We start from the raw sequence: 112,468 nt of genomic DNA, 5'->3' as shown, positions 1-112,468 counted from the left end.
CGGCCGCACGAGCCGGCCCGCAGCGTCGCCTCCGGTCACGTCACTCGCCGGGGCCGGCGGTGGCCCGCGGTGCCGCGCTCAGGTGCTCGCCGATCTTCTTCACCAGCATGTTCATCTGGTACGCCACCACGCCGACGTCGGCGTTCGGCCCGGTGAGCACGACCAGGTGCGCGCCGGGGCCCGCGGAGGTGAGTATCAGGTAGCTGTTGGCCATCTCGATGAGCGCCTGGCGCACCGGGCCGCCCCGGAAGTCCATGCTGACGCCCTTGCTGAGGCTCATCAGACCCGACGCGGTAGCCGCCAGCCGCTCGGCGTCGTCCCGCAGGAACCCGGTGGACTTGCTGACGACCAGGCCGTCCTCGGAGAGCACCACGGCCTGGTTCACGTCGGCGACCCGCTCCACGAGTCCGGTGAGCAACTGGTCCAGCTCGGTGTGCGTGGCGGGGGAGGGTCGGGTCATCGCGTGTCCTTCGTGGGCGGTCGGCGGTCGGCGGTCGGGGTCGAGTGGGCGGCGGAGGAGAGCGCGTGCCCGTCGGTGGCGCGGTCGTCCGCGCCACCGACGCCTTCGGCCGCCTCGTCTGCTTCGTGTGCTGCGCGCGGGTCGGCTGCTTCGTCCGCGTCGTCATCGGTGTGGGCCCGCAGCGTGCCGCGCTGGAAACCGGCGAGGGACGACGCGGCGCGCTCGGCCGTGAAGTCGGCGTAGGCGTCGGCGGCCGCGTGGTCCGAGCCGTCCCGGCGGCCGCCCGGATCCTCGTCGCGCAGTTCGGCGGCGAGGCTGGTCTGCGGTACCCGGCGGGGCAGCGGCGCCAGTCCGCCGCGCCCGTCGGAGGCGTCGTGCGCGGAGGCGCCGGAGTGGCCGCGGGGGGAACCCGCCCCGGCTGCGGCCGGGCCCGCGGGCGCCGGCCGGGACGACCGTACGGGGCGCACCGGCCGGGGGTCGCCGGACGGGTCCCCCGCCACCGAGGCCGTGGCGGACCGCCCGGCCGCGGCGCCCGGGGCTGCCTGGCCGGTCTCGGTGCCGGTGACGCTGCCGGTGCCGATGGCCGGGCCCGCCGGGTCGGCCGAGTCGCGCGCGGTGGGCGCGGCGACCCAGGGGGCCCGCGCGCCGTTCGCCGCGGCACCCGTGCCGTCCGCCCCACCGGCCGGCTCCCGCACCACGATGTCGTGCGGGATCAGCACGATCGCCGTGGTCCCGCCGTACGGCGAGGGCCGCAGCGTGACGGTGATGCCGTGCCGGTGCGCGAGGCGGGCCACGACGAACATGCCGAGCCGCAGGTCGTCGGCGAGCGCCACCACGTCGAACTGCGGGGCCACCGCCAGCTGGGCGTTGAACGACGCGTAGTCCTCCTCCGACAGGCCGAGCCCGCGGTCCTCGATCTCCACGGCCAGGCCCTTGGCCACCAGCGCCGCCCGCACGCCGACCGGGTTGGGCGCGGGGGAGTACGCGGTCGCGTTGTCGATCAGCTCGGCCAGGAGGTGGATCACGTCGGCCACCGCGGGCGGGGCGAGGGCCACCTCCTCGTCGGCGTGCAGCTCCACCCGCTGGTACTCGGCGACCTCGCCGACGGCACTGCGCAGGATGTCGACCAGCGACACGGGCTCGCGCCAGGTGCGCCGGGGCTGCTCGCCGCTGATGATGACGAGGTTCTCCTCGTAGCGCCGCAGCTGACTGGCCGTGGAGTCCAGCTCGTACAGGCCCTTGAGGATCTCGGGGTCCGTGTGCTCCCGCTCCAGGGCGTCCAGTTTGCCGAGCTGCATGTTGACGAGGTTCTGGCTCTGCCGCGCGATGCCCAGGATGACCTTCTGGAAGCCGCGCCGGGTGTCGGCGAGTTCGACGGCGGTGTGCACGGCGGTGCGCTGCGCCGTGTTGAACGCCTGCGCGACCTGGCCGAGTTCGTCGCGCCCGTAGTCCAGCGGCGGGGTCGCCGACTCCACGTCGACCGTCTCGCCCCGTTCGAGGCGGGCCACCACGTCGGGCAGCCGCTCCTCGGCCAGGCTCAGGGTGGCCAGCCGCAGCCCGCGCAGCCGCCGGGACAGCGAGCGGGTGATGCGCCAGGACATCACGATGCAGAGCAGCAGGGCGATCAGGCCGCCCGCGCTGAGGACACCGGCCTTGATCAGCAGGCCCCGGGCCTCCTCGGCGCTGCGGTCGAGGAGCCCGTCCGTCTGCTGCCGGATGAGCTGCCCGTACTGGGTGGAGATCTTCTCGAAGGCGGTGATCCAGCGCTGCCGTGCGTCCGGCAGGTCGATCCGGTCGCCCCGGCCCGCCGAACGGGCCTCGAGCACCTGGTCCTCGACGTCCTGCAGGGACTTCCACTCGGAGCTGGCGAGGATCCGCTCGGTCTGGGTCTTCGCACTGCCGGTCAGAGAGGGGACGATCTGGTCCTGCACCAGCCAGCGGCGGGTGTGCACCAGCTGGGCGAACCGGGACCACTGCTCCTCGTCCATCCGGCCGGACGGCCAGGCCAGGGTGAGCCGGGCGTCCTCCTGGGAGACCAGCTCGGCGGCGTGCTCCAGGGCGACCAGCGGGCCCGCCTGGGAGGTGAGGTCGCCGTCGTCGACCTGGGAGAGCTCCTGGAAGGCGTGGATCTGCTCGTCGACGATCGAGGTGTACTGGTCGAGCGCCTGCTCGGCGGTGATGTCGCTGGGGTCGTCGACCTGGTTGCGGTAGTACTCCAGGCTGCCCACCGAGCCGAGCACCGAGTACAGCCGGTCCGAGACCCGGGTGGGCGCGCTCTCGATCGCGTCGGACTGGCCGACCAACTGCGCGACCGCCGCGTCCGTCTTCTTCCGCTGCGCGTCCAGTTCGCTCCGGTCGCCGTCCGGTGCGGCCAGCCAGGCGGCCGACAGGCTGCGCTCCTTCTGCAGGGCCAGGGTGGCCTCGGTGCCCATGGCGCCGGTGTCGCGGCTCAGCTGCGTCTGCGCGCGCAGCCGCAGGCCCTCCGAGAACATCTGGATCGTCGTGACGCCCCACACGGCCGCGAGGGTGACGCCGGGGACCAGGGCCAGGAGGATCAGGGAGAGACGTATGGAGCCGAGGCGGCGCCGGGCACCCTTCTTCCGTGACTTCCGTGCAGGCATCGTCGTCCTAGGCGATCAGTGGGGCGGGGTGGCGGGGGTGCGGAGGTGTCGGCGGCCGCGGGGCCCGGTCACCGGGTGCCGCCCGCGGCGAACTCGGCGACCGAGTCGGCGTTGGTCCGGGTCACGAACGCGGGGCCGGTCAGCACGGGGGCCACGCCGCCGCCGCTGACGTTGCCGTTGGTGCGGTAGAGCCAGAGCGCGTCCACCGCGAGATAGCCCTGCAGATACGGCTGCTGGTCCACGGCGAACTGGACGTCCCCGCGTTTGACGGCGGCCACCAGGTCGTTGTCGAGGTCGAAGGTGGCGACGTGGGCGTCGCTGCCCGCCTCGTCGACCGCCTCGACCGCGGTGAGGGCGAACGCCGCGCCGTTCATGACGACTTCGTCGATGCTGGGGTCCTGCCGCAGCCGGGCCGTGACGGCCGCGCCGACCGCCTTCATGTCGGTGCCCTCGACGTAGAGCATCTCGGTCTCGCCGCCGAAGGTCTTCTTCACACCGGCGCAGCGCGCCTCCAGGGCGACGTTGCCGCGCTCGTGGATGACGCACAGGGCGTGCTTCGCCCGGAGGTCGTCCAGCTTGTCGCCGACGGCGCGGCCCGCGACGCTCTCGTCCTGCCCGAAGTACTCCAGGAGCCCGGTGGACCGCCAGGCGTCGATGCCGGAGTTGAGGCCGACCACCGGGATCCCGGCCGCCTTCGCCTCGGCGACCGGTGCCTTCATCGCCTGCGGTTTGGCCAGGGTCACGGCGATGCCGTCGGCCTTGTCACGGATGGCGTCCCGCACGAGGTCGGCCTGGTCGGCGGTGTCGGCGTCCCCGGCGTAGGTCAGGTCGACGCCGTCCTTGGCGGCCGCCGCCTCCGCGCCCTTGCGCACCCGGTCCCAGAAGGCGTCGCCCTCACCGCCGTGGGTGACCATGACGATCTTCATCCGGTCGCCGCCGGACCCGCCCGCGGCGTCCGCCGCCGAGCCGTCCTCGTCCCCGCCGAGGGCGGAGCAGCCGGCCACCAGCAGGCAGACGGCCGCGGTGAGGGCCGCGGCGCGCGCGGGTCCGGGGGAGTGGGTGGGCGGGGGAGCTGTACTCATGGGGGCGGGGGCACCTCGCTGTGCGGCCGAGCAGGAGGAACGGGACGGGCCGGCCCGGAGCCGCGGGTCAGTGCGCCAACCGGGTGAAACTCGCCTGGCCGGAGCAAACCGTGTGTGACCGCTGGTAGTCAAGTGACCAGCGAACTGCTCTGAGTTGTCGGTGCCGCATCGTGATGAACGGGGGTGGCGAAAGCGGGCCGAAGCGGAATGCCGGGCGGTATGCCCGGCGGCGTCCGTGGGCGCCCGGGGCGCCGGGAAGCTGATCTGACGGACAGTTAGCCGGTGGGTTATCGTGTGCCGGGGGTAAAGGCAGGCGGCACGGTCTGTTGAGTTCCAGCCCGGGAGAATCCAGCCGATGGCGAGGCAGCTACGCGCCGAGCAGACCCGCGCGACGATCATCGGTGCGGCGGCCGACCTGTTCGACCGCCGCGGCTACGAGTCGACGACCCTGAGCGAGATAGTCGCCCACGCCGGGGTCACCAAGGGCGCCCTGTACTTCCACTTCGCGGCGAAGGAAGACCTCGCGCACGCCATCCTGGAGATACAGTCCCGCACCTCCCGCCGGCTGGCGAAGGACCTGGACGGGCGCGGCTACTCCTCGCTGGAGGCGCTGATGCGCCTCACCTTCGGCATGGCCCGGCTCTGCGTACAGGGACCGGTGCTGCGGGCCGGGCTGCGGCTCGCCACCGCGGGCGTACCGGTACGGCCGCCCCTGCCGCACCCCTTCACCGAGTGGCGGGAGATCGCCACGTCCCGGCTGCTGGACGCGGTGCGGCAGTCCGACGTGCACCAGGACATCGACGTCGACTCCGTCGCCCACACCCTCGTCTGCTCCGTCGTCGGCACCCGCGTCGTGGGCGGCACCCTCGAACCGGCCGGGCGCGAGCCCCGCCGCCTCGCGGAGATGTGGTACATCCTGATCCGGGGCATGGTCCCGGTGACCCGGCGCGCCCGCTACGTCACCCTCGCGGCCCGCCTGGAACAGGAGACGGGCACGGCCTGACCGTCCGGCGCGGGGTCGCGCCCGGGCCGACCGCCCGGAATGGGGTCGCGCTCGGCCCGATCACCTGGCGCGGGGTCGTGCCCGGGCTGATCGTCCGGCGCGGGTCGCGCTTGGGCTGACCGTCCGGCGCGGGGGTCGCGTCCCGCCCGATTGCCCGGCGCGGGGTCGTGCTCGGCCCGATTGCCCGGTGCCGGGCGTGTGCTCGGCCCGATCGCCCGGAACCGGGGACGCGCTCGGCCCCACCGCCCGGAACCGGGGACGCGTGCGGTCCGACCGGTACGGTGACGCGCATGGCCGACACCCCGTCCGTGACCGCCCCCGTCATCCTCGGCGACGAGCCCGGCTCCTTCCCGCACGGCGTGCTCGCCGAGCGGCACCCCGCCATCGTGCGGCAGGTGCGGGACGCCTTCCCCTTCGGCCCCGAACGGCTGCGCGCGCTCGACGCGTTGCTCGCGAGCTGCGCCGACGGCGTGGTCGAGCCGCTGCCCGCCGACGCCGACCCCACCGGCCGCGACCGGGACCGCTGGGCGCGGTGGGGCATGGACGCGTACGCGGGACGCTCCTGGTACGACGTGCCCTGGCTGTGGGCCGAGAGCCACTTCTACCGCCGGCTCCTCGACGCCGTCGGCTACTTCGGTCCCGGCGCCTGGCAGGGCGTCGACCCCTTCCGGCCCGCCAAACTGGCCGAACTCGACGCGCCGGAGACGGACGCGGAGCTCGCCGCGCTCGACGGTCTCGACGAGTTGCCCACCGAGGAGCGGACCCGGGCGCTGCTGCACGGCTCGCTGTGGGGCAACCGCGCCGACCTGGGCTTCCGCCTCTCCGACCGGGGCGCCGGCACCGAGGGCGCGGTGGAGGCACTCGTCGCCGACGACAGCGACGCCCTCTGGTCCCTGTTCCCGGCCCCCGGCACGGGCCCCGCGGAGCGGGGTCCGGCCACGCTGTGCCTCGTCGCCGACAACGCGGGCCGCGAACTCGTCCCCGACCTGCTCCTCGTCTCGCACCTCCTCGCCGAGGGCCGCGTCGACCGGGCCGTCCTGCACGTCAAGCCGTACCCGTACTACGTCTCCGACGCCACGCCCACCGACGTGCTCGACGCCCTGCGGCGGCTGGTCGCGGCGGGCGGCGCGGCCGCGGCCCACGGCGAGCGGCTCTGGACCGCGCTGACCGACGGCCGCGTCACCGTCCGCGCCCACCCCTTCTCCTGCGCCCCGCTGCCCTACGCGGACATGCCCGACGACCTGCGCGAGGACTTCGCCGCGGCCACCGTCACCGTCCTCAAGGGCGACCTGAACTACCGGCGCCTGGTGGGCGACCGGTGGTGGCCGCCGACCACCTCCTTCGCGCGGGTCACCGCGTACTTCCCCGGCCCGGTCGCGGCGCTGCGCACCCTGAAGTCCGACGTGGTCACCGGGCTCGACGCGAAGACCGAGGCCGCGTTGGACGCGAGCGGCGAGCGGCGCTGGCGGACGAGCGGCACGCACGCCCTGATCCAGGTCAGGAGCTGAGAAGGAGCCGAGAAGGAGCGGCGGGCAGCCGAGGGAGAACGGCGGGAGAAGTTCCCGCATTCCGGGCTGATTCACGCGATGGTGTGATCATGTGCGGCCCGGCGGATGCGGTCGAAGGGCCCTGGGTAGGGCCGGGCCATGACGCAACAGCCCTTCCAACTCCCGCACTTCTACCTGCCGCACCCCGCACGGCTCAACCCGCATCTCGACGAGGCCCGCGCCCACTCGACGACGTGGGCGCGCGAGATGGGCATGCTGGAGGGCTCCGGGGTCTGGGAGCAGTCCGACCTCGAAGCCCACGACTACGGCCTGCTCTGCGCCTACACCCACCCCGACTGCGACGGGCCGGCGCTCTCCCTCATCACCGACTGGTACGTGTGGGTCTTCTTCTTCGACGACCACTTCCTGGAGAAGTACAAACGCAGCCAGGACCGCCTCGCCGGCAAGGCCCACCTGGACCGGCTCCCGCTGTTCATGCCGCTCGACGACGCCGCCGGGATGCCCGAGCCGCGGAATCCGGTGGAGGCCGGACTCGCCGACCTGTGGACCCGCACGGTGCCCGCGATGTCGGCGGACTGGCGCCGCCGCTTCGCCGTCGCCACCGAGCACCTCCTCAACGAGTCCATGTGGGAGCTGTCCAACATCAACGAGGGGCGGGTCGCCAACCCGGTCGAGTACATCGAGATGCGCCGCAAGGTCGGCGGCGCCCCGTGGTCGGCCGGGCTCGTGGAGTACGCGACCGCCGAGGTGCCCGCCGCCGTCGCCGGGACCAGGCCGCTCAGGGTGCTGATGGAGACGTTCTCCGACGCCGTGCACCTGCGCAACGACCTCTTCTCCTACCAGCGCGAGGTCGAGGACGAGGGCGAGTTGAGCAACGGGGTGCTGGTGCTGGAGACCTTCTTCGGCTGCACCACCCAGGAGGCCGCCGAACTGGTCAACGACGTCCTCACCTCGCGGCTGCACCAGTTCGAGCACACCGCGTTCACCGAGGTGCCCGCCGTCGCCCTGGAGAACGGCCTGACCCCGCCGGAGGTCGCCGCCGTCGGCGCGTACACGAAGGGCCTCCAGGACTGGCAGTCCGGCGGCCACGAGTGGCACATGCGTTCCAGCCGCTACATGAACAAGGGGGAGCGGCCCCTGGCCGGCTGGCAGGCGCTGACCGGGCCCGGCACCTCCGCGGCGGACGTGGGAGCACTGCTCGCCGACGCGGTCGCCCAACGGGCCCGCTCCTACACGTACGTGCCCTTCCAGAAGGTCGGCCCGTCCGTCATCCCCGACATCCGCATGCCCTTCCCGCTGGAGCTGAGCCCCGCCCTGGACGGTGCCCGGCGGCACCTGTCCGAGTGGTGCCGGGAGATGGGCATCCTCAGCGAGGGCGTCTGGGACGAGGACAAGCTGGAGAGCTGCGACCTTCCGCTGTGCGCCGCCGGACTCGACCCGGACGCCACCCAGGACCAGCTCGACCTCGCCTCCGGCTGGCTGGCCTTCGGCACGTACGGCGACGACTACTACCCGCTGGTCTACGGCCACCGCCGGGACCTCGCCGCCGCCCGGCTGACCACCACCCGCCTGTCGGACTGCATGCCGCTCGACGGCGAGCCCGTCCCACCGCCCGGCAACGCGATGGAACGCTCCCTGATCGACCTGTGGGTGCGCACGACGGCCGGTATGACGCCCGAGGAGCGGCGCCCGCTGAAGAAGGCCGTCGACGACATGACCGAGGCCTGGCTGTGGGAGCTGTCCAACCAGATCCAGAACCGTGTCCCCGATCCCGTGGACTACCTGGAGATGCGGCGCGCCACCTTCGGATCCGACCTCACCCTGGGCCTGTGCCGCGCCGGACACGGCCCGGCGGTGCCGCCCGAGGTCTACCGCAGCGGCCCCGTCCGCTCCCTGGAGAACGCGGCGATCGACTACGCGTGCCTGCTCAACGACGTCTTCTCCTACCAGAAGGAGATCGAGTACGAGGGCGAGATCCACAACGCGGTCCTCGTCGTGCAGAACTTCTTCGGCGTCGACTATCCGGCCGCCCTGGGCGTCGTGCAGGACCTGATGAACCAGCGCATGCGCCAGTTCGAGCACGTCGTCGCGCACGAACTCCCCGTCGTCTACGACGACTTCCAGCTCTCCGAGGAGGCGCGGACCGTCATGCGCGGCTACGTCACCGACCTGCAGAACTGGATGGCCGGCATCCTCAACTGGCACCGGAACGTCCCCCGTTACAAGGCCGAGTACCTGGCGGGACGCACCCACGGCTTCCTGCCGGACCGGATCCCGGCCCCGCCCGTGCCGAGGAGCAGTCCCGCACTGACGCACTGACGCGCTGACGGACGTTCAGTCTCACTCTTTCGTGGCTCGTCACGGGCCGGTGCGCCGGGTAGAGCACCTGCCGGAGGCGATCCATGGAACAGACAGCGTTGCGTCCCAAGCCGATGCCCGGCCGGGATCCGGGGCCCGGCACCGAACCCGACGGTGCCCGGCACCCCCACACCGGCCGTCGGCGCCGCCGGCGGCTCACCACCCTGCTGCTCGGCGTGCTCGCCGCGGCCGTACTGCTCCTCACGGGCGTGGGACTCGGCACGGTGGGCGCCACGGTGATCGGCATGAGCAAGCTCGCCGAACTGCAGCAGCGGGCCGCGGCGCAGGGCCCGGGCGGGGCCGGAGGGGCCGGAGGAGCGGGAGAGCAGGGGGCCACCGGGACGGCGACGGGCACCCGGGGCGCCCCGGCGCACCCGTCGGCCGGTCCGTCCGCCGGCCGGTCCCCCTCCCCGGCACCGGCCGGCGCGACCCTCGGGGTCGAAGCCGTGGACGACGAGAAGCCCGGGGCCCGGGTCGTCGGCGTCCACGTGCCGGGCCCCGGGTACGCGGCGGGCCTGGTGCGGGGCGACGTACTGCTCGCCGTCGGCACGACCCGCGTCGACTCGGCGACCGACCTGGCGCACGCCGTGGCCAGCGCCGGGCCGGGCAAGGAGGTCAAGCTCACCGTGCGCCACCGCAGCGGCGGCTACCAGCAGCTGACGGCCGTACCGGGCGTCGTCACGTGACCGTGCGGAAGTGGCTCGTGAGCCGTCCGGCGTCGTCCAGCACGTGGAAGGCGAGCCCGACCGGCGCGTCCCGGTCCGCGACCTGCTCGCCCTCCCAGGGCAGCCGCAGCGTCCACGTCACCCCGGGTCCCACCACCAGCGGCCGCCCGGCGAACACGGTGGCCGCGGGCGAGTGCGCGTGCCCCGTGATCAGCCCGGCGATCCCGGGCCTGCGCTCCAGCAGCGCGGCCAGGCGCTCGGGGTGGCGCAGCCGGTAGGAGTCGGGCAGGGGATGGTGCACGGGCGTGGGCGGGTGGTGGAAGGCGAGCAGGGCCGGAAGGCCGTCGTCGAGACCGTCGAGCGAGGCCTCGATCCAGTCGTACGTCTCCCCGTCCAGCTCCCCCTCGTCGCTGCCCGGGATGCTGGAGTCGCACATCAGGACGGCGCCGCCGTCGAAGACGTGCACCTCGTTGGCGGGGCCGTCGGCGGCGGGGCGGCCGAGCAGGGCCTTGCGGTAGGGGGCGCGGCTGTCGTGGTTGCCCGGGCAGGTCAGTACGGGGAACGGCGCGGAGCCGTCCCGCAGGCCCAGGACGCGGGCGGCCTCCTCGTACTCCGCCTCCGTGCCGTGGTCCGCGATGTCCCCGGTGACCAGCAGCGCGTCCACCCGCCCCGGCAGCCGCCACAGCCTCTCGCGCACCCGCTCGGCGCGCTCCGTCGCCCGCGGGCTTCCGTCCAGGTGCAGATCGCTGATGTGCGCGAGTACGAGCACGGTGTCGGCCTCCTCCGGGCGCCCGGACCGCGACACCCCCGATGTTAATGCTTGAGTGACATACAACCATTAGTCGTCAGGGTCGATCAATCCCAATCGGCTCGCGTCGCCCCCGTCCTGCGGGCAGGATGCTGCCCGTGGTCCCTTCCCTCCTCCGCCCACTCTTCCGCCCCGGGAGGCCCGGATGACCGGCAGCAGCCCCGCCGCTTCCTTCACCGCCGACGACTACCGGGCCCGTATGGAGCGCGCCGCCCGGGCGGCCGCCGACGCCGGCCTCGCCGGGCTGCTGGTGGCCCCGGGCCCGGACCTGGTGTGGCTCACCGGCTACGCGCCCACGGCGGACACCGAACGGCTTACCCTGCTCGTCCTCGCCCCGGACCGCGACCCCGTGCTCGTCGTCCCGACGCTCGAGGCCCCCGACGCGGCGAAGGCGGCCGGCGCCCCCGCCCTGACCCTGCGCGACTGGACCGACGGCAAGGACCCCTACGCGGCCACCGCCGCCCTCCTCGACGGATCCGGACGCTTCGGCATCAGCGACAACGCCTGGGCCATGCACCTGCTGGCGCTCCAGCGCACCCTGCCCGACACCTCGTACGCCTCCCTCACCGAGGCGCTGCCGATGCTCCGCGCCGTCAAGGACGCGGCGGAGCTGGAGCTGCTGGCGGCGGCGGGCGCGGCCGCGGACGCCGCCTTCGAGGAGATCCGGCGGGTCCGCTTCGGCGGGCGCCGGGAGTCCGAGGTCGCCGCCGACCTCGCCGACCTGCTGCGCCGGTTCGGGCACTCCCAGGTCGACTTCACCATCGTCGCCTCCGGACCCAACGGCGCCAACCCGCACCACGAGGTCGGCGACCGCGTCATCGAGGACGGCGACATGATCGTCCTCGACTTCGGCGGCCTCAAGGACGGCTACGGCTCGGACACCTCCCGCACCGTCCACGTGGGCGCACCCACCGACGAGGAGCGCCGGGTGCACGACCTGGTCCGCGAGGCGCAGGAGGCCGGCTTTTGCGCGGTGCGCCCCGGCGCCGCCTGCCAGGACGTCGACCGGGCCGCCCGCGCGGTCATCGCCGGCGCCGGGTACGGCGAGTACTTCATCCACCGCACCGGGCACGGCATCGGCGTCACCACGCACGAACCGCCGTACATGATCGAGGGCGAGGAGCGGCCCCTGGTGCCCGGCATGTGCTTCTCCGTCGAGCCCGGCGTCTATCTGCCCGGCCGGTTCGGGGTACGCATCGAGGACATCGTCACCGTCACCGAGGACGGCGGCAGGCGGCTCAACGACACCACCCGGGAGATGGTCGTCGTCGAGTGACCGGTGACGGACCGACCCCGAACGCCCCGGCAGACCCTTCAGGACGACGGCGCGACATGACCCAGGCACCGACACCCACCGCGGACACCGTCCGCCGACTGGTCCGCTCCCTGCTGGGCGGGAGCACGGAACCCGACGTCCGGCCGGTCGCCGAAGGCGTCGCACCCGACACCTGGTGGGTCGGCACCCGGCACGTACTGCGGCTGGCCCCCGACCGGGAGACCGCGGTGCGCGGCCGCCGCGAACTGCGCCTGCGCGAACTGGTCCGGCCGTACCTGCCGGTCGCGCTGCCGGCCAGCGTGGCGCACGGGGAGTGGGCGCCGGGACTCGCGTACACCCTGGACGCCAAGGTGGCCGGCGGGTCGGGCGAGGACCACGACGTGTCCGCCCTGGGCGAGGCGGACCTCGCGGCGCTGCTCACCGGCCTGCGCGAGGTGCCGGTCCGGCAGGCCGAGACGCTCGGCGTACCGCGGGCGGCCCCGCGCTCCCTGGAGGCTCTGCGCCAGTCCGCCGAGCGTGCCGCCCGCCGCCTCGCCGCGGCCGACGAGTTCGACACCGCGCGGCCGGAACGGCTCACCCGGGAGGCGGCGGCCCAGCTCGGCGTCCAGCCGGGCGCGGCGGTCCTGGTCCACCACGGGCTGACCGGGGGGCACCTCGTGGTCAGCGCCGACGGCCGGGTGCGCGGCGTCCTCGGCTGGAGCGACGCGGTCCTCGGCGACCCGGCCGAGGACATCGCCGGGCTGGCCCTCTCCGTGGGTTCACCCGCCGCCGTCCGCGCGGCCACCCTCGCCGGCTACGGCGCCCGGCCCTGCCTGCGCGGCCTGTGGCTGGCCCGCTGCGACGCGGTAATCCACCTCGCGGAGGCACTCGACGGCCACGGCGGCGGGCCGCTGCCCGCGACCGTGCCGCTGCTCAGGACCCGGCTGCGACGCGCCTGGGAACCGATCCTCCTGGAACGCGTGACCGAGCTGCGCGACGACGGCCGGGACGACACCGCCTGAGCGCCCCTGCTCACTCCTGGACCAGCACCACGCTCGACTCGCCCGGCACCCGCAGTATTCCGTTCGCGCCCGGCCCCTCCACCGGTTCCCACGCCGCGAGCACGCGCGCGGGCCGGTTGCCCAGAGGGATCGCCGCCGGCTCGGTGCCCAGGTTGACGGCCACCCGGATGTCGCCGCGCCGGAAGGCGAGCCAGCGCCCCGTGCCGTCGTAGGCCACCCTGGTGTCGGCCAGGTCCGGGTCGGTCAGGTCCGGCTGCTCGGCGCGCAGGGCGATCAGCCGCCGGTACCAGTCCAGTACGCGCGCGTGCGGCTCGCGCTCCTGCTCCGACCAGTCGAGGCAGGAGCGCTCACGCGTCGCCGGGTCCTGCGGGTCGGGCACGTCCTCCTCCCGCCAGCCGTGCGCGGCGAACTCCCGCCGTCTGCCCTGCCGTACCGCCTGGGCGAGCTGGGGGTCGGTGTGGTCGGTGAAGAACTGCCACGGGGTGCCCGCCGCCCACTCCTCGCCCATGAACAGCATCGGCGTGAACGGCGCGGTCAGGGTCAGGGTGGCCGCGCAGGCGGCGAGGCCCGGGGAGACCAGGGAGGCCAGACGGTCGCCCTGGGCGCGGTTGCCGACCTGGTCGTGGGTCTGGCTGTAGCCGGTCAGCCGGTGCGCGGCGACCCGGCCCCGGTCCAGCGCACGGCCGTGCGAACGGCCCCGGAAACTGGAGTAGGTGCCGTCGTGGAAGTAGCCCCGGATCAGGGTCTTGGCGAGCGCCGCCAGCGGATCGCGCGCGAAGTCGGCGTAGTAGCCCTGCGACTCCCCGGTCAGGGCGGCGTGCAGCGCGTGGTGGAAGTCGTCGTTCCACTGCGCGTGCACGCCCAGGCCGCCCTCCGCGCGCGGGGTGATGATCCGCGGGTCGTTCAGGTCGGACTCGGCGATCAGGAAGAGCGGCCGCTCCAGGTCGGCCGCCAGGCCGTCCACGGCAGTCGACAACTGCTCCAGGAAGTGGCACGCGCGCGTGTCGGCCAGCGCGTGCACCGCGTCCAGGCGCAGCCCGTCGAGCCGGTAGTCCCGCAGCCACGCCAGCGCGCTGTCCACCAGGTACGCCCGCACCTCGTCCGAGCCGGGCGCGTCCAGGTTCACGGCGACGCCCCAGGGCGTGTGGTGGGTGTCGGTGAAGTACGGGCCGAAGGCGGGCAGGTGGTTGCCGGACGGGCCCAGGTGGTTGTGCACCACGTCCAGGACCACGCCGAGCCCGAGGTCGTGCGCCCGGTCGACGAACCGTTTCAGCGCCTCGGGCCCGCCGTACGGCTCGTGCACCGCCCACAGCGAGACCCCCTCGTAGCCCCAGCCGTGCCGCCCGGGGAAGGGGCACAGCGGCATCAACTCGACGTGCGTGACGCCAAGCCCCGCCAGGTGCCCGAGGCGCTCCGCGGCGGCGTCCAGCGTCCCCTCGGGGGTGTACGTCCCCACGTGCAGCTCGTACAGCACGCCGCCGGGCAGCGGGCGTCCGGCCCACGGAGTGCGCCACGCGTACCGCCCGTGGTCGACCACCGCGCTGAGCCCGTCGGGACCGTCCGGCTGGCGGCGCGAGCGCGGGTCCGGCAGCACCGGACCGTCGTCCACCGCGAAGCCGTAGCGCGAACCGTCCCGCGCCGGAGCCTCACCGCACCACCACCCCGGCCGCTCCGGATCGCGCTCCAGCGCGCGCGTGGCGCCGTCGCACCGCAACGTCACTCGGCCGGCCTGTGGTGCCCACACCTCGAACTGCACGGACGGTTCCCCTTCGTCTGCTCACCGTGATGTAGCGCGTCCATGTTCCAGCACGAGGGGATCATTCCGCTGGGGATTGCCCTCGCGCGCGGCGGGTGTCGTGACGCTCGCGCGGGGGGCGCTCGCCCTTTTCCCGTTTTCTGGACACTCCGGCTCCGCTGACCGACAATCAGCTGCGTGACGTCGTCCTTCGAGTTCCCCACGTATCCCGCGCGGCTGTCCGACGCGGAGCGCGACAAGGCGCTGAGCGTGCTCCGGGACGGCGTCGCCATGGGGCGCCTGTCGCACGACACGTTCATCCGCCGGATGGAGCTGGCGCTCGCCGCCCGCCGTCTGGAGGAGCTGGCCGTGCTCACCGCCGACCTGCCCGCCGAGAACCGGCTGTCCCGGCTGGTGTTCGGCACCGTCGAGGCGGTGTCCGGATTCGGCGTACGGCTCGGCCGGGCGTGGCGGGCCGAGCGGCTGCCCAAGCTGCTGCTGCCCCACCCCGGCGCCGGACATCCGCTGCGCATAGGGCGCGATCCCGCCAGCGGACTGCGGCTGAGCCACGAGACGGTCTCCCGGGTGCACGCGGAACTCAGCCGGCAGGGCGGCATGTGGGTACTGCGCGACCTGGGTTCCACCAACGGCACCACGGTCAACGGGCGGCGGGTCATCGGCGCGGCCGTCGTCCGCGAGGGCGATCAGATCGGCTTCGGCGGGATGTCCTTCCGCCTGGCGGCGAACTGACGCGACCCGGCGACCCGGCGACCCGGTGGGAGCCCTCCGGGTGGATCCATGGCCCGCGCTTCACTAGGAGTCGTGACCGTCTCCGTGGCTGAAACCGCTTTGCTTTTCGTGGTGTTGACGTACCCCGCAAGTCGTGACTGACTGTGCGTACACCGCACACACCAGGTGAATCGACGGCCCGCTTCGTGGAGGTGTGCCCTGCCGCCCCTCCTGCGCTACCCGACCGTGGACGAGCTGGGCGCCCGGGCCGCCGCACTCGTCGCCCGGTACCCCAGACACGCCCGGCTGCGGCGTGTCGGCACGTCCCGCGCGGGCAGCCCGCTGCTGCTGCTCTCCGTCGGCCACGGCAGCCGCCAGGTCCTCGTCGTCGGCGGCCCGCACGCGAACGAGCCCGTGGGCGGCGCCACCGCCCTGCGGCTGGCCGAGCGGGCCGTGGCCGACCCCCGGCTCACCGAGGGCGCCGACGCCACCTGGAACCTGCTGCTCTGCGTCGACCCCGACGGCCTGCGCCGCAACGAGGGCTGGCTCACCGGCCCCTACACCCTCGGCCGCTACGCCCGTAACTTCTTCCGGCCCGGCTTCCTGGAGCAGCCCGAGTGGCTGCCCGACGGCCCGGACCGCGCCACGCTGCCCGAGACCCGCACCCTGCTCGCGCTCCAGGACGAACTGCGGCCCTTCCTTCAGTGCTCCCTGCACGGCGTGGACGTCGGCGGCGGATTCGTCGAGCTGACCCACGAGCTGCCGGGCCTGGCCCAGCGCATCTCCCACACCGCGGCGCGGCTCGGCATACCCCGCGAACTCGGCGCCTACGACACCCTGTACTGGCCCGACCTCGGACCCGCCGTCTACCGCATCCCGCCGCCCCGCCGCGGCGACCTGACCGCCGCCATCACCGAGGCCGCCGTCGACTCGACCTGGTGCCACCCGCGGCGCCACGGCACCGTCACCGCGGTCGTCGAGGCTCCCATGTGGGGCGTTGCGGCCGTGGCGGACGACTCGCCCCCCGTCGACCGCGACGGCGTCCTGCGCACCGTGAGCCGCACCCTGCGCCACGACACCCGCCGGCTGCGCCGCGTCCTCGCCCGGCTCAGGCCCCACCTCGCCGCCGTGCCGGAGGCGGCGCACCTGCTCGCACCGGTCGACGACTACCTGCTGGTCTGCCCCCGGCTCGCCGACGAGTGGGACCCCGACACCGACGACCGGACCGACCGCTCACTGCCGCCGATGAACACCTCCCACCTCGTGGCACTGCGGCTGGCCGGGCGCCGCCTGTCGCTGCGTACCGCGGGGCTGCTGCACCAGCTGGTCACCCGTACCGGGGGCGATCCGGCGGGCGTCCTGGCCGAGCTGGACCGGCTCGTCGACGAGGGCTGCGCCGACTACCGCGACGGCTGCGGGGCGCACTGGATACCGGTCGGGCGCCAGGTGGAGTACCAGACCCGGGTCGTGCTCGCCGCCTTCGAACTGGCCGGACGGCGTGCCGCCGCGGGCGCCCGCTCGGGCGAGCCGGGCCGGGGTTCCGAGGCCGCGGTGCCGATGCACCGCGACTGACCCGCGATCAGCCGCCGTCCCCCCGTGTTCCCGCCTCCTCCACCCGCTCCAGGAGCGCCACCGGCGTGTCCGCGAAAAGGTCCGCCACGCGCGCGTCGCCCGCGAACTCCCGCCCGGGCGCCAGCGCGTCGGCCCATCTGCCGGGCGGCAGCGGCAGCGTCGTGCCGCGCCAGCCGCCCGCCTCGGCCAGCCGCAGCGACAGCCGGGTCACGGCGGTCACGGTCCGCCCCGACCTGGCGAACGCCACGCAGTGTGCCGCCGCCGGGCCCTCGGCGGGCAGCGGCTCGTACGTCCCCGTGTCGCCGAAGACGCCGGGCCGCCGGGCCCGCAGTGCCAGCGCCGCCCGCGTCACCGCCGCCTTCGCCCCGGGGCCCCCGGCCCAGCCCTCGTCCCCGGCCGCGGGGAAGTCCACCGCGCGGCGGTTGTCCGGGTCCACCAGGGCCAGGTACTCGTGCTCGGTGCCCTGGTAGAGGTCCGGTACGCCCGGCATCGTCAGGTGGACCAGGGCCGTGCCGAGGACGTTGGCCCGGATGTGCGGCGCCAGCGCCTCGCGCAGGGCGGTCACCCGCGCGCCCGGCGCGCCGCCCGGCCCCGCCGCCACGAACCGGGCCACCGCCTCCTCGTACGAGGGGTCCTGCTCCGTCCAGGTGGTGTGCGTCCCCGCCTCGCGCACGTGCTTGAGCAGCGCCTCCCGCACCCGTTCCCGGTCCGCCGGGCCCAGACCGAACACCGTCTGCCAGGCCGCCCACGCCAGCTGCCCGTCCGGCGGACCCTCGTCCGTGCCGGTGGCCCCGGCGGCCTCGGTCAGGACGTCCGCCCACCGCGCGGGGCACTGGGTCAGCACCGCCAGCGCGGCGCGGACGTCGACGCTGCGCTTGGTGTCATGGGTCGACACGACCGTGCCCGTGGCGGGCCAGTCGCGCTGCACGCGCGCGCAGTAGGCGTGGAACTCCTGCGGCGACACGGCCGGACGGCCCGGATCCCCGCCCACCTCGGTGGCCGACAGCAACGGTACGTAGCGGTAGAAGGCCGTGTCCTCGACGGACTTGGCGCGCAGCGCCGACGCGGTCTGCGCGAACCGCGTCCGGAACTCCACGTGATCCGGTCCGTCCCCGTACCGCCCCAGCACCAGGCCCCGTACGACGTCCACCGCGCCGGCCTCCTCGGGCACCGTGAAGGCGTGCCGCGCCCCGGCCGCCGCCTCCTCGGTGACGACCGCCGCCGCGTCCACCGAGGTGTACGGCCGGTACACCTCCAGCCGCACCAGCAGCTCCACCAGCGCCGTGCGCAACGCCCAGGGCGCCCGGTCGCGCAGCGCCGGGTCCGGCGCGGCGGCGCACAGGCGGTGCGCCACCCGGGTCAGCCGGTCCAGCTCGGTGGCCAGCTCGTGCGTGAGCACCTCGTACGCCGCGCGCCGCACCGTCGCCGCCCAGTCCCCGCCCAGGTCCGCCTGCGGGGCGGCGAACCGTCGGTACCGGTCGAGCAGTTGTCCGTAGCCGGCGGGGTCCGTGAACAGCCCGTCGACGTGCCGCAGGGCGTCGTAGCCGGTCGTGCCCGCGACGGGCCAGGCGGCGGGCAGCCGCTCCCCGTCCGCGAGGATCTTCTCCACCACCGTCCACCGTCCGCCGCTCGCCCGGTGCAGCCGTTCCAGGTACGCGTCGGGGTCGGCGAGGCCGTCGGGATGGTCGACGCGCAGTCCGTCGATCACGCCCTCGTGCAGCAGCCGCAGGACGGTGCCGTGCGTCGCCTCGAACACCTCCGGGTCCTCCACGCGCACGCCGATCAGCTCCGAGATGCTGAAGAAGCGCCGGTAGTTCAGCTCGGTGCGGGCCAGCCGCCACCACGCCGGGCGGTACCACTGCGCGTCCAGCAGCCGTGGCAGCGGCAGGTCCGCGGTGCCGTCCCGCAGCGGGAAGGCGTGCTCGTGGTAGCGCAGCACGTCGCCGTCGACCCGGAGGTCGTCCAGCACCTCGCCGAGCGGGGCGCCCAGCACCGGCAGCAGCAGCCGGCCGTCCTGCGCCTGCCAGTCGATGTCGAACCACCGCGCGTAGGGCGATGAGGGCCCCTCGCGCAGCACCTCCCACAGGGCGTGGTTGTGACGCGGCGACATCGCCATGTGGTTGGGCACGATGTCCACCACCAGGCCCAGGCCGTGCTCCCGCGCGGTGCGCGACAGCGCCCGCAGACCCTCCTCACCGCCCAGTTCGGCGCGCACGCGCGCGTGGTCGACGACGTCGTAGCCGTGGAGCGAGCCCGGGACCGCCTCGAGGACGGGCGACAGGTGCAGGTGCGACACGCCGAGCGAGGCCAGATACGGCACGGCCGCCGCCGCGGCCTTGAACGGGAAGGACGGCTGCAACTGGAGCCGGTAGGTCGCCGAGGGGACGGAGGCGGGGGAGACGGGGCTGGGTCGCTCAGGTGTCATGGAACCCTACGTACCCGCCCCGCCGCCATTCCTGTCACCGTCCCCCGCACGGGTGCGGCGCGAGACCCCCTACACCGGCCGCTGCAACACCGTCAGGCTCCGGTCCAGGAGGGTCAGCCGGTCCCCGGCCTGCACCTTCGGGCCCGTGCCCGCGGGCACCCCGGCCGTCAGAGCGGTGTCGACGACCACCTCCCACTGCCGGCCGTGATCGACCGGCACCACGAAGTCCAGCGGCCTCGGCGCGGCGTTGAACATCAGCAGGAACGAATCGTCGGCGATGCGTTCCCCGCGGGTGCCGGGCTCGGAGATCGCGTTGCCGTTCAGGAAGACCGTGAGCGCGGAGGCCCGTGCCGAGTTCCAGTCCCGCTGGGCCATCTCCGCGCCCTCCGGCGTGAACCAGGCGATGTCCGACAGCTCGTCGTGGGTGCCCTGCACCGGGCGCCCGTGGAAGAAGCGGCGCCTGCGCAGGACCGGGTGGTCCTTGCGCAGCCAGACCATCGCGCGGGTGAACTCCAGGAGGTCGTGGCCGTCCTCGGGCCACGCCACCCACGCCAGCTCGTTGTCCTGGCAGTAGGCGTTGTTGTTGCCCCGCTGGGTGCGGGCGAACTCGTCGCCGTGGCTGAGCATCGGGACGCCCTGGGAGAGCAGCAGCGTGGCGATGAAGTTGCGCATCTGCCGCGCCCGCAGCTCCAGCACCGCCGGATCGTCGGTGTCGCCCTCGACACCGCAGTTCCAGGAACGGTTGTGGCTCTCGCCGTCCCGGTTGTCCTCGCCGTTGGCGTGGTTGTGCTTGTCGTTGTAGGCCACCATGTCGTGCAGCGTGAAGCCGTCGTGGCAGGTCACGAAGTTGATCGAGGCCAGCGGGCGGCGCCCGTCGTCCTGGTAGAGGTCGGAGGAACCGGTCAGCCGGGACGCGAACTCCGCCAGCGTGCGCGGCTCGCCGCGCCACAGGTCCCGCACCGTGTCCCGGTACTTGCCGTTCCACTCGGTCCACAGCGGCGGGAAGTTGCCCACCTGGTAGCCGCCCTCGCCCACGTCCCACGGCTCGGCGATCAGCTTCACCTGCGAGACCACGGGGTCCTGCTGCACCAGGTCGAAGAACGACGACAGCCGGTCCACCTCGTGGAACTGCCGGGCCAGCGTGGCCGCGAGGTCGAAACGGAACCCGTCCACGTGCATCTCGGTGACCCAGTACCGCAGCGAGTCCATGATCATCTGGAGTACGTGCGGGGACCGCATGAGCAGCGAGTTCCCGGTCCCCGTGGTGTCCATGTAGTAGCGGGGGTCGTCGGCCAGCCGGTAGTACGAGGGATTGTCCAGCCCCTTGAAGGACAGCGTCGGGCCCAGGTGGTTGCCCTCCGCGGTGTGGTTGTAGACCACGTCGAGGATCACCTCGATCCCGGCCTCGTGCAGCGCCTTGACCGCGGACTTGAACTCCAGCACCTGCTGGCCGCGGTCCCCCCAGGAGGCGTAGGCGTTGTGCGGGGCGAAGAACCCGACCGTGTTGTAGCCCCAGTAGTTGTTGAGGCCCATGTCCACCAGCCGGTGGTCGTTGACGAACTGATGGACCGGCATCAGCTCCAGCGCGGTCACCCCGAGCCCCGTGAGGTGCTCGATGAGCGCCGGGTGCGCGAGGGCCGCGTAGGTGCCCCGCAGCTCCTCGGGCAGGCCCGGGTGGCGCATGGTCAGGCCCTTCACGTGGGCTTCGTAGATCACCGTGTGGTGGTACTCCGTACGGGGGCGCCGGTCGTCGCCCCAGTCGAAGTACGGGTTGACCACGACCGACGTCATCGTGTGCGGGGCCGAGTCGAGGTCGTTGCGCCGTTCGGGTGCGCCGAAGTGGTAGCCGTACACCTCCTCGCCCCACTGGACCTCCCCGCTGATCGCACGCGCGTACGGATCGAGGAGCAGCTTGGCGCTGTTGCAGCGCAGTCCGCGCTCCGGGGCGTACGGGCCGTGCACGCGGTAGCCGTACCGCTGCCCCGGCATCACGCCCGGCACGTACGCGTGCCGCACGAAGGCATCGCTCTCCCGCAGCTCGACCGCCGTCTCCGAACCGTCGTCGTGCAGCAGACACAGCTCTACTCGGTCGGCGGCCTCCGTGAAGACCGCGAAGTTGGTGCCGGCGCCGTCGTACGTGGCACCCAGTGGATACGCCTCTCCAGGCCAGACCTGCATGAACACGACTCTTTCAGGTGTGGGGCGCCGGTGCGGACGCCTTGGCTCCGAGTCCCCCGGAAGTCTCCCCGAAAGTGAGGCGACCACCCTAGGGCCTGTCCGGCGGATCCTGCCGCAGACGCGGGGTCCGGCACGCCCGTCTGCGGCGTTGTCGTCGGTTGCCAGGGCTCCGCCCTGTCGCCCTCCTCCGCCTTGCAGCTGGACGCACCGGCCCCCGCTCGCCTGCGCCGGTCGTGAACCGTCGCTCTCCTGGGGCCTGATCCGCCGGACAGGCCCTAGCACGTACGTCCTCCTACCCACCCAGGAGGCGTTCCCTCCGCACGGGCCCCCGCGAGGGGCGCGGAACCACCGTCGCGCCACCCGGCCACGTCACCGCTATGAATCCGCTCACTCCCCGGTGTGAGCGCGAGCGGAACGCGCCCGCGGATCAAGGAGGTTGGCAAAACCGGCCCGTCCATCGGGCTGCACCGCGGACCGCTACCGGAGTACCCTTCCTTGATCGTTGGGACGGGGTGTCCCCGGCAGTGTGTCCGGGGGAGCGGAAGGCGGTACTCGGGTGGGCTCGGGAGGGCTGGAGCTGCCTCCTGGTGACGACGGTCACCAGGGGAACTCCACGGACGTCCCGCCCGGCGCGGTGTCCCTGGCGCGGCCGATGAACGCGGGCGCGATCGGTCCGGAACTGGACTGGGACGCGGCGGCCTGGCACGAGGTGCGCACGCGTGCGCAGCGGGCGGGCCGGGCCTACATCTGGCTCAATCTGGTCGAGCAGCGGCTGCGCGCGGTCGTGGCCGCCGTCCTGCGGCCGGTCTACGAACCGGTCCACGGCGACGACTGGGTGGTCGCCGCCGCCGGACCCGCCGGCCAGGAGTGGGTGCAGCGCGCCGTCGCGGTCCGCGAGGTCAGCCGCCGCAAGGGCTACCTGCTCGACCCGGCCGACGACAACGTCCTCTCCTTCCTCACCCTGCCCCAGCTGCGCGAGCTGATGGTGCAGCACTGGCCCTGCTTCGAGCCCTACGTGGACGAGCGCCGCGACGTCGAACTCGCCCTGGACGAGCTGGAGGTCACCCGCAACGTCGTCTCCCGCAACCGGGCCCTGTCCGAGGCGGTCCTGAACCAGGCCGAGCGGGCCTCGGCGCGACTCCTCGAGGTGCTCGGCGCGGGCAGCGACGTGCCGTCCGCGCGCCGGCTCCCGGTGGACGCCGTGGAGGACCTGGTCGGGGACCGCTACGCCGACGTGGTCGCCGTGCACTCGGACCGGGTGCGGCTGCTGCGCCAGTTCCCGGCCGAGGACCTGTTCGGCAGCGCCCGCCGCGTGGACGCCCTCGGTATCGGCCTCAACCTGCTCGTGCAGAACTTCTCCGGCCGCCGCCTGCTGCGGATGGCCGAGGGCGGCGGCCGGGTACGGCTGCTCTTCCTGAACCCGGCCTCCAGCGCGATCAAGCGCCGCGAGCGCGAACTGGGCATCAAGCGGGGCGAGCTGAGCCGCGCCGTGGAGATGAACATCCTGCACATGCGCCGGGTACGGGCCCGGCTGCGGGACCCGGGCGCCTTCGAGATCCAGGTCTTCGACGAGACGCCCCGCTTCACGGCCTACCTCGTCGACGGCGACGGCGCCGACGGCATCGCTGTGGTGCAGTCCTACCTGCGCCGCACCCGGGGCATGGAAGCGCCGGTCCTGGTCCTGCGCAACGGGCGGAACGGCGGAAAGGTCGTGAAGTCGGACCGCGTCGACGAGGCGGGACTTTTCCCCACCTACCGTGAGGAATTCGAGCTGATGTGGGCGGATTCGAGGCCGGTGTCGTGAAGGCGGGCCCGGGGTCGGTGCGGCGGTAAGCGGAATGCGATCCTCTGATTGTCAGTGGCCCGTGCGAGGGTGGAGACCACTGGGGGAACGCACCACCAAGAAGGGGGACCGCCCATGGGCTGGCACCGGGAGCTGCTGATCGGCTTCGACCTGGAGACGACGGGCACCGATCCGCGCGAGGCGCGCATCGTCACGGGAGCCGTGATCGAGGTCAGGGGCTCGGAGCCGCTCGGCCGGCGGGAGTGGCTGGCCGACCCCGGAGTGGAGATCCCGGCGGACGCGGTCGCGGTGCACGGCATCAGCAACGAACGCGCGGCCCGCGAGGGCCGGCCCGCCGACCAGGTCGCGGACGCCATCGCCACGGTCCTCGTGGACCACTGGAAGGCGGGCGTCCCGGTCGTCGCCTACAACGCGGCCTTCGACCTCACCCTGCTCGCCGCCGAACTGCGGCGCCACGCGCTGCCGTCCCTGCGCGAGCGGCTGGGCGGACTGGACCCCGCCCCGGTCATCGACCCGTACACGATCGACCGCTCCGTCGACCGCTACCGCAGGGGCAAGCGCAACCTGGAAGCGGTCTGCCGGGAGTACGGAGTCCGGCTCGACGCCGCCCACGACGCCACGGCCGACGCCCTCGCGGCGGCCCGGCTCGCCTGCGCGATAGCCGGCCGCCACCCCAAGGTCGCGGCCCTCGGTCCGGCGGAGCTGCACCGCCGCCAGATCGAGTGGTACGCCGAGTGGGCGGCGGACTTCCAGAGCTTCCTGCGCCGCAAGGGCGACGCCACGGCCGTCGTCGACGGGACCTGGCCGCTGCGCGAGTCGGCCGGGGAGCCGGCCGACGAGCGGGTCTGACCCGGCGCCGTCACCGCCCGGCCCGGCGCACCCCCGGGTCGGACGGGGCACCAGCGCGTCAGAAGGGGTACCAGCGCACCTCGGGGTCCTCGTCCCGCAGCGACGCCACCCTGCGCTCGAACTCGGCCAGTGCCTTGGGGTTGCTCGGGGCGTGCTGGGCCACCCACGCGCAGCTCGCGGTCTCCCGGGCGCCGCGCAGCACCGCGCACCCGTCCCACTCGCGCACGTCCCAGCCGTAGGTCGCGGTGAAGGCGTCGTACGCCTCGGCAGGCAGCCCGTAGCGGTCCCGGCTCAGCGCCATCACCACGAGGTCGTGCTCGCGCAGGTCGGCGGAGAAGGTCTCCAGGTCGATCAGGACCGGCCCGTCGGGACCGACGTGCACATTGCGGGGCAGCGCGTCCCCGTGGATCGGACCCGGCGTCAGGTGCGGGGTGAGCGCGGCGGCCGCCGACGCGAAGCCGTCCCGGCGCTCACGCAGATACGCGGCGTCCGCGGGGTCGATCACGTCGCCCGCCAGGCGCAGCCAGCGTTCCACACCGCCGAGCAGCTCGCGGGGCGGCAGCTCGAAGGAGGAGGGGAGGGCCAGCTCGTGGACGAGCCGGAGCAGCGCGGCCACGTCCCGCGGCTCGGTGGGCCGCACCGGTTCGGGCAGCCGCCGCCACACCGTCACGGGGTGCCCGTCGACGAACAGGGCCGTCGCCTCCGCCGCCCGCACCGCCGGGACGCCCGCCTCCTCCAGCCAGAGTGCGACGGCCAGTTCCCGGCGTGCCCGCCCGAGGAGTTCCGCGTCGCGGCCCACCTTGACCGCCAGGTCACCCGCGGCGAACACCGCGTTCTCGCCGAGGGCCAGCAGCCGCGCCTCCGACGCCGGGCCGGGCAGTACCCCCGCCGCGGCCAGCACCTCCCGCGCCCGTGCCTCGTCCATCGTCTCGTGCCTCCGTGTTCATGCTGTTCATGCCGGTTCCCGCCGTCCGCCGGTCAGTGTCCCATTCGCACAGGTGGGAGCATGTCGGGGGCTCTTGACGGGACGCGGTCACTTCACGACCATGACCAGGCCCGTCCGAGCCGCGCAAAGGGGTTGATTACGTGACATTGGTGACCGAGTCGAGAAGGCCGGCGCACCGTGCGCCCGGCCCGGACGCCCCTCGGGGCGCGCCGGACCACGGCGCCTGGTTCCTGGTGCTGCCCGCGCTGATCCCGATCCTGATCCTCAGCGTCGGGCCGCTGCTGTACGGCGTCCTGCTGGCGTTCACCGACGCCCAGTCGGGCCGCACGGAGCCCACCGAGTGGATCGGCGCCCTGAACTTCCGGGACCTGCTGCACGACACGCTCTTCTGGGAGTCGTTCCGGATCGGCCTGGTGTGGGCCGTCGCGGTGACCGTGCCGCAGTTCCTGCTCGCCCTCGGTCTCGCCCTGCTGCTCAACCAGAACCTCCGGCTGCGCTGGCTGACCCGGGCCCTGGCGATCATCCCCTGGGCGATGCCCGAGGTCGTCGTCGGCATCATGTGGCGGCTGGTCTACAACGCGGACGCGGGCATCCTCAACGAGACCCTGCGCGACCTCGGCCTCGGAAACGGCCACGACTGGCTCAGCGGCCTCGGCACCGCCCTGCCCGCCGTCGTCGTCGTCGGCGTCTGGGCCGGTATGCCGCAGACGACGGTCGCCCTGCTCGCCGGGCTCCAGAACACCCCGCGCGAGCTGCACGAGGCGGCCGCGGTGGACGGCGCGGGAGCCTGGCGCCGCTTTTGCACGGTCACCTGGCCCGCCCTCAGGCCCGTCGCGCTCGCCATCACCGCGCTCAACCTCATCTGGAACCTCAACTCCTTCGCCCTGGTCTACGTGCTGACCAACGGCGGCCCCGGCGGCCGCACCCGGCTGCCCATGCTCTTCGCCTACGAAGAGGCCTTTCGCTACGGCCAGTTCGGCTATGCGGCGGCCATGGGCTGCGTGATGGTCGCCGTGATCTCGATTCTGCTGGCCGTCTTCCTCGCCGGACGGCTCCGGGGCGGGGCCAAGGGGGGTGACGAGGCGTGAGGACCTCGACCGCGGCCCGCACCGGCCAGTACGCGGCGCTGCTCGCCTACCTGGTCTTCCTGGCCTTCCCGTTCCTGTGGCTGATCTCCATCGCCTTCAAGCCGCCGCGCGAGCTGGCCAGTCTGCACCCCACCTGGATCCCCAAGAACCCCACCCTCGACAACTTCCGGCAGGCCTTCGACGAGCAGCCGCTGCTGCACGCCGGGCTCAACTCCCTGCTCGCCGCGCTCGGCGCCGCCGTGATCGCGGTGCTGATCGCGACCCCGATGGCGTACGTCATGGCCCGCCGCCGCGGCCGGCTCGCCAAGGCGGCCACCGGGTGGGTCGTGGTCGGCCAGGCCTTCCCCTTCGTCCTGCTGATCATCCCGCTGTTCCTGGTCCTGAAGAACCTCGGCCTGATCAACTCCGTCCCCGGCCTGGTCATGGTGTACGTCGTCTGGTCGCTGCCGTTCGCGCTGTGGATGCTGGCCGGATACGTCCGCGCCGTGCCGCGCGAACTGGAGGAGGCGGCCGCGGTCGACGGCGCCGGACGGCTGCGGACCCTGGTCTCGGTGACCGCGCCGCTGCTCGCGCCCGGCATCGTGGCCACGGCCCTGTTCGCCTTCATCACCGCGTGGAACGAGTTCTTCTTCGCCCTGGTGCTGCTGAAGACCCCGGAGAAACAGACCCTGCCCGTGATCCTCACCCACTTCATCGGCGCCGAGGGCGTCGCCGACCTCGGACCGCTCGCCGCGGCCGCCTTCCTCGCCACCCTGCCCTCGCTGGTGGTCTTCGCCCTCATCCAGCGGCGGATCACGGGCGGCATGCTCGCCGGGGCGGTGAAGAGCTGATGACGCGGACGCGTACGAGGATCCTCACCCTGTTCGCCTGTGCCGTCCTGCTGCTCGCGGGCTGCTCGGACGGCGGCGACGGGGCGGACGACGGCCGGATCACCCTCCGCTTCCAGTCCCTGGCCTGGCAGGACGAGTCGGTGAAGGCCAACAAGGAACTGGTGCGGAAGTGGAACGCCACCCACCCGGACGTGCGCGTCGAGTACGTCCAGGGCAGCTGGGACAGCGTCCACGACCAACTGCTCACCTCCTTCGAGGGCGGCGAGGCGCCCGACATCATCCACGACGCCTCCGACGACCTCGCCGACTTCGCCTACGGCGGCTACCTCGCCGACCTCACCGGACTGCTGCCCGCGCGGCTGAAGTCGGACATACCGCAACGCAGCTGGGAGACGGTCACCTTCGGCGACGGTGTCTACGGAGTGCCGTTCCTCCAGGAACCGCGGGTGCTGATCGCCAACGCCACCCTGCTCAAGAAGTCCGGCGTCCGGATCCCGACGCCGGAACACCCTTGGAGCTGGGCGGAGTTCCGGCAGGTGACGAAGGAGCTGAGCGGCGACGGCAGGTACGGGGTGGCCTGGCCGCTCAAGGAGCCCGTCTCCGCCACGCTCAACCTCTCCCTGTCCACCGGCGGCAAGCTCTTCCACCGGGGCGCCGACGGAAAGGTGACCGTCCGCTTCGAGGAGGGCGACCAGGTGGTGCCCCGCACCGTCCACGACCAGGTCAACACCGACCGCAGCGCCTCGCCGACCACTCTGGGCAGCGGCGGCTCCGACACCCTGCCCGGCTTCTTCGCGGGCAAGTACGCGATGGTGCCGCTCGGCTTCTCCTACCGCCAGCAGATCGAGCAGCAGGCACCCGAGGGCTTCGACTGGCAGGTGCTGCCCGCCCCGGCCGGCGCCGACGGGCTCGCCCAGGGGGTGAGCCCGCAGACCCTGTCCGTCGCCGAGGACAGCCCGCACAAGAAGGAGGCCGCCGCGTTCGTCGACTTCCTCCTCCAGCCGGACAACATGGTGCGCCTCGCGCTCGGCGACTGGATGCTGCCCACCGGGGAGCAGGCCCTGAAGGACCCCGCCCTGCACACGGCCGAGCGGGGCTGGGCCACCGGCACGGCGCTCGCCGCCCACCTGCGCCCGGCGCCCGCGCAGTCCGTGCGGGGCTACGCCGAGTGGAAGGACAAGGTGGCGACCCCGGCGCTCCAGGAGTACTACAGCGGGGCGATCGGCATGGACGAACTGCGGCACAGGCTGGAGGAGGACGGCAACCTCGTACTCGCCCGCTACCAGCGCTGACGGCCGCCCGCGCGAAAACCCGTTGCCCGGCGGCCACGCGCCCGCCTAACGTCCCCTCCGTGGCAGCTTTCAACGCGATCTTCAACTCCGGTCTCGGCCGGGGCTGCACGTACTCCATCAGGATGCGTCGTGGCCCCGGTGCCCTGACCGGCCCGGGGTCCCCCCGCCGCTGACGCACTCGACGCGTCCGGCACGTCCGACGCGCGCGCGGCGGGGCTGAGCCTCCGCATTCCCTTTTGCCTTCGTCTTCCGGTCAGGGCCTTCGGCTGCCCTTCTCCCCTCCTGTCACGGAAGACAAGGACCGCAGGCCATGGCCCGCCCCACCCAGCGTGCCCGCACGCTCTCGCAGAACTTCCTCGCCGACCGCGCCACCGCCGAACGTGTGGCGCGCCTCGCCGTCCCCGACCGGGGGCGCCCGCCCCTCCTGCTCGAAGTGGGCGCGGGCAACGGCGCCCTCACCGAGCCGCTCGCCCGCCGCAGCCGCGAGCTGCACGCCTACGAGATCGACCCCCGGCTCGTCCCCGGGCTCCGCGCCCGTTTCGCGCGCAGCCCCCACGTCCACGTCGTCGCCGGTGACTTCCTCACCGCCCGGCCCCCGCGCACCCCGTTCGCCGTCGCCGGGAACGTGCCCTTCTCGCGCACCGCCGACATCGTCGACTGGTGCCTGACCGCGCCCGGCCTCACCGACGCCACCCTCCTCACCCAGCTCGAGTACGCCCGCAAACGCACCGGCGACTACGGCCGCTGGACCCTGCTCACGGTCCTGACCTGGCCGCGCCACGAGTGGCGGCTGGTGGGCCGGGTGGGCCGCAGCCGCTTCTGCCCGGCGCCGCGCGTCGACGCCGGCATCCTCCGGATCGAACGCCGCCCCACTGCGCTGCTCACCGGCGCCGCCGCCCGCCGCGACTGGGCGGACCTGGTCGAGCTGGGCTTCTCCGGCGTCGGCGGCTCGCTGCACGCGTCCCTGCGCCGCGCCCACTCCCGGCGCCGGGTGGACGCGGCGTTCCGCGCCGCGCGACTCGATCCCGGTGTCCTCGTCGGCGAGGTCGCCCCCGACCGGTGGCTGCGGCTGCACGAGGAGTTGACGGCATGAAGCGAAAAGAGTTGCACGAGACGTCTCGTCTCGCATACGGTCATCGCATGACCACTCGCCCCGCGCACATCGCCATGTTCTCCATCGCCCTGCACGGCCACGTGAACCCCAGCCTGGAGGTCATCCGCGAGCTCGTCGCGCGGGGGCACCGGGTGACGTACGCGATCCCGCCGCTCCTCGCGGACAAGGTCGCCGAGGCGGGCGCCGAACCCAAGCTTTGGAACAGCACACTGCCCGGCCCCGACGCCGACCCGGAGGCCTGGGGGAGCACCCTCCTGGACAACGTGGAGCCCTTCCTCGCCGACGCGATCCAGTCGCTCCCGCAGCTCGCCCAGGCGTACGAGGGGGACGAGCCGGACCTGGTCCTGCACGACATCGCCTCCTACACCGCCCGCGTCCTGGGCCGCCGCTGGGACGTGCCCGTGATCTCCCTGTCGCCCTGCATGGTCGCCTGGGAGGGGTACGAGCAGGAGGTCGGCGAGCCGATGTGGGAGGAGCCGCTGAAGACCGAACGCGGGCAGGCGTACTACGCCCGCTTCCACACCTGGCTGGAGGAGAACGGGATCACCGACCACCCCGACCCGTTCATCGGCCGCCCCGACCGCTCCCTGGTGCTGATCCCCAAGGCGCTCCAGCCCCACGCCGACCGGGTGGACGAGACGACGTACACCTTCGTCGGCGCCTGCCAGGGGGACCGCACCGCCGAGGGCGACTGGGCCCGTCCCGAGGGCGCGGAGAAGGTCGTCCTGGTCTCGCTCGGTTCGGCCTTCACCAAGCAGCCCGCGTTCTACCGGGAGTGCGTCCGGGCCTTCGGTGAGCTGCCCGGCTGGCACACCGTGCTCCAGGTCGGCCGGCACGTAGACCCGGCCGAGCTGGGCGACGTACCGGACAACGTGGAAGTCCGCACGTGGGTACCGCAGTTGGCGATCCTCCAGCAGGCCGACCTGTTCGTCACCCACGCGGGCGCGGGCGGCAGCCAGGAGGGTCTGGCCACCGCCACGCCGATGATCGCCGTACCGCAGGCCGCGGACCAGTTCGGCAACGCCGACATGCTCCAGGGCCTCGGCGTCGCCCGCACCCTCCCGACCGAGGAGGCCACCGCGAAGGCGCTGCGCACCGCCGCCCTCGCCCTGGTCGACGACCCGGAGGTGGCGGCGCGCCTGAAGGAGATCCAGGCGCGGATGGCCCAGGAGGGCGGCACCCGCCGGGCCGCCGACCTCATCGAGGCCGAACTGGCCGCCGCGCGCGGCTGACCCGGCACCGCACGCCGCAGGGCCCGTCGGTTCCCCCGGAACCGACGGGCCCTGCGGCCGTCGTGCGACGGCGTGCCGGTCAGACCCCGACCCGTTCGCCCCGCTCCCCGCGCTCGCCCTCGCCGCCCCGCTCCGGCGACGCGATCGCCTCGGGCGACTCGTCGTGGGTCAGGTCCGGCAGCCGGTGCAGCCACTTCGGCAGGTACCAGTTGCGCTCGCCGAGCAGCGACATCACGGCCGGCAGCAGGACGCCCCGGATGATCGTCGCGTCGATCAGCACCGCCGCCGCCAGGCCGACGCCCATCTGCTTCATCGACTGCATGGACAGCGTGCCGAAGATGGCGAACACCGCGACCATGATGACGGCGGCGCTGGTGACGACCCCCGCCGTGGTGACCACGCCGTGCTGGATCGCGTCCCGGGTGGAGCGCCCGCGCAGCCGGGCCTCGCGGATCCGGGAGACCACGAACACGTGGTAGTCCATCGACAGGCCGAACAGGATCACGAAGAGGAACAGCGGCAGCCACGTGATGATGGCGCCCACGCCCTCCGCGCCCACCAGCGAGGCGCCCCAGCCGTGCTGGAAGACGGCAACCAGGATGCCGTACGCCGCGCCCACCGACAGCAGGTTGAGCACGATCGAGGTGAGCGCGACCGTCAGCGAGCGGAAGGACAGCAGCATCAGCAGGAAGGCGAAGACCACGACGAAGGCGAAGACCGGCAGGACCGAACCGACGAGCTGGTCGTTGAAGTCCTTGTTGCCGGCCACCTGACCGGTGATCGGCGCCTCGACGCCGGCGACCTTGCCCAGCGTGGCGGGCCGTACGTCGTCGCGCAGCTTGTCCAGGCTCTCGCCCGCCTTGTCCTGGTCGGAGCCGCCGACCAGCGGGACGTACACCAGCGCGACGTTCTGCTGGTCGTGCACCGTGATGTCCACCGGACCGCGCGAGGCCCCCGAACCGATCGCCCGCTCCCGGAAGTCGGCGAGCGCGGCCCGCACCTCGGGCGCGTTGATGTCGTCGGCCTTCACGACCACCTCGGCCGGGTCGGACCCGCCGGGGAACGCCTCGTTGACCCGGTTGTACGTCTGCACGATGGGCAGCGCGTCGCCGAACTCCTGGTCCAGCGTGAGGTTCTGCGTCTTCATCCCCAGGGCGGGCGCGGCCACGGCCAGCAGCGCGCCGACGGCCACCGCCGCCGCCAGCAGCGGCTTGGCCAGGACCCGCTTCAGCACGGCGGTCCAGAACCGGCTGCCCTCCCCGGCGGAGCCACTCGGCCGGCGCCGGCGCCGGCGCAGGAACGGCAGGCGGCCCTTCTCCACCCGCTCACCCAGCAGGGACAACAGCGCCGGCAGCACCGTCACCGACCCGACCATGGCCACCGCGACCACCATCAGCGAGGCCAGGCCCATCGCCTCGAACTCGGCGATGCCGGTGAACAGCATGCCCGCCATCGCCACGCACACCGTGACACCGGAGACGACGATCGCCCGGCCACTGGTGGCGGCGGCGATCCTGAGCGCCGTCTGCGCGTCCCGCCCGGCGGCCCGCTCCTCGCGCTCGCGGCGCAGGTAGAACAGGCAGTAGTCGACGCCGACGGCCAGACCCACGAGCAGCATCACGGAGTTGGCGGTCTCGCTCATCGGCTGGAGGTGGCTGACCAGGCCCATCAGACCCATCGTCGCGATGATCGCGGTGATCGCCAGCGCCACCGGGACCAGCGCCGCCACCAGTGCGCCGAAGGCGACGAGCAGGATGCCCAGGGCCACCGGCACCGCCGAGTACTCGGCCTTCTTGAAGTCGTCGCCGAACGCGTCGTCGAACGTCTTCATCATGCTGGCGCCGCCGATCTCCTCGATCCGCAGCGACTCGTGCTCCTTCTGGACCCCCTCGACCGCCTTCAGCACCGGCTCGACCCGCTCGCCCGCCGTGTCCGCCTCGCCACGCATGTCGAACTGCACCAGCGCGCTGCGGCCGTCCTGTGAGATCGTCTTCGCGTCGTAGGGCGAGGTGACCCCCGTGACCTCCCCGGTCCCCTCCACCGCCGTGACGACCGCGTCGACCGCGGCCCGGAACTCGGCGTCCGTGGCCTTCACGGCACCGGACTTCGCCTGGATCAGGACCGTCTCACCGGCCGGCTCGTCGATCCCGGCGTCCTCGACGATCCGGGCGGCGGTGTGCGTCTCGCCGCCCATCTGGTCGCTGTCCTTGACGTCGACCCGGCCGGCCGCCGAACCGAGCCCCGTCGCCAGGACGACGAACAACACCCAGATCCCGACGGCGGCCCATCGGTGCCGGGCACTCCAGCCGCCCGCCCGGGCGGCTATGCCCCGCACCCGTGTCTCTCGGTTCCGCATGACCGGCCTGCCCCCTCATGAGCGGTGCCGGCCCCCTGCCGCCACCTTGCGTTTCGAAGGTATGGGCCGCGTAAGACCGTCGCGTCGTGCTCTTCGGTGACGTCCGGCGGCGCCGTCTCATCCCTCCGTACCGCCGCCCTCACCGCTGAGGAGGATCCCGGCCCCTTACATCTACCGGGGCGCCGGGCGGCGAGGACATTGCGCAGGGTTGTTGATTAAGTCACAGGTGGGTGTAGCTGTTGAACCCCGCACACCGCATCGGCGAGAGTGGCGCGCACGTCCGCCCGGCGCGGACCAGGCCGTCGTGCCCACCCCCACGGGGCACGACGGCCGTTCTATGGTGTGCGGATGACGACGAAGTACGCGGCGCTGCTGCGCGGGATCAACGTGGGCGGCAGCCGGAAGGTCCCGATGGCCGACCTGCGCGCGCTGCTGACCTCCCTCGGCCACGACGCCGTACGCACCCATCTGCAGAGCGGACAGGCCGTCTTCGCCGCCGCGCACGGCGACGAGGACTCCCTGGCCGCGGAGCTGGCGGAAGCGATCGGGGAGCGGTTCGGCTTCCCGGTGGACGTGATCGTGCGCGACCACGCCTACCTGAGGTCGGTCGTCGAGGCGTGCCCCTTCCCGGCCGCCGAACTGGAGGCCAGGCAACTGCACGTCACCTACTTCTCCGCGCCCGTCGAGGCGGACCGCTTCGCGGCGATCGACGCCCCGGCCTTCCGTCCCGAGGAGTTCCGCCTCGGCGACCGCGCCCTGTACCTCTACGCACCGGACGGTCTGGGCCGCTCCAAGCTCGCCGAGGCCCTCGCCAGACCGCGCGTCAACAAGGGCCTGGTCGCCACCAGCCGCAACTGGAACACGGTCACCAAGCTCGTGGAGCTGACCGGCCCCTGACGCGTCGTCGACCTCAGGCCCCGACCGCCAGCGCCACCGGCATCCGCGCCGCGTCGTACCGCTCCAGCAGGACCCGCGCCACCTCCGGTGCGGGACCCAGCACGTCCGCCAGCACGTCGGCCCCCGCCGCGCCCCGCGCGATGCGGTCCGGCAGGAAGCCCGGCGCCAGGACGTACGGGGCGACGGCGACGCGCGCACAGCCCAGCTCGCGCAACTGCCGTACCGCGTCCTCGGTGCGCGGAAGGGATGCGGAGGCGAACGCAGGCCGCACGGCGCACCAACCGGTGTGCCGCCACTCCCGCGCGATTTCAGCGATCACTGCGATCGCCTCCGGGTCGGAGGACCCCGCCGAGGCCAGCACGACCCCGGTCGAGGACTTGTCGGCGGGCGTGAGGCCCGCCTCGTACAGGCGCCGCTCCAGCGCCGACAGCAGCAGCGGCGAGGGACCGAGCACCTCGGCCTGCCGGATCCTCAGGCGCGGCGGCGCCGCCGCCAGGACCGCGGGGATGTCCGCCTTGGCGTGGAAGGCGCGGGTCAGCAGCAGCGGCAGGGCCACCACGTCCCGCACCCCCTCCGTCTCCAGGGACTCCAGGACGCCCGGCACGGAGGGGACGTTGAAGTCCAGGAAGCCGGTCTCCACCCGCACGTCCGGACGCAGCGCCCGCACCCGGCGGACCAGGGCGTGCACGGTCGCGGCGTGCCGCGGGTCGCGGCTGCCGTGGGCGACGACGAGGAGGACGGGGCGGCCCGGTGCGGACATGGTGTGCCTCAGCCCCTCACCAGCAGACCGCGGCTGCGCAGCACCCAGCGCTCCAGCGGGCTGAAGATCAGCAGGTCGATGGCGATGCCGACGACCAGGATGAGCAGGATGGCCTCGAAGACCATGGCCATGTCGCTGGCGTTGCGGCCGTTCTCCAGCAACTGCCCGAGGCCGACGCCCAGGTCGGGGAAGGAGGCGATGATCTCGGCGGCCATCAGCGAGCGCCAGGAGAAGGCCCAGCCCTGCTTGAGACCGGCGACGTAACCGGGGAGCGCGGCCGGCAGCACGATGTGCCAGGTGCCCCTCAGCCCCGTCGCGCCCAGCGTGCGCCCCGCCCGCAGGAAGATCGGGGAGACCTGGTCGACGCCGGACACCAGGCCGTTGGCGATGGAGGGCACCGCGCCGAGCAGGATGACGGCGTACATCATCGAGTTGTTCAGGCCCAGCCAGATCACGGCCGGCGGCACCCAGGCCACCGACGGCAGCGACTGGAGGCCGGACAGGATCGGGCCGATCGCCGCCCGCACGAACTTCACCCGCGCCACCAGCAGCCCCAGCGGGGTGCCGATGACCAGCGCGAAGCAGAAGCCGAGCAGACCGCGCGAGACGCTGGTCCAGATGTAGCCGAGCAGTTCGCCCTGGAGCCAGGCCTGGTGCAGCACCTCCCACACGTCCGACGGTGCGGGCAGCTTGGTGGGGTCGTCGACGATCTCGAAGGAGACCAGGGCCTGCCACACCGCGAGCACGAGGAGTACGGCGACGGCCGGAGGCAGGATCTTCTCCATGAAGGTCTGCCGGAAGGGCTTGCGCCCCTGCTGCACCGACTCCAGTGCGTCCAGGCCCGCCTCCAGACCGGCGAGGTCGCCGCCGTCCTTGGCGCCTGCGCCCCCGGCGGGACGCGTCGTGTCAGTGCTGGCCATGTCGGCGGATCTCCCCACGCAGTTCTTCGGTGATCTCGACGGACAGCTCCGCCACGGCGGTGTCCTCGATACGGCGCGGCTGCGGGATGCCGACCGTCCACTGGCGCGCCACGCGCCCGGGACGGGAGGACAGCAGCACCACGCGCTCGGCCAGCCGCACGGCCTCGCGGACGTTGTGCGTCACGAACAGCACGGACAGCTTCGTCTCGCGCCAGATGCGGGTCAGCTCGTCGTGCAGCACGTCCCGCGTGATGGCGTCCAGCGCCGCGAACGGCTCGTCCATCAGCAGCAGCTTGCTCTCCTGGGCCAGCGCCCGGGCCATCGCGACCCGCTGGCGCATACCGCCCGACAGCTCGTGCACCCGCTTGCCGTACGCACCCTTCAGACGGACGAGTTCGAGCAGCTCCTCCGCCTTGTCGCGGCGCTCGGACTTGGGCACGCCCCGCAGCCTGAGGGCGAGTTCGATGTTCTTGCCCGCGGTCAGCCACGGGAACAGGGCGTGCTCCTGGAACATCAGGGCCGGCCGCCCGTCCGTGCTGATGCCGCCCGCGCTGGGCCGGTCCAGGCCCGCCACCAGGTTCAGCAGCGTGGACTTGCCGCAGCCGGAGGCCCCCAGGAGGGTGACGAACTCGCCGGGCGCGACATCGAGGGTGATGTCGTCCAGGACGAGCTGCTGCCCGGCGGGGCCCGCGAAGGACTTCGAGACGTGCTCGATCCGGGCGGCGTACGCGGCCGGCTCGGTGCCGTCGGCGGCCTTGGCGAGGGTCGTGGTCGTGGCCATGGTCGTCACCTCCTGGGTGGTCGGATCGGGCTCTACTCGACGCCGAGCCCGGCGTCGTCGACCGCGGGCTTGCCCTTGGCCTTGAGGACCTTGTTCAGCAGCGTCAGGTCGTAGATGCCGTTCAGGTCGGGCTGGTCCAGCAGACCGGCCTTGACGGCGTGCTCCGCCTGGGCGTCGAGGGTGGCGGCCAGCGGGTCGTCGGTGAGCCTGATCGACTCCCAGGCCGGGTCCAGCACGTCCGCGGGCAGCGCCTTGCCGGAGTCCTTCTCCAGCTGGGCGTTGGCCGCGGTCTTCGCCTCGTCCGGGTTGGCCGTGATCCACTCGTTGGTGTCGACCGACGCCTTCAGGACGGCTTCGACCGCCTTCGGGTGCTCCTCGAGGAACTTCTGCGACACGATGATGTTCGTGATCACGAACTTCTCGTCGGGCCACAGCGTCGACTCGTCCAGGAGCACCTTGCCGCCCTCGGCGACCAGCTTGGACGCGGTGGGCTCGGGCACCCAGGCGCCGTCCAGGGAGCCGGACCTGTAGGCGTCCGGGGTGACCTTGTTGTCGCTGCGGACGACCGTCACGTCGCCCTTGCCGCTCTGGGCGTCGACCTTCCAGCCCTGCTCGGCGATCCAGTTGAGGAACGCCACGTCCTGCGTGTTGCCCAGCTGCGGAGTGGCGATGCGCTTGCCCTTGACGTCCTTCAGGGACGTGATCCTGTCCGGGTTCACCACGAGCTTCACACCGCCCGAGGCCGAACCGCCGATGATGCGCAGGTTCTTGCCGCCGGACTTGGCGTAGCCGTTGACCGCCGGGGACGGGCCGATCCAGCCGATGTCGACGGAGCCGGAGTTCAGCGCCTCGATCTCGGACGGCCCCGCGTTGAAGACCGCGTACTTGGCCTCGGTCGCGCCCAGTGCCTTCTGGAAGAAGCCCTTCTGGTTGGCGACCAGCGGGGTGGCGTGCGTGATGTTGCCGAAGTACCCGATCCGGACGGAGTCGAGACCGTCGATCTTCTCGGCGCCCGCGGCGATCTTCGCGGTGTCGTCGTCCTTCGCCTGCGAGCCGTAGCCGCAGGCGGCCAGCGTCAGGAGGGGAAGGGCGGCTATGACCGCCAGCGTGCGGCGCAGGGCGGAGGTGGCAGGCACGGGAGGGGTTCCTCTCGTTGGTCCGGCACGCACGCCTGTCGGTTGGTCCGAGGTCTCAGGTCGTGGCCGGGAGGTCGGCAGGTCTTCGGCTGCGGGGGGTGAGGGCGCGCGAGCGGTGCGCGTACGTCAGCGCACACATCGCGCCACTCCGCCCTGCCCTCCCCCAAACTCCGTTCGGGGGCACCCCCAGCCCAGGGCGCCGCTGCCGACGCGGCCGCCCTCCTTGGCGAACGTGGAGTAGAAGTCCGGGGAGCCCATGCTCAGAAGTCCCACCCGTCGGCGTCGGCCGCGTCCTTGACCGGCTCCGGCGCGGCGAAGGACTCGCCCACCATGCCGGCGGTGAGCGTGGTGCCGTCGCTGGGGTCGATCAGGATGAACGAGCCGGTGCGCCGCGAGTCGGCGTAGGAGTCGGCGGGCAGCGGCTCGGCGGTGCGGACCTTCACGCGGCCGATGTCGTTGGCGACCAGCTGCCCGGGGTGCGGGTGCAGCGACAGGTCGTCCAGCGTGAGCCGGGCCGGGATGTCCTTGACGATCGCCTTGACGGTGCGGGTGCCGTGCTTGAGGAGCACCCGGTGGCCCACGGTGAGCGGCGCGTCGGCGACGTGGCAGACGGTGGCCTCGACGTCCTGGCTGGTGGCCGGCGCGTCCTCGCTGGGCACGATCAGGTCGCCGCGCGAGACGTCGATGTCGTCCTCCAGGAGCAGCGTCACCGACTGCGGCGTCCAGGCGGCGTCGACCGGCTCGCCGAGCACGTCGATGGCGGACACCTTCGAGGTGCGGCCCGAGGGCAGCACGGTGACCTCGTCGCCCACCCGGAAGGTGCCGGCGGCGATCTGTCCCGCGTAGCCGCGGTAGTCGGGGTGCTCGGCGGTCTGCGGCCGGATCACGTACTGCACCGGCAGCCGGGCGTGGCAGTGCGCCAGGTCGTGGCTGACCGGGACGGTCTCCAGGTGTTCCAGCACCGTCGGGCCGCCGTACCAGTCCATGACCGCCGACGCCTCCACCACGTTGTCGCCCTCCAGGGCCGAGATGGGGATCGCGGTGACCTCCGGGACGCCCAGCTCGGTGGCGTACGCCGTGAACTCCTCGGCGATCGCCGCGAACACGGACTCCTGGTAGTCGACCAGGTCCATCTTGTTGACGGCGAGGACGACGTGCGGGACGCGCAGCAGGGCGGCGATCGCGGCGTGCCGGCGGGTCTGCTCGACGACGCCGTTGCGGGCGTCGACGAGGATCACCGTCAGCTCGGCCGTGGAGGCACCCGTGACCATGTTCCGCGTGTACTGCACGTGCCCCGGGGTGTCGGCCAGGATGAACCGGCGGCGCGGGGTGGCGAAGTAGCGGTAGGCCACGTCGATGGTGATGCCCTGCTCGCGCTCGGCCCTGAGGCCGTCGGTGAGCAGCGCGAGGTCCGGGACGTCCTGGCCGCGGCTCGCGGAGGCCCGTTCGACGGCCTCCAGCTGGTCGGTGAGGACCGACTTGGAGTCGTGCAGCAGGCGGCCGACCAGCGTGGACTTGCCGTCGTCGACCGAGCCCGCGGTGGCGAACCGCAGCAGGGTCGTCTCCGACAGCTGCCAGACCGACAGCGGCTCGACGGGTTCAGTGGTGCTGGTCATGTCTAGAAGTACCCCTCGCGCTTGCGGTCTTCCATCGCGGCCTCGGACATCTTGTCGTCGGCGCGGGTGGCGCCGCGTTCGGTGAGCCGGGTGACGGCGATCTCGGCGATGACCTTCTCGATGCTGTCGGCGTCCGAGTCGACGGCGCCGGTGCAGGACATGTCGCCGACGGTGCGGTAGCGGACCCGCCGCTTCTCGATGGTCTCGCCGTCCTTCGGGCCGCCCCACTCACCGGCCGTCAGCCACATGCCGGAGCGGGCGAAGACCTCGCGCTCGTGGGCGTAGTAGATCTGCGGCAGCTCGATGCCCTCGCGGGCGATGTACTGCCACACGTCCAGCTCGGTCCAGTTGGAGAGCGGGAAGACGCGGACGTGCTCGCCGGGCGCGTGCCGGCCGTTGTAGAGGTTCCACAGCTCGGGGCGCTGGCGGCGCGGGTCCCACTGGGAGAACTCGTCGCGCAGCGAGAACACCCGCTCCTTGGCGCGGGCCTTCTCCTCGTCGCGGCGCCCGCCGCCGAAGACCGCGTCGAACTTCTCCGCCTGGATCTTCTCGGTCAGCGGCAGCGTCTGGAGGGGGTTGCGGGTGCCGTCCGGGCGCTCCTTGAGCACCCCGCGGTCGATGTAGTCCTGCACGGAGGCCACGTGCAGCCGCAGCCCGTGCCGCTCGACCGTGCGGTCGCGGTAGTCGAGGACCTCGGGGAAGTTGTGTCCGGTGTCCACGTGCAGCAGGGAGAACGGCACGGCCGCCGGGGCGAACGCCTTCAGCGCCAGGTGGAGCATCAGGATCGAGTCCTTGCCGCCGGAGAAGAGGATCACCGGCCGCTCGAACTCGCCCGCGACCTCGCGGAAGATGTGCACGGCTTCCGATTCGAGGGCGTCGAGGTGGGAGAGGGCGTACGGGCCCGCCGTACCCTCGCGCGCCGCTTCGGCGGTCGTCGTCATGCCAGTCCCCTTTCGGTGAGCAGCGCGTGGACCGCCGCGGCGGACTCCTGCACGGTCTGGTCCTGCGACTCGATGCGCAGGTCGGGTGCGACGGGCTCCTCGTACGGGTCGTCCACCCCGGTGAGCCCCGTCAGCTCACCCGCGGCCTGCTTGGCGTACAGGCCCTTCACGTCGCGCACCGAGCACACCTCGACGGGCGTGGCCACGTGCACCTCGACGTACGCCGTGCCGTTCGCCCCGTGACGCTCGCGCACCGCGTCGCGGCTGTCCGCGTACGGCGCGATCACCGGGACCAGGGCCGTGACGCCGTTGCGGGCGAGCAGTTCGGCGACGAAGCCGATGCGCTGCACGTTGGTGTGCCGGTCCGCGCGGTCGAAGCCGAGGCCCGCGGAGAGGAACTCGCGGATCTCGTCGCCGTCGAGCAGTTCGACGGGCCGGCCCTCCTCACGGAGGCGGTCGGCCAGCTCGCGGGCGATGGTGGTCTTGCCGGCGCTGGGCAGCCCCGTGAGCCAGACGGTGGCTCCGGTCGTCACGTGGTTCTCCCTGGATCTCGGTGGTCCGGTGGTGGCCGGTCCCGTGGTGATGGCCGGTCCCGTGGTGGTCGTCGGTCCCGTGGTGGTCGGTCCGGTGGTCGTCGTCATGTCAGCCGTGCAGTCCGCACTCGGTCTTCGAGCGGCCCGCCCAGCGTCCGGCGCGGGCGTCCTCGCCCTCCAGCACACGACGGGTGCAGGGCGCGCAGCCCACGGAGGCATAGCCGTCCGTCAGCAGCGGGTTCGTGAGGACGCCGTGCTCGGTGACGTACGTTTGCACATCTTCCTGTGACCACTTGGCGATGGGCGAGATCTTCACCTTGCCCCGCTTCTCGTCCCAGCCCACGACCGGCGTGTTCGCCCGGGTCTCGGACTCGTCGCGGCGCAGCCCGGTCGCCCAGGCCCGGTAGCCGGCCAGCCCCTCCTCCAGCGGCTTCACCTTGCGCAGCGCGCAGCACAGGTCGGGGTCGCGGTCGTGCAGCTTCGGGCCGTACTCGGCGTCCTGCTCGGCGACCGTCTGGCGCGGGGTGAGCGTGATGACGTTCACGTCCATCACGGCCTCGACCGCGTCGCGGGTGCCGATGGTCTCCGGGAAGTGGTAGCCGGTGTCGAGGAACACCACGTCCACGCCGGGCAGGGCGCGGGAGGCGAGATGGGCGACGACCGCGTCCTCCATGGAGGAGGTCACGCAGAACCGGTCGCCGAAGGTCTCGGCCGCCCACCGGAGGATTTCCAGCGCCGTGGCGTCCTCCAGCTCGCGGCCCGCCCGCTCGGCCAGCGCCTTGAGTTCCTCGGTCGTACGCTCTTCCTGAACCGCCGTCATATCGGTTCCCCTCCAGTGGAGTTGGGCTGAAGACCCCGGGCGAGGAGCCCGAGGAACTTCAACTGGAATGCGCGGTTGCACGCCCCGCATTCCCAGGCGCCGTGACCCTGCTCGCCGGGACGCAGGTCCTCGTCGCCGCAGTAGGGGCAGTAGAAGGGCGCGGCGCGCTCGCTCACGACAGGGCCTCCTCGGAGGCCCGGGCCGCCCAGGCGGCGAAGCGCTCGCCGTCCTCGCGTTCGGCCTGGAAGCGCTTGAGGACGCGCTCCACGTAGTCCGGCAGTTCCTGGGCGGTGACCTTCAGGCCGCGCACCTTGCGCCCGAAGCCGGCCTCCAGGCCGAGGGCGCCGCCCAGGTGCACCTGGTAGCCCTCGACCTGCTCGCCGTGCTCGTCGAGCATGAGCTGGCCCTTGAGACCGATGTCCGCGGTCTGGATGCGGGCGCAGGCGTTCGGGCAGCCGTTGAGATTGATGGTGAGGGGCTCGTCGAAGTCGGGGAGGCGGCGCTCCAGCTCGTCGATGAGCGAGGCGCCGCGCGCCTTGGTCTCGACGATGGCGAGCTTGCAGAACTCGATGCCCGTGCAGGCCATGGTGCCGCGCCGGAAGGTGGAGGGCCTGGCGCTGAGGTCCAGCGCCTCCAGTGACTCCACCAGCGAGTCGACGCGCCCCTCCTCGACGTCGAGGACGATCATCTTCTGCTCGACCGTGGTGCGCACCCGGCCCGAGCCGTGCGCCTCCGCCAGGTCGGCGACCTTGGTCAGGATGGTGCCGTCGACGCGGCCCACGCGCGGGGCGAAGCCGACGTAGTAGCGGCCGTCCTTCTGGCGGTGCACACCGATGTGGTCGCGCCAGCGGCTGCTGGGCTCGGCGGGTGCCGGCCCGTCGGTCAGCTTCCGCTTCAGGTACTCGTCCTCCAGCACCTGACGGAACTTCTCCGCGCCCCAGTCGGCGACCAGGAACTTCAGGCGGGCGCGGTTGCGCAGCCGCCGGTAGCCGTAGTCGCGGAAGATGGAGATGACGCCCTCGTAGACGTCGGGCACGTCGTCGATCGGCACCCAGGCGTTCAGCCGCACGCCCAGCTTGGGGTTGGTGGACAGCCCGCCGCCCACCCACAGGTCGAAGCCCGGACCGTGCTCGGGGTGCTCGACCCCGACGAAGGCCACGTCGTTGATCTCGTGCACGACGTCCTGCACCGGCGACCCGGAGATCGCGGTCTTGAACTTGCGGGGGAGGTTCGAGTACGCCGGGTTGTTCAGGACCCGGCGCTTCATCTCCTCCAGCGCCGGTGTGCCGTCGATGATCTCGTCCTCGGCGATGCCCGCCACGGGGGAGGCGATCATCACGCGGGGCGTGTCACCGCAGGCGGTCACCGTGGACAGGCCGACGCCCTCCAGGCGGTTCCAGATCTCCGGCACGTCCTCGATCCGGATCCAGTGGTACTGGACGTTCTGCCGGTCGGTGATGTCGGCCGTGCCGCGCGCGAACTCCTGCGAGATCTCGCCGACGACACGCAGCTGAGCCGTGGTCAGGGCGCCGCCGTCGATGCGGACGCGGAGCATGAAGTAGCGGTCGTCCAGCTCCTCCGGCTCGAGGATCGCCGTCTTGCCGCCGTCGATGCCCTGGCGACGCTGGGTGTACAGCCCCCACCAGCGCATACGGCCGCGCAGGTCGCCGGGGTCGATCGAGTCGAAGCCGCGCTTGGAGTAGATCGTCTCAATACGTGTCCGAACGTTGAGACCGTCGTCGTCCTTCTTGGTCTGCTCGTTGCCGTTGAGCGGGGTGAAGTGCCCGGCCGCCCACTGGCCCTCGCCGCGGTGACGGCTCACCTTGCGGCGCGGGGTCGCGGCAGCGGGCTTCGGCGGAGTGGCGGCCATGGTGTGACACGTCCTTTGGAGACAGGTGGAAACGGCTCTGACCTGCGCGCATGGCGCATGGCACTACGTGGGCATACGTGAGACACGCGTGCGCGTCATTGCGCGGGAGCGAGGTGAATGCGGGGAATCCGGAGGTGCTGGAGGGTGCTCTCAGCGGCCCGGACAGATGGCGCTGGACATGCGGCCGAGGTCGACGTGCCGCCGACTCACCAAGGCAATTCCAGTTCCAGGCATGACGGAAGCGTGGCACGGCGATCTGTAGCTGGTCCAGCTTAATCCAAAATGTGGACACCCTTGTCTCGTGGAGCGAGACAAGGGTGTCGTGGGTCACACGTGCGGTGAGCGCTCGGCCGGACGGCCGAAAACAGACGTGTCGGCGCAGGTCAGGAGGGGAAAGCCCCGGGCCACGGCCCCGGAGTGGCCACGTCCGCCTCCTCCTCCACCTTGGTGTCGAACAGCCGGAAGCCGCGGCGCTGGTAGTTGTCCATGGCGTACGCGCCGTCCTTGCTGCACGTGTGCAGCCACACCCGCTTGGTGGTCGCCAGCCCCGGCCAGCGCTCCGCCAGGTCCCAGGCGCGGGCGGCGCCGTACGAGAGGAGGTGGCCGCCGATGAGCCGGCCGCGGAAGGCCGGGATCAGGCCGAAGTACTCGATCTCCACGACCCCGTCGTCGCCGGGCGTCAGCTCCACGTACCCGGCGGGCGTGCCGCGGTCGTACGCGACCCAGGTCTCCACGCCCGGCCGCTCCAGGTGCTCCCGCCACCGCGCGTGGCTCCAGCCGAGCCGGTCCGTCCAGCGGATGTCGCCGCCGACCGAGGCGTACAGGAAACGGCTGAACTCGGGGGAGGGCACCTCGGCGCGGACGATCCGGACGTCCCCCTCCGGTGCGGCGGCCGGCAGCAGATCGGTGGGCGCCGTCTGCTCCAGGGACCAGGTGGTCACGGCGATGTTGGTCATGCCGGTCAGGGAATCATCCGCTCCGCGGATCTGTCGATCCCCGCTCCGTGCGACCGGGTGGCGCCGCGACGGCGCCTCAGTCGAGCGCGTCCTCGATCGACGTCAGCGGCAGCGCGAACAGCATGCGGCCCGACTGGGACCAGACCTCACCGGTCCGCTCCCAGTACGACATCGAGCCCGCCGGTCCGCTCCAGCACTGCTGCGAGCGGTCCGCGCCGCACTCCGCGGCCCGGGCGCCCTCCGTGTCCTGGCGCCACAGCGTCCCGCGCCCCTCCTGCCCGCCGGCCGCGCGTCCCAGGTACCAGTCGGACCGGGTCGCGCCGGGCGGCCGGTGCGACAGCACGCCCCCGACCTCGGCCGCCCCCGTCTCGTACGCCTCGACGGCGTCCACCCGGCCGGAGGGGTCCGTGGCGGGCAGTCCGGTGCGGTCGGGATCCGTGGCCGTGCGCAGCGCGTAGCGCCACAGCCGGGTGGGCCGGTCGCCGTCCGCGGCCACGTGCTCCGTGGCCACCAGGCTGTCGGGACTGGTGCCGCGGTCCAGGGAGATCGCGGCGGGCCGCGCCGCGCCGTCCGTGTCGGGCAGCCGGTAGGAGGCGATGGCCGGCAGTACGTACCGGTGGCCGCCCGCCGCCCAGCCGCCGGGCACCCGCCCGACGGCGTCCGCCGCGGTGGTGGCCCGCTGGACCCGCTCCACGTCGTACACGTACAGCGCGTCGCGGTCCCCGGCGGCCGTGGTGACCAGCAGCTTGTCCTGGTACCAGACCATGCCGGTGACGGGCGAGGCGAGCCCCCGGTAGTCGTGGCCGCCGTCGACCGGGACGGCGAGGAGCGCCGAGGCGTAGCCGAGCCGGCCGGGGTCGTCGGCATCGACGAAGGAGACCCGGGCGAGGCCGCCCTGGGGTGTGCCGTCGTCGCGGGACCAGGCGGAGAGGATGACGCGGTGGGCGCCCCAGCGGCCGTCCTCGTCGGCGTCCCCGGAGGTGGTGACCGCGCCGGGGCGCCAGCCGTCGGTGTCGGCCTCGTCCCAGCAGTAGGCGCGGGTGGCGGCGGGGGAGACCGGCAGCGCCTCGCGCTCCCCGGCCGTGCAGTCGGCGGCGTCGCGCAGGGTGTGGTCGGCGGACTCCAGGACGGTGTCGACGCCCACCGGGTCGCCCATCGCGGCGGAGAGCCGGTCGAGCCAGGCCGTCGGCACCCGGTGCTCGGTCAGGCGCAGCGCGTCGGTCTCGGCGGCGGAGGTGAGGGGCTTGAGGGCGCCGGGGTCGTCGGCGACCGTGGCCTGCGAGGCGCTGATCAGCGTGGCGGCGCCGGTCAGCGCGAGGGCGGCGCCGGTCAGGGCCGCGCGCAGCGCCCTGCCCCGTCTGCGCCGACGGTGTCTGCCGCGCTGCTTCATCGAACCTCCACGGACGCCGGACCAACTGCGCTCGACGGTGGTCGCGTTGCCCGAGGAGCGGATGGGACGGTCCATCAAGGATGCTACGACAGACGGACGGCCCGGCGGACGCAGACGATGCAAATATGCGGAATCAACCCGCCTTTACGGCCATCCGGGGCGCCCCGGGCGCCTGCCACGGAACCCCCGGCACCCGTCACGGAACCCTCGGCACCTGTCACGGCACCCCCGGCACCCGTCACGGCACCTCGGCGCCCGTCACGGCACCCCCGGCGACACCCGCCGCCGCGCCACCGCCGGAGCCGTGGAGTGGGGGAGCAGGTCCTGGAGGTCGGCCGGGAGCAGGATCTCCACCTCCGCGTCCTCGCAGAAACGATACGGCCGGTGTTCCAGATAGGTCCCGAGGTACCTGCGCACCCGTGACATCTCGGCCCGCACCGTCACCGTGCGGGCCGGGTCGCCGAACATGTCCTCGGCCAGCCCGGCGGCGCTGCGGCCACCCCGGTGCACCGCCAGCAGGTACAGCAACTCCGCGTGCCGCGGACTCAGTTCCCGCGCCCAGTCCTCCGCGCCGCCCAGCACCCGTACCGACCAGCGGCGCGGCTGCGCGAGGTCCAGCACGATCCGGGTCGCGTCCGGCCCCGCCGGCCCGGCCGCGGCCCGCACCAGCCAGCCCCCGGCCAGCGGCTCCACCGTGCACGCCCCGAACGCCGGCAGCCACCGGATGCCCGCCACCGGCGACTTGGGCAGCACCACCCGGTCCAGGTAGGGCATCCCCGTCACGGCCGCCGTCCAGCCGTCCCGGTCCGTGACCAGCGCCCGCCCCTCCAGCCGGGCCAGCGCCGGAGCCGCCACCGCCCGCAACCGGTCCAGCGAGCGCGTGTGCAGCTCCCTCAGCCGGGCCTCGGCCAGCTTGGCCACCGAGTCGACCCAGGCCAGTGTCGCCGGGTGCATCGTCTCCAGCGGGCCGCTCACGTCGACCACGCCGAGCAGCCGCCCGCTGCGCGGGTCGGTGATCGGCGCCCCGGCGCAGGTCCAGGTCGCCTGCGACCGCACGAAGTGTTCGGAGGCGAAGACCTGTACGGGCCGCCGGGTCACCGCCGGCGTCCCCACGCCGTTGGTGCCGACCACCTCCTCGCGCCAGTCCGCCCCGAGTTCGAACCCGAGCCCGTCGGCCCGGCGCAGCACCCTCGCGCTGCCCTCGCGCCACAGCACCCGGCCGTCCTCGTCCGCCACCACCATGATGTGGTGGGCCACGTCCGCGACCGACAGCAGCGCCTCCCGCAGCACCGGCAGGACGTGCCGCAGCTCGGAGCACTCGCGCCGCCGCAGCACCTCCTCCGGCGTCAGCAGGCCGGAACGGAAGTCGTGCTCCGGATCGACGCCGCTGCGCAGCATCCGGTCCCAGGACTGCTCGATCACCGGACGCGGCGCCACCGGAGCCCGCCCGCCCGAGAGTCTCGCGGTGCGGACCTCGTTGAGCATCCGGGCCGCCCGCGCCGTGTCGGCGGCGGCGAACCGTGTCACGTCCATGGGCGAGAGCGCCACGGGACCTCGTCCTTCCGAAAGCCGAATGTTCGTCTCGTACTGACCGGTTGCCCACGCCCCGCGGGCACAGTCCGCACACAGCCGACCGCAAGTTGCAACCCCCTGCAACCCTGGTGGACGGCTTCGCGGGTGTCCAAACTTGAACCACGCCGTCCCGAGCGGCGTACGCGGCCTGAACGGGCCCGTGTGGCGGGGGTGGTGCCGTGTCGGCGCAGCACCACCCCCGCGCCACGCGGCCGGAATCAGACCACGGGCCGCGCCCGCTCCACCACCGCCGCCAGGTCCAGGGTCGGCGGCAGCGTGCCGAACGCCGCGCCCCCGTCGCCGCCCAGCCGCGAGGCGCAGAACGCGTCGGCGACCTCCGGCGGCGCGTACCGCACCAGCAGCGCGCCCTGCAGCACCAGCGCCAGCCGCTCCGCCAGCAGCCGGGCCCGCCCCTCGGCGGCCGCCAGGTCGGCCAGCTCCGTCAGCAGCCCGCGGATCGCCGCGTCCAGCCGGTGATCGGCCCCGCGCGCCGCGCCCACCTCCGTCAGGTACGCGTCCAGCGCCGCCGGTTCCCGGCCCAGCGCCCGCAGCACGTCCAGCGCCTGCACGTTCCCGGCGCCCTCCCAGACCGAGTTCAGCGGCGACTCGCGCACCAGCCGGGGCAGGCCCGACTCCTCGACGTATCCGTTGCCGCCCAGGCACTCGGCCGCCTCCACCACCACCGGCGCGCACCGCTTGGTCACCCAGTACTTGGCCGCCGGCACCGCGAGCCGCAGCAGCGCCCGCTCCCGCTCGTCGCCGCCGGCGGCGGCGTCGCAGGCCGCCGCGAGCCGCAGCCCGAGCGTCGTGGCCGCCTCCGACTCGACCGCCAGGTCCGCGAGGACGTTGCGCATCAGCGGCTGGTCGGCCAGCTTCGCGCCGAACGCCTCCCGGTACGCGCAGTGGTGCACCGCCTGCGCCACCGCCTGGCGCATCAGGCCCGCCGAGCCCAGCACGCAGTCCAGCCGGGTCGCCGCCACCATGTCGATGATCGTGGGCACCCCGCGCCCCTCGGCGCCCACCCGGCGCGCCCACGTCCCGGCGAACTCGACCTCGGCGGAGGCGTTGGACCGGTTGCCCAGCTTGTCCTTGAGCCGCTGGATCAGGAACACGTTGCGGGTGCCGTCCGCCAGCACGCGCGGCACCAGGAAGCAGGTCAGCCCTCCCCCGTTGCCTTCGGCACGGACGGTACCCCCAGGGGCCCGCGCCAGCACCAGGAAGCCGTCCGACATCGGCGCCGAGCAGAACCACTTGTGCCCGGTCAGCTCGTACGTCCCGTCCTCGGCCAGCGGCCGCGCCGCCGTGCTGTTCGCCCGTACGTCGCTGCCGCCCTGCTTCTCCGTCATGCCCATCCCGAACAGCACCCCGGCCTTCAGATGGGCGGGGCGCAGCTCCCGGTCGTAGACCCGGGAGGTCAGCCGGGGCTCCCACTCGGCGGCCAGTTCCGGGTCGGCGCGCAGGGCCGGGACCGCCGCGTGGGTCATCGACAGCGGACAGCAGTTGCCCGCCTCCACCTGGGTCCACATCAGGAACGCCGCCGCGCGCCGCACGTGCCCGCCCGGCCGCGACCAGGCGTCGGTCAGGCCCGCCGAGACGCCCTTGCCGAGCAGCCGGTGCCAGGCCGGGTGGAAGTCGACCTCGTCGACGCGGTGGCCGTACCGGTCGTGGGTGCGCAGCACCGGCGGGTGCGCGTTGGCCTGCGCTCCCCACTCCTGGGTCTGCCACGACCCGCAGCTCCGGCCGAGCCCCGACAACTCGGCGAGCGCCTCCTCGCGCGCCTCCCCCGCCGGCTGCCGCCCGACCGCCTCCACCAGGGCGCGGTCGGAGGTGAAGACGTCGTAGCCGGTCAGCGGCGGCGCCTGATTCGTCACGGTGTGGGTGCTGCCTGCCATGGACGTGAACCTACCGTGCCGGGGGACCGTGACGGGGCGGTACCCGATCACCGGGCGTCCGCGGGCGAGTACCGCCCTCCGCGCCGGATACCTTTAGGGCGTGCAGCCAGCAAGTGACTCTCCCGAACGGCCCTCGGGCCGGCTCCACCGTGCCCGGGTCCTGTACCGGAACGTCTCCAAACGCAGGACCGCCTGGCTGCTGCTGAAGGACACGGTCAACTCGTGCATGGAGTACCGCATCCTCGGCCTGGCCGCCGAGGCCGCCTTCTTCACCCTGCTCTCGGTGCCGCCCCTGCTGCTGAGCCTCCTCGGTCTGCTCGGCTACGTCGACTCCTGGATCGGCGCCGACACCACCGAGAGCCTGCGCGACAACATCCTGGACGCCTCCCGCGCCGTGCTCTCCGAGAAGGGCGTCCGGCAGATCACCGAGCCGATCCTGGACGACGTGATGAAGGGCGGCCGGCCCGACGTCATCTCCATCGGCTTCCTCTTCGCCCTGTGGTCCGGATCCCGCGCGGTGAACGTCTTCATCGACACCATCACCGTGATGTACGGCCTCGACGGCGTCCGGGGCATCGTCAGGACCCGCCTGATGGCCTTCCTCCTCTTCATCGTGGCCCTGCTGATCGGGTCGATCGCGCTGCCGCTGATGGTGGCCGGGCCGGACGCCGTGGTGCGGGTCGTGCCCTGGTCGACGACGGTCGTACAGGTGCTGTACTGGCCGGTCGTCATCATCCTCTCCGTGGCCTTCCTGACCACGCTGTACCACGTGTCGGTGCCCGTGCGCTCGCCGTGGATCGAGGACGTCCCCGGCGCGCTGGTCGCCCTCGCCATGTGGGTGCTGGGCAGCTTCCTGCTGCGCATCTACCTCACCAGCACCGTCGAGGGCCCCACCATCTACGGCTCCCTCGCCGCGCCCGTCGCCGTGCTGCTGTGGATCGGGGTGTCCGCGTTCGCGGTGCTCGTCGGCGCCGCGGTCAACGCGGCCATCGACCGGGTGTGGCCGGCCGCCGCGACCGCCGCCGCCCGCGAGGCCAACGAGCGGCTGCGCCAGGCCCAGGTCGCCGAGTACGTGGCCCGTACGACCGCGAACGGCGAGGGCGACCCCGACATGCCCTCCGAGTTCCCCGAGCGCTGGTCCCGCTTCCTGCCCCCCGAGGACGTCACGGCCCGGCTGCGCACCCAACCGAAGAGCGCGCCTCCCGCGAACCACACCCACCATCAAAAGCACGACCACAACCACCGCGACGACGCCTCCTGAGAGCACGGAAAAGGGAAATACGCGCCGCCTTATTGGCGGGCAATTTCTCGATGGCGGAAGAATGCGGCTCCCGGAAATCCGGCGAGCAAGATCACACTCTATGTGGCAGTGATCCACTCCTTGGGCGTTGTGTCCGCTTCCAGTGGTAGTGCTGCACTTCATTCACATACCACGCAGGTTTTCCGTGAAGAAATCCCGGACTGCCGGTGACTTTGCTGTGTAGCAGTTCGGGGTGGTCTGTGTACGATGCGTCACGTGTCAGGTATTTCCATTGCCCATTCGGAAGGCCCTTTCGTGGCCACACTGATTCCGAAGAAGGGAAGTACGTTGCTCAACAAAGGAATCCGCACGCGGCGGGCTCGCGGGGCACTGGCCGGCGGCACGGTCCTGACGGCCGCCGCCGCCCTGCTCACCGCGGTGCCGGCCGCGCAGGCGATTTCCGGCGAGCCCGCGGCCGCGACCGACCACGCCTTCACCGCCCGGCTGCACATCGGCGAGGGCGACACCCTCCGCGGCTGTTCCGCCGCTCTGGTGCACCAGCAGTGGCTGCTGACCGCCACGAGCTGTTTCGCCGCCACCCCGGGTGGCGAGGTCAAGTCGGGCAAGCCCGCGCTGAAGTCGACGGCGACCCTGGGCGGCAAGACCCTCGGCATAGTCGAGGTCGTTCCGCGCGACGACCGGGACGTGGCCATGGTCCGGCTCGCCGAACCCGTCACCACGGTCGAGCCCGTGCGGCTGGCCGCGGACGCCCCCGTGGCGGCCGAGACCCTGCTCGGTGCAGGGTTCGGGCGGACCCGGACGGAGTGGGTCCCGGACCAGTTGCACACCGGCGAGTTCCGGGTGGACTCCGTCACCGGCACCACCGTGGAGCTGACCGGTCAGGACGGGGTGTCCGTGTGCAAGGGCGACACCGGCGGCCCGGCCCTGCGCGGCACGGGTGGTGAGGTCGAGCTGGCCGCCGTGCACAGCCGGTCCTGGCAGGGCGGGTGCTTCGGCGAGACGGAGACCCGGACCGGCGCGGTGGACGCCAGGGCCGACGGCCTGGCGGACTGGGTGACGGACGTCCGCAACCGCGACCGGACGCAGTCGGCCGACGTCGACGGCGACGGCAGGGCCGACCTCGTCGTCCTGCGCTCGAACGGCGACGTCGTCTTCCACCGCAACCTGGGCGACAGCTTCGCCGCCGGCCGGGTCATGTCCGGCGGCTGGGGCCTCTTCGTGACCTGGAAGGACCTGGGCCGGCTCTATTTCGCCGACGTCGACGGCGACCGCAAGGCCGACATGATCGTCCACACCAGCGACGGCAACATCGAGGTCCGCTTCAACCACGGCACCTACTGGGACCAGGGCACGCACTGGTCCGGCGGCTGGGGCCGCTTCATCGACGGCAGCGACCTGGGCCGGCTCTACTTCGCCGATGTGGACGGCGACGGCAGGGCGGACATGATCGTCCACACCGGCGACGGCAACGTCGAGGTGCGCTTCAACCACGGCACGTACTGGGACCAGGGGACGCACTGGTCGGGCGGCTGGGGCCGCTTCGTGACCTGGAAGGACCTGGGCCGGCTCTATTTCGCCGACGTCGACGGCGACCGCAAGGCCGACATGATCGTCCACACCAGCGACGGCAACATCGAGGTCCGCTTCAACCACGGCACCTACTGGGACCAGGGCACGCACTGGTCCGGCGGCTGGGGCCGCTTCGTCGACGGCAGCGACCTGGGGTCCCTCGAGTTCGGCGACGCCACCGGTGACGGCAAGGCCGACCTGCTCGTCCGCACCAAGGACGGGAAGGTCGCCCTCCGTACCAACCACGGCACCTACTGGGACCAGGGCAAGTTCATGATCACGCTCTGACCTTCCTTCCCGCTCACTCCTGAATGAGGACTCCCATGTTTGCCATGCCGCGCTCCGCCCGGCTCACCGCCCTGTCCGCCGCCCTGCTGGCCGGCGCCCTGGCGTCCAGCTCCACCCCGGCTCTCGCCACCGCCGGCGCCCCGGCCACCGAAGCGAAACTGGACTTCGCCGTCCGTCTGACCATAGGCACCGACTACCGCGCGTGCTCGGGCGCCCTGGTGGACGCGCAGTGGGTGCTCACCGCGGCGAGCTGCTTCGCGGACGACCCCGCCCAGTCGGTCGCCGTCCCGGCCGGAAAGCCCGAGCGGCTCACCCGGGCCACCGTGGGCCGGGCCGACTCCGGCGTCGCCAACGGCTATGTGCGCGAGGTCGTCGAACTCGTCCCGCACCCGAACCGGGACATGGTTCTCGCACGGCTCGACAAGGCCGTCCCCGACATCGCCCCGGTGCCCCTCGCGGCCGGCGCACCGGACCCCGGCGCACCGCTCACAGCCGTCGGCTTCGGACGGACGAAGGACGAATGGGTGCCCGTCCAGCGTCACCAGGCCGCCTTCACGGTCACCTCGGTCACCGCCGACGCGGTCAACGTCACCGGTCAGGACGGCGCCGTGTGCGCCGGTGACGCCGGCGGCCCGCTGCTCCAGAGCAAGGACGGTGCCCCGCAGCTGGTGGGCGTCAACAGCCGCTCGACGCAGGGCGGCTGCTTCGGATCGGATGCGACCAGTACGGCCGCCGTCGCCGCGGCGAGCGACGCCGACTTCGTGCGGCAGACCGTCAACCGCGATCTCGGCACCGGCAACCTGAGCGACCTGGTGGCCTCCGCGGACTTCAACGCCGACGGCCGCACCGACATCGCCGCCGTCCTGGACGACGGATCCCTGCACGCCTTCTACACCAAGCCCGACGGGACGCTGGAGTACGGGCGCGAACTGTGGAACGACAACACCTGGGGCCCGATGGTGCAGATCATCGGCGGCGACTTCGACGACGACGGCAACGGCGACATCGCCGCGGTGCGAAGCGACGGCACCCTCAACCTGTACACGGGCACCCCCACCGGCATGCTCAACAAGAGCAAGCCGATGTGGCACGACACGTCCTGGAAGACGATCGAGCAGGTCTCCCGGTTCACCTTCGGCGGCCGTGACGGTCTGATCGCCCAGTGGGGCAACGGCAACCTCTACGGCTACTACACCGGCGCCGACGGCGTGCTGACCGGCGAGAAGGTCAAGATGTGGCCGGACGCCACCTGGAGCACGACCCGCCTCACCGGCACCACCGACGTCAACGCCGACGGCCGCGACGACCTGGTCGCGGTGCGGGACGACGGCAGCCTGAACTGGTACGCGGGCAATTCCGCGGGGGGCCTCGACCTCGCCCGCAAGCTGTGGCCGGACAACACCTGGACCCCCATGAAGCGCGTCGTCGGCGGCGACTTCAACGGTGACGGCAAGGGCGACGTCGCCGCCGTCGGCGGTCAGGGCACGCTGCTCCTGTACACCGGGACCGGCACCGGCACGCTGAACAAGGGCGTGGCCATGCGCCCCGCACAGTAGGCGTTCCGCCCGGCCCGCCGGAGCTTCGGCGGGCCGGGCGTGCACAGCGGCCCAGGGCTCAGCGGGCGGTCAGCTCGTGACGTGCCCGGGCCGCCGCGCCCAGCGGCACCGCGTCGGGTCCCAGGGCCGCCCGCAGCAGCTTGACGGGGTGGCCGCTGATCGGCGGTTCGGCGGCGAGCGGCTCCCGGATCAGCGGTTCCAGCAGCGTCCAGGCGCCGCTGACCCCTCCTCCGATCACGACCGTGCCGATGTCGACGAGGCCGGCGGTCATCACGATCGCGCGAGCGATACCGGCGCCCGCCGCGGCGAACACGCCGTGGGCGTCGGCGTCCCCGTCCCGGGCGGCCTCGGCCACCTCGCGGGCCGTCAGCTCCCGCCCGGTGCGTTCGCCGTAGCGGGCCCGCAGCGAACGGGCCGAGGCCAGCGTCTCCAGGTGGCCGCGGCCGCCGCAGGTGCACGGCAGGTCGCCGAAGCCGGGGATGTGGCCGATCTCGCCGGCCGCGCCGTGCGCTCCGGTGCGCAGCTCGCCCCCCGTCCACAACGCCCCGCCGACGCCGGTGCCCAGGGTCATGCCGAGGACGTCCTCCTCGTCCGCCGCCGCGCCGCACGCGATCTCGCCGCGCAGGAACGCGTTGACGTCGTTGTCGAGGAAGGCGGGCACGCCCAGCGCGGTGCGCAGGGCGGCGGTCACCGGGAAACCGGCCCAGTCCGTGAACGAGTCGCTGGCCACCAGGATGTGACCGGAGGCCGCGTCGACCACTCCGGCCGCGCCCACCCCCACGGCGGCCAGCCGGCCGGGGGTGCGCGCCCGCACGACGGCGAGCGCGTCGAGCGTCGCGGCGATCATCGCCCGGCCGCCGGAACGGGCCGGAGTGGCCGTGTCCGCGCGGTCGAGCACCTTCAGTTCCTCGTCGCAGAGCACCACCTGGGTGGTGGTGCCGCCGATGTCGACCCCGGCGAACACCGGGGCGCCGGGACCGCTCACCCCTGCTCCTCCGTCCGCCCGGCGGCGAGAGTCGCCAGCCGCTCGGCCCGGCGGCCGCGCTGCACGACGGGGTCGGGCACGGGCACCGCCGCCAGCAGCCGGCGGGTGTAGTCGGTCTCCGGGTGCAGCAGGGTGGCCGACGTCAGGCCCTGCTCCTCGGCCCGCCCCGCCCGCATCACGACCACCCGGCGGGCGAACTGCTGCACGACGGCCAGGTCGTGGGAGACGAAGAGGCAGGCGAAGCCCAGCTCCTCCTGCAGTTCGCCGATCACTTCGAGGACCGCCTGCTGCACGCTCACGTCCAGGGCGCTGGTGGGTTCGTCCGCCACCAGCAGGCGGGGTTCGAGGACCAGGGCGCGCGCGAGGCTCACGCGCTGGCGCTGGCCGCCGGACAGCTCGCGCGGTGCGCGCCGGGCCACCTCGCGCGGCAGCCGGACCCGGTCCAGCACGTCGGCGACCAGGGACTCCCGCTCCCTGCCGGACAGCTTCCGGCGGTGGATCCGCAGCGGTTCCGCGACACACTCGCCGACCGTCATGCGGGCGTCGAGCGAGGCGACCGGGTCCTGGAGGACGACGCCGATGCCGGCCCGCAGCGCACGCCGGGCCCGCGCGCGGGTGGCGGCCAGGTCGGCGCCGAAGAGGGTGACGGACCCGGCCGTGGGCGTGATCAGGCCGAGCGCCACCCGGGAGGCGGTGGACTTTCCGGAGCCCGACTCTCCCACCAGGCCGAGGGTCTCCCCGGGGTGGACGGCGAAGGAGACGCCCTTGAGGGCGTGCACCGCCTGCTTCCCGCGGCCGAAGACCACCGAGACGTCCTTGAGTTCCACCGCCGGCTCTGCACCGGGCGCGGCGCCGGGCTCGTCCGCCCGCCGCTCACTGGCCGCACCCGACGCACCGGGCTCACCGGACGGACCGGGCCCACCGGACTCGGCGACGGTCAGGCGCGGTACGGCGGACAGCAGGCGCTTGGTGTAGTCGTGCGCCGGACGCAGCAGCACGTCCTCGACGGGCCCGGTCTCCACGAGGGCGCCCTGGTACATCACCGCGACCCGGTCGGCGAAGTCCGCGACGACGCCCATGTTGTGGGTGACCAGCAGGACACCCGTGCCGGTCTCCGCGGCGAGCCGCCGCAGCAGGTCGAGGATCTCGGCCTGCACGGTCACGTCGAGCGCGGTGGTGGGCTCGTCGGCGATCAGCAGCGCCGGTTCGTTGGCGATGGCCATGGCGATGACGACGCGCTGGCGCTGTCCGCCGGAGAGCTGGAAGGGGTAGGAGCGGGCCCGCTGCTCGGGCTCGGGGATGCCGACGCGGCGCAGCAGTTCGACGGCGCGCGCGGCGGCGTCCGCGGCGGAGATCCGCCGGTGGTTGCGGATCACCTCGGCGATCTGCTTGCCGACCCGGGTGAGCGGGTCGAGCGCGGTGGCCGGTTCCTGGAACACCATGGAGACGGTCGATCCGCGCAGCGCGGACAGCTGCTCCTCGTCGGCGCCGACGATGTCGGTGCCGTCGACGACGGCCGTTCCGGTGGCCCGGGCGTTGCCGGCGAGCAGGCCCATGGCGGCCAGCGCGACGGTGGACTTGCCCGAGCCCGACTCGCCGACCAGGGCGAGCGTCTCGCCCGGTGCGACGTGCAGGGACACACCGCGCACGGCCTGCACCGTGCCGGTCTCCGTGGTGAAGACGACGCCCAGGTCGTCGAGGTCGAGGATGTGCCCGCCGGTGGCGGGAGCGGCCGGTGGTCGAACGGCGCTCATGCCCGCCCCCTCACGTCGAATGCGTCCCGGAGTCCGTCTCCGATCGCGTTGAACGCCCACACCACCAGGATGATGGCGAGGCCGGGTGGCACGATCAGCCACCAGTAGCCCGAGTAGGCCGCGGTCATGCCGGACGAGAGCATGCCGCCCCAGTCCGTGGCCGGGGGCTGGACGCCCAGACCGAGGTAGGAGACGTAGGCCACCAGCAGGATCGCGTCGGCGATCTGGAAGGTGGCCGCCACGATGACGGTCGACACCGAGTTCGGCAGGATGTGCCGGATGATGGCGCGCGCGTGGGTGCCGCCGATGGCGCGCAGGGTGAGGACGAAGTCCCGGTTCTTCAGTGTCAGCGTCTCCGCCCGCACCAGGCGCGAGGGCACGAGCCAGGAGATGAGACCGAGGATGAGGACCAGGCCGGTCAGGTCGGGGGTGGTGATCGCGGAGACCACCAGCAGGATGAACAGGGCGGGGATGGCGATGCCCGCGTCCACCACACGCATCATGACCGCGTCGATCCAGCCGCCCGCGTAACCGGCCGCGGCCCCCCACAGGGTGCCGATGACCGTGGCCAGGACACCGGCCGACAGACCGACGATCAGGGACACCTTGCCGCCGTACATCAGCCGGCCCAGTTCGTCGTGGCCGACCGCGTCGGTGCCGAGCCAGTGGGCGCCGCTGGGCGACTGGTTGACCTGCTGGAGCAGCGTGTGCGTCTGGTCGGTGGTGTAGAGCAGCGGACCCACGAAGCAGAACAGCACGAAGGAGACCACGACCCCGAGCCCGACCACGGCGAGGCGGTTGCGCAGGAAGCGGCGGACCGCGAGCCGGGTGCCGGAGGCGGCGCGCTCGGGCTTCGCGGCGAGCCCGTCCAGGGAGGTGAGGGAGCTCATGACCGACCTGCCTTCACTCGGGGGTCGATGACGCGCTGCAGGACGTCGGCCAGGAGGGTGCCGGTCACGGTGGCGACCGAGATGACCAGGACGCAGCCCAGCAGCACGGGATAGTCGGAGGACTGGGCGGCGGTCCAGAACAGCAGGCCCATGCCGGGGTAGTTGAAGAGTTGCTCCACCACCAGCGCACCGCCGAAGAGGACCGGTATGTAGTAGCCGAGCATGGCCACCACGGGGGTCAGCGAGTTGCGGAAGACGTGCCGCGTCAGGATGGCCCGCGGGCGGGTGCCGCCGGCCCGCGCCGTGCGCACGTAGTCCTCGGTGAGGTTCTCCAGCGTGGCCGAGCGCATGTAGCGGCTGAAGACGGCGACCATCGTGGCCGCTCCGGCCACCACCGGCAGCACCAGCCCCTGGGGCTGCGAGAGGACGTCGGCGACGCTGTTGCCCTGGGGTGCCTGGGCCGGGAACCAGGGCAGGACCTGGCTGAAGACGAGGACCAGGATCAGCCCGAGGAAGTACACGGGGGTGGAGTAGGCGATGAAGCTGAGCGTGGTGATGACGTAGTCGACCGGCTTGTTGCGGCGGACGGCCTGCCACACGCCGAGCGGCACCGCGACCAGCAGGCCGACGACCGCCGAGAGCACGGTCAGCAGCAGGGTCTTCGGCAGCCTCTCGGTGATCAGCTGGGAGACGGGTTCGTTGAGGGTGTAGGACATCCCGAGATCGCCGTGGATCAGCTGGTTCAGGTAGTACACGTACTGAACCGGCAGCGGCTTGTCGAGCCCCTGCTCGTGGTTGAAGGCGGCGATCTGGGAGGCGGTGGCCTGGGGGCCGAGGATGCCGCGGGCGGGCCCCCCGGGCAGGGCGTGCAGCAGGCAGAACACCACGACGGTCACGAGGAGGACCACCGCCAGGGCCTGCAGGACACGCCTGATCAGGAAGGAGTATGTGCTCATGGGTTTCCGGGTGACTGGGTGGGGACGGGGCGGCTGCGGGGGAGGGGGGCGGGGTGAGCGCTCACTCGGTCCACGCCCACATGGCGGGATGGAAGTTGGCGAGGGAGTCCTGGGCGAATCCGCCGAGACCGTCCCTGATCACGGAGACCTGGTAGTCGGGCTCGGGAAGCCAGATCACGGGCAGGTCCTCGGCCAGCGCCTTGCTGTAGTCGGGCATGGCGTCCAGGGACGAGGAGGTGGTGGTGCGGTCGATCAGCCGGTCCACCTCGGGGTTGGAGTAGTTGCCGAAGTTGGAGCCGCCGCCGCTCGCGAAGAGCGCGTCACCGCTGGGGTAGGCGGGGAAGTACCAGCTGCCCGCGCTGCCGAAGAAGGAGAGCTGCCACTTGCAGGCGGGGTCGTCCTTCTCGCACTGTCCGGTCTGCGAGAGGACCGAGTTGACCGGTGCGGTCTTGATGTCGAAGTCGATACCGGTCTCCTCGAAGGAGGACTGGAGGGCGCTCATCATGTTGTCCGTCTCCGTCGAGCCGGACTGGGAGAGCACCCGCATCTTGAACTCGGTGCCCTTCTCGACGCCCTCGCCGCACTGCCCCTCGCCCGCGCCCGGTGAGGTGCACACCATCGTGCCGTCCCGCATGGTCCAGCCGTGGTCCGTCAGCAGCTTGCGCGCCGCGGAGTTGGAGAACGGGTACGGCTCCGCCTTCTGCTCGTCCGAGAGGAAGGCGGACGGCTGCCCCTGCGGGACGGGACCGTAGGTGGGTACGGCGGTGCCGTTGAAGAGCACCTTGGACAGCGTCTTCTGGTCCACGGACATCTGGATGGCCTGCCGTGCGTACAGCTGCCGGAAGACCGCGCCCATCTCGGGGTTGTTGAAGTTGTACGGCATGTAGGTGACGGCCCAGCCCGACCACCGCTCGACGTGGTAGCCGAGGTCCGTGAAGGACTTCTTGATCCCGAGGTCGGAGGCCCTGATGTAGCCGTAGTCGACCGTGCCCGCCCGCAGCGCGTTCTCCTCGGCGGCCACGGTGGTGAAGGACAGCAGGTTGATCTGCTTGACGTGGGCCGCGCCCCCGCCGTCGTACTTCTCGTTCTCGACGAGCTCGACCCGGCCGGAGGTGGAGAAGGACTTGATCCGGTACGGTCCGCTGACCGTCTTCCACAGCGGGTCGCTCGCGTAGCGGGAGATCTTCTTGCCGGCGTCGATCAGATACGCCCACACCTTCTCGGCGCCGGCCGGGGTGCGGTCGAGGTCGGAGACGGCTGCGGAGTCGCTGGTCTTGTCCCACACGTGCTGCGGCATCACGCGGATCATGCTCAGCTCGTTGGCGAGCATCCACTGCTGGTTGTAGGCGCGGTCGAAGTCGAGCGTGAAGTGCCGGTCGTCGATGGTTTCGAACGACGACCAGACGTCCGGGGCCTTGCCCGGGCTGTAGCTGGCCCACGACTTCTTGTTCTCCCTGACCAGGTTGAACCAGAACTCGACGTCCCGTGCGGTGATCGGCTCACCGTCGCTCCAGTGCCGGTCGCCGAGGGTGATGGTGACGCTCTTGTCGTCCGCGGCGAACTTCGCGTCCGTCGCCAGCGAGTTGTCCTTGTTCCAGCCGATTTCGCCGCTGGAGCCGTCGTAGGCGATCAGGGGCTCCCACAGCACCTGGGATATGGAGGCGTTGTTCGTGTTGAGGTGCCCCGGTGTCCCGATCGGCACGATCCAGTTCGGGGTGAAGTTCGCCGGGAGGGCGTAGTTGATCTCGTTCTTGGAGCCGGAGGGGGCGGACACGCCGCCCGTGCAACCGCTGAGCAGCACGCCCACGGCCGCGCATGCGCCGACGACGAGCGCCCGGCGTCGGCGTGGCGCTGTGCGAGCAGTGGACATGTATCTCCTCCAGGTGAGTGGCCTGGAGGTAGCTAACGCCTGACTCGGTGCATGCACAAACAAAGTTGAGTAACAACTAAGTATCTCCGTTTCTGAAAAAAGTCCGGACCCGGGCGCAGCCGGGAATTACTGCACTGATCGCCATTCACGGGACGGTGTTTCAGGCGTACTGTCTGCATCGGACCGACGATGGGGAAGTAAGCACGTACATGAATGAAATAAGTACGCCCGGCCGGAGGGCGGCAGGCACCTCGGCACTGGCGGCGCGAGCCCTCGAACTCATCGCCTCCGGCCGGGCGACCTCCCGGGCCCAGCTCGCCGAACTGCTCGGCGCCGCCGCCTCCAGCGTCTCGGTGGCCGTGGCCCAGCTGGTCGAGCACGGCCTCGTCGCCGAGGAGGGGACCCAGTCCTCCACCGGCGGACGCCCGCGCAAGGTGCTCAGACTCGGCGGCCAGGACGAGTTCGCCGTCGCCGCCGACCTGGGCGGCAGCCACGCCCGGGTCGGCGTGGTGCTGCCCGGGGGCGAGCTGCGCGACGTCTCCACCGTGCCGCTGGTGATCGCCGAGGGCCCGCAGGCGGCCCTGTCCCGGCTCGCCGCCACCCTGGAAGAGCTGGTCGAGCAGCACGGCCGGGGACGGCTGCGCGGTGTCGGTCTCTCCCTGCCGGGGCCGGTGGACACCGCGACGGGCAGCGTCGTACAGCCCTCCCGGATGCCGGGGTGGAACCGCTTCCCCGTCGAGTCCTGGCTCCGGGAGCGCTTCGCGGTACCCGCCGTCGCCGACAACGACGCCAACTGCATGGCCGTCGGGGAGCACATCGCCCGCAAGGGGCGCCACCAGCAGGTGATCATGGTGAAGACGGGCACCGCGATCGGCGCCGCCGCCCTCGTCGACGGCCGGCTCTACCGCGGCGGCACGGGCGCGGCCGGGGAGATCACCCACATCCGCATCGCCCGCGGCGACCACGTGCCCTGCTCCTGCGGCAACACCGACTGCCTGGAGACGGTCGCCTCGGGCGCCGCCCTGGTACGGGTGCTGCGGGACGAGGGCGTGGACGTCACCAGCGCCGAGGACGTGGTGCGGCTGGCCACCGACGCGCACCCGGAGGCCAACCGGGCGGTGCGCAGGGCCGGGGACTACCTCGGCCAGGTGCTCGCCGCGAACGTCAACTTCTTCAACCCGGACGCCGTCTACCTGGGCGGCATCCTCTCCACCGTCGAACCGTTCGTCGCCGCCGTCCGCAGCCAGCTCTACGAGAGCTGCCACCCGCTGGTCACCGAACACCTCGCCATCGAACGAGCCGTCCTCGGCCGCGACGCCGGTCTGGTCGGCGCCGGGCTGTTCGCCCTCCAGCGGGCGCTGGGGCAGGCCCTGCGCCAGGTCGGCGGAGCGCAGCTGGACCCGGACCGGTTCCAGAGCCCCACCACTTCCTGAAACACCCCGAAGCAACGCCCACCCGCGCCACCCGCACGAACGAGGAGCCATGTCCCACCCCAGCACCCCCACCTCGACCCCCGCCGCCTCCCGCCGCCCGGTCGTCGCCATCGCCGGCCTGGGCATCGAGTCGTCCACCTTCTCGCCCGCCCGCACCCAGGCGCCCGCCTTCCACCCCTCCCGCGGCCAGGAGGTACTGGACCGCTACCCCTTCCTCGCCGTCGGCGAGGAACTGCGCGAGGCGGCCGACTGGCACGGCGCGCTGGTCGGCAAGTCGCTGCCCGGCGGCACCGTCACCGCCGCGGCCTGGGAGGAACTCACCGGGGAACTCCTCACCCGGCTCGCCGCCCTGCCCCCGCTGGACGGCCTCTGGTTCGACATCCACGGGGCCATGACCGTCGAGGGCGTCGACGACGCCGAGGCCCTGCTGCTGGAGCGGGTGCGCTCCGTCGTCGGCGACGACGTGACCGTCTCCACCTCCATGGACCTGCACGGCAACGTCTCCCGCGCCCTCGTCCACCGCAGCGACCTGATCACCTGCTACCGGATGGCCCCGCACGAGGACCACATGGAGACCAAGGAACGCGCCGTCCGCAACCTGCTGGCCCACCTCGCCTCGGGCGCCCCCCGCCCGCTGAAGGCGTGGGTGCCGGTGCCCGTCCTGCTGGCCGGTGAGCAGACCTCCACCCGGATCGAGCCCGCGAAGAGCGTGTACGGGGCCGTTCCCGAGGTCGAGGCCCGGCAGGGCGTGATCGACGCGGCGATCTGGGTCGGCTACGCCTGGGCCGACGAACCCCGCAACCGGGCCGCGGTCGTCGTCACCGGCCACGACGAGCAGGCGGTCTCCGAGGGCGCCGAGAAGCTGGCCCGCGGCTTCTGGGAGGCCCGCCACGACTTCGACTTCGTCGCCCCCACCGGCACCTTCGACGACATCCTGGACGAGGCCCTGGCCGGCGAGCGGCGCCCGTACTACGTCAGCGACACCGGCGACAACCCGACCGCGGGCGGCGCCGGCGACGTCACCTGGGGCCTGGCCCGCCTGCTCGACCGCCCCGAGTTCCAGAAGGAGGACGGGCCGACCGTCCTGTACGCCTCGGTGCCCGGCCCCGAGGCCGTCCGGCACGCCGCCGCGGCGGGCGTCGGCGCCACGGTGACGGTGACGGCGGGTGCCGAGGTCGACGACCGGCACGCCGGACCCGTCACCCTCACCGGAGTCGTGCACGCCGTCCGGCTCGGCGACCGCGACGCCCGCACCGAGGTGGTGATACGCGTCGGCAGCGCCTACGTGATCCTCACCGAGCTGCGCAAGCCCTACCACCACGAGCACGACTTCACCGACCTGGACCTCGACCCGCGCGGCGCCGACATCGTCGTCGTGAAGATCGGCTACCTGGAACCCGAGCTGTTCGCGATGGCCGCCGACTGGAAGATGGCGCTCACCCCGGGCGGCGTCGACCAGGACCTGGTGCGCCTCGGCCACCGCCGCATCCGCCGGCCCATGTTCCCCTTCGACCCCGCCATGGCCGACCCGGACCTGTCCGCCCGCCTGATCCCGGCCGCCGACCAGCCGCTGACCGGGGCCGACGAATGAGCGCCGGTCCCGCACCGAAGGCCGCCGCACCGGCGGCCGCCTCCCTGGAGATCGCGGTCGTCTCCCCGGCCGGCGCCCGCACCGCCCGCGAGAACGGGGCGGACCGCGTCGAACTGTGCACCGGACTCGAACTGGGCGGCCTGATCCCCTCGACCGCGGCCGTCGCGGCGGCCGTCGAGTCCGGGCCGCCCGTGCACGTCCTCGTCCGCTGCCGCCCCGGCGACTTCGTGTACGACGCCGAGGAGGTCGCCCTGATGGCCGCCGAGGTGCGCACCGCCCTGCGCGCCGGGGCCCGCGGCGTCGTCGTCGGAGCACTGACCCCGGACGGCGCCCTCGACACGGACGCCCTCGCCGCGCTCGCCGGCGCCGCGCGGGACACCGACCCCGCCGCACAGGTCACGCTCCACCGGGCGGTGGACCAGGCGAGCGACCCGGTGGCCGCCCTCGCGGCGCTGCCGGGGCTCGGCATCACCCGGGTCCTGACCTCCGGCGGCGCGCCCACCGCGATCGAGGGGAGCGCCGTGCTGGCCGCGATGGCCGCGGCGAACCCCGGGCTCGACGTGGCCGCCGGGGGCGGTGTGCGGCCCGGCGACATCGCCGGTCTGCTGGCGGCGGGCGCCCGCTCGGTGCACCTGTCCGCCAAGTCCCGGGCGACCCCCCGGCGCGCGGCCGGCTGGGTGCCCCTCGGCGCGGGCGGCACCTCCGCCGACGACGACACCCACTTCGTCACCGACGGCACGGTCGTCGCGGCGGCCAGGAGAGCGCTCGACGCGGCCGTCGCGACGGAGTGAGGAGGTCCGGGTCCGGGGCACCCCTCGGTGACGCCCCGCGGGCCGAACCGGGACACTGGCACCGTGGACGCACTCGCCGGACTGCTGGAGGGCCCCCGGGCCCGCGGGGCCTTCATGATCCGCGCCTGTTTCGACCCGCCGTGGGCCGTGCGCGTCGAGGACCGGGCGCCGCTGACCGTGATGCTCATGGTCCGCGGCGGCGCCTGGATCGTGCCGGACACGGGGGAGCGGCTGCGGCTGCGGGCCGGGGACCTGGCCATCGCGCGCGGCCCCGACCCGTACGTCTGCGCCGACGACCCCGGCACCGCCCCGCAGGCGGTGATCCTGCCGGGCGGCGCGTGCAGCTACCCCGACGGACGCCCCCTGAACGGCTCGATGGACCTCGGCGTACGCACCTGGGGCGACCGCGCCGACGGCGAGGCGGTCCTCCTCATCGGCACCTACCTGGTCCGGGGCGAGATCGGCGGCCGCCTCCTCGACGCGCTGCCCCCGCTGCTGTCCCTCACCTCCCAGGCGTGGGACAACCCCCTCACCCCGCTGCTGATGACGGAGGTCACGCGGGACGAGCCGGGCCAGGAGGTGGTCCTGGACCGGCTCCTGGACCTGCTGGTCATCGCCGCGCTGCGGGCCTGGTTCGCCCGGCCCTCGGCCGAGGCACCCGCCTGGTACCGGGCGCTGGGCGACCCGGTCGTCGGCCGGGCGCTGCGGCTGCTCCAGGACGACCCGGCGCACCCCTGGACCGTCGCGTCCCTCGCCGCCGAGGCCGGGGTCTCCCGTGCCGCGCTCGCCCGGCGGTTCACCGACCTGGTCGGCGAACCGCCCATGGGATACCTCACCGGCTGGCGCCTCGCCCTGGCCGCCGACCGGCTGCGCGACAGCGAGGACACCCTCGGCGCCATCGCCCGCCAGGTCGGCTACGGCAGCGCGTTCGCCCTGTCCACCGCCTTCAAACGGGCCTACGGCATCAGCCCGCAGGAGTACCGGGTCCCGGCCCCGGCCCCGGCGTAACCTGGCAGGCGTGTACGCGGAGCGGGCGTCCCGGCTGAGCGGGGCGGTGGTGTGGACCAACACGCCGTCCGGGCCAGGCCCCGGACGGGTCCTTCCCGACGGCTGCATGGATCTGCTCTGGTACGACGGCCGGCTCCTGGTCGCGGGCCCCGACACCCGGGCCCACGTCACCGAGGGCGGCGCGGGCGCCTGGGCAGGCGTCCGCTTCTGTCCCGGCACCGCGCCCGCCCTCCTCGGCGTCCCCGCCGACGCCCTGCGCGACCGGCGGGTCGAGCTGACCGACCTCTGGCCGACCGCTCGCGCGAGGCGGCTGGCCGCTCGGGTGAACGCCGCCGCCGACCCGGCGACCGGCCTGGACGAGGCCGCGCTGGCCCGTGCCGCCGAGGCCGGGCCCCCGGACCCGCTGCTTGCCCGGGTCGTCGCCGCCCTGGACGCGGGCCGCCCGGTCGCCGCGACCGCCGACGCGCTCGGCATCGGAGCCCGGCGCCTGCACCGCCGCTCCCTGGCGGCCTTCGGCTACGGCCCCAAGACGCTGGCCCGCGTCCTGCGGCTGCAACGCGCCCTCGCCCTGGCCCGGAACGGCATGCCCCTCGCCGAGACGGCCGCCCGCACCGGCTACGCGGACCAGGCACATCTGACCCGGGAGGTACGGGAGTTGGCGGGAGCCGCTCCCGGCGAGCTACTGCGCGGCGGCTAGCGGCGCGAACAGGTCGACGCCGTGACCGTCCGGGTCGTTGACGACGGCGTACCGCTGCCCCCAGAACGCGTCCCAGGGCGCCCGCTCGCCGTGGCACCCGGCGCCGGTCAGCTCCGCGTAGAGGGCGTCCACCTCCGCGGGCGTGTCGCACAGCAGGGCGAGCGAGTGCCGCCCGCCCCCGGCCGGCGGCTCCCAGCCGGGCGTGAAGGAGCGGACGGACTCCTCGGTGTCGAGCAACAGGCGGATCCCGCCCGGCAGTTCGGCCTCGGCGTGCGGCGCCTGCCCGGCGCCCTCGGGAAAGGCGAAACCGAGCCGGCGGTAGAAGGTCACGGACGCGGCCATGTCGGAGACGACGAGGCCGATGGCGTTGAATCGTGCGGTCATGGGGCCACCGTAGGCAGGGTGCGCGCACCCGGTCTTGAAGGAAACGGACACCCGGGCGCGGCACGGCCCGCCTCAGAAGCTCCTCAAGTCCGTTGAACGCGACCGGGTGCACGGCCGATCATGGCCGTATGTTCGGACGACTCGCCCCACCGGAACTCAACGTCCTCGTCCTGCGCGACACGGACGTCGTCGCTCACGGCATCCGCCAGGCCCTCGCCGAGGCGACGCCCGAAGAACGGCCCGGACTGGAGCGCGCCGCGGCCCTGGTCGCGCAGGCCGCCGCGGCCCCCGACGCGGAGCTCCACGCCCGCTGGGTCCGCGAACGCCTCGCCGCGGCCGGTCACGAGGGCCCCGTCGACTCCGTCCGCGCCGTCAAGGCGCTGCGCGAGGCGGCCCCCGGTCTCAGCCTGCGCCAGGCCGTGAAGCTGACGAAGGACGCCGCCGCCCACCAGCCTTAGCCGGCCTGCGCGACCCCTCGACTGGAGATGAACCTCAGTCGAGGACTTCGGCGCGGTGCACGCGCACCTCTGTGCGACCGACACCCCCCGCAACCCCAAGCCCTGCCTGGGGGCGGCCGGCCACAGAGTGCTCCGTGGCCGGCCGCCGCCGTGCGGGCTTGTCCGGCCGTACAGCCGTATGGCCGGGAGTGGGGTGTCAGGTGAAGGGCAGAGGGTCCGGCAGGAGCCAGGTGGCCGCCGCCGCTCCACTCACCAGGGCCGTCGCCCAGCCCACCCAGGGGCGCCCGGACAGGGCCCGGGCCGCGTGCGCGGCCTCGGAGGTGACGACCACACCGCAGACCAGCGCCAGGAACAGGTCGTCCCAGGCCGCCTCCGGCCGGCCGACGACGAGCCAGCCCGCCGCGCATCCCGTGAGGCCCACGGCCATGTACGGCCACGGCGCGTACTTCCCCGGGTCCGGCACGGCGCGTACACGGTGCGTCAGGATCAGGACGATGTCCGCGACGATCGCCGCTGTCGCAATCACTGGTCCTCCATCATCAGAACCTGCATGCCTTCTTCAGGGCCGGGATGCCCAGCAGGGCCGCGACCGCCTTGCGATGCGCCGACGTCAACTTGCGGCGCTTGGCGTAGGTCTGGATCGGCTTCGCGGTCTTGGCGAAGACGGTGTCTGTCTCGGTGCGCATCTGCAGGACCTCGACCCGGTGGTCTTGCATCCGCGCGGCGGTCTGTGCCGCGTCGACGCTCTCGGCTCCGGCGATCGGGTGTGTCCTGAGCCGGGCGACCGCCTCCGGCAGACCGGAGACGGCGCGCTCCGCCTCGGTGTCCCCGGGACTGGTCCCACCGGCCGCGACGGCGACGTTGGGCGTGGCCAGGAGCACGGCGGTGGCGGCCAGCATGGCTATGCCCGTGGCATGCCAGGTGGTTCTCATGTGCGTACTTTCATGGTCTCGGCACATGACCCGCCGATGTCGTTCCCCCCCCGGCGGGTCAGGCCGCAAATGATCTTTGAGCGGCGTAATGGAAACACATGTCCTACAAAAATAGCCACTTCGCCCTCTGAACCGGACATCCGCGGCGTACTGCATCGAAGGGCCACGATCCCCAGCGGGCTGTGCCGCGCCTCGACTTGCGGCCTGCCCCGCCCTCTGCTGCAGGGCCCCTGGTGGGAGTTCCGCTGCTCGGACCGGGGGAGATCCGCGGCCTACGGTCGAGTGCCGTCGATGCGCTCGAGCAGCGTTCGGGCTTCGACGGTGCGGCGGTGGTCCGGGCCGAAGGAGGCCAGGCAGGCATCGTGAGCGACTGCGGCCTGGCGATGGGCCTCGGGAACGCGTCGCAACCCGAACAGGGCAGTGGCGAGGGCCAGTTCGACGGCGCCCGCTTCTGGAAGGCGCTGGTGGTCGGGAAGCGAGCGGTGCAGCTTTTCGGCGCCCCGTGCCTCGGTGAGGGCGTCTTCGTGGCGGGCCTGGCCGTTGAGGCTGCGAGCCAGACCGAGTCGCAGGACCAAGGACATCGGGTCACGCTCGCGATGGGCGGCCAGGGCCTCGCGGGCGAGCGCCTCCGCCTCCTGGTGTCGCCCCTGCGCATTGAGGGCGAAGACCAGTCCGTTTCGGGCGGCCGCTGCCAGGCGGGCCATCTCCGGCCCGGTTCCGCGCACCGCGGCCCGGACGACGGCAGTGCATTCCGCCTCGCACTCGGCGTGCCGGCCCAGCGAGGTCATCTGCTGGGCGCGGTCCGAGCGCAACTTCAAGGTCAGCCAGTGATCGGCTCCGAATATCCTGCCGAAGACCGGCAGCGCTTCGTCATAGGTGGCGAGAGCCTCGGTGTGGCGGCCTTGGGCACCCGTCGCGATCGCGGCGATGTTCAGCGCCACGGCTCCGTACGCGTCGTCGCGTGGCCGCGATCGGCTCACAGCCCGGGCTTCGGCTTCCGCCTCGGCGTAACGCCCGGCCTCATAAAGGGCCTTGGCCTCAGCCACAGGTGTTCCCGTCATTCGTTCGGCGTCGCTTCGGCCGCGCGACCGGAAGAGTCTCATGCCCGGGAGCATACGGATGCCGCACAGGCTGCTCGGCGCGCGGCCGGGTGTGGACAGACGGCGTGAGCGGCCCCCCGGAGGGAACGCCCGTACGGCAGGATGACCGCATGATTCGTCACGCGCGTGTCCTGCCGGTGCTGGTGCTGGCCCCGCTGCTGCTCACTGCCTGCGGCTCCGAGAAGGCGGGCGACGCCGGTCCGTCCGGCCCCGCCTCCGCCCCGGCCGCGGCCCCCGGCACCGGCGAACTCGCCTCCCGCGCCCAGGCGATGGGTGTGGCCCCCGAACTGGTCTACGTCACCGAGGCCCCCGGTTTCACCCTAGCCCAGCAGTCCGTAGGCGTCCTCGGCGACGAGGGCTTCTCCGCCACCTGGGTCGACGGCGGGACCAACGCGCTGCTGCGGCTCGCCGTCGACCGGGGCACGATCACGGTCGGCACCTGCCCCGAGCAGCCCGTCGGCGACATACCCGGCGAGCACACCACCTGCGAGCGCGACGGCAAGGCCTGGTACCGCACCGGTGCCGGACGCCACGAGTACGCGCTGCCCGAGGAGGGGCACGTCGTACGCGTCTCCGCCGAGCAGGACGCCGTACCGCGCGACGTCCTGCGCGCGGCCGCCCTCGCCGCGCACCGCCCCGACGCCGCCGAGACCGACCGCCTCCTGCCCTCCGCCGAACCCGCCCCCGCCACGCCGGTCGAGCGCGGCGACCTGCCCCCGTTCGGCGACGGGGCACCCGACAACCACGTGGACGTGGGCGGCTGACCCGGCGCCCCGGCGCCCCGGTTACGCCGTGAAGGCGGCCACCGTGTCCAGACCGGCCTGCCGCAGCGTCCGGTGGACGGCCGGGCGGGCACCGCGGATGGTGAGGGCGACCGGCTCCGGTGCGCGGGTCACCGTCCGCAGCAGCGCGTAGGCGCAGGCCAGGTCGATGTGGTCCAGGCCGCTCATCTCCAGGGTCCAGGCCCTCGGCTCCCGCAGCCGCGGGTCGAGGAGCAGTTCCTCCAGCACGACCAGCGCGGGCGCGTCCAGGTCCCCGGAGAAGGCCAGCACCGCGTGCTGCCCGTCGGCCTCGGCGATCCTCACGGGTGCGTCCGTCACGGCAGCCTCCTCGGTCGCGCATCGCGTGTGTCGTCTCCATTGTCCCCCAGTCGTGGCGACGGGGGCCTCCCGGAATAGATCCCCGGTCGCGCGGCGCTATGCGTTGAGCGGTACGAGAGTGCGGCGAAGGGCTGGTGGGCGCATGCGGTCAGGCCAGACGAACCCCGTGGTCAGGACGGTTCACGGCGCGGTGGGCGGCAGGTACGAGCACGATGTCGCCGTCTTTCGCGGCATCCCCTACGCGGCGCCCCCCTTCGGACCGGGCCGCTTCCGCCCGCCCCTGCCCCCCGAGCCCTGGGACGGCGTCCGCGACGCGGGCTCCTTCGGCCCCACGGCCCCCAAACCGCCGTACTCCGAGGCCTTCGCCCGGTACCTGTCCGACCCGGCGATCCCCGGCGACGACTGCCTCAACCTCAACGTCTGGACCCCCGAGCCCGGCCCCGGCGCCCGCCTGCCGGTCCTGGTCTGGCTGCACGGCGGTGCGCTGACCAGGGGCTCCTCCGCCGTACCGGTCTACGACGGCAGCACCTTCGCCCGGGACGGCGTGGTCTGCGTGTCGGTCAACTACCGACTGGGTGTGGAGGGCTACGGACTGTTCCCGGACGCCCCCGCCAACGCCGGCCTGCGCGACCAGATCGCCGCCCTCCAGTGGGTGCGGGCCAACATCGCGGCCTTCGGCGGCGACCCCGACCGGGTCACCGTCGCCGGCCAGTCCGCGGGCGCCATCAGCACCGGCGCGCTCCTCGCCGCCCCGCGGGCCCGGGGGCTCTTCCGGCAGGCCGTGCTCCAGAGCGGCGCACCCGAGGCCGCCGACCGCGACAAGGTGCGGCGCATGGTCCGCCGCATGGCCTCCCGCCTGAAGATCCCCGCCACCGCCGAGGCCTTCGCCGCCGCCGACCGCGACCAGCTGCTGCGCGCCCAGGCCGAGGTGGGGCGCTTCAGCAGCCCCGTACTCGGCGGCCCCGGGTTCGGCCTGGTCGTCGACGGCGACGTGCTGCCCCGCGACCCGCTGGAGGCGCTCGTCGACGGCGACGCGGCACCGGGCGTCGACCTCATGATGGGCTGGACCCGCGACGAGTACCGGCTCTGGCTGGTCCCCGGCGGCCTGGTCGAACGCGTCGACCGCCTCGGCGCGGTGGCCCTCGCGGGTGCCCGCGCCCGCTGCCACTGCGGCAACGAGGTCGTCCGCGGCTACCGCGCGGCACGTCCCGGCGCGGGGACCGCCGAAATCGTCGGCCAACTGGTCACCGACCACCTGCTGCGCATCCCGATGCACCGCGTCGCCGACGCGCGGCCCGGCTCTTCGCACGTCTACGAGTTCGCCTGGCCGTCCAACCTGCCCGACCTCGGCGCCTGCCACGCCCTGGAGCTGGGCTTCGTCTTCGACTCCGGCGACGGCCCCGACGCACGCAGGCTCGCCGGCGAGGGGGCGCCGCAGGAGCTGGCCGACGCGATGCACGGGGCGTGGGTGCGGTTCGCGGAGACCGGCGACCCCGGGTGGCAGGCGTGGGACGCCGCACATCCCGTCCGGGTCTTCGGAGACGGCGCCCCGCACACGGCCTACGGCCCGCTCGACCCCGAGTACGACCTGTGGAAGGCCGACGTCACCGTGCCCCGAGGAACGCGGCCCAGGCGTCTGGTCCGACGGTGACGTGTCCCTGCGGGGCTTTGGAGTCGCGGATGTGGACGGCGGTGGGCTCTTGGGCGACCTCGACGCAGTTGCCGCCTTCGTCGCCGCTGTAGCTCGACTTGAACCACTCGTATGCGACTTCGATGCAGTTGCCGCCCTCGCTGCCGCTGTAGCTCGACTTGAACCACCGAAGTGCGGTGCTGCTCATTGCTCTCCTAGGAGACGGTCCAGCAGATCCCTCGTGTCCTCGGGGGTGAGGGCCTGAGACCGCAGCATCGCACATTTCTGCGTAAGGATCGCCACCTCATCGGCGTCGGCGATGAGTTGACTGCCGCGCTGATTCTCCGTGTAGGCGAGCCGTTGGTGCTCGGGTGTCTCCAGCAGCACGAACGGCCCGTTCAGCCCTGCGTGACTCGTCCGGTCCTGAGGCAGGACCTGCAACATGAGCCCCGGCAGCTCTGAGCATGCGCGCAGACGCTGTAGCTGCTCGCGCCACACGGTCCGCCCACCGATCGGTGCCCGAACGACCGGCTCCCACACGACGAAGCACGTGATCGGCGGCTCCTTGCCCTGAAGGATTCCCTGCCGCTCGATGCGTGCCGCCGCCAGTCGGGCGATCGTGTCCTCGTCGTAGAAGGGCACGCGGCTGCGGAACACCGCCCACGCGTACGCCTCCGTCTGGAGCAGACCCGGCAGCACCTGGTTCTCGTAGGAGGAGATGGCGATGGCCTCCCGCTCCCGGTCCAGGAACTCCTCCGCCCACAGCGGGACCAGATCCACCTCCGGCATCTTGCTCAGCGCGGTCGACAACGCCCCCTTGGTCCCGAGGAGTTCGTCGAGCTGCTCGGCGAGATCCCGCTTCAGCGGGCGGCGGCCCTGTTCGATCGAGGCGATCTGCTGCTCGCCGATGACGAAGCGCTCGCCCAGGGACCGCTGGGTGTGCCCCGCCGCCTGCCGGTAGAGGGCGAGCAGCGCGCCCACCATCTTCATCGCGGAGGCGTTCCTCCGTGTCGTCGTGCCCATGAGGTCGAACTCCCCACCCGCGCGCGTACGTTCACCAACGCGCACCCGTACGGACCGGATGTACGGCCATGCGCACTGTCCCATCATGACCACGGAGCGTGACCCTCGTCACGTGAACAACGAAACTCCACCCCCGTCCCCACGTGAGCGCCTCTACCGTCGTGAGCGCCGGTCCGTACCCGCCGCGCGGGCGTTCGCGAGGGAGGCGCTCGCCGACTGGGGTGTGCGCGGGCGCGCCGACGACGTGGTGCTGTGCGTCAGCGAACTGGCGACCAACGCCCTGCTGCACGGCGTACCGCCCGGCCGGGGCTTCCTGCTGCGGCTGTGGCTGCTGCCCTGCGGGGACGGCGTACGCGTCGAGGTCCACGACAGCGGGGACGGTGTGCCGGCGGTGCCTCTGGAATCCGGTGGGTCGGACGAGGGCGGGCGCGGGCTGCTGCTGGTGTCGGAGCTGGCGGACAAGTGGGGTGTGGCGGAGCGGGAGCCCGGCAAGGTCGTGTGGTTCGAGTGCGGTGTCCCGGCGGACTGACGGGGCACGCCCGCCTGCCCCAGGGGGCCTTCACCGGATCTCCACGCTCCGTCACGTGCGGCGCGTCAGGCCCAGCAGCCGTTCACGGTCGCGGCGAGGCCGTCCATCGCGTCCTTGATGTCGTTCGGGTCGGCCGTCGAGTTGTTCTCGATGAAGGAGAAGATCCGCCAGTCGCCGTCGTCGGTCCGCGTGACCCCGCTGAGGGCGATGGCACCGGTGAGCGTGCCGGTCTTGGCGTGCACCTTGCCGACGGCGCACTCGGAGTTGGGGTCGTCGAAGCGTCCCCACTCCGGACCCAGGCTGGCCCCGGCCTCGCCGGAGACCGGCAGTCCCTCCAGGATCGAGCCCAGGGCGGGGGACTCCGTGATCGCGTCGAGGAGCTGCGCGAGGGTGGCGGCCGGGATGCGGTCGGCGCGGGAGAGGCCGCTGCCGTCGTGCATCTCGAAGTTGTCGAGGGAGATGCCGTACGAGCTGAGCACCTGGCGGACCAGCGCGGTGCCGGCCTCGAAGGTGCCCGGCTTGCCCAGCTCCACGGCCGTCATGCGGAGCAGGGTCTCGGCGATGTTGTTGTCGCTGGTCTTGAGCATCTTCTTGACGATGTCCGACAGCGGCGCCGACTTGTGCTGGGCCACCGGTACGTCGGACTGCTTCGCCGTCTGGCGGCCCACCTCGCCGGTGACGGTGATGCCCTGTGCGGCGAGCTTCTTCGCGAAGACCTTGCCCGCGTCGATCGAGGTGTCCTGGACGGCGGCGCCGTCGACGACGAGGGAACGGACCGGCGCGACCTCGGTGGGGTAGTAGCCCTCGTTCCAGCCCTCGGCGAGGCTCGGGTCGGCGAACAGGCTGTCGTCCACCCGGACCTGGACGTCGGTGCGGCCCGCCGCCCTGAGCCCGTCGGCGGCGGTCCTGGCCAGCTCGGCCACGTCCTCGCCCGTGAGGGTGCGGTCACCGCCGCCGACGAGGGTGAGGGTGCCCTCGCCGTACACGACCTTGGTGGTGAACTCGTGGTTCGCGCCCAGCAGCGTCAGGGCCGTGGTGGCCGTGGCGAGCTTGGCGTTGGAGGCCGGCATGAGGGCGGTGGAGCCGTTGTGGTCCCACAGGGCGGTGTCCGAGTCGGCGTCGAGCACGACGCCGCTGACGTCGGTGCCCAGACGCTCGTCGGCGAGGCGCTCGTCGAGGTTCTTGACCAGCTGCGCGTCGTCGGCGGCGAGGTCGTCGACCGAGATGCCCTGCGGCCGTGGGGAGCTGTCGTCGGCGGCGAAGGCCGAGGTTCCGGCCAGCGTGGCGGAGGCCACGGGCACGGCCATCGCGAGCACGAGGGCCCGGCGGGCGCCGATGCGGCTCACTCTCGCCCTGCGATGCCTGCGACGTCCGCCCGGGGCGAAGGCGTTCGTGGGGGTTTCCTCTGGCGTACCAGTCATGAAATGAAATCCAAAGATCGATTACTTCGTTCTGTGGGGGTGAAGCGTTGGGCACGCTACCAGCCGTCATATGAAGGGCTGGGACGGAAATTGACGGGTTGTGAATATCCTGCGACCGAATTGACGGACAGTCGTCCGAACGCTTTCGTGAAGGGGATTCCCCCGACGCCGAACGGGAAATTCCGTTGCCCTTCAGTTCCCCGGGGCGCGGGACTTCGGGGCATCGTTTTGCCGGCGGGCCCGCAGTACCGCGCCGCCGGCCACCGCCAGGCCGGCCACCGCCGCGGCGGCGATCAGCCGCCCCAGTCCGGAGCCCGTCCCGGACACCGGAACCGCCGCCGCGGCCGCCACCACACCCGCACCGGCGCAGGCCGCGGCCGCCTCGCCCCACACCCGGGCACGCCCGCGGCCCCACCGCCACGGCCACGTCTCACTGGTCACCAGGTAGGCCACCAACAGCGCGACCACACAAGCGCCCTCCCACCAGGCCGGTTCTCTGAAGGCCGCGATCACCACGACGCCCGACGCCAGCAGCGTCGTCCGGTGGCGCAGCAGCCGGTAGGACCACCAGACGGCCTCCACCGACGGCCGCCGGTCCAGCGAGGGCGCCGCCCACAGCGCGAAGGCGACCGCGCAGACGAAGGGCACGGCCGCCCCGGCCGTGTCCACCGTCGCCCACGGCCGCCAGGCCGTCACGACCGCCGCCGCTCCCAGCACCCGCACCGGCACGGTGCCGATCCAGTAGCCGAGGTACTCACGGAGGCCGACCCGCGCGTCCAGCGCCGTCATCGCGCGCGCCCCCTTCCGCCGACCCGCCCCGCCAGCAGCGGCGCCAGCGCCAGATCCAGTGACTCGCCCTCGGTGTGCCGCAGGACCGGCACCCCGCTGTCCCGCAGCGCGAACCGCATCGCGTCGCGCTCCGCGCGCCACAGCCGCAGCCCCAACCCGCCCGCCTCGTCGCCCGGCTCCACCACCGGGTCCCCGCTCGGTATCTCCACGACGACCGGGCGGCGCCCGCGCGCCTGGAGGTCCCGCAGCACCTGGAGGATCCGGGCGTCGCTGAGCGGGGTGAACACGTACACCAGGGCCCCCTCCGGGAGCGCGGGCGACGGGACCCGCTCCAGCCCGTCGCCGCCGAAGCCGCGGTCCTTGCGGACGTCCAGGACGCTCTCCACGATGCGGTAGAACGCCGCGTCCCCGGTGCCCGGCGCCAGCCAGCGGGTGGTGCCGCCGGTGGAGACGACCCCGACCCGGTCGTGGGTGCGCAGATAGGCCCGGGCCAGCCCGGCGGCGGCCCGCACCGTCTCGTCCAGGGACGACAGTCCGGTCACCGGGTCGACGACGTCCCCGAACGCGTCGACGAGCATCACGGTGTCGGCGGCCCGCTCGGCCGCGAACCGGTGCAACTGCACCGCCCCGCGCCGGGTCGTCGACGGCCAGTGGATGCGCCGCTGCCGCTCCCCGGGGGCCCAGGGGCCCACCCCGATGACCTCGACGCCCTCCCCGGACTGCGGCGAGGCGTGCTCGCCGAGCCGCTGCGGCAGCCGCACCGGGATCGGCGTGAACCGGGCCTGGGTGGCGCGCGGGAAGACCGACACCTCGGCCGCCTCGACGCGCACGGTGCGGCGGACGGTGCCGCCGGGGTCGTACACGTCGACGTCCACCGGGCCGAGCGACCAGCGGCCCCAGTGCAGCGCCGTGTGGCGCAGCGTCACCGTGGACGGGCCGACGACGACCTCGTCGAGGCGCAGACCGGGACCGAGCGTGACCCCGGGGTCCAGGCGTACGGCCTCGCCGTCGTGGGCCAGCGCGATGCGTACGGTGACCGTGTCGCCCTCGAAGCAGCGCCCCGGCTCGACGGTCGTCGACGTCTCTGTACGGCGGGCGTGGGCGCGGGGCAGTGCCAGCGCGAGCAGGACCAGCGGTGCCGCCGCGAGCGCCAGCAGCCACGCCCGGCCGGTGAGCAGCGCGGCGGCCAGTGCCACGACCGCGACGGTCAGCAGCCGCAGGGTGCGCTCGCTCGGCCGCGGGCCGCCGGGCGGCGGTGCCGGTGGCTGCGTCGGGGCGGTGCGCCCCTCCAGGGCGCGGACCACCGCCGGGCTGGGCCGGGGCCCGGGGTCCGGCGCGACAGCCGGTGCCGGTGCCGGGCGCGGTGCGGGCGCGGTCACGAGGAGGCCGCGGCCGTACGCCGCGTCGTCGGCGTACCCACGCTGTCGACTATCTCGCGCAGCACGTCGTCCGTGGACATCTCGCGCACCCACAACTCCGGCCGCAGCGACACCCGGTGGGCCAGCGCGGGCACCGCGAGGCCCTTGACGTCCTCCGGGACGACGTAGTCGCGGCCGTCCAGCACGGCGCGGGCGCGGGCGAGCTGGACCAGGGCGAGTCCGCCGCGCGGCGAAGCCCCGATGCTGATCTGCGGGTGGTCGCGGGTCGCGCCGACGAGCGCGACGGCGTACTCCAGCAGGTCGTCGTCGATCTCCACCCGCTCCACGACGGCCCGCCACGCCACGACGTCGTCCGGCCCGGCGAGCCTTTCCAGTACGGCCTCGGGCGCGGCCCGGTCGATCCGGGCCCGCAGCATCGCCAGCTCCTCCCGCGCGGCCAGATAGCCCATGCGCACCCGCAGCTGGAACCGGTCGAGCTGCGCCTCGGGCAGCGAGTACGTGCCCTCGTACTCCACCGGGTTGGCGGTCGCGATCACCAGGAAGGGGTCGGCGAGCGGCCGGGTCTCGCCGTCCACGGTCACCTGCGACTCGGCCATCGCCTCCAGCAGCGCGGCCTGGGTTTTCGGGGGCGTCCGGTTGATCTCGTCGGCGAGCAGCAGGTGCGTGAAGACCGGGCCGGGGTGGAACACCATCTCGCCGGAGCGCTGGTCGTACAGCGGCGTTCCGGTGACGTCGGAGGGCAACAGGTCGGGCGTGAACTGGATCCGGCGGAAGTCCAGGCCGAGGGTGGTGGCGAAGGACCGGGCGAGGAGCGTCTTGCCGAGTCCCGGCAGGTCCTCGACGAGGACGTGACCGCCCGCCAGCACGGCCAGCATCACGTGTTCCAGGGCGTCCGGTTTGCCGACGACGGCACGGCCGATCTCGCGGAGTACGGCACCGGCCTGCTCGCCGACCTGCTCGGCGGTGCGGAGCCGGTTCGTGGAGGTAGTCGTCACGTCGCTTGGTCCTTACCGGTACGGGGGGTGCGGGTGCTGGGGGTGCGGGCGCCGGGAGAGCGGGGTGAGCCGAGTGCTTCGAGGCGGTCGACGAGGCGGCGCAGCACGTCGAGGGGCACCTCGCCGTCGGGTCCGGTGCCCGGTGGCACGGGGCCCAGCCACGGCCACAGCTCGGGGCCGACCAGCTCGGCGGCCCGCTCGGGCTGGTGCTCCAGGGACACGTGGTGGTGCTCGGCGAGCGCGGCCGCGTACAGGCGGCGCAGCTCGGTCCGGAGCACCGCACGGTAGTAGTGGGCGCCGTCGGGGCCGGTGGACGTGCCCACGTTCCGCCGCCACTCGCCCATGCCCGGGGCCCGGGTCCGCAGCAGCCGCACCTCGTCGCGGTACGCGGAGTCCAGGGCGCCCGCCCCGGCGACGTACCGGGCGGCGAGCACGGCCACGGCGACGAGGAGGGCCACCAGGGCGCCGGCGGCCACGGGGCCGTCGAAGAGCAGGACGAGCAGGACGCCCGAGCCGGCGACCGCGCCGCCGAGCAGCCCGAGCCGGGGCAGGCTGAGCATGTCGTCCTCCGAGGTCCTGGCCACTGATGTCTGCGCCACCGAGGTCTGCGTCAGCGAGGCCTCCTCCGCGGGCCGGTTCACCGCCCGGCCTCCCGGACCGCGTCCGCGTCACGGTCCCGCAGCAGGGAGGCGATCTCCTCCAGCGCGTCGGCCGCGGCCTTCCGGTGCGAGCCGTCCATCGGGTGCGAGGAGTAACGGGCCTCGCGGAACAGCGCGGTCAGACGCGGCGCGGCCGGGCCCGGGGCGAAACCCGTGCCGGCGGCGCGGGTGAGCAGGTCGGCGGGGCTGTCGGAGGCGTGCCGCGGCACACCGGACGCCGCGAGGGCGTCCTCCATCGCGGCGTAACAGGCGATGACGGCCGCCCGGGCGTCGTCATCCGTGCCGGCCAGGGCGCGGCGGCCCGAGTCCACGGCGGACAGCAGCAGCCGCGCGTCGTCGTCCTGCGCGACGGTGCCCGGAGGGCCGGGACGCTGCGGCACCCGCAGGCCGAACCGTCGCAGCCGCCGCACGACGGCCACCACGACGACCACGACGGCGACCGCGGCCAGCAACGCGAGCACGAGGTACAGCGGCAGGGAGGAGTGGTCCGTCGAACCGTGCCGCTGCTGGGGCGGGGGAGTGAGGAAGGTCGGCGTGGGGGCCGGCTCCCGCGCCAGGGGCGGGGGCGGGCCGGTCGTGTTGCCGCCGGTGGAGAACCGGTGCAGGACCAGGGCCAGGACGCCGATGACGCCCGTCGCGGCGAGCAGCAGGGGCGCGGCGGCTTCCCGCAGGCGCTCCTCACCCGGCGGCAGCGAAAGGCGGTCGGCGCCGAAACGGGGGCGAAGACGCTGTACGACCGTCCAGGTCCCGAAGGTCCAGGCGACGGACGCCCCGATCGCCACGAAACCCCAGTGACCGAGCGGACCCCGGCCGGAGTGGAGCAACTCCTGCGCGGGCCGCAGCGCGAGCGCGGCGACGGCCAGCGTCCCGACCACCGCGGCGGCGACCAGCACCCCCGGTGCCACCCCGTGTCCCGTCCGCCCCCCGCGTCCCATGCCGTGCCCCCCGCCGAACCCGTCGCCGCCCCCGAACGCCTGTTCACGGCAATCTTGGCACACGCCGCACCGGTCACTCCCGGGGCAGGGCCCGCGCGATCGACGTGATCGTCTCCGGGCCCACCCGGCAGCAGCCGCCGACGAGCCGGGCCCCGCGCTCCCGCCAGTCCCGCACCCGCTCGGCGGTGTACGACGAACGCCCGCGCCAGCCCTGGGACTTCGCGTCCCACGTCTCTCCGCTGTTGGGATAGGCGACGACGGGTTTGCCGGTGACGCGGGCGGCGGTCTCGACCGCGCCGGACACGTCCTCGGGGGCGCAGCAGTTGACGCCCACCGCGATCACCTCGTCCGCGTCGGCGGCCAGCGCGAAGGCCTCGTCCAGCGGCTGCCCGGCGCGGGTGCGGTCCCCGGCCACCGTGTACGACAGCCAGGCGGGCACGTCCAGTCCGCGCACCGCCCTCAGCAGCGCCGCCGCCTCGTCGGTGTCCGGGACCGTCTCCAGCGCGAGGACGTCGGGCCGTGCGGCGGCCAGCACCTCCAGGCGGGGGCGGTGGAAGCGCTCCAGTGCGCCCCTGCCGAGGCCGTACCGTCCCCGGTACTCGGAGCCGTCCGCGAGCATCGCTCCGTACGGGCCCGCCGACGCCGCCACCCACAGTGCGCGCTCCGGGCGGGCCGTCCGCGCCCGGCGGGCGGCCTCGCGGGCCGACGCCACGCTGAGCGCGAGCAGTTCGGCGGCCCGCTCCCGCCCGATCCCGCGCCGGGCGAAGCCCTCGAAGGTGGCCTGGTAGCTGGAGGTGATCACCACCTCGGCGCCCGCCTCGAAGTAGGCGAGGTGGGCCCGGGTGATCGCCTCGGGGTCCTCGGCGAGCAGCCGGGCCGACCACAGCGCGTCGCCCAGGTCGTGCCCGGCCGCCTCCAGCTGGTTGGACAGCCCGCCGTCCAGCACGAGCGGGCCGGAGGCGAGGGCGTCGGCGAAGTCGCTGGTCATGGCACGAGGCTACGACCTGTCCGGCGGGGCCACGGGCCCTTGTCCCCCGAGCGAGCTACAGACAGGTGTCCACCGTGAGGTGACGATCTCCGGCCGCCGGATCCGTAGCGTCCGGTGCAGCCCGCGGCACTCGAGCCACGGGCCCGACGAAGGAGTTCCCGTGAGGTTCGTGTGGCAGTTCCTGGCCGTGCTGGTGGCCTACGCCATCGGCGGCATCGCCGTCCAGGCGGTGAAGGACAACGACTGGCTCACGCTGGTGGTCGGTCTCACGTCGGTGGCGCTGGTGGTGTTCGTGTACGCCTGGGTGGTGCGGCGGACCGAGCGCCGGGAGGCCCTGGACGTGGCCCTGGACGGCGCCGCGGCCAAGGCGGGCTGGGGGACGCTGATCGGCTTCGGACTGTTCGGGGCCGTCATCACGAACCTCTTCGCCTCCGGGTACTACGAGGTCGACGGACTCGGCTCGGTCCAGGGTGCGATCGGGCTGGTCGGGTTCATGGCCGCCGCCGCCGCGACGGAGGAGGTCGTGTTCCGCGGGGTCCTGTTCCGGATCATCGAGGAGCACATCGGCACCTACCTCGCGCTGGGCCTGACCGGCCTCGTGTTCGGCCTCATGCACCTGCTCAACGAGGACGCCACCCTGTGGGGCGCCCTCGCCATCGCCATCGAGGCCGGCTTCATGCTCGCCGCCGCGTACGCGGCCACCCGCAACCTGTGGCTGACGATCGGCGTGCACTTCGGCTGGAACTTCGCCGCGGGCGGCGTCTTCAGCACCGTCGTCTCCGGCAACGGCGACAGCGAGGGCCTGCTGGACGCCACCATGTCGGGTCCGAAGCTGCTCACCGGCGGCGACTTCGGCCCGGAGGGCAGCGTGTACTCGGTGGGCTTCGGGGTCCTGCTGACCCTGGTGTTCCTGTGGCTGGCGCACCGGCGCGGGAACATCGTGGCCTTCGGCTCGCGGCGCCGTGCCGCGGGCGCCAACTCCGCCGCTACACTTCCCCGGTGATCGATCGACGACGGGTCCTGGAGCTGTGGCGTCGACTCGACGTCACGGTCCGGGACCTCCCGCTCGGGGTGCTGCTGCTCGTCGCGTCGCTGCTGCCGTCGCTCCGCGGTCAGGGCACGGAGATCGGCGGCCTGCCGACCCGCCCCGCCGACGCGCTGGCCGGGGTGGCGGCCGTCCTCCAGTCCATCCCCCTGGCCGTGCGCCGGCGGTGGACGCTCCTCTGCCTCACCCTGGTCTCGCTCGGCTTCGCCCTCGACCAACTGCGCGCCTACCACCTGTTCGCGGGCGCCGCGCTCCCGATCGTGCTGATCAACGCGGGCTCCCACCAGGAGAAGTACCGGCGTGCCACGCAGGTCACCGCCACCCTCGGGTACGTGGCCATGGCCGTCGGGCTGAACGCGCGCGGCGGCGACGAGACGCTGGTCGAGTACGTGACGTTCTATCTGGTCCTCGCCCTGGCCTGGGGCATCGGCGCGTGGATGCGCTCCGCGCGGGCCGCGGAGGCCGAACGCCGCAGCCGGGTCGCCGAGGACGCCCGCAACGCCGAACGGACCCGCATCGCCCGCGAGTTGCACGACGTCGTGACCCACCACGTGACGGCGATGGTCGTGCAGTCCGAGGCGGCCCGGTACCTGACCGCCGCGCCCGAGCGCCTCGACGAGAGTCTGGCCGCGGTCAGCGACACCGGCCGGCGGGCCATCACCGACCTGCGGCACCTGCTCGACCTCCTCAACCCCGACCACGGCACCGCCGAGCCCAGGACACCACCCGTCGGCCGGGTGCTCACGCTGGTCGAGCAGACCCGCCGGGCCGGGCAGCCGGTGGAGTTCACCGAGGAGGGCACCCCGGCGGCGGCCACCGGCAGCTCCGACCTCGTGGCCTACCGTGTCGTCCAGGAGGCCCTGACCAACGCCCTCAAGTACGACCACGGCGGCAGGACCTCGGTCCTGGTGCGGCACGGGGAACGGGAGATCACGGTGGAGGTCGGCACGGACGGCTCCGGCTCGGGGGCCGCGTCCCCCGGCGGCAGCGGGCGGGGGCTGGCGGGCCTGCGGGAGCGGGTCGACGTACTGGGCGGCGAGTTCAGCACCGACCGCCCGGCGGACGGCGGCTTCGTGGTCCGGGCCCGGATACCCGGCGGGAGCGGGGGAAGCACGGCATGAGCGCGCCGATCCGGGTCGTGATCTGCGACGACCAGGCACTCATCCGCACCGGGCTCGCGACGATCGTCGACGCCCAGCCCGACCTCGAGGTGGTCGGCGAGTGCGGGGACGGGCAGACCGGGGTCGACCTGGCCCGCGAACTGCGGCCGGACGTCGTGGTGATGGACATCCGCATGCCGGTGCTCGACGGCCTGGAGGCCACCCGCCTGCTCGCCGGTGCCGGAGTGGCGCACCCCGTCAAGGTGCTCGTGGTGACGACGTTCAACCTGGACGAGTACGTCTACGAGGCGTTGCGCGCGGGCGCCAGCGGCTTCCTGCTCAAGGACGCGCCCCCGGACCGGCTGCTGCACGGCATCCGCACCGTGGCCATGGGCGCGGCGCTGCTCGACCCCGATGTGACGCGCCGCCTCGTGGGCCGGTACGCGGCCCGGATCCGCCCCGCCGAGGGCACCGCGCGGGACATTCCGCTGACCCCCCGGGAGACGGAGGTCCTGCGCCTGATCGCGGACGGGCTGTCCAACAGCGAGATCGCCGCGGCCCTCGTGATCAGCCCCGAGACCGTCAAGACCTTCGTCTCCCGCATCCTCACCAAACTCGACCTGCGCGACCGCGTCCAGGCGGTCGTCTTCGCCTACCGCCACGGGCTGGTGACCTGACGCCCGGCCGCCGGCCGCTCAGCCCCGCAACCGGCCGCGCATGTGCGACAGACGCCGGTCGATGCGCAGGTTGTACCAGGCCAGCCAGCCCAGGAACACGACCCCGAGGCCGAGCATCAGGCTTCCGGCACCGACCGAGCCGGAGAGGTACCACAGGGCCGAGGTGCCGAAGAAGATGACGGCCAGCATCGGGAACGCCCACCAGCGGTTGCGCCGCAGCCGCTCCTGGCGCGAGTCGACGAACGCCGCCATCGCCCGCCGCCGCTCCGGGTCCCGGGGCGCGGGCCCGCCCTTGAGGATCTGCCGCTCCATGGCGGGCACGTCGTCCGGTTCCGCACCGACCGCCCTGGCGTCGCGCACGCGCCGGCGGCGCACCCACCACACGATCCAGACGGCGGCCGGCACCGCGCCCAGCAGAGCCGACAGCCACGCCGACGTGCCGTTCAGGACCAACCGGACCACGACGCCGGCCAGCAGGGCCATCACTCCGATGCCCCACAGGCTGTCCCGCCTGCGCAGCCGCGGACGGTCGTCGCTTCTCTCTGTGCTCGCCATGTCACCTCTCATGGGGAAGACGTGGACGTACGGTGCAGACCGGATACCCGCGTTCGCCCGGAACACGTCGCCGGGACACTTCGGCCGGCGCCGAAGCAACCGGCCCATAGCGTGCGGGACATGAACGACACGCGAACCCCCACGAGCACCGTCACCAGCACCCGCACGCCCGCCGACGCCGTCACCGGCATGGTCGACCACGTCCTGCACCTGGCCGCCGGCTGGACCCGCTGGGACGGGACTCCCGCCCACGTCGACGGCCGCGTCTACACCCCGCACAAGGCGATCCGGCGGGTCGCCGACCACCTGGTCGACCACCTCGCGGAGCTGGAGGCCCGGCTGGCGGGGGAGGAGACGCAGCCCGACCACTGGCACGCCTCCCTGGTCACCACGGAAGCGGACCGCGCCGCCTTCACCGCCGAGGATCTCGACGAGGCCCGCAGCCGCCTCACCCGGCTCGCCCGGATCTGGGCCAACCGCCTCGACGCGCTCACCGACGAGCAGCTCGACCACTCGCCGGGCGAGGGCTGGAGCTTTCGCGAACTGGCCGCGCACCTCGCGGAGTCCGGGTACTACGCCGACGCGGTGGGCGACCTGTCGTGACAGCGACCGCCTTCGCCGCGCTGCACCGCGCCGGTGAGCCCCTGCTGCTGCCGTGCGCCTGGGACCACGCCTCCGCCTTCGCCCTCGCCGGGCAGGGCTTCCGCGCCGTCGGCACGACCAGCCTCGGTGTCGCGGCGGCGGCCGGACTGCCCGACGGGGCGTCCGCGACCCGGGACGAGACGCTGCGGCTGGCCCTCGTCCTCGGCTCGGCCCCCTTCCCGCTCTCCGTCGACGCGGAGGACGGGTTCAGCGACGACCCCGACGAGGTGGGGGAGTTCGCGCGGCAGCTGGCGGCCGTCGGCGCCGTCGGGATCAACCTGGAGGACGGTCTCGGGCCCGTCGGCCGGCACGCCGCGAAGATCGCCGCGGTCCGCTCGGCCGCCCCCGGCCTGTTCGTCAACGCCCGCACGGACACCTACTGGTCGGGCGACGGCGACGTCACGGAGACGCTGCGGCGCCTGGAGGCCTACCGCGAGGCCGGTGCCGACGGCGTCTTCGTCCCCGGGCTCACCGACCCCGCCCGCATCGGGTCCCTCGCCGCCCGCTTCGACGTGCCCCTCAACGTCCTGTACACGCCCGCCGGACCCGGCCTCGCGCACCTCGCCGACCTCGGCGTACGCCGCGTCAGCCTCGGCTCGCTGCTCTACCGGCGGGCGCTGGGCGCCGCGCTGCGGGCGGCCGCCGACGTCCGGGCGGGCCGGGACCCGGGCGGTCCGACGCCCACGTACGACGAGGTGCGGGCGCCGGGCTGACCTCAGGCGCGCGGCCAGTTCTCCAGCGCCACGTGCAGCGCGTCGACCGCCTTGTCCCAGGACGCCCGCACGTCCCGCGGAGCGCCGAAGGCGCCGGAGGACTCCAGCGCGCAGTACCCGTGGAAGGTGCTGCGCAGCAGGCGCACGGCGTCGGTGAGGTCGGGCTCGGTGAGGCCGTAGGACCGCAGCATGCCGTAGGTGATCTCGGCGGTGCGGCGCAGCGCGGCGGAGTCGGCGACCAGGGACTGGTCGACGCGGATCTGCGTGGCGGCGTAGCGGCCGGGGTGGCGCAGGGCGTACGCCCGGTAGGCGCCCGCGAAGGCGGCCAGCGCCTCCTTCCCGGCCCGGCCGGCCACCGCCCCGGCGATCTCCTCGATCAGCTCGCCGCCGGCCAGCAGCGCGACCCTGACGCGCAGGTCCTGGAGGTTGCGCACGTGCGTGTACAGGCTGGCGTCCTTCACCCCGAAGTGGCGGGCGAGCGCGGAGACGGTGACCGACTCGAAGCCCGTCTCGTCGGCCAGGTCGGCGGCCGCGGCGACGACGCGGTCCGTGGTGAGACCCACTCGGGGCATGGGCCGCCTTCCCGCAACCTGGAGTTCCTAGGTTTCATGCTAGGGCAGGACGGGCGGCAGCCGCGGATCACCCGCGAGTCGTTCAACGTTCACCTTCCCCGCCGATTCTCCTCGAAGCCGCGCACGGCGGCGGTCTTCAGGAGGAACACGCATGGGGCACGGACACGGACACCCGCACGGTCACCACCACCACGGACATACGCACGACCACGAGCACGCCACCGAACAGGTCCTGCCCGCCGCCTTCGACACCAGCGTCCCCGACGAGGCCCTGAGCCCCGCGCAGCAGTCGCGCCGGGGCCTGCTGCGCCGCGCCGGCCTGCTCGGCGCCGGACTGGCCGCCGGTACCGTCCTCGCCCCGGCCGCCACCGCCACCGCCGCCCCCGCGCGGGCCGCGAGCAACGGCCGCCGCGGGAAGGGCTTCCTCTGGCTGGCCGGCGACCACCACATCCACACCCAGTACAGCAGCGACGGCAAGTACCGCGTCGTCGACCAGGTCCGCCAGGGCGCCCGGCACGGCATGGACTGGCTGGTCATCACCGACCACGGCAGCAACACCCACGCCAAGATCGGTGTGGAGAAGGTCAACCCCGACATCCGCGAGGCCCGCGCCGCCCACGAGGACACCCTCGTCTTCCAGGGCCTGGAGTGGAACATCCCGGCCGCCGAGCACGGCACCGTCTTCGTCCACCCCGGCAAGCACGAGGTCTCCGTCCTCAAGCAGTTCGAGACCGACTACGACGGCAGCGTCAAGGGCGCGGGCGACTCCACCCCCGCCAACGAGGCCCTCGCCATCGCCGGACTCTCCTTCCTCGCCGACCAGGTCAAGCGGCGCAAGGTCAAGGACGCCCTGATGCTCGCCAACCACCCGGCGCGCAAGGGCATCGACTCCCCGCACGAGATCCGCGCCTGGCGTGACGCCACCTCCCGCGGCCACCAGATCGCCGTCGGCTTCGAGGGCGCCCCGGGCCACCAGGCGGGCGGCCTGCCCGAGCCCCTCGGCCCGGGCGGCGCCCGCGGCATCTACGACGGCAGCCCGAGCGCCAACTCCTTCGCCGGCTACCCCCTGGAGAGCTACCGCACCTGGGGCGGCTTCGACTGGATGACCGCCACGGTCGGCGGCCTGTGGGACAGCCTCATCGCCGAGGGCCGCCCCTGGTGGATCACCGCCAACTCCGACTCCCACCAGGTCTACGCCGACACCGGCGCCCGCGGCGGCGGCGACTTCAACGCCAACGGCCGCTACGACGACCCGGTCTACGCGGGGCAGATCGACATCACCCAGAACGACTTCTGGCCCGGCCAGTACAGCCGCACCCACGTCGGCTCCGACGGCTTCTCCTACGCCGCCGTCATGGACGGCATCCGGGCCGGCCGCGTCTGGGTCGACCACGGGCAGCTCGTCAGCGGCCTCGACGTCCGCGTCTCCGGCGGCGGCCGCTGGGCCACGCTCGGCGGCGCCCTGCACGTCCGCAGGGGCACCCGGGTCACCCTCTCCATCGACGTCGCCCTGGCCGGCGGCCCCAACTGGGCCGGATTCGTGCCGAAGCTGGCCCGCGTCGACGTCATCCAGGGCGACGTGACCGGACCGGCCGCCGACAAGGACACCTTCACCGCGCCGACCGCCCGGGTCGTCAAGTCCTACGAGGTCGACAAGGAAACCGGCACCGTCCGCCTCACCTACGACCTCGGCCGCGTCGACCGCCCCGTCTACCTCCGCACCCGCGGCACCGACGGCAACCGGTCCGCCGTCGGCTCGCTGGGCGCCAAGGTCGACCCGGCCGGCCCCGCCATCGACGTCGTCGGCGACGCCGACCCGTGGCGCGACCTGTGGTTCTACTCCAACCCGGTCTGGGTCCTGCCCTCGTGACCCCGCCCGCCGCGCCGTACGTCCTCGGCATCGACACCGACGCGACGACCCTGCGCGAGGCCGATCACCTGCTCCAGGCGCTGGCGGCCGAACTCGACCTCCCCGAGGGCGTCTTCGGCTGCACCCACCTGGTGCGGGACGGCCGCCCGCGGGTCGCCCTGTCCCTCGCCGCCGAGGCGGAGCCGGTCCTGCGCACCGCCCGGGACCGGCTCACGGCCCGGGGCCACGAGGTCCGCGACGGCACCTGGGACGAGACCGGCCGCGCGGTCCTCTTCCCCGGTGCGGCCGCCCTCACCGGCACCCTGACCCTCGCCGAGCTGCTCGCCCGCTCCGCCGTCGACCGGGTGACCGTCCTCGGCACACCGGACGAGCCGAGCCCGGACACCCGGCTGGTCACCCGGAACCACGTCCGCCCGCACTGGCAGGACGGCCGCCTCGTGCTGGCCGCCATGCCCGCGGTCGGCGGCACCCTCGTACCGTTCGAGGACCCCGACCCGACACCCTGCTGCGCCGACCACTGACCCGGCCCGGCGCCGAGGGGCGCGGGGTGCTCAGCCCGCGAGCACCCCGCGCACGAACGCGTTGGTGAACTTCCCCGCCGGGTCCAGCGCCCCGGCCAGCGCCCCGAAGTCGGCCAGCCGCGGGTACAGCGCACGCAGCTCGCCCGCCGGGACGGTGAACACCTTCCCCCAGTGCGGGCGGGCTGCGAAGGGGACGAGCGCCTCCTCCAGCCGCCGCACCACCGGCAGGACCGCCGCCGTGTCCTCGACCCAGGTGAAGTGCGCGGCCACGGTGTCCCGCCCGTACGCCGGGCTCAGCCACTGCGCGTCCGCGGCGACCGTGCGGATCTCGCAGGTCTGGAGCACCGGCGCGAGCGTCTCCCGTATCGCGTCCATCGCGTGCAGGGCGGCCAGGGCGTGCTCCCGGGGCATCAGGTACTCCGACTGCAACTCGGCACCGCTGCTGGGCGTGAACTCCGCGCGGAAGTGCGGCAGCCGCTCGTGCCAGGGCCCCGGCACCCCGAACTGCTCCGTGCAGTTCACCGCGGGCATGCCCGGCACCGGATGCATCTTCTCGGCGGCCGGGGCCGCGTACGGGAAACCCTCCAGCGGCCGGTCGGTGCGCCGCTTCAGCCACACCTGCCGGAAACCGGGCGCCCGCCAGTCGGTGAACAGACTCACGCTGTACGCCGCCGCCATCACCGTCTCGAACGTCGCCGGGTCCAGCCCGGCCAGCGGCAGCTCGGTGAAGACGTGCTGTTCCATCTCGTACGCCGGCTCCAGGTCGAGTGTGAGCGACGTCACCACGCCCAGCGCGCCGAGCGAGGTCACCGCCCCGCCGAACCGCTCGTCGCCCCGCGCGATCACCACGGTCGAACCGTCCGCGGTGACCAGCTCCACCTCGCGCACCACCGAGGCCAGCGAACCGTTGCCCACCCCCGAACCGTGGGTGCCGGTGGCCACCGACCCGGCGACCGAGATGTGCGGCAGCGAGGCCATGTTCGGCAGCGCCAGGCCCCGCGCGTGCACCACCCGGGCCAGCTCCGCGTACCGCACACCGCCGCCGACCCGCACCGTACGGGCCGCCGTGTCCACGTCCACCACGGACGGCAGGCCCGCCAGCGACAGCAGGACACCCCCGTCGCCCGGCTCGGCGATCTCGTTGAAGGAGTGCCCGCTGCCCAGCACCCGCACCCTGGCGCTGTCCGCCACCAGGGCCCGCAGCGCGTCCAGGGAGTGCGGCCGCAGCAGTTCCTTCGCCGTGTACGTGATGTTGCCGGCCCAGTTGGTGACCGTGATGTCGCTCATAGCGCGGAAACCTACCCGGCGCGTCTGGAGGGCCCCCGCGCGGGAAGCCTCTCCCGCGGGGGCATACCGTGAGAAGTCGAACGCCGGACCCGGGAGGAGACACGGGATGGACAGCCGTACCGCGCTGGTCGAGGATCTGATGGAGCGGTTCCCGCACGTACCGCGCGAGGCCGTCTTCAAGGAGGACCTGCTGCGCGGCGGTGTCGCCTTCGACCCCTCCGCACTCAGTGATACCACCAACGAGGCAGCCGGCGAGGTCAAGCCGAAGTCGTACTTCATCTTCTCCTTCGACCACGGCACCCTGCCCGAGCTGGGCGAGGCCGCCCTGCGCCGCCCGCCCGAGGAGATCATCCTCACCGGCGGCCCCTACGACCTGCGCCGCACCGTCGTCTCGGTGCGCGTGAACCCGGCCTCGCCCTACCGGGTCGCCGCGAACGAGGACGGCGTCCTCGGCCTCTACCTCGACGGCAAGCGGATCGCCGACGTCGGCGTGCCGCCCATGCCCGAGTACTACCGGCACAAGCTCTCCAACGGGAAGTCGGTCATGGAGGTGGCCCCGACCATCCAGTGGGGCTACCTGATCTACCTGACCGCGTTCCGCGTCTGCCAGTACTTCGGCGCCAAGGAGGAGTGCCAGTACTGCGACATCAACCACAACTGGCGCCAGCACAAGGCGGCCGGGCGGCCGTACACCGGTGTGAAGGACGTCGACGAGGTCCTCGAAGCGCTGGAGATCATCGACAAGTACGACACCGCCAAGATCTCCACCGCGTACACGCTCACCGGCGGCGCGATCACGTCGAAGGTCCAGGGTCTGGACGAGGCCGACTTCTACGGCCGGTACGCCAAGGCCATCGAGGAGCACTTCCCCGGCCGCTGGATCGGCAAGGTCGTCGCCCAGGCCCTGCCCAAGCCGGACGTCCAGCGCTTCAAGGACTACGGCGTGCAGATCTACCACCCCAACTTCGAGGTGTGGGACGAGTACCTGTTCAAGATGTACTGCCCCGGCAAGGAGCGCTACGTCGGCCGCGACGAGTGGCACAAGCGCATCCTGGACTCCACCGAGGTCTTCGGCGCCCGCAACGTCATCCCCAACTTCGTCGCGGGCGTCGAGATGGCCGAGCCCTTCGGCTTCAAGACCGTCGACGAGGCCATCGAGTCCACCACCGAGGGCCTGCGCTTCTTCATGTCGCACGGCATCACGCCCCGCTTCACCACCTGGTGCCCCGAGCCCACCACCCCGCTCGGCAAGACCAACCCCGACGGCGCCCCGCTGGAGTACCACATCCGCCTGCTCCAGGCCTACCGCCAGACCATGGAGGACTACGGCCTCTCCTCGCCCCCCGGCTACGGCCCGCCCGGCGCAGGCAACGCGGTCTTCTCGGTCAGCTCCTTCATGGACAGCCTGCCGGAGGACGCGCCCGTGGAGGTGTGAGCGGACGGTTCCGGGGTTATTCGGTGGCGCGGCCTTCGGGCGCGCGACTAGGGTGACCGATGTCCGAGCGGCGGCCCAAGCGGCCGCCGACAGGGGTCTTTTCCGAGGAGGTGTCGACCAATGGCTGTCACTGTGACGGGCGCTGCCCGCATCCAGGAGTCCATCGAGTCCACCTCCGCGGCCACCGGCTGATCTCAGCCGCTCCCTGAGTTCTCGCACCGGGGCCGCACCCCGAAGGGTCACCCCTTGACTTCCACGTCTTCCCACTCCAACCACTCCGCCCTGTCCTCCTACGGCTGGGACGACTCCTGGGCCGACGCGTTCGCGCCGTACGCCGCTGAAGGGCTGCTGCCCGGCCGGGTCGTGCGGGTCGACCGCGGACAGTGCGACGTCGTCACCGCGGACGGCGTCCTGCGCGCCGACACCGCGTTCGTCACGCCGCACGACCCGCTGCGCGTCGTCTGCACCGGCGACTGGGTCGCCGTCGAACCGGGCGGCAACCCGCGCTACGTACGCACGTATCTGCCCCGCCGTACCGCCTTCGTGCGCTCCACCTCGTCCAAGCGGTCCGAGGGGCAGATCCTCGCGGCCAACGTCGACCACGCCGTCGTCGCCGTGTCCCTCGCGGTCGAGCTGGACCTCGCCCGGATCGAACGGTTCCTCGCCCTCGCCTGGGAATCCGGGGCACAGCCCCTGGTCGTCCTCACCAAGGCCGACCTCGTGCCCGACCCGGTGACCCTGGCGTACCTCGTCCAGGACGTGGAGACCGCCGCGCCCGGCGTGCCGGTGCTGCCGGTCAGCGCCGAGCAGGGCGAGGGGCTCGACGTGCTCGCCGCCGTCGTCTCCGGCGGTACCGCCGTGCTGCTCGGGCAGTCCGGCGCCGGCAAGTCCACCCTCGCCAACGCCCTGCTCGGCGAGGACGCCATGGACGTCCAGGCCATCCGCGACGTCGACGGCAAGGGCCGGCACACCACCACCACCCGCAACCTCCTCGCCCTGCCCGGCGGGGGCGTGCTGATCGACACCCCCGGACTGCGGGGCGTCGGGCTCTTCGACGCGGGCAACGGGGTGGACCAGGTGTTCGCCGAGATCGCGGAGCTGGCCGAGGAGTGCCGGTTCCACGACTGCGCCCACGAGAGCGAGCCGGGCTGTGCCGTTCTCGCCGCCATCGACAGCGGTGCACTGCCCGAGCGGCGGCTGGAGAGCTACCGCAAGCTGATGCGGGAGAACCAGCGCATCGTCGCCAAGACCGACGCCCGGGCGCGGGCCGAGATCCGCAAGGAGTACAAGCGCCGGGGCGCCATCGGCAAGGCGGCGATGGAGGCCAAGCGGGGTGGCCTGAGGTAGCCCGCCGGCCGCTCCAACGCGATGTCCGATTTCCGCCAGCCCGGTCCGCCGGTCTGGCGGAGACTGGACAGCGTGACACCACAGACAGTGCAGCCGGCAGAGCACGCGGACGCGCGCGAGGACGTCCGGTACGAGGCAGTGCGGAGCCGGGACGCCCGGTTCGACGGCGCGTTCTTCTTCGCCGTCGAGACGACCGGCATCTACTGCCGGCCCAGCTGCCCCGCCGTCACACCGAAGCGGCGCAACGTGCGGTTCTTCGCGACGGCCGCCGCCGCGCAGGGCTCGGGCTTCCGGGCCTGCCGGCGGTGCCGCCCCGACGCCGTGCCGGGCTCCGCCGACTGGAACGTCCGCGCCGACGTCGTCGGCCGGGCCATGCGGCTGATCGGCGACGGCGTGGTGGACCGCGAGGGCGTCGCCGGACTCGCCGGACGGCTCGGCTACAGCGCCCGCCAGGTGCAGCGCCAGCTCACCGCCGAGGTGGGCGCCGGACCCGTGGCCCTCGCCCGCGCCCAGCGGGCGCACACCGCGCGGGTCCTGCTGCAGACCACCGTCCTGCCGGTCACCGAGATCGCCTTCGCGTCCGGGTTCGCCAGCGTGCGGCAGTTCAACGACACGATCCGGGCCGTGTACGCGGCCACCCCGAGCGAGCTGCGCGCCGCCGCCCCGGCCCGCGACCGGGCCGCCCGGCGCACGGCCACCCCCTCCGCCGGCGTCCCGCTGCGCCTGGCCCACCGCGGCCCCTACCAGGCCGGCCCCGTCTTCGACCTGCTCCAGCGGGAGGCCGTCACCGGCGTCGAGGAGGTGAGCGGCGAGACCGGCCGCCGCCTCTACCGGCGCACCCTGCGCCTGCCGTACGGCACCGGGATCGTCGCCGTCCAGGAACGGCCGGGCCGGGCGGGCACCGGCAGCGGGGGCTGGCTGGAGGCCCGCCTCCACCTCACCGACCTGCGCGACCTGACCACCTCCGTACAGCGGCTGCGGCGACTGTTCGACCTCGACGCCGACCCGTACGCCGTCGACGAGCGGCTCGGCGCCGACCCCCGGCTCGCCCCCCTGGTCGCCGCCCGCCCCGGGCTGCGCTCACCGGGCACCGCCGACCCCGCGGAACTGGCGGTGCGCGCCCTGGTGGGGCGCACCGAGGCCGAGCGGCTCGTCCAGCGGTACGGCAAGGCGCTCGACGCGCCCTGCGGCACCCTCACCCACCTCTTCCCCGAACCGGACGTCCTCGCCGGGGCCGCGCCGCACGGCACCCCGGGCGCGCTCGCCGCCGCCCTCGCCGACGGCGCCGTACGCCTGGACCCCGGCGCCGACCGGGACGACGCCGAGCGCGCGCTGCTCGCCGTGCCCGGCCTGGACGCCCGTACCGTCGCCGTCGTGCGCACCCGCGCCCTCGGCGACCCGGACGTCGCCCCGCCCGGCGCCGCCGTCCCCGACACCTGGCGCCCCTGGCGCTCGTACGCACTGAACCACCTGCGCGCAGCAGGAGAGTGGGAGAACGACCGATGACCACGACCACGCCGACGACCACGCCCACGCCTACGCCCACGAGCATCCCCGCCGAGACGTACTGGCACGAGGTCGACAGCCCCGTCGGGCCGCTGCTCCTCACCGCCGGCTCCGACGGCGCGCTCACCTCCCTGTCCGTGCCCGGGCAGAAGGGCGGCCGGAGCGTCCGGGACGGGTGGCGGCACGACGCCGGGCCCTTCCGGGCGGCCGAGGAACAGCTCGGCGCCTACTTCGCCGGGGAGCTGACGGAGTTCTCGCTGCCGCTGCGCGCGCAGGGCACCGCCTTCCGGGAGCGCGTGTGGGCGGCACTGGACGACGTGCCCTACGGCGCGACCACGACGTACGGCGAGATCGCCGCGCGCATCGGGGCGTCGCGGCCCGCGGTACGCGCCGTCGGGGGTGCGATCGGCGCGAATCCGCTGCTGATCCTGCGCCCCTGCCACCGGGTGATCGGCGCCGACGGCTCCCTGACCGGGTACGCGGGCGGGCTGGAACGCAAGACGCGGCTGCTGTCGCTGGAGGGCGCCCCGCTCAGCCGGCCAGTACCGCTCCCAGCCACGCCCCGGTGATCAGCAGGCAGGCGAACAGCTCGGTCAGCAGGTCGGCGCCGCCCTGGCGCATCGCCGTCCGCAGCGACGCCATCGCCTCGCCGTGCCGCCCCAGCCGCAGCCGCTCGGCGAGGTAGATGCCGCCCATGAAGCCGGGGATCGCGCCGAGCACGGGGACCAGGACGAAGCCGAGGACGGCGCCCGCGCCCGCGTACGCCGTCAGCCGGCGCATGGCCTCGTCCCGGCGTTTCCTGCGGGTCGGCAGCGCCCAGCGCACCGCCCGGGACAGCAGCAGCACGACGGTGGAACCGACCAGGACCGCCCACGCGAGCGGCCGCGGGTCCTTCAGCGCCCACCACAGCACCCCGGCCCACACCAGCCACGATCCCGGCACGCCGGGCAGCAGGACGCCGCACAGCCCGAGCAGAATGACCAGGCCGGCCAGCAGGAGGTCCCACGCTCCCATCTGTCCAGGGTGCAGGAGTCCGGCCAGGTCCGCAGAAGTCCGGCCCGGCGGGCGGGGCCCCTCAGTCCTTCCTGGCCACCCAGTCCCGCTCGTAGGCGTGCCAGCCCAGCTGGAGCCGGGTGGTGACCCCGGTCAGCTCCATCAGGCGTTTCACCCGTCGCTGCACGGTCCTGAGGCCCAGGTCGAGCTGCTTGGCCACGCTCGCGTCGGTCAGCCCGGCGAGCAGCAGGGAGAGGATCTCCAGATCGGTGCCGTCGGGGCCGTCCGGGGCCTGCTCGGTCACGCCGGAGGCACCCAGACGCAGCGGGAGGGCGTCCCGCCACACGGCCTCGAACAGGCCACACAGCAGTTCGAGCAGACCGCTGGCGTGCACCACCAGCGCGGCGGGTTCCGAGGAGCGCGCGGTGAGCGGGACGAGGGCGAGGGAGCGGTCGGCCACGATCAGCTTGGTCGGCACCCGGTCCACGACCCGGACCTGCTCGTCGCGGCCCAGCGCGGCGGTCAGCTCGGTGATGCCGGTCGGCAGGTCGAGGACCGACCGCTTGACGACCACCCGGTAGCGGACACCGCGCCCGGTGGCCTGCTCCTCCGCGTCGTTCTCCATGCCGGTCACGGCCACCGGCTTGTCGGTGACCAGCGCGCACACCTCCTCGCTCGCGCCGAGCTGGAGCTGGAGGAAGCGCTGGGCGACGGCCCCGGCGCCGGTCACCACCTCCACCAGGTCGTGCACCGCGGGCTCGGCCGCCGCCGCCCGGTACTCCTCCGCCAGCAGCGCCGCCGCCAGCTCCGCCCGCTCCAGCTCGTGCCGCTGCTGGGTGAGCAGGGCGCCCAGCGCGACGCCCGGCGGGGCCGCGACCCAGCGTCCCGGGCGGGCCGAGGACTGGGCGGCGAGCCCGTTCTGCTCCAGCCGGCGCAGCGCGCGCTCGGTGTCCCGTTCGCCGAGCGCCAGCCGCCTGGCCAGATCCGGTACGTCGGCCGCGCCCACCGACACCAGCGCCCGGTACGCCGCCTCGTGCGTGTCCTCCAGCCCCAGCACTCCCAGCATCAGGTGTCGCCCCTCCCCAGAACCATGCCCACCTCCACCTGCGCGGACGTCCGTGGCGGGAAACGGCCACGGCGCAAACCCGCCTCGGGACATCATCGCCGTACCGCCGGTCACTCTGCCAAGGTGGCGTCGCCGGGTGGTCCTCCCGTGGGGGGTGGGGCCGCCCGGCCACCCCACCTCGGAGAACTGTTCGACGCGTCCCCCGACACGCCGCCCGGCGCAGGCCGGTCCGCCCCGAATTTGCCGATGCCCCGTTTCCATCCGGCCCCATCGGTGGACAATCAGGAGCATGAGTCAGCAGGGGGGAAGGCCCACCGGTCCCGCCGGTCCCACCGGACCTGAGGACGACTGGTGGGGGCAGCTGTACGACGACTCCACCGACGACACCGGCCCCACGGCCGCACCCGATTCCCTGGACGACCGCTTCGCCTCGGCGTCGGACACACTGGCCCGCGGACCGGCGGCCCCCGGCCCCGGCGAGCCCACGCCCCCGGGGCCGCCACCGTCCCCCACCGCGCCCGAACCGGGACGGCCCTGGTGGCCCAGGACCCCGCCCGCCGCCGTCCCCGGCCCCCGCACCGGGGACGACGCCCCACCGCTCCACGCGGACCTGCCGGGACCGGACGACGGCGACCCGAGGCACGACGCCCCACCGCCGCCCGCCGGGGGGACCGGCTCGGGGGGACGCGGGCCGTACCGGTCTCCGGGCTCCCCGGAGGCGGGTGACGGCGGGCCCGGCGAGGGTGGGCCCCCGCGGGCTGCCGGGCCGTCCCGGCCCACGGCTCCCTGGGAGCCTCCGCCCGCGACCCCCGCCGGCCCGAGGAGCTTTCCGGCCGTGAGCGCCGACCCCGGCGACACGGGCGCGTCGGACGCGCCGCGGCCCGCGCCCGCCGGAACTCCGCCGCCGGGTGAAGCGTCAGGTCCCGTGTCGTCGCCGGCGTCCGGTGCCGGGCGGCCTGCCGCGCCGAGGCGGCCGGATCCGCGTGGGCCGACCACGTCCGGGTCCGGGGCCGCCGACCTCAGAGAGCCGCCCGAGGCGGTCCCTCCGCCCCGGACCCTGCCCGACCTGCCGCCGCTTCCGCCGCGCTTCCTCCCCTCGACGGAGGCCGACCGCGACTACGTCGGCAGCGGGCCGCCCACCTACGACGCCGAGCCCACCGCGCTGCCGCCCGCCGATCCCGACGGCCTCGACGGCCTGGTGCCGGACACCGTCCTGGAGGGCGCCCGGTACGGGACGTGCACGCTGCGGGCCGTCTCCGTGCGCGGGGACTCCGCGCGCTACCGGGGCGAGCCGCGTCGCGACGCGCTGCTCGTCGCCCGGTTCGGCGCCGGTGAGCAGGCGCTGGTCCTGGTGGCGATGGCGACCGGCGCCCGTGCCACCGCCGGGGCGCACCGGGCGGCGGCCGAGGTGTGCCGGTGGATCGGACGGGCCGTGGGCCGCAGCCACGCCCGGCTCGCCGAGGATCTGCGGGCCGCCCGGCGCGGCGACCTGAAGTCCGGCCTGCACCGCCTCACCGACCGCAGCCTCGGCCGGCTCCGGGCCGGTGCCGCCGAACAGGGCCTGGCCCCCGACGAGTACGCGGCCACCCTGCGCTGCCTGCTGCTGCCCGCCGACCCCGGGTGCCGCACGCGGGTGTTCTTCGGCGTCGGCGCGGGCGGACTGCTCAGACTGCGCGACGGCGCCTGGCAGGACATGGAGCCGGACGCCGGTGACGTCACCGGAGAGCCCGTCCTCGGCTTCGGCTCCGCACCCCGCGACGCACCGAGCGAGACGCCCGAGGACGACCGGCTGACCATGGACCTCGGCATCACCACATCCCCGGGCCCGTACGAGGGGCCGCCCGCCGGGCCGCCCCGCGAGCCCTTCCGGTTCCGGGCCTCCGTAGCCCGCCCGGGTGATGTGCTCCTGATGTGCACCGCGGGCCTCGCCGAGCCACTGCTGAGCGAGCCCGGACTGGGCGAACTCCTCGCCCGGCGATGGGCCGCCCGCCCGGCGCCCGGACCGGGGGAGTTCCTCGCCGACAGCGGCGTGCGGGTCAAGGGATACGCGGACGACCGTACCGCCGCCGCCGTTTGGGAGGCGTGAGACCGCGCGCTGTGGCATAGCTGGACCCATGGCCAAACAGAACGTCGCGGAACAGTTCGTCGACATCCTCACCCGCGTCGGGGTCGAGCGCCTCTACGGAGTCGTCGGGGACAGCCTCAACCCCGTCGTGGACGCCGTGCGCCGCCACTCCGGCATCGAATGGGTGCACGTACGGCACGAGGAGACCGCCGCCTTCGCCGCCGGGGCGGAGGCGCAGATCACCGGGAAGCTCACCGCGTGCGCCGGCTCCTGCGGCCCCGGCAACCTCCACCTCATCAACGGGCTCTACGACGCCCACCGCTCGATGGCCCCCGTCCTCGCCCTGGCCTCCCAGATCCCGTCCAGCGAGATCGGGCTCGGCTTCTTCCAGGAGACCCACCCCGACCAGCTGTTCCGCGAGTGCAGCCACTACAGCGAGCTGATCTCCAGCCCGAAGCAGATGCCCCGGCTGCTCCAGACCGCCATCCAGCACGCCGTCGGCCAGGGCGGCGTCAGCGTCGTCTCGCTGCCCGGCGACATCGCGGACGAGCCCGCCCCGCAGGGGGCCGCCGAGACGGCCCTCGTCACCTCCCGGCCCACCGTCCGGCCCGGCGACGAGGAGATCGACCGGCTGGTCCGGATGATCGACGACGCCGACAAGGTCACCCTGTTCTGCGGCAGCGGCACCGCGGGCGCGCACGCCGAGGTCATGGAGTTCGCCGGGAAGCTCAAGGCACCGGTCGGGCACGCCCTGCGGGGCAAGGAGTTCATCCAGTACGACAACCCGTACGACGTCGGCATGAGCGGACTGCTCGGCTACGGCGCCGCCTACGAGGCCACCCACGAGTGCGACCTGCTGCTCCTGATCGGCACCGACTTCCCGTACAACGCCTTCCTCCCGGACGACGTGAAGATCGCCCAGATCGACGTGCGGCCCGAGCACCTGGGACGGCGCTCCAAGCTGGACCTCGCGGTGTGGGGCGACGCGCGGGAGACGCTGCGCTGCCTGATCCCCCGGGTCAAGGAGAAGAAGAACCGCCGCTTCCTGGACCGGATGCTGAAGAAGCACGCCGACGCCCTGGAAGGCGTCGTCAAGGCGTACACCCGCAAGGTCGACAAGCACGTCCCGATCCACCCCGAGTACGTGGCCGCCCTGCTGGACGAGATGGCCGACGACGACGCGGTGTTCACCGTCGACACCGGGATGTGCAACGTCTGGGCGGCTCGTTACATCTCGCCCAACGGCCGCCGCCGCATCATCGGTTCCTTCTCCCACGGTTCGATGGCGAACGCGCTGCCGATGGCGATCGGCGCCCAGTTCACCGACCGGCGCCGACAGGTCGTGTCGATGTCCGGCGACGGCGGGTTCACCATGCTGATGGGCGACTTCCTCACCCTCGTCCAGCACGACCTGCCGGTGAAGATTGTGCTCTTCAACAACTCCTCGCTCGGCATGGTCGAGTTGGAGATGCTCGTCGCGGGCCTGCCCTCGCACGGGGTGGCCAACAAGAACCCGGACTTCGCCGCCGTCGCCGAGGCCTGCGGCGCCTTCGGCGTCCGGGTGGAGAAGCCCAAGGACCTGGCCGGGGCGCTGAAGGCGGCGTTCAAGCACAAGGGTCCCGCCCTCGTCGACGTGGTCACCGACCCCAACGCCCTGTCCATCCCGCCGAAGATCAGCGCCGACATGGTCACCGGCTTCGCCCTGTCCGCCTCGAAGATCGTCCTGGACGGCGGGGTCGGACGCATGCTCCAGATGGCCCGGTCGAACCTGCGCAACGTCCCCCGCCCGTGACCGTACGGACAGCCGGTCCGAAACCGGATGACTGGCGAGGGCTCGAACGGGCAAGGCTTTCCCCGTGAAGTTGTTCGACCGGAGCGGGACGGACGGGGGGAGACGACATCAGCGCGCCGACGGGGGACATGAAGGAGCAGGCGGTGCCACAGCTCAGGCGGCGGCTCGGCCGGGCGGACCTGCGGGCGGTGCCCGAGGCCCGGCGGGCGCTGCGTGAGCTGCTGCGGCACTGGGGCGGGCCCGGCCAGTCGGAGGTCGCGGAGCTGCTCGCCAGCGAACTGGTCACCAACGCGCTCGTGCACACCGACGAGGGCGCGGTCCTGACCGCGACGGTCGGCCCGCGCGCCCTGCGGGTCGAGGTACGGGACTTCGTGGGCCGGGGCCGGCAGCCCCGGCCGCGCGCACCGCAGCGGGAGGAGAGCACCAACGGCAGAGGGCTGGTCCTGGTCGAGTCGCTCGCCGACGACTGGGGCGTACAGCCCTGCGAGGTGGGCAAGTCGGTCTGGTTCGAACTGGGCGCGGGAGCGGAAGCGGAAGCGGCCTGAGGCGCCGGGAAGACCGGCGCCTCAGGCCATCGGTATCGGATACGGGGCGCGTCCGGCTCAGCCGAACTGCTGCTCCAGGTCCTTGAGCTTGCGCTCCAGGGAGTCCAGGCGGGGCAGGGCCTGGGTGTCGTCCTCCGCGGTGAGGTCGACGGTCCCCACGGACATCTGCTCAGACCCGCTCCGCACGGGCTGCAGGGAGGGCCGCCGGCTCGCCGCGGGCAGTTGCTCCGGGGTCGATATGGCAGGCTCCGCGGCGGCGCGTTCCGAGCCTCGCTCGACCTGCTGCACCTCGACCTCGACCTGACGGCCGCCGCGCCCGGGGAAGCCGCGGTGGCCGTGGCCCCGGCTGATCGCCTTGAGCTGCGCCCGCTCCAGCCGCTCCTGCTCGCGCCGCCGGAGCTTCTTCTCCTCCTTCTGGCGCCGGTCGTCGCGCACCTCCTCGACCGCCTCGTCCAGGCTGCGCACGCCCTCCAGGAGCATCAGCGACCAGGCGCGGTACGTCTCGCGGGGCGCGCGCAGCCAGCGGACCATGCGGATCTGCGGCAGCGGACGCGGCACCAGACCCTGCTCGCGCAGGGCGGCCCGGCGGGTCTGCTTCAGGGCCCGGTCGAACAGCACCGCCGCCGACAGGGACATGCCCGCGAAGAAGTGCGGGGCACCCGCGTGCCCCAGGCCGCGCGGCGCGTGCACCCAGTTGAACCAGGCCGCGGCGAAGGCGAAGGCCCACACGAGTATCCGCGAGCCGAGCGCCGCGTCACCGTGGCTGGCCTCGCGCACCGCGAGGACGGAGCAGAACATCGCCGCCCCGTCGAGCCCGAACGGGACCAGGTACTGCCAGCCGTCGCTCAGGCCGAGGTTCTGCTCGCCGAAGCCGACCAGACCGTGGAAGGAGAGCGCCGCGGCGACCGCGGCACAGCAGAAGAGCAGGACGTAGGAGAAGGTGCCGTAGAGGGCCTCCTTGCGCCGGCGGCGCTCCTCCATGCGCTCCCACGAGTCGTCCGCGCCCGCGTCCTTCCCCGAGGAACGCTTGCCGCGCGCGAGCACCGCCACCGCCGCCAGCATGCCCAGGAGCAGCACGGCGCCCGGAAGCAGCCAGTTCAGCGATATGTCGGTCAATCTCATCTGGGGTCCCTTGCAGTGGGATAGGGCGTAACGCCCGCCATGGTGGCCCAAACCCAGCGGCCCTCAGGGGGTTTCGGGGCAAGAGGCCGCCAAGGGAGTGCAGAGGGGGTGCCCAGGGCGGCGTTCTGCTCGAACTGCCGCGTGAGGGGCGGGAGTTGAGTTCGATTAAGACTACCCGTACGGGTGGTTCCACGGAAAGTTCCCGCGACGTGTGGGGGAGTTGTGGAACAACGCGGACGATCTTAGCCGACGGTCCGTCAGCCCGCCGCGGCGAGCAGCTTGTCCACGCGGTCGGCGTCGCAGGTCCGTGGGCAGGTGGCGCAGGTGTCCTCGGGGCGCAGGGTGTAGAACATGCAGCAGCTCGCCCGGTCCCGGGTGTGCAGCGGGGCGCCGTCCGGCCCCTTCAGTTCACGGAAGGCCGCCTTCCCGACGTACGGCCTGGTGGCGCCCGGCAGCAGCAGCTCCAGCTCGTGCCGCGCCCGCTCCTGCTCGCCGAGCAGGTGGGCGACGTACCACAGGCCCTCGACGACCTCGTCGGTCGCCATCCCCCACAGGGCACGTCCGCGCCGCCGCATCCGGGGGCCGAATCCGGCCAGCACCGGCTCCAGGTGCTCGGCGACCGCGGCCCGCACCTCGGCGCGCAGCGCCTCCTCGTCGGCGACCACCCGGGCGCCGGGCAGCGCGGCGGCGGGGTCGCCGGGGAGGCAGGCGAAGGACGCGGCACGCACCGCCATCCGGCCGAGGGGGAGCCCGGCGGCCGTGCGGTCGTAGGACACGTGGGCCGCGGGGTGGCGGGGCACCCGGCGGTGCAGGAACCACGGCACGGTGATCAGCAGGCAGGCGGGCCACGCGTACCGGTGCAGGCCGAAGCTCGCGATCACGTCCGGCCGGGCCCGCTGTCCGTAGTCCCGCAGCACCTGGGCCTCGTCCCAGGCGAGGAAGGCCGCCAGCTCCGTCCCGCCCGCGGCGAGGGAGGCGGCCGTGACCCAGCCGCCGCCGCTCGGGGCCTCGTCGGCCGCGGCCAGTTCGGTCACGCCCAGCCCGGGGAGGACCTCGGACAGGCGCGTGTAGGCGTCCGTGAGGGCCGTACGGGCGACAGGCATGCGGGACCACCGATCCACGTCGGAACAACGGGCTGCTTAAAGGTAAGCCTTACCTTACCCAATATGTTCGGGATTTGAACTGACGGCCCCTGCGCTTATGGTGCTTGACGGACAGGTGACAACCCGCCGTAATGACCCCAAGTACCGACACGTCCCACAGGAGGACCCGTGAAGCACAGCGCGCAGGGCGCCGCAAGAACGGGTGTGGGTACGGGTACGGGGGCGGCGGCCGAAGCGGTGCGGATCCCGGTGCAGCCGGGAGCGGCGGACAGGGCACGGGGCCGGGCCCCCGGCGGTGCGGAGCCGGACGGCCCGGCACGCGGCGAGCACACCCACGGCGAACCGCCGGTGCCCCGCCCGCGGGCCCTGGTCCAGCGTTCCTCCGTGCGCGGACAGATCCTCGACGCCCTGCGCTCCGCGCTGGTCACCGGTGAACTGCGGCCCGGCGAGGTCTACTCGGCACCGGTGCTCGGCGAGCGGTTCGGCGTCTCGGCCACCCCCGTGCGGGAGGCCATGCAGCAGCTCGCCCTGGAGGGCGCCGTCGAGGTCGTCCCCAACCGGGGCTTCCGCGTCCTCGAACGCGGTGACCGCGAGCTGGCCGAACTGGCCGAGGTCCGGGCCCTGATCGAGGTCCCGGTGTGGCTCCGGCTGGCCCGCACGGTGCCCGCGGAGCACTGGGCGGAGCTGCGCCCGCTCGCCGAGGGCACCGTCCGGGCCGCGTCCTCCGGCTGCCCGGCCACCTACGCCGAGGCCGACCGCGCCTTCCACCGCGCCGCGCTCGCGCTGGCCGGCAACGAACAGCTCGTCCGGATCGCCGGTGACGTGCACCGCCGCGCCCAGTGGCCGCCGGCCGGCTCGCCCTCCGTGCGCGGCCGGGCCGACCTGGTCGCCGACGCGCACCAGCACACCGCGCTGCTGGACGCGCTGATCGCCGGCGACTTGGACGTGGTGCGGGCCCTGGTCGGGGACCACTTCACAGTCACGTCGTGAGCCGGAGGCCCGGCAGGGCGCCCTTCACCCGGGCGCCCGGACGGGGCCCCCGGACCGGACGTGCCCCGGGTGGGACGTGCCCCGGGCCGGTCGTCCGCCGGGCTTCGCCCGGGTCGGTGTCCCCGGGCCGGGCTCCCGGGGCGGCGTTCCCGCGCCGGGCGCTCGGACCGGATGTGCCCTGGGCGGGGCGTGCCTCGGGCCGGTCGGCCGCCGGGCTTCGCCCGGGCCGGGCGCTCGGACGGGGCGGGCCACGGACCGCGCGCCCTGGGCCCGGGCGCCCTTGAGCGAAGGGGCCCGGACCTTCCTGCCCGCCCCTGCTAGCGGACCTCCTGCCGTTCCGTGCGGCTCGTGGGGACCTGCTTCCCCGGCTTCCCGGACTTCCCCGTGGCGCGGGTCCGGCCGCCCCTGCGGCGCCCGGGGCGGGAACCGGTGTCGCGGTTGTGCAGCTCGATGGCCAGGGGAGAGGCGGTGAAGACCGACGAGTACGTGCCGACCCCCACGCCGATCAGCAGCGCGAGCGCGAAGTCGGTGAGCGAGTCGTCGGCCAGGATCGCCAGCGAGGCCAGGATGAGCACCGCGCCCATGCCGGTGTTGACCGTGCGCGGCAGGGTCTGCAGGATCGCGTCGTTGGTGAGCCGGTCGAACGGTGCCTTCCGCTCCTTGCCCAGCAGTTCCCGGATGCGGTCGAAGAGCACCACCGAGTCGTTCACCGAGTAGCCGATCACGGTCAGCAGCGCCGCCAGGAACACCCCGTCGATCGGCTTGCCCAGCCAGGCGAACACACCGACCAGAATGACCACGTCGTGGGCGAGCGCGCCGACCGCCGCCGTGCCGAACAGCAGGCGGAACCGGACCGCCAGGTACGCCAGCTGCGCGGCCAGCGCCAGGCCGAGGGCGATCAGGGCGTCCCGGCGCAGCTCCTCGCCGAGGCTCGGGCCGATCAGCTCGTCGCGGACCTTCTCCGTCTCGCCGCCCAGTTCGGCGACGGCCTTCGTGACGGTCGCCGCCTCGGTGTCGGTCAGCTCCTCCGTGCGCACCGTGAGGTCGCCGTCGCCGGAGGACTGGACGACGGCGCGCGGGAAGCCCGCGTCGGCCAGGGCGTCCCGCGCCCGGTCGGGATCGACCTGGGTGGCGGTGGAGTACTCGATGAGCCGCCCGCCGGTGAACTCGATGCCGAAGTTCAGGCCCCGCACCAGGATGCCGGAGCCCGCCACCACAAGGACGATCAGCGAGGCCGCCAGCCAGCGGCGCGGCCGGCGCATCAGGAACGGGTCGCGGCGCAGCAGGGCGTCACGGACCGGGCCGGTCGAGGAGATGCCGGTGATACGGGGGCGGCGGAAGACCGCCGGGCGGCTCGCGGCGAACTCGGCGAGCACCCGGGTGATCACCAGGGCGCTGACCATCGAGGCCAGCACACCGATGCCGAGGGTGACGCCGAAGCCCTTGACCGGGCCGGAGGCCAGGAAGAACAGCAGGGCGGCGGCGATCAGCGTGGTGATGTTGGAGTCGGCGATCGCGCTGAAGGCGCTGCGGAAACCGGCGGTCAGCGCGGAGCGCGTACTGGGACGGGTCCGGGCCGCCTGTTCCTCGCGGGCCCGCTCGAAGACCAGGACGTTGGCGTCCACCGCCATGCCGATCGCCAGCACGAAGCCCGCCAGGCCCGGCAGGGTCAGGGTCGCGCCGACCGCGGCCAGGGCGGCGTAGGAGATCAGGCCGTAGCAGAGCAGGGCCACGGTCGCGAGGGCGCCCATCAGCCGGTAGACGACGATGATGAACAGCGCGGTCAGCGCGGTGCCGATGACGGCGGCCCAGGCGCCGGCGTCGATGGCCTCGTCGCCCAGGGTGGCGCCGATGGTGCGCTGCTCGATGGTCTCGACCGGCACCGGCAGGGCGCCGCCCTTGATGAGCAGGGCCAGTTCGCGCGCCTCGGCGTCGTCGAAGGAGCCGGTGATCTGCGTGGAGCCGCCGGTGATGCCCGCCCCGCAGGACACGGAGGGGTCGACCTGCGGCGAGGAGATGATCTTGTCGTCGAGCACGATGGCGACCCGGCGCGTGGGGTCACCGGCCGGGTTGCAGGCCGCCTCGCCGGTCACCTGCGCCCAGCGGTCGCTGCCGGAGTCCTTGAAGTCGACGGTGACGGTCCAGCCGGCGCCGTTCTGCTGGTCGAAGCGGGCGTCGGCGCCCTTGACGTCCTGACCGGTCAGCGTGGCGGCCTTCAGCCGCAGGGACTGCCCGGACTCGTCCGGCAGCACCCGCTCGCCGTCCTCGGCGGTCTCGGTCCTGCCCTCGGTCGCGTCGGCGGGCTTCTCCGCCGCGCCGAGCACCGAGTGGACGGTGAGCTGCGCGGTGCGGCCGAGCACGTCGGCGGCCTTCTTCGGGTCCTGTACGCCCGGCAGCTCGACGACGACCCGGTTCTCGCCGGAGCGGACGATGGTCGGCTCGGCGACGCCGAGGGCGTCGATGCGGCCGCGCAGCACCTCCACGGTGCGGTCGGTGGCCTCCCGGTCGGCCTTGGTGGTCTCGGTCGACTTGGTCTCCAGGACGATCTGGGTGCCGCCGCGCAGGTCGAGCCCCAGACGGACCGGCATGGTCAGGGCGATGGCCACGGCCCCGGCCATCACGGCCAGCGCGACGAGGGCGCGGACGTTCAGGGAACGGGACCGCGTACGGGAACGGGAGCGGGAGCGGGAAGGGGGACGGGAGCGTTTCAAGACGGGCCTCCGGCGGGCACGCCGCGGCGGCGGCCGAGCGCGGCCGCGGCGGAAGAAGATGCAGGGAAGGAGTGGTGTCTCAGGTGCCGGAGGAGACCGGTGGCGCCCGGCCGCTGTCGTGGCTCGCGCGGCCGGGGGAGACCGGCACCGGGCCGGGCGCGAACGACGTCCGTGCGTGGCCGCAGGGGGCGGCGCCGCCCCCGAGGTGGGCGGTGGTCGCCGGGTGCTGGTCCGGTGCCGTCGGACGCCCGGCCGGCTGGTCGTGCCGGGCTCGGGGCTGGGCGGCGCAGACCGGCGTGCAGCCGTCGTCGGCGTGGAGGTCGAGGGCCGGGTGCGGCACGGCCGTGGCGGCGGCCGCCGCGAGGGGACCGCTCGGACCGACGTGCGCGCCGGCCGCGGGCCAGGCCGGGACCAGGGGCAGCAGGACGGTCAGCAGGACGGTGAGCACGCTCGCGAGCCGTCGTCGCATGCACCGTCCCCTTTCCTGGTGGATGAGCGGGCCTGGCGGGTGGGGGAGCCCGGGGCTCCGGCCGGGGAGTGGGCGGCCAGAGCCACGGGCGGTTCGGGGGGCCGTCAGGGCTCGATGAGCCCGGCGCGGATGGCGTACCGGGTCAGCTCCAGGCGGTCGCGCAGGCCGAGCTTCTGCAGCAGGTTCGCCCGGTGCCGCTGGACGGTCTTGATGCTGATGAAGAGGATCTCGGCGATCTCCTTCGAGGAGTGGCCCTCGGCGACGAGCTTGAGGACCTCCTCCTCGCGCGGGGTGAGGATGTGGTCGGAGGTCTCCTCGCCGTGCCGCACCCGGTCGAGGTAGTTGCGGATGAGCGCGGTCACCGCGCCCGGGTACAGGAACGGCTCGTCGCGCATCGCGGCGCGGCAGGCGGCGACGAGGTCCCGGTCGGCGACCGACTTGAGCACGTATCCGCAGGCCCCCGACTTCAGCGCCTGGAACAGGTACTGCTCGTTGTCGTGCATCGTCAGCATCAGGATGCGCAGCCCCGGCTTCAGCGCGGCCAGTTCGCGGGCCGCCTGGAGGCCGGTGAGGCGCGGCATCGCGATGTCCAGGACGGCGAGGTCGGCCTCGTGGGCCCGCGCCATGTCGATGGCCTCCGCGCCGTCCCCGGCCTCGGCCACCACCTCCAGGTCCGGCTCCCGGTCGAGGATGAGGCGCACACCGCGGCGCACCAGCGCGTGGTCGTCGGCGAGCAGGATGCGGATCTTCGAGGGGGCGGACGCCGGGGGCGCGCCGTACGCGGACGTCGTGGACGCGGGCGTGGGCGTCGTGGGCGTCGTGGACGCGCCGGCGTGGCGGCCGCGCGCGGACGGCTCGGACGGCTCGGGCAGGGACGGGTCGGACATGGTCGGTGCTACTTCCTGGGAAGGGGTGCGGTGAGCCGGATGCGGGTGCCGGCGCCGGGCGCCGACGTGATGTCGAGGGCGGCCCCGATGAGCAGGGCCCGTTCCCGCATGCCGCGGATGCCGGCGCCCTCGTGCGCCGCCTCGATGCCGCGCCCGTCGTCGGCGACGGTGAGCGTCACCGCGGCGTCGGCGTGGGCCAGGCCCACCTCCAGGCGCTCGGCGTCCGCGTGGCGGGCGGCGTTGGTCAGGCTCTCCTGAGCCACCCGGTAGAGGACCAGTTCGGTCTCGTGGTCCAGGACCGGCAGATCGGCGTCGAAACGGCGCACCACCCGCAGACCGGTGTGGGTGGCGAAGTCGTGCGTGAGCGAGGACAGCGCGCTGATCAGACCGAGGTCGTCCAGGACACCGGGCCGCAGCCGGCGCACCAGGCGGCGGACCTCGTCCAGGCTCTCCCGGGTGATCTCCTGCGCCTGGTGCAGCTCGTCGCGCAGCGGCTCCTCGGCGTCGTCCGCGGCACGCCCCAGGACCAGCAGGATCGCGGTCATGCTCTGCCCGACCTCGTCGTGCAGCTCCTGGGCGATGCGGCGCCGTTCCGCCTCCTGGGCCAGCAGGACGCGGGCGCTGCTGGTGGCCCGCTCGTTCTCCAGGCGGTCCAGCATGGCGTTGAAGGTGCGGATCAGCTCCGGGACCTCGCCGCCGCCGGAGATCGGCAGCCGCTGGCCGGGGCGCAGCAGGTCGACGGTGGTCATCAGCCTGGTGAGCCGCTCCAGCGGCGCCAGGCCCCAGCGCAGCAGGGCACCGTTGGCCACCAGCATGACGCCCATGCCGACCACGAGGACGACGGCCTCGGTCAGCAGGATCGGCACGGAGACGGTCACCGGAGCCCACAGCAGCAGCGCCGTGGCGAAGCCCAGCACCACCGCGTTGAGCCCGAAGATCCGCCAGAACAGGGACACCGGGGGTACGCCTCCTTCGGCGACGTGTTGATTTGGTACGCCTCTACTGTCGGTCATCGCGCACCCTCGGTGGGAGCTGCGGCCCAGGTAGCGACCGAGCAAGCGACCAGAGTGCTCCTCGAGGACCGGTCCGGTCGATGGGGCCCGACCCCCATTTCCGGCCCGCGGCATACCCATATGGCCGCCCCGGCGCACCGCCGAGTGGATCCCGCACCCCCGGGCAAATGGGTCCTGCGCCCGATGGGTTTCCCCGGGCGGCCCGGCCATGGTTGAGGACGACCGGGTCCGATCGGCCCGGCACTCGGCATACCCGCAGCACCTTCCGAGAAAAGGACCACTCATCGTGTCGCTCGACGCCTCCCGCATCGAACCCCGCCCCGAGCGGTTGACCGCTCACGAGGCGCGCCAGCGCCTCGAACACGCCCGCAACACCCGCGTCACCCAGCTTCAGGCCCTCGCCGAGAGCGGCCAGGCGGACGACCAGCTGATGTCCGCGCAGAAGGCCGCGATCGAGCGGGTGCTCAAGGAGATCGACGAGGCCTTCGCCCGGGTCGAGGAGGGCACCTACGGCGCCTGCCTCGGCTGCGGCAAGCCCGTCCCCGGGGAGCGCCTGGAGATCCTCCCCTACACGCGGTACTGCGTCGCCTGCCAGCGCCGCGCGGCCGCCTGACGCCCCGTCCCACCGTCCCCGTCCAGTACCGTCCCTCCCGCCCTGCCCAAGGGGTGAAGTGGTGAACAACCAGATCATCGGCGACCGCGACACGCGCCTGTCGCCCGAGGACCTCGCCGCGCTCCGGGACAACCTCCGGGAGCAACGGCTGTTCCGCGAGGAGCAACTGCGGCAGATCGCGGCGTACCCGTCCCGCACCGACGAGTCGATCCAGCGGCGGTCCGCCGCGCAGACCGAGGTCCGGGTCAAGCTGGCGGCCTCCGCACGCATGGTCCTCGCCGACGTCGAAGCGGCGCTCGACCGCATCGCCGAGGGCCGCTACGGCAACTGCCATCTGTGCCGGCGCGCCATCGACCGCGAGCGCCTGGTGATCGTGCCGCAGGCCCGCTACTGCGCCCGCTGCCAGCAGGTGCGGGAGGCCGGACGATGACCGTGCTCCGGCGGCCCCGGACCGCCCTGTCCCGGCACCGGCCGTGGCCGCTGTGCCGGCAGTGCAGCGGCGTCGCCCTCGACATGGGCAGCGCCCGTACCCGTGCCTGGGTCGCCGGGCGCGGCATGATCCTCGACGTGCCGACGGTGACCTTCCCCGGCGCGGGCGCGGTGTACCCCATCCAGCGCGGCTCCATCGTCGACACCCAGGGCACGGCCCGGATGCTCGACCGGCTGCTGGGCCACCGGCTGCCCCGCTTCGCCCGTCCGGTGGTCGTGGTGACCGCGCCGGTCCTCGACGGGCTGGCCTACCGGACCGAGGCCCGTACGGCCGTGGAGGTGCTGCGCCCGCGCACCGTGCTGACCGTGCCCAGCGCGCGGGCCGTGGCCCTCGCGGCCGGCGCCGACCTGACCCGGCCGCTGCTCGTGATGGACATCGGCGCCCATCTCACGGAGGTGGTGCTGCTGGTGGACGGCGCCGTCTTCGACGCCCGCCGCACGGCGCTCGGCACGGGGGACATCGACGACGCGACCCCGTCCGCGTGGATCGGCGAGGCGCTGGCCGACATGACGACCTCGATGCTGCGCCAGGACGGCACGTCTCTCACGGTCGACGCGCTCGGCCGGGGACCGCTGCTGGCGGGCGGGGGTGCGCTGCGCCCCGAGATCACCTGCCGGCTGGCCGACCGGCTGCACGTGCCGCTGCGCGCGGTGCCCGCACCGCACACGGCGGCCGTCCGCGGCGCCGCGAAGCTCCTGGAGGCCGCGCACACCCACCCCTCGACCACCGGCACGGACCCCCCGGACACCCACCCGCACTGATCCGGTACCGGGCCGGCGCCCGGGTCGCCGGTTCGTCCTCCGGCACGCCGGGGGCGGGCTGGACGCCGAGCGTGCCGAGGGTGCCGGGCGTTCGTCCGTGGGACGGGGGTGGCTCCGCCGGTGGGGTCGCTCGCTCGGCCGCGGTGCCGGGTCGGTCTCCTGGTGCGCCGAGGTGCTGGGTGCCGAGGGTGCCGGTCGTTCGTCCGTGGGACGGGGGTGGCCCCGCCGGAGGGCTCACTCGCACCGCTGCGGTGCCGGGCAGGCCGTGTCCGGCGGCGCCCGGGCCCGGCACGTCGGTGCCCGGCCACCCACCCCGGGAGACAGGCGCCGCCAGTACCGGCCGCCGTACGGAAACCGGTTGCCGGAACCGGTTCCGGGACCACGGCACCAGCACCGGCGTGGGACGCCGGCCGTCGGGACCGGCCCGGAGGCTCCGGCGTCCACCACCCGTCGGGCGGGCCCGGCACCAGCCGTCCGGCGGGCCGGGCACCGCTCGCCCCGGCCCACCGGACCGGACCGGAAGCACCGCACCTGCTTCTCCCGGCAACCGTCCCCGTCCCCCGTCTCCGTCGCCCGAGCATCGTCCCCGTCCCGTCCTCGTCCTTGTCCCCCTCCCGTCCCCGTCCCCCGCCCCCGTCCCGTTCCTGATCCGCCCCCCGCCCCCGCCCCGTTCCTGGTCCGTCCCCCTCCTCCTCCCCGTCCGTACGGTCGGCGTCCGCCCCGGCGTCGGCCGTACCCCGTGTCCCACGTGGTGACCCGACCCGACCCGATCCGATCCGATCCGATCCGATCCGACCCGACAACCGCCCCGTCCCAGGAAGGAGGCACCCCGTGGCCGGAGAGATCCCTCAGGCCCAGCCACCACCAGCCGTTCCCGATCCCGACCGTGAGCGGTACCCGTATCTGCTGCTGTGGCGCTGGCGGCGCAACCCGTTGCGGCGGCCGAGCGACCGGCTGCGGGCGTGGGTCTCGCTCGGGCTCGTGCTCGCCGTGCTGGGGGCGGCCCCGGCCGCGATGTTCGGGGTCGGCGACAGCGCGTACCGGCACTACCGGAGCACCGCCGAGCACGAGGCGCGTACCCGGGACCACCGCCCCGCGGTCCTGACCCACGACGCCCCGCGCCATCCCGAGCCGGGGTCGGACGAGGCGAAGAAGACCCGCTACCCGGTCCCGGTCCGCTTCACCGGCCCCGACGGGGCGAGCAGGACCGGGCGGACCGAGGTCGAACCGGGACTGCCGGCGGACAGCACGGTCCTGGTCTGGGTCGACGACCAGGGCCGGATCACCGAGCCGCCGCTGACCGCGGAGCAGATCCGCAGCCGCACCATGGGCTGGGCGATCCTCGCCTTCCTCGGCGTCGTCGTCACCGGCCTCGCGGCGCACGCCGCCACCGGCCTCGTGCTGCACCGGCGCAACCTCGCCCAGTGGGACGCGGCCTGGGCCAACACGGCCCCGCGCTGGAGCAGACACCCGTGACGTCAGTCCGGGCGCGGGTCTCTCACGCCGTCGCCGCCCCCGCCGCCGGCGGCGCCAACTGCCGCGCCAGCCACGTCGGTACGCCGCCCAGCAGCCGGAACAGCCGCCGCGCCTCCTCCCGCAGCCGGGACGCCTCCGGCTCCGACTCGGCGTCCGCGAGCGAGGCCAGCGCCGGGGCCGTGCCGACGAGGTACCCCAGTTCCTCGCGGATCCGCAGCGACTCCGCGAAACCGTGCCGCGCCTCGGCCAGTTCCCCCTCCCGCAGGGCGAGTCCGGCCAGATGCCGCCAGGTGAAGGACTGGAGCAGCGGGTCGGCGTGCGCGGTGGCACCCGCATGGGCCCGCCGGTACGCCGCGCGGGCGGCCTGCGGCGAACGGGTCAGGTTCTCCGCGAGCAGCCCCCGCCGGAAGTCCAGCAGCGCCCGCCCCCCGGCCCCCGGCGCGATCAGTGCCGCCGCCCGCCCCAGTGCGGCCCGCGCCTCGTCGGCCCGGTCGCGCACCCCGTGCACCGTGGCGGCGTAGGCGAGCTGCCCCCGTTCGCACGCGGCGGCCCCGCGCTCGTCGTCGGTGTGCGCCAGGGCCTCCGCGGTGCGCAGCGCGTCCTCGGCCTCGGCCCAGCCCTGCTCCGTGTACAGGCACCGTTCCACCAGCAGCGCGGTCCGCTGCAAGGCGGTGTCCGCGGTGACCGGCTCCAGCAGGGCGGCCGCGTCGGCCCAGCAGCCGCGCGAACGCAACCGCCATACCGCGGTCTGGAGCGGATCGTCACCTTCGGTCGTTCCCCAGCCAGAACCAGCCATGGCGGAATGCGCCACGTCGCCCTCCCCTTAGCACGCCATCGAGCTCTCGAGTGGTGGCCGCATCTCAGCACGGATCCGGCGGCCCGGCCAAGGGGATGGGTGAAAGTTTTCACAAAGTCGTGGTCTTCGGGCCGCCGAGGTTTGGGAACGCGCCGGGCTCTCCGGCGCCCTCCGCGGGCCCCGGCCTCAGCTCATCCGCAGGGCCAGGAAGAAGTCCAGCTTGTCCTCCAGGCGCGACAGGTCACGCCCGGTCAACTGCTCGATCCGCCCGACGCGGTAGCGCAGCGTGTTGACGTGCAGGTGCAGCCGGTTCGCGCAG

General features: G+C 73.4%; 104 protein-coding genes (2 of these 104 running past the window's edge). 47 read left to right on the top strand and 57 right to left on the bottom strand.

All coding sequences use genetic code 11. From position 1 onward, the window contains the following. The 4 genes from R2E43_RS08010 to R2E43_RS07995 all read right to left on the bottom strand — a co-directional run. A protein-coding gene (locus tag R2E43_RS08010) for a DUF742 domain-containing protein (protein WP_003972854.1) crosses the window boundary here: on the bottom strand, window positions 1-39 show its start. 321 nt of this gene lie to the left of the window's left edge; 39 of the gene's 360 nt are visible here — the first part of the coding sequence; it begins with the start codon at window positions 37-39; its stop codon lies beyond the left edge, outside the window. Between the two features lies 1 nt (window position 40). Beyond that, window positions 41-460 (bottom strand): roadblock/LC7 domain-containing protein, encoded by a 420-nt coding sequence (locus R2E43_RS08005; RefSeq protein WP_003972853.1) that lies wholly within the window; start codon window positions 458-460, stop codon window positions 41-43. Next, window positions 457-3,081, bottom strand: coding sequence for a sensor histidine kinase (locus R2E43_RS08000; RefSeq protein WP_332056060.1), 2,625 nt, complete (start codon window positions 3,079-3,081; stop codon window positions 457-459). The genes R2E43_RS08005 and R2E43_RS08000 overlap by 4 nt, the downstream gene beginning before the upstream one ends. 68 nt (window positions 3,082-3,149) lie before the next feature. Further along, a complete protein-coding gene (locus R2E43_RS07995; protein WP_011030629.1) occupies window positions 3,150-4,163 on the bottom strand; it encodes a substrate-binding domain-containing protein in 1,014 nt (337 codons plus the stop codon). Window positions 4,164-4,518: 355 nt separating this feature from the next. Here R2E43_RS07995 and cprB point away from each other — a divergent pair, with 355 nt between their 5' ends. The 4 genes from cprB to R2E43_RS07975 all read left to right on the top strand — a co-directional run bounded on the left by cprB (window position 4,519) and on the right by R2E43_RS07975 (window position 9,718). Next, the gene (gene cprB / locus R2E43_RS07990) at window positions 4,519-5,166 is read left to right on the top strand and encodes a transcriptional regulator CprB (protein ID WP_011030630.1); all 648 of its coding nucleotides are present in this window, start codon (window positions 4,519-4,521) and stop codon (window positions 5,164-5,166) included. Window positions 5,167-5,456: 290 nt separating this feature from the next. After that, a complete protein-coding gene (locus tag R2E43_RS07985; RefSeq protein WP_319125233.1) occupies window positions 5,457-6,674 on the top strand; it encodes a damage-control phosphatase ARMT1 family protein in 1,218 nt (405 codons plus the stop codon). A 138-nt stretch (window positions 6,675-6,812) separates the two neighbouring features. Next, window positions 6,813-8,993, top strand: a complete 2,181-nt coding sequence (gene cyc2, locus R2E43_RS07980) for a germacradienol/geosmin synthase Cyc2 (RefSeq protein WP_332056059.1) — start codon at window positions 6,813-6,815, stop codon at window positions 8,991-8,993. 83 nt (window positions 8,994-9,076) lie between these two features. Then, the gene (locus R2E43_RS07975) at window positions 9,077-9,718 is read left to right on the top strand and encodes a PDZ domain-containing protein (protein WP_191850512.1); all 642 of its coding nucleotides are present in this window, start codon (window positions 9,077-9,079) and stop codon (window positions 9,716-9,718) included. Here R2E43_RS07975 and R2E43_RS07970 read toward each other — a convergent pair. Next, the gene (locus R2E43_RS07970) at window positions 9,711-10,466 is read right to left on the bottom strand and encodes a metallophosphoesterase (RefSeq protein WP_016327595.1); all 756 of its coding nucleotides are present in this window, start codon (window positions 10,464-10,466) and stop codon (window positions 9,711-9,713) included. The two genes, R2E43_RS07975 and R2E43_RS07970, sit on opposite strands and share 8 nt — an antisense overlap. 184 nt (window positions 10,467-10,650) lie before the next feature. Here R2E43_RS07970 and R2E43_RS07965 point away from each other — a divergent pair, with 184 nt between their 5' ends. Next, window positions 10,651-11,781, top strand: coding sequence for an aminopeptidase P family protein (locus R2E43_RS07965; protein WP_003972844.1), 1,131 nt, complete (start codon window positions 10,651-10,653; stop codon window positions 11,779-11,781). 56 nt (window positions 11,782-11,837) lie between these two features. Continuing rightward, the gene (locus tag R2E43_RS07960) at window positions 11,838-12,782 is read left to right on the top strand and encodes an aminoglycoside phosphotransferase family protein (RefSeq protein ID WP_332056058.1); all 945 of its coding nucleotides are present in this window, start codon (window positions 11,838-11,840) and stop codon (window positions 12,780-12,782) included. 10 nt (window positions 12,783-12,792) lie between these two features. On the opposite strand, the gene treZ is transcribed toward R2E43_RS07960, so the two are convergent. Next, window positions 12,793-14,538 carry a malto-oligosyltrehalose trehalohydrolase gene (gene treZ, locus R2E43_RS07955; protein WP_332056057.1) on the bottom strand — a complete coding sequence of 582 codons (1,746 nt, stop codon included), beginning with the start codon at window positions 14,536-14,538 and terminating at the stop codon, window positions 12,793-12,795. Window positions 14,539-14,715: 177 nt separating this feature from the next. Between treZ and R2E43_RS07950 the strand changes: the two genes are divergently transcribed. Both R2E43_RS07950 and R2E43_RS07945 read left to right on the top strand, forming a co-directional pair. Continuing rightward, window positions 14,716-15,267, top strand: a complete 552-nt coding sequence (locus R2E43_RS07950; RefSeq protein ID WP_003972841.1) for a DUF1707 and FHA domain-containing protein — start codon at window positions 14,716-14,718, stop codon at window positions 15,265-15,267. Window positions 15,268-15,492: 225 nt separating this feature from the next. Next, entirely contained in the window at window positions 15,493-16,818 is a 1,326-nt protein-coding gene (locus tag R2E43_RS07945) for a M14 family zinc carboxypeptidase (RefSeq protein WP_016327597.1), read from the top strand. A 7-nt stretch (window positions 16,819-16,825) separates the two neighbouring features. Here R2E43_RS07945 and treY read toward each other — a convergent pair whose 3' ends face one another. Together treY and glgX are read right to left on the bottom strand one after the other, a co-directional pair. Beyond that, window positions 16,826-19,243: a malto-oligosyltrehalose synthase gene (gene treY, locus R2E43_RS07940; protein ID WP_332056056.1), complete on the bottom strand. Its 2,418-nt coding sequence runs from the start codon at window positions 19,241-19,243 to the stop codon at window positions 16,826-16,828. Between the two features lie 69 nt (window positions 19,244-19,312). Continuing rightward, window positions 19,313-21,421, bottom strand: coding sequence for a glycogen debranching protein GlgX (gene glgX / locus R2E43_RS07935; RefSeq protein ID WP_030864245.1), 2,109 nt, complete (start codon window positions 21,419-21,421; stop codon window positions 19,313-19,315). 556 nt (window positions 21,422-21,977) lie between these two features. Here glgX and R2E43_RS07930 point away from each other — a divergent pair. Continuing rightward, window positions 21,978-23,225, top strand: a complete 1,248-nt coding sequence (locus tag R2E43_RS07930; RefSeq protein WP_011030641.1) for an SAV2148 family HEPN domain-containing protein — start codon at window positions 21,978-21,980, stop codon at window positions 23,223-23,225. A gap of 114 nt (window positions 23,226-23,339) precedes the next feature. Further along, window positions 23,340-24,074, top strand: a complete 735-nt coding sequence (locus R2E43_RS07925) for a 3'-5' exonuclease (protein ID WP_332056055.1) — start codon at window positions 23,340-23,342, stop codon at window positions 24,072-24,074. Between the two features lie 58 nt (window positions 24,075-24,132). Here R2E43_RS07925 and R2E43_RS07920 read toward each other — a convergent pair whose 3' ends face one another. Then, window positions 24,133-24,999 carry a phosphotransferase enzyme family protein gene (locus R2E43_RS07920; protein ID WP_332056054.1) on the bottom strand — a complete coding sequence of 289 codons (867 nt, stop codon included), beginning with the start codon at window positions 24,997-24,999 and terminating at the stop codon, window positions 24,133-24,135. Between the two features lie 161 nt (window positions 25,000-25,160). Here R2E43_RS07920 and R2E43_RS07915 point away from each other — a divergent pair, with 161 nt between their 5' ends. The 5 genes from R2E43_RS07915 (at window position 25,161) to R2E43_RS07895 (ending at window position 30,576) form a co-directional block, all read left to right on the top strand. After that, window positions 25,161-26,108 carry a carbohydrate ABC transporter permease gene (locus tag R2E43_RS07915; RefSeq protein WP_332056053.1) on the top strand — a complete coding sequence of 316 codons (948 nt, stop codon included), beginning with the start codon at window positions 25,161-25,163 and terminating at the stop codon, window positions 26,106-26,108. Next, complete coding sequence (locus R2E43_RS07910; protein ID WP_030864252.1) at window positions 26,105-26,938, top strand: carbohydrate ABC transporter permease; 834 nt, start codon at window positions 26,105-26,107, stop codon at window positions 26,936-26,938. The genes R2E43_RS07915 and R2E43_RS07910 overlap by 4 nt, the downstream gene beginning before the upstream one ends. Further along, window positions 26,938-28,230: an ABC transporter substrate-binding protein gene (locus R2E43_RS07905; protein ID WP_210984316.1), complete on the top strand. Its 1,293-nt coding sequence runs from the start codon at window positions 26,938-26,940 to the stop codon at window positions 28,228-28,230. The genes R2E43_RS07910 and R2E43_RS07905 overlap by 1 nt, the downstream gene beginning before the upstream one ends. Before the next feature lie 310 nt (window positions 28,231-28,540). Beyond that, entirely contained in the window at window positions 28,541-29,323 is a 783-nt protein-coding gene (erm(O), locus tag R2E43_RS07900) for a 23S rRNA (adenine(2058)-N(6))-methyltransferase Erm(O) (RefSeq protein WP_003972831.1), read from the top strand. After that, complete coding sequence (locus tag R2E43_RS07895) at window positions 29,320-30,576, top strand: glycosyltransferase (protein ID WP_093457231.1); 1,257 nt, start codon at window positions 29,320-29,322, stop codon at window positions 30,574-30,576. The genes erm(O) and R2E43_RS07895 overlap by 4 nt, the downstream gene beginning before the upstream one ends. A gap of 79 nt (window positions 30,577-30,655) precedes the next feature. On the opposite strand, the gene R2E43_RS07890 is transcribed toward R2E43_RS07895, so the two are convergent. Continuing rightward, window positions 30,656-32,932 (bottom strand): MMPL family transporter, encoded by a 2,277-nt coding sequence (locus R2E43_RS07890; protein ID WP_332056052.1) that lies wholly within the window; start codon window positions 32,930-32,932, stop codon window positions 30,656-30,658. Window positions 32,933-33,280: 348 nt separating this feature from the next. On the opposite strand from R2E43_RS07890, the gene R2E43_RS07885 reads away from it, so the two are divergent. Continuing rightward, window positions 33,281-33,829: a DUF1697 domain-containing protein gene (locus R2E43_RS07885; protein ID WP_011030649.1), complete on the top strand. Its 549-nt coding sequence runs from the start codon at window positions 33,281-33,283 to the stop codon at window positions 33,827-33,829. A gap of 13 nt (window positions 33,830-33,842) precedes the next feature. Here R2E43_RS07885 and R2E43_RS07880 read toward each other — a convergent pair whose 3' ends face one another. The 15 genes from R2E43_RS07880 to R2E43_RS07810 form a co-directional block, all read right to left on the bottom strand. Beyond that, window positions 33,843-34,589, bottom strand: a complete 747-nt coding sequence (locus R2E43_RS07880; protein WP_011030650.1) for a sirohydrochlorin chelatase — start codon at window positions 34,587-34,589, stop codon at window positions 33,843-33,845. A gap of 8 nt (window positions 34,590-34,597) precedes the next feature. Further along, entirely contained in the window at window positions 34,598-35,509 is a 912-nt protein-coding gene (locus R2E43_RS07875; protein WP_011030651.1) for an ABC transporter permease, read from the bottom strand. After that, window positions 35,496-36,290, bottom strand: a complete 795-nt coding sequence (locus tag R2E43_RS07870) for an ABC transporter ATP-binding protein (protein ID WP_003972825.1) — start codon at window positions 36,288-36,290, stop codon at window positions 35,496-35,498. The genes R2E43_RS07875 and R2E43_RS07870 overlap by 14 nt, the downstream gene beginning before the upstream one ends. Window positions 36,291-36,322: 32 nt before the next feature. Continuing rightward, the gene (locus R2E43_RS07865; protein ID WP_003972824.1) at window positions 36,323-37,426 is read right to left on the bottom strand and encodes an aliphatic sulfonate ABC transporter substrate-binding protein; all 1,104 of its coding nucleotides are present in this window, start codon (window positions 37,424-37,426) and stop codon (window positions 36,323-36,325) included. Between the two features lie 260 nt (window positions 37,427-37,686). Further along, on the bottom strand, window positions 37,687-39,042 hold the full coding sequence (locus R2E43_RS07860) for a sulfate adenylyltransferase subunit 1 (RefSeq protein WP_003972823.1): 1,356 nt from the start codon (window positions 39,040-39,042) through the stop codon (window positions 37,687-37,689). Between the two features lie 2 nt (window positions 39,043-39,044). Then, window positions 39,045-39,983, bottom strand: coding sequence for a sulfate adenylyltransferase subunit CysD (gene cysD / locus R2E43_RS07855; protein WP_003972822.1), 939 nt, complete (start codon window positions 39,981-39,983; stop codon window positions 39,045-39,047). Then, the gene (gene cysC, locus R2E43_RS07850; RefSeq protein WP_202492564.1) at window positions 39,980-40,624 is read right to left on the bottom strand and encodes an adenylyl-sulfate kinase; all 645 of its coding nucleotides are present in this window, start codon (window positions 40,622-40,624) and stop codon (window positions 39,980-39,982) included. The genes cysD and cysC overlap by 4 nt, the downstream gene beginning before the upstream one ends. A gap of 1 nt (window position 40,625) precedes the next feature. Further along, on the bottom strand, window positions 40,626-41,336 hold the full coding sequence (locus R2E43_RS07845) for a phosphoadenylyl-sulfate reductase (protein ID WP_003972820.1): 711 nt from the start codon (window positions 41,334-41,336) through the stop codon (window positions 40,626-40,628). Beyond that, window positions 41,333-41,512, bottom strand: coding sequence for a hypothetical protein (locus tag R2E43_RS07840; RefSeq protein WP_003972819.1), 180 nt, complete (start codon window positions 41,510-41,512; stop codon window positions 41,333-41,335). The genes R2E43_RS07845 and R2E43_RS07840 overlap by 4 nt, the downstream gene beginning before the upstream one ends. Further along, complete coding sequence (gene sirA, locus R2E43_RS07835) at window positions 41,509-43,206, bottom strand: sulfite reductase SirA (RefSeq protein WP_003972818.1); 1,698 nt, start codon at window positions 43,204-43,206, stop codon at window positions 41,509-41,511. The genes R2E43_RS07840 and sirA overlap by 4 nt, the downstream gene beginning before the upstream one ends. Window positions 43,207-43,356: 150 nt before the next feature. Then, a complete protein-coding gene (locus R2E43_RS07830) occupies window positions 43,357-43,440 on the bottom strand; it encodes a putative leader peptide (protein ID WP_309475039.1) in 84 nt (27 codons plus the stop codon). A gap of 149 nt (window positions 43,441-43,589) precedes the next feature. Then, window positions 43,590-44,162 carry a GNAT family N-acetyltransferase gene (locus R2E43_RS07825; protein WP_093457235.1) on the bottom strand — a complete coding sequence of 191 codons (573 nt, stop codon included), beginning with the start codon at window positions 44,160-44,162 and terminating at the stop codon, window positions 43,590-43,592. A gap of 76 nt (window positions 44,163-44,238) precedes the next feature. Continuing rightward, window positions 44,239-45,552, bottom strand: coding sequence for a hypothetical protein (locus R2E43_RS07820; protein WP_030864271.1), 1,314 nt, complete (start codon window positions 45,550-45,552; stop codon window positions 44,239-44,241). Between the two features lie 258 nt (window positions 45,553-45,810). After that, window positions 45,811-47,100: a GAF domain-containing protein gene (locus R2E43_RS07815; RefSeq protein WP_093457237.1), complete on the bottom strand. Its 1,290-nt coding sequence runs from the start codon at window positions 47,098-47,100 to the stop codon at window positions 45,811-45,813. Between the two features lie 242 nt (window positions 47,101-47,342). After that, window positions 47,343-49,016, bottom strand: coding sequence for an acyl-CoA dehydrogenase family protein (locus tag R2E43_RS07810; RefSeq protein WP_003972814.1), 1,674 nt, complete (start codon window positions 49,014-49,016; stop codon window positions 47,343-47,345). Window positions 49,017-49,116: 100 nt separating this feature from the next. On the opposite strand from R2E43_RS07810, the gene R2E43_RS07805 reads away from it, so the two are divergent. The 3 genes from R2E43_RS07805 (at window position 49,117) to R2E43_RS07795 (ending at window position 53,690) form a co-directional block, all read left to right on the top strand. Then, on the top strand, window positions 49,117-50,277 hold the full coding sequence (locus R2E43_RS07805; protein ID WP_016327606.1) for a YihY/virulence factor BrkB family protein: 1,161 nt from the start codon (window positions 49,117-49,119) through the stop codon (window positions 50,275-50,277). Between the two features lie 246 nt (window positions 50,278-50,523). Continuing rightward, complete coding sequence (gene fusH, locus R2E43_RS07800; protein WP_332056051.1) at window positions 50,524-52,134, top strand: fusidic acid esterase FusH; 1,611 nt, start codon at window positions 50,524-50,526, stop codon at window positions 52,132-52,134. Between the two features lie 35 nt (window positions 52,135-52,169). After that, window positions 52,170-53,690, top strand: coding sequence for a trypsin-like serine protease (locus tag R2E43_RS07795; RefSeq protein ID WP_332056050.1), 1,521 nt, complete (start codon window positions 52,170-52,172; stop codon window positions 53,688-53,690). Window positions 53,691-53,748: 58 nt separating this feature from the next. On the opposite strand, the gene R2E43_RS07790 is transcribed toward R2E43_RS07795, so the two are convergent. The 5 genes from R2E43_RS07790 to R2E43_RS07770 all read right to left on the bottom strand — a co-directional run bounded on the left by R2E43_RS07790 (window position 53,749) and on the right by R2E43_RS07770 (window position 60,145). After that, entirely contained in the window at window positions 53,749-54,675 is a 927-nt protein-coding gene (locus R2E43_RS07790; RefSeq protein ID WP_003972810.1) for an ROK family protein, read from the bottom strand. Next, window positions 54,672-56,429, bottom strand: a complete 1,758-nt coding sequence (locus R2E43_RS07785) for a dipeptide ABC transporter ATP-binding protein (protein WP_003972809.1) — start codon at window positions 56,427-56,429, stop codon at window positions 54,672-54,674. The genes R2E43_RS07790 and R2E43_RS07785 overlap by 4 nt, the downstream gene beginning before the upstream one ends. Then, complete coding sequence (locus R2E43_RS07780; RefSeq protein ID WP_332056049.1) at window positions 56,426-57,319, bottom strand: ABC transporter permease; 894 nt, start codon at window positions 57,317-57,319, stop codon at window positions 56,426-56,428. Before R2E43_RS07780 ends, R2E43_RS07785 begins: the two co-directional genes overlap by 4 nt. Next, window positions 57,316-58,275, bottom strand: coding sequence for an ABC transporter permease (locus R2E43_RS07775; RefSeq protein ID WP_003972807.1), 960 nt, complete (start codon window positions 58,273-58,275; stop codon window positions 57,316-57,318). The genes R2E43_RS07780 and R2E43_RS07775 overlap by 4 nt, the downstream gene beginning before the upstream one ends. A 61-nt stretch (window positions 58,276-58,336) precedes the next feature. After that, window positions 58,337-60,145, bottom strand: coding sequence for a peptide ABC transporter substrate-binding protein (locus tag R2E43_RS07770; protein WP_332056048.1), 1,809 nt, complete (start codon window positions 60,143-60,145; stop codon window positions 58,337-58,339). A gap of 209 nt (window positions 60,146-60,354) precedes the next feature. Here R2E43_RS07770 and R2E43_RS07765 point away from each other — a divergent pair, with 209 nt between their 5' ends. The 5 genes from R2E43_RS07765 (at window position 60,355) to R2E43_RS07745 (ending at window position 65,665) form a co-directional block, all read left to right on the top strand. After that, window positions 60,355-61,578 carry an ROK family protein gene (locus tag R2E43_RS07765; protein WP_011030660.1) on the top strand — a complete coding sequence of 408 codons (1,224 nt, stop codon included), beginning with the start codon at window positions 60,355-60,357 and terminating at the stop codon, window positions 61,576-61,578. 49 nt (window positions 61,579-61,627) lie between these two features. Next, the gene (locus R2E43_RS07760; protein ID WP_332056047.1) at window positions 61,628-63,169 is read left to right on the top strand and encodes a M81 family metallopeptidase; all 1,542 of its coding nucleotides are present in this window, start codon (window positions 61,628-61,630) and stop codon (window positions 63,167-63,169) included. Further along, window positions 63,166-63,960, top strand: coding sequence for a copper homeostasis protein CutC (locus R2E43_RS07755; protein WP_030865160.1), 795 nt, complete (start codon window positions 63,166-63,168; stop codon window positions 63,958-63,960). Before R2E43_RS07760 ends, R2E43_RS07755 begins: the two co-directional genes overlap by 4 nt. 63 nt (window positions 63,961-64,023) lie before the next feature. Next, entirely contained in the window at window positions 64,024-64,968 is a 945-nt protein-coding gene (locus R2E43_RS07750) for an AraC family transcriptional regulator (protein ID WP_030865162.1), read from the top strand. Window positions 64,969-64,978: 10 nt separating this feature from the next. After that, on the top strand, window positions 64,979-65,665 hold the full coding sequence (locus R2E43_RS07745; RefSeq protein ID WP_319218070.1) for a helix-turn-helix transcriptional regulator: 687 nt from the start codon (window positions 64,979-64,981) through the stop codon (window positions 65,663-65,665). Here R2E43_RS07745 and R2E43_RS07740 read toward each other — a convergent pair. Continuing rightward, the gene (locus R2E43_RS07740; RefSeq protein ID WP_003972801.1) at window positions 65,648-66,049 is read right to left on the bottom strand and encodes a VOC family protein; all 402 of its coding nucleotides are present in this window, start codon (window positions 66,047-66,049) and stop codon (window positions 65,648-65,650) included. The two genes, R2E43_RS07745 and R2E43_RS07740, sit on opposite strands and share 18 nt — an antisense overlap. A 128-nt stretch (window positions 66,050-66,177) precedes the next feature. Here R2E43_RS07740 and R2E43_RS07735 point away from each other — a divergent pair, with 128 nt between their 5' ends. Beyond that, window positions 66,178-66,507, top strand: a complete 330-nt coding sequence (locus tag R2E43_RS07735) for a hypothetical protein (protein ID WP_003972800.1) — start codon at window positions 66,178-66,180, stop codon at window positions 66,505-66,507. A gap of 196 nt (window positions 66,508-66,703) precedes the next feature. Here R2E43_RS07735 and R2E43_RS07730 read toward each other — a convergent pair whose 3' ends face one another. The 3 genes from R2E43_RS07730 to R2E43_RS07720 form a co-directional block, all read right to left on the bottom strand. After that, entirely contained in the window at window positions 66,704-67,033 is a 330-nt protein-coding gene (locus tag R2E43_RS07730; protein WP_265701194.1) for a hypothetical protein, read from the bottom strand. A 13-nt stretch (window positions 67,034-67,046) separates the two neighbouring features. Beyond that, a complete protein-coding gene (locus R2E43_RS07725; protein WP_136208313.1) occupies window positions 67,047-67,439 on the bottom strand; it encodes a hypothetical protein in 393 nt (130 codons plus the stop codon). A gap of 272 nt (window positions 67,440-67,711) precedes the next feature. Beyond that, window positions 67,712-68,500, bottom strand: a complete 789-nt coding sequence (locus tag R2E43_RS07720) for a tetratricopeptide repeat protein (RefSeq protein ID WP_332057110.1) — start codon at window positions 68,498-68,500, stop codon at window positions 67,712-67,714. Window positions 68,501-68,649: 149 nt separating this feature from the next. On the opposite strand from R2E43_RS07720, the gene R2E43_RS07715 reads away from it, so the two are divergent. After that, window positions 68,650-69,303, top strand: a complete 654-nt coding sequence (locus R2E43_RS07715) for a hypothetical protein (RefSeq protein WP_332056046.1) — start codon at window positions 68,650-68,652, stop codon at window positions 69,301-69,303. A 21-nt stretch (window positions 69,304-69,324) separates the two neighbouring features. Here the strand turns inward: R2E43_RS07715 and R2E43_RS07710 are convergent, their stop codons facing one another. Then, window positions 69,325-69,639 carry an STAS domain-containing protein gene (locus tag R2E43_RS07710; protein ID WP_003972795.1) on the bottom strand — a complete coding sequence of 105 codons (315 nt, stop codon included), beginning with the start codon at window positions 69,637-69,639 and terminating at the stop codon, window positions 69,325-69,327. Between the two features lie 142 nt (window positions 69,640-69,781). Here R2E43_RS07710 and R2E43_RS07705 point away from each other — a divergent pair, with 142 nt between their 5' ends. Then, window positions 69,782-71,290 carry a carboxylesterase/lipase family protein gene (locus R2E43_RS07705; RefSeq protein ID WP_332056045.1) on the top strand — a complete coding sequence of 503 codons (1,509 nt, stop codon included), beginning with the start codon at window positions 69,782-69,784 and terminating at the stop codon, window positions 71,288-71,290. Here R2E43_RS07705 and R2E43_RS07700 read toward each other — a convergent pair. Both R2E43_RS07700 and R2E43_RS07695 read right to left on the bottom strand, forming a co-directional pair. Then, window positions 71,244-71,477, bottom strand: a complete 234-nt coding sequence (locus R2E43_RS07700) for a DUF397 domain-containing protein (protein WP_011030672.1) — start codon at window positions 71,475-71,477, stop codon at window positions 71,244-71,246. The genes R2E43_RS07705 and R2E43_RS07700 overlap by 47 nt on opposite strands. Further along, window positions 71,474-72,292, bottom strand: coding sequence for a helix-turn-helix domain-containing protein (locus R2E43_RS07695; protein ID WP_162495271.1), 819 nt, complete (start codon window positions 72,290-72,292; stop codon window positions 71,474-71,476). Before R2E43_RS07695 ends, R2E43_RS07700 begins: the two co-directional genes overlap by 4 nt. Before the next feature lie 85 nt (window positions 72,293-72,377). On the opposite strand from R2E43_RS07695, the gene R2E43_RS07690 reads away from it, so the two are divergent. Further along, on the top strand, window positions 72,378-72,821 hold the full coding sequence (locus R2E43_RS07690) for an ATP-binding protein (protein WP_093457988.1): 444 nt from the start codon (window positions 72,378-72,380) through the stop codon (window positions 72,819-72,821). 65 nt (window positions 72,822-72,886) lie between these two features. Here R2E43_RS07690 and dacB read toward each other — a convergent pair whose 3' ends face one another. The 7 genes from dacB to mmuM form a co-directional block, all read right to left on the bottom strand. Further along, complete coding sequence (gene dacB, locus R2E43_RS07685; protein ID WP_093457246.1) at window positions 72,887-74,242, bottom strand: D-alanyl-D-alanine carboxypeptidase/D-alanyl-D-alanine endopeptidase; 1,356 nt, start codon at window positions 74,240-74,242, stop codon at window positions 72,887-72,889. A 192-nt stretch (window positions 74,243-74,434) separates the two neighbouring features. Beyond that, entirely contained in the window at window positions 74,435-75,031 is a 597-nt protein-coding gene (locus tag R2E43_RS07680) for a hypothetical protein (protein ID WP_003972789.1), read from the bottom strand. Continuing rightward, a complete protein-coding gene (locus R2E43_RS07675; RefSeq protein WP_332056044.1) occupies window positions 75,028-76,410 on the bottom strand; it encodes a DUF58 domain-containing protein in 1,383 nt (460 codons plus the stop codon). The genes R2E43_RS07680 and R2E43_RS07675 overlap by 4 nt, the downstream gene beginning before the upstream one ends. Next, window positions 76,407-77,405 (bottom strand): AAA family ATPase, encoded by a 999-nt coding sequence (locus tag R2E43_RS07670; protein WP_011030676.1) that lies wholly within the window; start codon window positions 77,403-77,405, stop codon window positions 76,407-76,409. The genes R2E43_RS07675 and R2E43_RS07670 overlap by 4 nt, the downstream gene beginning before the upstream one ends. After that, entirely contained in the window at window positions 77,402-78,046 is a 645-nt protein-coding gene (locus R2E43_RS07665; RefSeq protein WP_332056043.1) for a hypothetical protein, read from the bottom strand. The genes R2E43_RS07670 and R2E43_RS07665 overlap by 4 nt, the downstream gene beginning before the upstream one ends. After that, a complete protein-coding gene (locus R2E43_RS07660; RefSeq protein ID WP_234328626.1) occupies window positions 78,043-78,999 on the bottom strand; it encodes a DUF4129 domain-containing protein in 957 nt (318 codons plus the stop codon). The genes R2E43_RS07665 and R2E43_RS07660 overlap by 4 nt, the downstream gene beginning before the upstream one ends. A gap of 73 nt (window positions 79,000-79,072) precedes the next feature. Next, window positions 79,073-79,987, bottom strand: coding sequence for a homocysteine S-methyltransferase (gene mmuM / locus R2E43_RS07655; RefSeq protein ID WP_030865189.1), 915 nt, complete (start codon window positions 79,985-79,987; stop codon window positions 79,073-79,075). Window positions 79,988-80,147: 160 nt separating this feature from the next. Here mmuM and R2E43_RS07650 point away from each other — a divergent pair, with 160 nt between their 5' ends. The 3 genes from R2E43_RS07650 to R2E43_RS07640 are packed head-to-tail and all read left to right on the top strand — an operon-like array spanning window position 80,148 to window position 82,809. Beyond that, a complete protein-coding gene (locus R2E43_RS07650; RefSeq protein ID WP_003972784.1) occupies window positions 80,148-80,990 on the top strand; it encodes a CPBP family intramembrane glutamic endopeptidase in 843 nt (280 codons plus the stop codon). Continuing rightward, window positions 80,987-82,153, top strand: a complete 1,167-nt coding sequence (locus tag R2E43_RS07645) for a sensor histidine kinase (protein ID WP_003972783.1) — start codon at window positions 80,987-80,989, stop codon at window positions 82,151-82,153. The genes R2E43_RS07650 and R2E43_RS07645 overlap by 4 nt, the downstream gene beginning before the upstream one ends. Then, window positions 82,150-82,809, top strand: coding sequence for a response regulator (locus R2E43_RS07640; RefSeq protein WP_003972782.1), 660 nt, complete (start codon window positions 82,150-82,152; stop codon window positions 82,807-82,809). The genes R2E43_RS07645 and R2E43_RS07640 overlap by 4 nt, the downstream gene beginning before the upstream one ends. A gap of 18 nt (window positions 82,810-82,827) precedes the next feature. On the opposite strand, the gene R2E43_RS07635 is transcribed toward R2E43_RS07640, so the two are convergent. Further along, on the bottom strand, window positions 82,828-83,364 hold the full coding sequence (locus tag R2E43_RS07635) for a hypothetical protein (protein ID WP_037897343.1): 537 nt from the start codon (window positions 83,362-83,364) through the stop codon (window positions 82,828-82,830). A gap of 120 nt (window positions 83,365-83,484) precedes the next feature. Here R2E43_RS07635 and R2E43_RS07630 point away from each other — a divergent pair, with 120 nt between their 5' ends. Together R2E43_RS07630 and R2E43_RS07625 are read left to right on the top strand one after the other, a co-directional pair. Next, window positions 83,485-83,967 carry a hypothetical protein gene (locus R2E43_RS07630; RefSeq protein ID WP_030865192.1) on the top strand — a complete coding sequence of 161 codons (483 nt, stop codon included), beginning with the start codon at window positions 83,485-83,487 and terminating at the stop codon, window positions 83,965-83,967. Continuing rightward, entirely contained in the window at window positions 83,964-84,719 is a 756-nt protein-coding gene (locus R2E43_RS07625; protein WP_011030683.1) for an isocitrate lyase/PEP mutase family protein, read from the top strand. The genes R2E43_RS07630 and R2E43_RS07625 overlap by 4 nt, the downstream gene beginning before the upstream one ends. A 2-nt stretch (window positions 84,720-84,721) precedes the next feature. Here R2E43_RS07625 and R2E43_RS07620 read toward each other — a convergent pair whose 3' ends face one another. Next, window positions 84,722-85,291 carry a TetR-like C-terminal domain-containing protein gene (locus tag R2E43_RS07620; protein ID WP_003972778.1) on the bottom strand — a complete coding sequence of 190 codons (570 nt, stop codon included), beginning with the start codon at window positions 85,289-85,291 and terminating at the stop codon, window positions 84,722-84,724. A gap of 151 nt (window positions 85,292-85,442) precedes the next feature. Between R2E43_RS07620 and R2E43_RS07615 the strand changes: the two genes are divergently transcribed. Beyond that, window positions 85,443-87,161 carry a PHP domain-containing protein gene (locus R2E43_RS07615; RefSeq protein WP_011030684.1) on the top strand — a complete coding sequence of 573 codons (1,719 nt, stop codon included), beginning with the start codon at window positions 85,443-85,445 and terminating at the stop codon, window positions 87,159-87,161. After that, window positions 87,158-87,682, top strand: a complete 525-nt coding sequence (locus R2E43_RS07610; RefSeq protein WP_106518742.1) for a hypothetical protein — start codon at window positions 87,158-87,160, stop codon at window positions 87,680-87,682. The genes R2E43_RS07615 and R2E43_RS07610 overlap by 4 nt, the downstream gene beginning before the upstream one ends. A 30-nt stretch (window positions 87,683-87,712) precedes the next feature. On the opposite strand, the gene aldO is transcribed toward R2E43_RS07610, so the two are convergent. Next, complete coding sequence (aldO, locus tag R2E43_RS07605) at window positions 87,713-88,969, bottom strand: alditol oxidase (protein ID WP_136208304.1); 1,257 nt, start codon at window positions 88,967-88,969, stop codon at window positions 87,713-87,715. Between the two features lie 106 nt (window positions 88,970-89,075). On the opposite strand from aldO, the gene R2E43_RS07600 reads away from it, so the two are divergent. The 4 genes from R2E43_RS07600 to R2E43_RS07585 all read left to right on the top strand — a co-directional run bounded on the left by R2E43_RS07600 (window position 89,076) and on the right by R2E43_RS07585 (window position 93,826). Further along, window positions 89,076-90,404 carry a radical SAM protein gene (locus R2E43_RS07600; RefSeq protein ID WP_011030686.1) on the top strand — a complete coding sequence of 443 codons (1,329 nt, stop codon included), beginning with the start codon at window positions 89,076-89,078 and terminating at the stop codon, window positions 90,402-90,404. A 246-nt stretch (window positions 90,405-90,650) separates the two neighbouring features. Beyond that, complete coding sequence (rsgA, locus tag R2E43_RS07595) at window positions 90,651-91,751, top strand: ribosome small subunit-dependent GTPase A (RefSeq protein WP_003972773.1); 1,101 nt, start codon at window positions 90,651-90,653, stop codon at window positions 91,749-91,751. Between the two features lie 21 nt (window positions 91,752-91,772). After that, window positions 91,773-93,257, top strand: coding sequence for a DNA-3-methyladenine glycosylase 2 family protein (locus tag R2E43_RS07590; RefSeq protein ID WP_237530388.1), 1,485 nt, complete (start codon window positions 91,773-91,775; stop codon window positions 93,255-93,257). Continuing rightward, window positions 93,254-93,826 carry a methylated-DNA--[protein]-cysteine S-methyltransferase gene (locus tag R2E43_RS07585; protein WP_247703659.1) on the top strand — a complete coding sequence of 191 codons (573 nt, stop codon included), beginning with the start codon at window positions 93,254-93,256 and terminating at the stop codon, window positions 93,824-93,826. Before R2E43_RS07590 ends, R2E43_RS07585 begins: the two co-directional genes overlap by 4 nt. On the opposite strand, the gene R2E43_RS07580 is transcribed toward R2E43_RS07585, so the two are convergent. After that, a complete protein-coding gene (locus R2E43_RS07580; RefSeq protein WP_003972771.1) occupies window positions 93,789-94,271 on the bottom strand; it encodes a DUF456 domain-containing protein in 483 nt (160 codons plus the stop codon). The genes R2E43_RS07585 and R2E43_RS07580 overlap by 38 nt on opposite strands. A gap of 61 nt (window positions 94,272-94,332) precedes the next feature. Further along, window positions 94,333-95,316: a helix-turn-helix transcriptional regulator gene (locus tag R2E43_RS07575; protein ID WP_332056042.1), complete on the bottom strand. Its 984-nt coding sequence runs from the start codon at window positions 95,314-95,316 to the stop codon at window positions 94,333-94,335. A 289-nt stretch (window positions 95,317-95,605) separates the two neighbouring features. Here R2E43_RS07575 and R2E43_RS07570 point away from each other — a divergent pair, with 289 nt between their 5' ends. The 3 genes from R2E43_RS07570 to R2E43_RS07560 all read left to right on the top strand — a co-directional run bounded on the left by R2E43_RS07570 (window position 95,606) and on the right by R2E43_RS07560 (window position 99,718). Beyond that, on the top strand, window positions 95,606-97,402 hold the full coding sequence (locus R2E43_RS07570; protein WP_191850564.1) for a protein phosphatase 2C domain-containing protein: 1,797 nt from the start codon (window positions 95,606-95,608) through the stop codon (window positions 97,400-97,402). Between the two features lie 28 nt (window positions 97,403-97,430). After that, on the top strand, window positions 97,431-99,173 hold the full coding sequence (locus R2E43_RS07565; RefSeq protein ID WP_191850566.1) for a pyruvate dehydrogenase: 1,743 nt from the start codon (window positions 97,431-97,433) through the stop codon (window positions 99,171-99,173). Window positions 99,174-99,316: 143 nt separating this feature from the next. After that, entirely contained in the window at window positions 99,317-99,718 is a 402-nt protein-coding gene (locus R2E43_RS07560) for an ATP-binding protein (protein WP_078653092.1), read from the top strand. Between the two features lie 57 nt (window positions 99,719-99,775). Here R2E43_RS07560 and R2E43_RS07555 read toward each other — a convergent pair whose 3' ends face one another. After that, window positions 99,776-100,840 carry a DUF2637 domain-containing protein gene (locus R2E43_RS07555; protein WP_011030695.1) on the bottom strand — a complete coding sequence of 355 codons (1,065 nt, stop codon included), beginning with the start codon at window positions 100,838-100,840 and terminating at the stop codon, window positions 99,776-99,778. Window positions 100,841-101,097: 257 nt separating this feature from the next. Further along, window positions 101,098-101,943 carry a (2Fe-2S)-binding protein gene (locus R2E43_RS07550; RefSeq protein ID WP_030865218.1) on the bottom strand — a complete coding sequence of 282 codons (846 nt, stop codon included), beginning with the start codon at window positions 101,941-101,943 and terminating at the stop codon, window positions 101,098-101,100. 168 nt (window positions 101,944-102,111) lie between these two features. Here R2E43_RS07550 and R2E43_RS07545 point away from each other — a divergent pair, with 168 nt between their 5' ends. After that, complete coding sequence (locus tag R2E43_RS07545; protein ID WP_011030697.1) at window positions 102,112-102,933, top strand: GntR family transcriptional regulator; 822 nt, start codon at window positions 102,112-102,114, stop codon at window positions 102,931-102,933. A gap of 317 nt (window positions 102,934-103,250) precedes the next feature. Here the strand turns inward: R2E43_RS07545 and secD are convergent, their stop codons facing one another. From secD to R2E43_RS07525, 4 genes are all read right to left on the bottom strand, one after another. Further along, window positions 103,251-105,644, bottom strand: coding sequence for a protein translocase subunit SecD (secD, locus tag R2E43_RS07540; protein ID WP_189283688.1), 2,394 nt, complete (start codon window positions 105,642-105,644; stop codon window positions 103,251-103,253). 79 nt (window positions 105,645-105,723) lie between these two features. Next, complete coding sequence (locus tag R2E43_RS07535) at window positions 105,724-106,113, bottom strand: hypothetical protein (RefSeq protein ID WP_011030699.1); 390 nt, start codon at window positions 106,111-106,113, stop codon at window positions 105,724-105,726. Window positions 106,114-106,217: 104 nt separating this feature from the next. After that, a complete protein-coding gene (locus R2E43_RS07530; RefSeq protein WP_079028414.1) occupies window positions 106,218-107,000 on the bottom strand; it encodes a response regulator in 783 nt (260 codons plus the stop codon). A gap of 8 nt (window positions 107,001-107,008) precedes the next feature. After that, window positions 107,009-107,956: a HAMP domain-containing sensor histidine kinase gene (locus R2E43_RS07525; protein ID WP_016327630.1), complete on the bottom strand. Its 948-nt coding sequence runs from the start codon at window positions 107,954-107,956 to the stop codon at window positions 107,009-107,011. A gap of 343 nt (window positions 107,957-108,299) precedes the next feature. On the opposite strand from R2E43_RS07525, the gene R2E43_RS07520 reads away from it, so the two are divergent. From R2E43_RS07520 to R2E43_RS07505, 4 genes are all read left to right on the top strand, one after another. Next, on the top strand, window positions 108,300-108,626 hold the full coding sequence (locus R2E43_RS07520) for a TraR/DksA C4-type zinc finger protein (RefSeq protein ID WP_003972760.1): 327 nt from the start codon (window positions 108,300-108,302) through the stop codon (window positions 108,624-108,626). Between the two features lie 58 nt (window positions 108,627-108,684). Continuing rightward, window positions 108,685-109,056 carry a TraR/DksA family transcriptional regulator gene (locus tag R2E43_RS07515; protein ID WP_003972759.1) on the top strand — a complete coding sequence of 124 codons (372 nt, stop codon included), beginning with the start codon at window positions 108,685-108,687 and terminating at the stop codon, window positions 109,054-109,056. Further along, window positions 109,053-109,877, top strand: coding sequence for a rod shape-determining protein (locus R2E43_RS07510; RefSeq protein ID WP_003972758.1), 825 nt, complete (start codon window positions 109,053-109,055; stop codon window positions 109,875-109,877). Before R2E43_RS07515 ends, R2E43_RS07510 begins: the two co-directional genes overlap by 4 nt. A gap of 831 nt (window positions 109,878-110,708) precedes the next feature. Next, on the top strand, window positions 110,709-111,353 hold the full coding sequence (locus tag R2E43_RS07505) for an Rv1733c family protein (protein WP_003972757.1): 645 nt from the start codon (window positions 110,709-110,711) through the stop codon (window positions 111,351-111,353). A 22-nt stretch (window positions 111,354-111,375) separates the two neighbouring features. Here the strand turns inward: R2E43_RS07505 and R2E43_RS07500 are convergent, their stop codons facing one another. After that, on the bottom strand, window positions 111,376-112,164 hold the full coding sequence (locus R2E43_RS07500) for a hypothetical protein (protein WP_003972756.1): 789 nt from the start codon (window positions 112,162-112,164) through the stop codon (window positions 111,376-111,378). Window positions 112,165-112,335: 171 nt separating this feature from the next. Further along, window positions 112,336-112,468: the 3' portion of a PucR family transcriptional regulator gene (locus R2E43_RS07495; protein ID WP_011030705.1), read on the bottom strand. It continues 1,577 nt past the right edge of the window; 133 of the gene's 1,710 nt are visible here — the last part of the coding sequence; its start codon lies off the right edge, out of view; the stop codon is at window positions 112,336-112,338.

The sequence above is a fragment of the Streptomyces violaceoruber genome (assembly GCF_033406955.1).
GTDB classification, from domain to species: Bacteria; Actinomycetota; Actinomycetes; order Streptomycetales; family Streptomycetaceae; genus Streptomyces; species Streptomyces violaceoruber.
This window is presented reverse-complemented; position numbering and strand designations above follow the sequence as displayed.

Excerpts from the sequence above, each read along its gene's own strand:
- R2E43_RS08005 (WP_003972853.1), bottom strand. The coding sequence starts at position 460 with ATGACCCGACCCTCCCCCGCCACGCACACCGAGCTGGACCAGTTGCTC.
- R2E43_RS08000 (WP_332056060.1), bottom strand. The coding sequence starts at position 3,081 with ATGCCTGCACGGAAGTCACGGAAGAAGGGTGCCCGGCGCCGCCTCGGC.
- R2E43_RS07995 (WP_011030629.1), bottom strand. The coding sequence starts at position 4,163 with ATGAGTACAGCTCCCCCGCCCACCCACTCCCCCGGACCCGCGCGCGCC.
- cprB (WP_011030630.1), top strand. The coding sequence starts at position 4,519 with ATGGCGAGGCAGCTACGCGCCGAGCAGACCCGCGCGACGATCATCGGT.
- R2E43_RS07985 (WP_319125233.1), top strand. The coding sequence starts at position 5,457 with ATGGCCGACACCCCGTCCGTGACCGCCCCCGTCATCCTCGGCGACGAG.
- cyc2 (WP_332056059.1), top strand. The coding sequence starts at position 6,813 with ATGACGCAACAGCCCTTCCAACTCCCGCACTTCTACCTGCCGCACCCC.
- R2E43_RS07975 (WP_191850512.1), top strand. The coding sequence starts at position 9,077 with ATGGAACAGACAGCGTTGCGTCCCAAGCCGATGCCCGGCCGGGATCCG.
- R2E43_RS07965 (WP_003972844.1), top strand. The coding sequence starts at position 10,651 with ATGACCGGCAGCAGCCCCGCCGCTTCCTTCACCGCCGACGACTACCGG.
- R2E43_RS07960 (WP_332056058.1), top strand. The coding sequence starts at position 11,838 with ATGACCCAGGCACCGACACCCACCGCGGACACCGTCCGCCGACTGGTC.
- treY (WP_332056056.1), bottom strand. The coding sequence starts at position 19,243 with ATGACACCTGAGCGACCCAGCCCCGTCTCCCCCGCCTCCGTCCCCTCG.
- glgX (WP_030864245.1), bottom strand. The coding sequence starts at position 21,421 with ATGCAGGTCTGGCCTGGAGAGGCGTATCCACTGGGTGCCACGTACGAC.
- R2E43_RS07925 (WP_332056055.1), top strand. The coding sequence starts at position 23,340 with ATGGGCTGGCACCGGGAGCTGCTGATCGGCTTCGACCTGGAGACGACG.
- R2E43_RS07920 (WP_332056054.1), bottom strand. The coding sequence starts at position 24,999 with ATGGACGAGGCACGGGCGCGGGAGGTGCTGGCCGCGGCGGGGGTACTG.
- R2E43_RS07905 (WP_210984316.1), top strand. The coding sequence starts at position 26,938 with ATGACGCGGACGCGTACGAGGATCCTCACCCTGTTCGCCTGTGCCGTC.
- R2E43_RS07895 (WP_093457231.1), top strand. The coding sequence starts at position 29,320 with ATGAAGCGAAAAGAGTTGCACGAGACGTCTCGTCTCGCATACGGTCAT.
- R2E43_RS07890 (WP_332056052.1), bottom strand. The coding sequence starts at position 32,932 with ATGCGGAACCGAGAGACACGGGTGCGGGGCATAGCCGCCCGGGCGGGC.
- R2E43_RS07885 (WP_011030649.1), top strand. The coding sequence starts at position 33,281 with ATGACGACGAAGTACGCGGCGCTGCTGCGCGGGATCAACGTGGGCGGC.
- R2E43_RS07880 (WP_011030650.1), bottom strand. The coding sequence starts at position 34,589 with ATGTCCGCACCGGGCCGCCCCGTCCTCCTCGTCGTCGCCCACGGCAGC.
- R2E43_RS07875 (WP_011030651.1), bottom strand. The coding sequence starts at position 35,509 with ATGGCCAGCACTGACACGACGCGTCCCGCCGGGGGCGCAGGCGCCAAG.
- R2E43_RS07870 (WP_003972825.1), bottom strand. The coding sequence starts at position 36,290 with ATGGCCACGACCACGACCCTCGCCAAGGCCGCCGACGGCACCGAGCCG.
- R2E43_RS07860 (WP_003972823.1), bottom strand. The coding sequence starts at position 39,042 with ATGACCAGCACCACTGAACCCGTCGAGCCGCTGTCGGTCTGGCAGCTG.
- cysD (WP_003972822.1), bottom strand. The coding sequence starts at position 39,983 with ATGACGACGACCGCCGAAGCGGCGCGCGAGGGTACGGCGGGCCCGTAC.
- cysC (WP_202492564.1), bottom strand. The coding sequence starts at position 40,624 with ATGACGACGACCACCGGACCGACCACCACGGGACCGACGACCACCACG.
- R2E43_RS07845 (WP_003972820.1), bottom strand. The coding sequence starts at position 41,336 with ATGACGGCGGTTCAGGAAGAGCGTACGACCGAGGAACTCAAGGCGCTG.
- sirA (WP_003972818.1), bottom strand. The coding sequence starts at position 43,206 with ATGGCCGCCACTCCGCCGAAGCCCGCTGCCGCGACCCCGCGCCGCAAG.
- R2E43_RS07830 (WP_309475039.1), bottom strand. The coding sequence starts at position 43,440 with ATGCCTGGAACTGGAATTGCCTTGGTGAGTCGGCGGCACGTCGACCTC.
- R2E43_RS07825 (WP_093457235.1), bottom strand. The coding sequence starts at position 44,162 with ATGACCAACATCGCCGTGACCACCTGGTCCCTGGAGCAGACGGCGCCC.
- R2E43_RS07820 (WP_030864271.1), bottom strand. The coding sequence starts at position 45,552 with ATGAAGCAGCGCGGCAGACACCGTCGGCGCAGACGGGGCAGGGCGCTG.
- R2E43_RS07810 (WP_003972814.1), bottom strand. The coding sequence starts at position 49,016 with ATGGCAGGCAGCACCCACACCGTGACGAATCAGGCGCCGCCGCTGACC.
- fusH (WP_332056051.1), top strand. The coding sequence starts at position 50,524 with ATGCGTCACGTGTCAGGTATTTCCATTGCCCATTCGGAAGGCCCTTTC.
- R2E43_RS07795 (WP_332056050.1), top strand. The coding sequence starts at position 52,170 with ATGTTTGCCATGCCGCGCTCCGCCCGGCTCACCGCCCTGTCCGCCGCC.
- R2E43_RS07785 (WP_003972809.1), bottom strand. The coding sequence starts at position 56,429 with ATGAGCGCCGTTCGACCACCGGCCGCTCCCGCCACCGGCGGGCACATC.
- R2E43_RS07780 (WP_332056049.1), bottom strand. The coding sequence starts at position 57,319 with ATGAGCTCCCTCACCTCCCTGGACGGGCTCGCCGCGAAGCCCGAGCGC.
- R2E43_RS07775 (WP_003972807.1), bottom strand. The coding sequence starts at position 58,275 with ATGAGCACATACTCCTTCCTGATCAGGCGTGTCCTGCAGGCCCTGGCG.
- R2E43_RS07770 (WP_332056048.1), bottom strand. The coding sequence starts at position 60,145 with ATGTCCACTGCTCGCACAGCGCCACGCCGACGCCGGGCGCTCGTCGTC.
- R2E43_RS07765 (WP_011030660.1), top strand. The coding sequence starts at position 60,355 with ATGAATGAAATAAGTACGCCCGGCCGGAGGGCGGCAGGCACCTCGGCA.
- R2E43_RS07760 (WP_332056047.1), top strand. The coding sequence starts at position 61,628 with ATGTCCCACCCCAGCACCCCCACCTCGACCCCCGCCGCCTCCCGCCGC.
- R2E43_RS07755 (WP_030865160.1), top strand. The coding sequence starts at position 63,166 with ATGAGCGCCGGTCCCGCACCGAAGGCCGCCGCACCGGCGGCCGCCTCC.
- R2E43_RS07740 (WP_003972801.1), bottom strand. The coding sequence starts at position 66,049 with ATGACCGCACGATTCAACGCCATCGGCCTCGTCGTCTCCGACATGGCC.
- R2E43_RS07735 (WP_003972800.1), top strand. The coding sequence starts at position 66,178 with ATGTTCGGACGACTCGCCCCACCGGAACTCAACGTCCTCGTCCTGCGC.
- R2E43_RS07725 (WP_136208313.1), bottom strand. The coding sequence starts at position 67,439 with ATGAGAACCACCTGGCATGCCACGGGCATAGCCATGCTGGCCGCCACC.
- R2E43_RS07720 (WP_332057110.1), bottom strand. The coding sequence starts at position 68,500 with ATGACGGGAACACCTGTGGCTGAGGCCAAGGCCCTTTATGAGGCCGGG.
- R2E43_RS07715 (WP_332056046.1), top strand. The coding sequence starts at position 68,650 with ATGATTCGTCACGCGCGTGTCCTGCCGGTGCTGGTGCTGGCCCCGCTG.
- R2E43_RS07705 (WP_332056045.1), top strand. The coding sequence starts at position 69,782 with ATGCGGTCAGGCCAGACGAACCCCGTGGTCAGGACGGTTCACGGCGCG.
- R2E43_RS07700 (WP_011030672.1), bottom strand. The coding sequence starts at position 71,477 with ATGAGCAGCACCGCACTTCGGTGGTTCAAGTCGAGCTACAGCGGCAGC.
- R2E43_RS07695 (WP_162495271.1), bottom strand. The coding sequence starts at position 72,292 with ATGGGCACGACGACACGGAGGAACGCCTCCGCGATGAAGATGGTGGGC.
- R2E43_RS07690 (WP_093457988.1), top strand. The coding sequence starts at position 72,378 with ATGACCACGGAGCGTGACCCTCGTCACGTGAACAACGAAACTCCACCC.
- dacB (WP_093457246.1), bottom strand. The coding sequence starts at position 74,242 with ATGACTGGTACGCCAGAGGAAACCCCCACGAACGCCTTCGCCCCGGGC.
- R2E43_RS07680 (WP_003972789.1), bottom strand. The coding sequence starts at position 75,031 with ATGACGGCGCTGGACGCGCGGGTCGGCCTCCGTGAGTACCTCGGCTAC.
- R2E43_RS07660 (WP_234328626.1), bottom strand. The coding sequence starts at position 78,999 with ATGGGACGCGGGGGGCGGACGGGACACGGGGTGGCACCGGGGGTGCTG.
- mmuM (WP_030865189.1), bottom strand. The coding sequence starts at position 79,987 with ATGACCAGCGACTTCGCCGACGCCCTCGCCTCCGGCCCGCTCGTGCTG.
- R2E43_RS07640 (WP_003972782.1), top strand. The coding sequence starts at position 82,150 with ATGAGCGCGCCGATCCGGGTCGTGATCTGCGACGACCAGGCACTCATC.
- R2E43_RS07635 (WP_037897343.1), bottom strand. The coding sequence starts at position 83,364 with ATGGCGAGCACAGAGAGAAGCGACGACCGTCCGCGGCTGCGCAGGCGG.
- R2E43_RS07630 (WP_030865192.1), top strand. The coding sequence starts at position 83,485 with ATGAACGACACGCGAACCCCCACGAGCACCGTCACCAGCACCCGCACG.
- R2E43_RS07620 (WP_003972778.1), bottom strand. The coding sequence starts at position 85,291 with ATGCCCCGAGTGGGTCTCACCACGGACCGCGTCGTCGCCGCGGCCGCC.
- R2E43_RS07615 (WP_011030684.1), top strand. The coding sequence starts at position 85,443 with ATGGGGCACGGACACGGACACCCGCACGGTCACCACCACCACGGACAT.
- aldO (WP_136208304.1), bottom strand. The coding sequence starts at position 88,969 with ATGAGCGACATCACGGTCACCAACTGGGCCGGCAACATCACGTACACG.
- R2E43_RS07600 (WP_011030686.1), top strand. The coding sequence starts at position 89,076 with ATGGACAGCCGTACCGCGCTGGTCGAGGATCTGATGGAGCGGTTCCCG.
- R2E43_RS07590 (WP_237530388.1), top strand. The coding sequence starts at position 91,773 with ATGTCCGATTTCCGCCAGCCCGGTCCGCCGGTCTGGCGGAGACTGGAC.
- R2E43_RS07585 (WP_247703659.1), top strand. The coding sequence starts at position 93,254 with ATGACCACGACCACGCCGACGACCACGCCCACGCCTACGCCCACGAGC.
- R2E43_RS07580 (WP_003972771.1), bottom strand. The coding sequence starts at position 94,271 with ATGGGAGCGTGGGACCTCCTGCTGGCCGGCCTGGTCATTCTGCTCGGG.
- R2E43_RS07575 (WP_332056042.1), bottom strand. The coding sequence starts at position 95,316 with ATGCTGGGAGTGCTGGGGCTGGAGGACACGCACGAGGCGGCGTACCGG.
- R2E43_RS07570 (WP_191850564.1), top strand. The coding sequence starts at position 95,606 with ATGAGTCAGCAGGGGGGAAGGCCCACCGGTCCCGCCGGTCCCACCGGA.
- R2E43_RS07565 (WP_191850566.1), top strand. The coding sequence starts at position 97,431 with ATGGCCAAACAGAACGTCGCGGAACAGTTCGTCGACATCCTCACCCGC.
- R2E43_RS07555 (WP_011030695.1), bottom strand. The coding sequence starts at position 100,840 with ATGAGATTGACCGACATATCGCTGAACTGGCTGCTTCCGGGCGCCGTG.
- R2E43_RS07550 (WP_030865218.1), bottom strand. The coding sequence starts at position 101,943 with ATGCCTGTCGCCCGTACGGCCCTCACGGACGCCTACACGCGCCTGTCC.
- R2E43_RS07535 (WP_011030699.1), bottom strand. The coding sequence starts at position 106,113 with ATGCGACGACGGCTCGCGAGCGTGCTCACCGTCCTGCTGACCGTCCTG.
- R2E43_RS07530 (WP_079028414.1), bottom strand. The coding sequence starts at position 107,000 with ATGTCCGACCCGTCCCTGCCCGAGCCGTCCGAGCCGTCCGCGCGCGGC.
- R2E43_RS07510 (WP_003972758.1), top strand. The coding sequence starts at position 109,053 with ATGACCGTGCTCCGGCGGCCCCGGACCGCCCTGTCCCGGCACCGGCCG.